The sequence below is a fragment of the Paenibacillus dokdonensis genome (genome assembly GCF_004916975.1).
Lineage (GTDB): Bacteria > Bacillota > Bacilli > Paenibacillales > Paenibacillaceae > Paenibacillus_AQ > Paenibacillus_AQ dokdonensis.
In genome coordinates this window covers 1,172,282-1,287,624 of sequence record NZ_STGQ01000002.1, presented here as the reverse complement: position 1 = coordinate 1,287,624, position 115,343 = coordinate 1,172,282, and the positions used below count along the sequence as shown (strand labels likewise).

Below are 115,343 nucleotides of genomic sequence, written 5' to 3'. Positions count from 1 at the left end.
CCCTGAATTTCAGCTGGCTCTCTGGGAGTCGTGAATTCGCCCATCAGCTCGGGACAGACCGTGACCGCCTTCTTCTCCTCCACCAGGCGCCGGATCACATCCTGCATGCAGTGCGTCCCGTTATATCTGACTTTCATTCCCGCAAGGCAGGAACTAACAACGATCATATTCATCACCTCATAAGACCATTATACAAGAAGGCGATCCCTCTCGTCCCCCGATGCAAAAAGCACAGTCCACTTTTATCGTGAACCATGCCTTTATGAGAGTTCTGCTTCCTCTGTTCCCAAACTTCTCTTGCTTTTCGGGCCTCAGCTTCGCTCTGGAATAGTTTTTTCACTGTTCTTGTCGAAACCAGACTCATATGCACTGATATAGGAGATGCTTGATGTTTTCACATGATGCTCACTGAGATCGACCCATTCCTCACTTTTCAGCCTCACAATAACCCCTGCAATGTCATCCGAAATAATGTTCAATGACTCCCCGCCGATAAAATGAATCGTAATGCTGCTATCACTCATCGCTTCCACCTCCATAGATTGGGCTTGTATTGATTTACATCAAGGAGGTATTCCCCATTCCTCTCTTCCTTATTTACACGGATTAGGAGGAAGACAATCTATCTCGATAAACGATAAAGCCCAATCTTCCAATTATATTAAATTAAGGAAATAACACACTTCGTTTGGAACCATATGTATTAAATTGCGTAATTAAAATATGCATGATGATAGTTTCGGGATAAAACGACTATAACTAAAGAACTAGTTACCTACAAACTTCATCAAAAAAACAGTGTTATCTCTATTATTTTTTCCAGAAATCTCTTTCTTCAGACCAGATGAACGGAGCAAATTCCCCAGCCGATGGGTACTTGGTAAAGGATTGAACGATTTTGAAAAAGTCTATGGTATTGATGTTGTCCCTATTCTTAGTATTGACCGCATGCGGTTCCAAGGAAAAAGAAGAAAAAGCAACTGGAGAAACAAATACGGCTATAACCCAGGAGACAGCGAAGGAAACCTCCAAAACATCGGATGCAGATAAAATGAAAACAGCAGAGACCCCTGATTTCTCCTTCTCATACCCCGCCTCATGGAATGCATTCGATTTGACTCAGCTTAACCAGCCGGCAATCAAAGCAGCATACGTCGACCCTGCTCCGAAGGTGGCCTTTGCGGACAATGTCAACTTAGCCGCGGATGGTTCAACCATTACTGCAAAAGAAACTGCTGATGCGGCTATTGCTCAATATCAAAGCGGGGCTGCAGGAGAAGCCATAAAGAATTACAAAAAAGTCAGCTACACAGATACCGCCAATAACAGCGGGGTTTTAGTAGGCGAGTACACCCACGCTCAGGGACAAGCCGAGCTTCAAGTCATTTTGACCCAATATATTGTGCCTGCGGGCAACGGGACTTATACTTTTTCCATTTCCTATGCCAAGGAATCTTATGATAACGGCGGTAAAAATAGGGTTCAAAAAATGATCGATTCTTTTAAATTAAGCAGCACGGCTACTTCTGGCATACAATCCGTCCCGGCATCTACAGACGTATCCACTGCAGCAGCGGGTTCGGAACAGGCGAATATAGCAGATATAATGGTACAACTCATTCCAACAGTCACCGATGATGGTGGAGAAATGACGGAGAAGACATATAACTTCATCACTGGCCATAGTGATCTTTTCCCTGCTCTGACAGCAGAAAGCAAGAAGAAAGCTAAATCGCTGGTTGATGCAAGCATCACTTCTCGCCATCTGTTCAAAAACATAACTCCTTATCTGGATAAAATGGCGCAAGTAACCGGGACTGTCGTGGAAGTTCAAGAAGAAGAGACTGAGATCGGAACGATCGCCGTCATTCATGTGGCTGATGAGAATGATAACTCCATCGTTGGCTTGTATATGAACTCAACTGGCGACATATTGGACGGCGATGAGGTTACCATGCGTGGACTTCCAACCTCCCTGTTTTCGTTTGACAATGTCAGCGGCGGAACAACCAATGCCGTTCTTCTGAGCGTATCTACGGTTCAGAAAACCCAATAACAAGGTTCGTGTGGGATATATATGAAAAATAAATAGCTAAAAGTCCATGAGGGAAACGGGCCTTGTGGGTTTTTAGCTATTTTTCTATTTATACGTATTGCTATGTAATTTCGTTAATGTACCCGGTTCGGAATAAGCTTTTTCACAATCTCATTGGAAATCTCCTGCGTTTCATCTTGAATGGCTTCAATGGCTCTTTGCTTCTCTGCCTGCAGTTCGGCCAGGGCCTCAGCCATGTAGTGATTTGACTCTTCTCTTGCTGCTTTGATGACCTGCTCCGCCTCCATGGCACTTTCCTTGACGGCATTACGGATGAGCTCATTGGCATCCAAAGCAGCCGTTTTGAGTATAGCATTCCGTTCATCCTCCAACCGCTGCATCTCCTGTTTAAGCTGATTCGCCGACTCGAGATTGACCTGGTTTCGCGACTGCCTCTGTTCCATGACCGCAAATAAAGGGCCAAATACATACTTACTCAAAATCAAATACAACATCAAAAACGCAAAGCCGGCAATAATTGCAGATGGAATCGTCGTTACACTGAACAAATTCATCGTTTCCGCTCCTTTAACAGCTGAGATGGATCTCATCAACATGCAATGCTGGACAGGTCACGTGATGACGATTGTTTAGAGACTCCTCTACGGTACCATAAATATTTAAAATTGCGGATATTCGAATCTGTGTAATTTTGTAAATTTTGTGAAATATTCAATTGATTAAGTTTTTTATCCCAAATAAAAAAAGCCGCCTAAACAAGGCGACTTCATTTCTAATTAGTTCAGGCTATTCTCAAATTCAAACTGTACGGACGGCCACAGACTTATATACCCAACTCCATAATTTTTATTATAAAAGCTTATTGGTTATCGCCAACCCAGATATTTAAGGTTCCCGTACGTGTGTCTGCCCAAGCGGTTATAAGACGGCCGGTCTGAGGGACGATCGCACTTCCAATATAGTCGCCAATGAGAGGAAGGCCTGTGACGTTAAACGAAGTTGTCGTAATACGGGTGTTTGTAAACGTCATTCCTCCATCCCTCGATGTCGCAAGGTAAACGTCAATATCAGGTGGATTTAGTCGATTCGTGTAATAGGATACAAACACCGCTCCATCCGTCGGGGAAACGGTAATGGTCGGGAAAAAGCTCTGGGATCCCACCGGACTACCGGTAATGGGCACCGGCGTACCCCAATCCACACCAAAGTTCGTGGAAATGGCGAGGTAAATATCCGAATAGCCTTGCCGAAAGTCCTGCCACACCGCATAAACGTTCCCTTGGGATGCTGATGCGTTGGAAATGTCTGCAGCCAAGTTGGGATACGTCAAACACCTGAAATCGTACCCTGGCAGCGGCGAAGGCGGAATATCGACCGAGGTAACCATGGTCTCGGTTTGAAATGTTGCTCCGCCGTCCATCGATGACCGAATTTCGAATTCGGAATTGTCTTGGGTGATCCAACCAACGACAAGGATGCCGTTTAAGGTGACGGCGATACCCGGAAATTCTTCAAAATCGGCGATGGAAGACAGCAGACTGGGGCTCATATAAGTGTTTCCCCCGTCTATGGAACGATTGAAGAATATCGTATTTCCCGGTATAAATTGTGTGTTGTAATCATGCGTATACCCCGTATAAATATTTCCAAAGAAGGGGCTGGATCCTGCCTTATCGGTGACAACAACCACCTGATCGTCATTGACGAACTGTCCGAAGCCTTGGTTCACGATCACTGGAGTTCCGAATGATGAAGCATTGTCGTTAGAGATATAAGACACGATTGAACCGCTGAGGCCATCCGAATCAAAGGCGTGGGCTAATACGACAAACGAATTGGGAAAATTGTAATCGATATGAGGTGCCTCTATTCCAGCGAAACCGGCTGGTAACGGGAGTAACGTCGTGCTCCAGGTTGCTCCGGCATCAATGGACTTATACAAGCCAATATTCGGCGATCCTGTGCTGAAATCTACGGCCACCACCACCATGACCGAAGGGTTTAGCCAATTTACCGCGATGGTTGGCTCAAACTGAACACTCGAACTTGGTGATATTTGTATATTGGCCATGTTTTACCTCCTCCCTAGTTATATTAAGAAATCCGCGGTTTTACTCAACTTCACAGCTTATGGATTGAGTTGGGCAATATTGGTGAGATCTTGTTGCAGCACTTTCTGATGAGGAATAACGTTCCCCGATGAATCCGTTCCGAAGACCGTAATGACCGTATCAGTCGGAACCGTGCCTGTAACTAGAAATTGAACCTCGTATGAAGTATTGCCTGCGATGTTGAAACCAAGAATTTGAGCCGTGTTCGCATTAATCGTCAGAGAATTGGAATAAACCAGTGATTTACTCACCAAGCTGTTCCATACATAGATGTGATAAACGACGTTGGACGAAAAACTAAGATTATCATTGCTAATGTTAATGACAAGGTTCGATGCAGGACTGGTCCCCGTATTCGTAATGATGCCTGTTGTTGACGCCATGAAATCACGACCTCTCTATTCATTTTTATTACCATATGAGCTCCCTTTCTTTGTTGTGTGGACCATTTAAATGGTAGATTGAATAAAATCTAAAACACCCTCTTCGAATATATGCAGGTGAGAATGCAAATATAAAAAAAAGCGCGGCCTCCGATTTACTCGGAAAACCGTGCTTTTTGTTTGGATGCTGGTGAAGGGAATTGAACCCCCGGCCTACGCATTACGAGTGCGTTGCTCTACCCCTGAGCTACACCAGCTTATGCAAACCGTCTCATCTAAATGAATCAAATGAAACAAAAACTATTATACAACTTTCACTTCAAAATGCAATATGGCTAGGATAAATGGAACTCATTGCAGTTTATTGCAGTTTCACTCGCACGGAGTGCAGCTTTTGCGCACTGGATGAAGCTTTGTCGCGTCTGTCGTCCATTTTCACGGAAGTGGACACCCGCTGTGCTCCTGACAGGAAAGGTGCTTCATGCAGTGCCGCGATCGCCTTCCATACATCTTCCAGCTGTCCCTCAATGATCGTGCTCATGGAAGTCAGCTCATAGCTGATTCCCGGCTGGTTTGCCAGTACCTTCTGCATATCAGCCACATATGCGCTCAAGCTGGTGGTTGCTGTTCCGATTGGAATGACCGTTACCTCTGCAATCGCCATGTTTTTTGCCTCCCTATCCCCATATTTAGATTGTCCGAATGCTGTCCATTGATTCTTTCCTTATTGTATCCAACTCCGGAAAAGATAGCAAAGAACCCAGATTCCCCAAAAATTTTTTTAATCGCGCCACATCTGCTTTTTTGCCCCAAAGTGGTCATTTTCGGACATTTTTCGATCACAACCTTTCATCCTCTTAGTAGCAAATTGACCACTTCTCTGCTATAATTCATCTTGCTTGTCTTTTTGATTTTTGTGTTTACAAACACAACATATTGGGTTAAATTAGTATAACAATAACCAAATATAGTGAAAACAGGTGAATCGCGCTCTACCAAGCCCACGATTCCTAATAGGGAAGCACGGTGTAATTCCGTCACGGTCCCGCCACTGTAACCGGATAGCCGGAACGGTTTGTTCTTCGGCAAAAATCGGCAGATGCCACTATAAGCCAGGGTGCTTACGGGAAGGTGCCGACGGAAGTTCCGGGAGTCAGGAGACCTGCCTGTTTCGTCCGCACAAACACCTACGAGGAATAGGAAACGTGTTGCCATGAAAATATCTACATATGGTGTGTAGATATATTCTTCTGCGCCCATTTTTGGTGCCTATAAGAATAACATGCAGCATTTTCGGCCTCGCAAGGATCAGGTCGCCGGGAATGCTTTTTGTATGGCCCAGCTTCCTTCCTGAAAGTAAGACTTTTGCTCGTTTATGTATTATTTTTCTTTTTATACCAATATTATCTATTTTGAAAGGGGAACTGTACATGCCTCAGCTCGTGACCAAACCGAACAATCGTCAGCTGGCTTTCGATGAAATCCGCCTTTCCGTTTACGCGGACCGCGTTCTGGAAGGATTGGAGATGCTGGATAAGGAACGCCTGATTCGCGGTGTAACCAGCAAACTGCGCCGGGAGGAAGTTACCGGTGATGAAATCAGCAATGCGTTTACGATGTCGGCGCTTGAGCTTGTAACGAAGGAGGAGCCGAACTGGAAGTTCGCCGCAGCCCGCTCCCTTTTGACTTCTTTATATAAAAAAGCAGCGTACAACCGCCGCTATAAAGCCTATCCAACAGAGCCTTACGGTGCCCTGTATCCTCTCATTACCGATCTTGTGCACAAAGGCATCTATCGTGAAGAGCTTCTGGAATGCTACACCAAAGAACAGATTGAAGAGCTTGGAAAAAGCATCGATCATAGCCGTGATTTGCTGTTTGACTACATAGGTCTTCTCACCCTGTCCGACCGCTATCTCGCCCGTGATTTTGAAGGCCGTGTCATGGAGCTTCCGCAGGAGCGTTATATGGTTATCGCCATGTACCTGATGCACACCGAGCCAGCCGAGAAACGTATGGAGCTTGTAAAAGAAGCCTACTGGGCTATGAGCAATATTTATATGACTGCAGCAACACCAACCATGTCCAATGCCGGCAAAAAGGTCGCTGGACAGCTATCCAGCTGCTTTATCGATACGGTAGACGACTCGCTTGAAGGTATTTTCGATTCCAACACAGACGTGGCGCGTCTTAGCAAAATGGGCGGCGGCATCGGCGTGTACCTTGGTAAAGTTCGTGCACGCGGATCAGACATCCGTGGCCATAAAAATACCAGCTCCGGCGTTATTCCTTGGATCCGCCAGCTGAATAATACAGCAGTCAGCGTTGACCAGCTTGGCACGCGAAAAGGTGCGGTTGCCGTTTATCTGGATGTTTTCCATAAAGATATCCTGGCCTTCCTGGATCTTAAGCTCAACAACGGTGACGAGCGCATGAGAGCACATGACGTATTCCACGGCATCTGTATTCCTGACTTGTTCATGCAAGCTGTTGAGGAACGCACCGAGTGGAATCTGTTCTGCCCGCATGAAGTGAAGAAAGTGATGGGCTGGAAAGATGAGAAAGGTAATCCGCTTGGCCTGGAGGATTTCTACGATGAGACGGTCGGACAAGGCGCATTCCGCGAAAAATATGCTGAGGCCGTTGACCATCCGCTTCTCTCCCGTATCACGGTGCCTGCGATTGACATCATGAAACGCGTCATGAAGTCTCAGCTCGAAACCGGTACACCGTACATGTTCTACCGTGACACGGTTAACCGCTCGAACCCGAACAGAGCACATGGTATGGTGTATTCCTCCAACCTGTGTACGGAAATCATGCAGAACCAATCGGCAACCGTGGTGGAAAAGGAAGAGCTCGTGACGAAGGACGGACAGACCCGCATCGTCATCTCCAAAATCCCTGGCGATTTCGTGGTGTGCAACCTGAACTCCATCCATCTGGCCCGTGCTGTTCCGGCAGACGTTCTTGAGCGTCTCATTCCGATCCAAGTGCGCATGCTGGACAATGTCATCGATATTAACAACATTGAAGTGCTGCAAGCACAGTACACCAACAGCCAATACCGCGCTGTAGGTCTGGGCACGTTCGGCCTGCATCATCTGCTGGCACTTGAAGGCATCCGTTGGGAATCCGATGCAGCCGTTGAATATAACGACAATTTGTACGAGAAAATCAACTACCTGCTCATCCGTTCCAGTATGGAGCTGGCTAAAGAAAAAGGCCGCTATGCGAAGTTCGCAGGCTCTGATTGGGAAAGTGGCGCTTACTTCACAAGCCGCGGTTATGTTGACGGTGAGCATGTGGGCAAATTCATCACTACCGAACAGTGGAAAGAGCTTCAATCGGAAGTTCAAGAAAATGGAGTCCGTAATGCATGGCTCTTCGCCATCGCGCCAAACGGCTCAACCTCCATCATTGCCGGCTCTACCGCAAGTATCGATCCATTGTATGACCTGCTTTCGTACGAAGAGAAAACAACATACAAAATCGCCAATCCGGCTCCGGATCTGTCCGAGAAAACGATCTGGTATTATAAAACGGCCTTCACAATCGACCAGAACTGGTCCATTAAAATGGCCGCGGCCCGCCAGCGTCACGTTGACCAAGGCCAAAGCTTCAACCTATACGTCCGTCCGGATATCCGAGCGACCGACTTCCTTGAGCTGCATATTCATGCCTGGAAAGCCGGCATCAAGTCGACGTATTATGTACGCAGCCGCGCGCTGACGATTGAAGAGTGTGAGTCGTGTGCATCGTAAAGTTTATGAAAAAACCTTTTTCCCAACCCTCCCAAACCCTCCCTTCTAAGCTTATGCTTTCGAAGTAGCTTCCCTTTGGGAAGCTTTTAGGAGGGCCCCGAGGGCTCTTGCCCTCTGGACACCCGAAATTTTGGCGGAAGTGAGGACTAATGGCGCTTCTTGAGTTCATTTTATGCTAGGAGCGCTTTCGTCCCTGCTCGTTGCTTTGCAACATTGACTTGGGACACGCTGTAATTTTGCTGCTTTAATACCTTTGACTGCTTTTAACTACGCCAGGGCTTCCCTGTTTTGCTTCGCAAAATGCGGTCGCCCTCGGCTTGTTTTTTTAAAAACAAAACATTAATGCCATAAAGCGTTTGAATGCAACAACTACACCAACGATTTTTCACCCTCATACGATCACAACATCTTGCCGATGTTGATATAGATGCTTTTTTTTGTTACTCACAACTAAACCTTAAGGAGTGAACGGACGGTGCAATTGCAGAAAATTTTCAATACCGAAGCGCCAAACCAATCCACACGCATTATTGAAGGGGAATGCTCAGGTATCCTGAACTGGAACGATATCCGCATGCCTCATATGTATAAATTATATAAAGTCCTTTTGCTCAACCACTGGATCGCAGATGAAATCCCGATGTCCAAAGATGCGCAGCAGTTTCCTCACCTCGACGCTGAAGAGCAGCGCACCTTCAAGATTAACATCTCTCTGCTGGCGGTTCTGGATTCCATGCAAACGATGTTTGTCGGGGATGTAAAAAGATATTTCACGGACTCCTCGCTGGAAGCCATCTCGGCGATTATTGGACAACAAGAAGTTGTCCATAACCAATCGTATTCGTACGTGTTATCTTCCATCGTGTCGGAGCAGGAGCAGAAAGAAATTTTTGAATACTGGAAGCATGATCCGGTCCTTCTTGACCGCAATCGCTTCATCTCCGAGATTTATCAGGAGTTCCGTGATGAACAGTCTCCGCAAACCTTCTTCCGCGCGCTCGTGGCGGACTTGATTCTGGAGGGTATTTTCTTTTACAGCACCTTTGCCTTCTTCTACAACCTGGCCCGTGACCAGAAGATGATGGCAACCAGCCAAATGATTTCGTACATCCAGCGCGATGAGAATCAGCATTGCTACTTCTTTGCTGAAGTGTTCAAGCAGCTGCTGAAGGACTTCCCTGAGCTGAATACTCCTGAAAATATGGAATACGTATACAGCACCATCGACCGCGCAGTTGAGCTTGAAACAAACTGGGCGCATTATACGCTGAGCAACAACCGCGGCATCGACCTGAACGAATTGTCCGACTACATCAAATACATCGCCAATAAGCGCCTGAAGTTGATGGGTATGGATAAAGCTTACGAAGGCGTTGACTCCAACTGTATGCCTTGGATTCGTCCGTTCTCCGATGATGCACTGAACGCTACCAAGACCGACTTCTTTGAAGCTAAATCCCGCAACTACGGCAAAGTCGGCGACGACAACGGATTTGACGATCTGTAAGTAATAGGATTTAAATAGAGCCTGTTGATCTTCATGATCAACAGGCTCTTTATTGTATACTCAGCCCAGTGAAGTGACTCGGATGTTAACCCGTAAACTGCGCGGTTCATTGGATCTGAACTCCCAGGCTGCCAATCAGGGCCGAGCACATTTCAGGACTATCCGCGCCAGTCGCTGCTCCCGACCACATACTGCTGCGCCGATCCAGCTCCCTCGCGAGCTCATCCAGCGCGATATCCAACCTCTCCACAAGTTCAGGTGCAAGCAGCATTCCCCCGGACTCAAGACGAGTGATCTGCGTATCGACGCTGAAAACCCCGCCTAGTATATGTCTTGCTCCCAGCGCGGATAAAACCGGATTCAACGCATAGTCCATGGCGAGCAGATGCGCCAGACTGCCTCCGATATGAAGCGGTAATATGGTTTTTCCGGTCAATCCTTTCTGAGGCATGGTATCCAGAAAAGTCTTAAGCAGTCCCGTATAGGAGGCCTGAAAGACCGGAGTAGCAATAATTACCACGTCGGCATCCGCGAGTATACGGTTTGCTTCCACAATCTTGCTTCCGTTAATTTTTGTGTGGATCAAGTCGTCAGCAGGCAGCTTGACCACATCGATCCGCTGAAACGGGTATCCCTTTGCAGACAAATAAGCTTCCGCATGCTGAATAACCCCCATCAGCCTTGATGTCAGCGAGGGACTGCCGTTCAGAATAACGATACTGCTCAAACTCAACAATACCTATTCACCCCTTTTACAACTTTTCCCGACCATCACGCGGCCGTATGGTCCATAACTGTGGCCTACTCCCCATACTATAAGCATCCGGAAGTGGATGGGTTCCTACAGCTATGACAGGTTTCTTCAGGAAAAATGAATATTGCGCGGCGAACCGGTTTACGCTATACTTAGCCAAAAGAATTGAAGAACAACCACCATGCCTATGATCAGCATCCAACTGTGAGGCGTTTTCGACCAGAGCAAGGCTTCTCCTTTCTCTCTAAGTTGACCGGCTTTCCGTCCGTTACCGCGGAACCAAGAGGATCGGCTCCTGCCTGTAAGGCAGTCCGGTCAAGTTGGGTGGCACCGCGAGCAAGCGCTCCTCGTCCCAAAGGATGAGGGCGCTTTTTGTATTTTTACGGAAAAAGGAGATTGAATCCATCATGTTAACCATTCAATTTATCCGCGATAACGCGGAGCAGGTGCAGCAAACAGCAATACACAAACACATTCCCTTCCAGGTGGATGAACTGCTCACCTGGGACGTGAAGCGGCGGGAGCTGCTGCTGCAGACGGAAGCGATGAGGGCACAGCGCAATAAGCTGAGCAAGGATGTAGCTCCGCTAATGAAGCAAGGCAGCAAGGAAGCAGCGGAGCCGCTTATGGCTCAAGTCAAACAGCTGAACGAGAAGCTTGGAACTCTGGAGGCCGAACTGCAGGAAGCCGACCGTCATGTGTCGGAGCTGCTCCTGCTCGCTCCCAATATTGTTTCGGCAGATACGCCCATCGGTAAGGATGACAGCGATAACGTCGAGGTCCGCCAGGTTGGAGAAGCTCCGGTGTTTGATTTCGAGCTTCGGGATCATGTTACGCTTGGCGAAATGCATGACATGATCGACATTCCGCGCGGCGTAAAGACCGCCGGCTCGCGTAACTATTACCTGAAAGGTGCAGGCCTCTATCTTCACCTGGCGGTACAGCGGCTTGCGCTGGATTACCTGGCAGCACGCGGATTCACGCCCATGGACGTTCCCGTCATGGTACGTCCGGAAGCGTTAAACCGGACGGGCTTCTTCCCGACCGGCCAGGACCAAACCTTCGAGCTGACCGGAGAGGACAAATGGCTGGTCGGCACCTCGGAGGTGTCGCTCGTTTCGTATTACAGCGATGAAATTGTCGATGTGACCGATCCGATCCGTCTGGCTGGAATGTCGGCCTGCTACCGGCGCGAAATCGGCTCGGCGGGCCGGGATGTGCGCGGCCTGTACCGCGTCCACCAATTCGCGAAGGTGGAGCAGGTCGTCCTCTGTAAGAATGATCCAGCTGTGTCGGAGGCTGTACTGCAAGAAATTACCGGCCATGCAGAGGGCATTCTGAAGCTGCTCGAGCTTCCATACCGGGTGATGGCTGTCTGCACTGGCGATATGTCGCAGAAGACTCATAAGCAGTATGATATCGAAACCTGGATGCCCAGCCGGGAGGCGTACGGTGAGACCCATTCGTCGTCGAACCTGCTGGATTTTCAGGCGCGCCGTTCGAATATTCGATACCGGGACGGGGAAGGAAATCTGCAGTATTGTCATACGCTGAATAATACCGCCGTAGCATCGCCCCGCATCCTTATCCCACTGCTGGAGAATCATCAGCAGGCGGACGGCAGCATTTATATTCCAGAAGCGCTGCGGCCTTATATGGGTGGTACAGAGCGGCTTGTTCCACCGGCTGCGGAATACCGGGAGAGACCTTGAATTTAAATTTTGCCTCTCCAATTATGATTACAATAAAACGGGACGAAGCAGGTAGGAATACCTCGCTTCGTCCCGTATATATTTCAGCAATAGCCTGCAAGCTTGCAGCTTTGTTTCGAATGATAGAAGAAGTTATTTTACGGTATAACGCTCTTCAATATTATAAAACTTCCATATAAACACGGCTAAACCCCAGATAACCAAAAAAGCCACAACTAAGAAATAACCTAAATTGCCAAAATCGATGGATGCAATAATATCCCATAAACCACCTGATAAATGCAGCTTTTCCGTTGTGATTTGGGCCAGTTCAACGATCCCAACCGCTAGAGCCGCAACCACTGAAATCGCTGTAACAATTAAATTATAGTATACCTTCCGTACCGGTCTATCATTGGCCCAGGCATAACTTTTGGTCATCATTAAACCATCAAGCGTATCAAACAAGCTCATTCCCGCCGCAAATAGTAGAGGAAGTGCAATGATGCCAAGGACTGGGAAGTTATTGTTCGCTGCCCCTGCTGACATGGTTAGCAGTGAAATTTCGGTTGCCGTATCAAATCCTAGACCGAATAAGAAGCCTATCGGATAAATATGCCAGCTTTTCGTGACTACATTAAACAATGATCCCAAATAGCGCGTGAAAAAGCCTTTCGCTTCGAACATTTTCTCTAATTCTGTTTCATTTACCTTTTCTTCCTTCATCTTACGGAACATTTTCCAAAGCTGAACGAACAACATGAGATTTAGGATAGATAGAAATACGAGAAACACACCGGATACCGTAACACCGATAATGCCGCCTATATCCTGCATGCTGGACATGTATTTGGCGACAAATTTAACGGATACCGCGGTTAATACCGCTAATAAAAAGACAACTGTGGAATGCCCCAATGAGAAGTAGAAGCCTACTCCGCGCGGGTCTTTCTTTTGTGCAACTAATTTACGGATAGTATTATCTACCGCAGCAATATGATCAATATCAAATGCATGGCGAACACCAAAGACATAGGCTGCGATCCCCATACCAATAAAGGCTGGATGATCGGGTACAACGCTGAATAATGCTATGAATCCGATGACATGAATAACGAGAACACCAAACATATAACGATTCCAAATAAATTTCATTCCTTCTACCTCTCGTCTTCCTTATTTTCAGCATTTAAGCTGCTTTTCGCAAAAGCCCTTATATCGCCCCGCATTCCAAGCAGTTCTCGTTTGCATCCCCCCGTCTATAACTATTTATTTTTAAGTACTGTTTCAGAGTTCACTAAAAAAAGTAACGCCTTGAATTATTTTATTGAAAGCTCCCGCACTTATGATTCCTAATAATAGTTTAATGGCATTAGAATTTTCAATTAATTTCAAAACCCAATGACACCAAGAGATTTCTTCTTTGTCTAAAAGATTATTTCTATGCAGCAGCACATAACGCCCAAAATGTTCAGACACCGTTTCTTCTTGTTCATTTTCTACTTTGGCTATTTTTTTCTCACGTACAGTGATCTTAAGCATCAACTTAGAAATTCGATCTTGGATTAATTTTTTCGTGTTCTCCTCATCCGTCGTCCACATCGAATACATCTTAATCAGAAATTCATCACGAATAATGGGATTACCAGGTTCTTCGGTAGTAACCCATGCCCCCAAAACTTCTCTTCCATGTTGCGTAATCGAATAGATTTTTTTATCGGGTTTTCCGGTTTGCTCCACATGTTCAAACTCCAACAGCCCATTCTGCTCCATTTTGCTTAGAAGAGGATAAATTTGACTATGCTTTGCAGGCCATAATAATTCCAGATAGGATGCCAATTGATATCCGGAGCATGGCTTTCTACCTAGTACGCTAAGAATGGCATATCCAAGAGTATTCATACGATCTTCATTCCCTATATCTTCATTTGAGTAGCTCGTTTAACCAACCTGATCCATTAGACCTAATTGTTTCGGCAATCGTTCTAAATGTACCCTCTTCCTGCTTCATGATCAATACCTTTCCGTAAAAACCCGGCAATCAATTTGATTGCTGGGTTCAGGAAATTAGTATTTTCTTAGGAAAGATGGGGTTGTGTTAAAAAACTCCCGATTGATGATATGGTGACATGCCGTATGAATTTTTTCTATGGTTTGCGTGGAATCAGCCAAGATCCGAATGATTATCCCGGAAGCCGGCAGTAATGATAACCCAATCTTATATTCCTTGGTATCTTCATGAATTGCGTGATATAACCGGTCAAGCAGATCATTATCTGCTTGTTCTCCAACCACAATCATGGAGCCCAGATGCGAATATCCTTCCATAAAACCAAGAGAATTCATATCTTTCGCAGCAGGATTCAATTTAATATGATCAAATACCATCAATTCGTCATCCACATAGATTTCATTGATTAATTGGAGCATATCATAACTGAATTGGGCCCCATCCGGAGACCATCCCGAGGTAATAATATCTGAATAGAGCAGCGTAGCGCCTTTCTCCATTCTAATAACGGTCTTTTGTTTATACCTTGCATCCTGATAACCGATAAGCGGGTCCGTAATATACTCCAGGTAGCTGCCCCTCTTAAGGGTGATTTCTGTTTCGTGATAGGCGTATTGATTCGGTGTCTTGTATATTTTCGTTGCCGATTGTGTCGTTAATGTTAACCGGGCCTGTTCCTCCAATGAGATTTTCATTTGATAACGGTCCCCGTCCAAGTAACCTCCGCCCGGATTCAGAATATAATAACAAGCTTGTCCGGAATCATCGTGATACACAGGACGCATGACTTTAAATGCACCTTGGAAATATACATTTTTGGCGACAGTTTTTCCGTTCCTTACTTCAGCCTCTAATCGCAGAATCCCTGTCCAATCCTTCATTTCAGTCCAATCCCTTTAAAAATGCGTTCTCTTTAATCCATTGAATTACTTGATCCAAACCTGTGTTATCTTTCAGGTTCGTAAATACAAAGGGTTTATTTCCGCGGAAAACCTTCGTGTCTGATTCCATGACTTCAAGACTGGCCCCGACATAAGGCGCTAAATCTGTTTTGTTAATAATAAATAAATCAGATTTAATCATCCCTTGTCCCCCTTTACGCGGAATCTTTTCCCCTTGGGCCACATCAATAATGTAAATCGAAAAGTCAACCAGCTCAGGGCTGAACGTCGCCGCAAGATTATCGCCGCCGCTCTCTACAAAAATGAGCTCGACATCCGGGTGTTTTTCTTTTAGTTCATCGATAGCAGCAAAATTCATTGAAGCATCTTCGCGGATGGCTGTATGAGGGCATCCGCCTGTTTCGACACCAATAATGCGATCCGCAGGCAGAACTCCATTAGCCATCAAAAATTTGGCATCCTCTTTGGTATAAATATCATTCGTCACTACTGCCATACTGATTTCATTCTCCAGATGCCGGGTCAATTTTTCAACGAGCATGGTCTTACCGGCTCCAACCGGTCCTCCAACCCCAATTTTGATCGGTTCCATCATAAACACTTCTTTCTTTAGATATATTTTAAGACATAAAGATTCGAATATTTACACGTTCATGTTTCATTTGCGATAACTCCAGACCGGGTGAAATGATTCCGAAATCCTCTTCATCCAGACTCTCGATTTTTTCCGTTGCCTCCATTAATACATCCTGAAATTGCTGGATCGTTCTCTGACCAGCCGTCTGGCCTAAAGGGATGGCCCGTACTGCATTTTGTACGATACTGGAAGTAACGGAATACAAATAATATAAAATAGTGGTTGATCGTGATACTCCCAGATGATGACCAATCATCGTAAACACGATCGCCGGATGACCGAAGCATTGCTTCTTATTGATCCGTTCCCGATACAAAGAAAGGACAGGTACTTCATACAACGATCCCACGAGATTTAACATCCGATCGCCCATTTTTTGTGTACCTTCCCTCGTTTCACGAGGCAGGTTCTGCACGGTCAGCATGCGGTCCAGCTTCCACACGGTTTCAAGGTCTCCATCCTGCAGCGCATCAAATACAAGGCGAGAAGCAAGCCCATCGGAATGGACAAGCTGCTCGTTGACATACACATGCAGCCACTCGGACAATGTTTTTTGATCATGTACGTGATCTTCCTGAATATAACTCTCAAGACCATAGGAATGACTGAAGGCGCCTGTCGGAAAGTTCGAATCACACAGCTGAAATAATGAGAGTGCGTTCTTATCCATGGCTGTGGCCGATATGGCGGAATGCCTGTTTTACTTTCCTCTCTTCCCGTTGATAAGGGATTTCCAGCTGCTTCAGCAATTCCTCAACGAGATAATCGTACTGAACCAGCATTTGGTCATCTTCAAATTGGGCCGGGAGATGGCGATTTCCTAATTGATGGGCTATCGTGCCCATTTCCTTCAAGCTGCGTGGGCTTATTGCGATTAAGTCATCGGAGAGGACATCAATCATAATGATGTTTTTCTCATCCATGAACAAAATGTCTCCGGCCACAAGATCGCGCTGATCCTTCAAGCGGATACCAATTTCTTTACCATGATCTGATTTAACCCGTTGGATCCGTTTCACTAAATCAGCGCTTTCCAGGTAAACCTTCTCAATGTGGCGCTTTCCGATTTCCTCTTTGTCCAAGCTTTCAATATTCGTTACGATATTTTCAATAATCAATGTTTTCACCTCAAAATAAGAAATAGCGTTGCCCCATGGGTACTTTATCTACAGGATCACATGTAATGAGCTCCCCGTTCACTCTCACTTCATAGGTTTGCGGGTCAACCGTAATCTCAGGCGTTTCGAAATTCAGCTTCATATCTTTTTTCGATAATTTTCTTATGCCATGAACCGGGAGAATGATTTTCTCCAAGCCAAGCCGCTCGTGGACCTTAAGATCAAAGGCGGACTGTGAAATAAAGGTGATGGCGCTTCTGGAAAGAGCCTTTCCATATTGGGCATACATCGGACGATAGATGACAGGTTGCGGTGTTGGAATCGATGCGTTGGCATCCCCCATCAAACTTTGAACAACCATGCCATTTTTAATAATCATTTCGGGCTTTACTCCGAAAAATGCAGGCGACCAAATGACAAGGTCAGCCATTTTTCCGATTTCGATCGAACCCACATACTCTGAAATGCCGTGGGTAATCGCCGGGTTAATCGTATATTTTGCAACATAACGTTTGGCACGGTTATTATCCGAAAGTTCGCTGTCACCTTGCATCGTTCCCCGTTGTTTTTTCATTTTGTCAGCGGTCTGCCATGTCCGTAAAATGACTTCGCCAATTCGTCCCATCGCTTGAGCATCCGAGCTGACCATACTAAATACGCCCATATCTTGAAGAATATCTTCTGCAGCAATGGTTTCACGCCGGATCCGTGAGTCTGCAAAAGCAAGATCCTCGGGAATAGATGGGTTCAAATGGTGACACACCATCAACATATCTAAATGCTCATCAATCGTATTCACCGTATAAGGCAGCGTCGGGTTTGTAGATGAAGGAAGAACATTCATGTAGCTGGCGGATTTGATCAAATCCGGAGCATGTCCTCCGCCCGCTCCTTCCGTATGATACATATGGATCACCCGGTCTTTGATCGCGGCCATGGTATTCTCCATAAACCCGCCCTCATTCAAGGTATCCGCATGAACCGCTACCTGCACATCGTACTCATCAGCTACACTAAGCGCATGGTCAAGTGCCGATGCTGTAGCCCCCCAGTCTTCATGAACCTTCAGTCCAATCGCCCCGGCCCGAACTTGCTCGGCAAGCGGTTCTTTGGATGCAGCTTGTCCTTTTCCGGTGAAACCTACGTTAATAGGCATTCCTTCCGCCGCCTCCAGCATGCGATGGATATTCCATTCTCCCGGAGTCACCGTGGTGGCCTTTGATCCCGCAGCCGGACCCGTTCCGCCTCCGATCAGCGTCGTAAGCCCGGAGGACAATGCTGTTTCAATTTGAGCAGGGTTAATAAAGTGAACATGCGAATCAATACCGCCCGCAGTCACGATCATGCCTTCGCCTGCAATAATTTCCGTAGAAGCCCCGATAATGATATTCACGTTGTCCATCACCAGCGGATTACCAGCTTTCCCGATTCCTGCAATTTTTCCGTCACGAATCCCGATATCGGCTTTATAAATCCCGGTATAATCCAAAATAATCGCGTTCGTAATGACCACATCCGGAACTCCGTCCCCACGGGTCACAAGCGGATGCTGGCCCATTCCGTCCCGGATGACTTTACCGCCGCCAAAAACGACCTCATCACCATATGTGGTATAGTCCTTTTCGATTCGGATAATGATATCTGTATCTGCCAAACGGATTGAATCGCCTGTTGTTGGTCCATACATTTGAGAATATTGTATTCTTGGCATTCTGAAGCTCATTGTTGACACCCGCTTTCCACGGATCCATCCGTTTTATTGTTAAATCCATAGACACGGCGTTCTCCGGCAAAACAAACCAATTCTACTTCTTTCTCATCACCAGGCTCAAAACGGACCGCAGCACCCGCCGGAATGTTCAAATGTTTCCCGAAGCCTTCGTCCCGTTTGAACTGAAGAGCCTCGTTAACTTCATAAAAGTGAAAGTGGGATCCGACTTGAACTGGACGATCCCCGGTATTTTTTACAATAATTTTCGAGGCGAGTCTTGAGGCATTGCAGATAATATCTTCTTCTTGTAAAAAAATTTGTCCAGGTTCCATTTGAATATTCCTCCTATCGTTTTATCTGATCGGGTTATGTACGGTCACCAGTTTGGTTCCGTCGGGAAAAGTGGCTTCGACTTGGATATCGTGGATCATTTCGGGAATACCTTCCATTACATCTTCACGAGACAAAATGGTTGCACCGAATTCCATCAATTCAGCAACAGTTCGTCCATCCCGTGCACCTTCCAATACTTCATAGGTTATAAAGGCAATGGCTTCAGGATGGTTTAGTTTAAGCCCTCTGTCCTTTCTTCGTCTCGCAAGGTCAGCAGCAACCACAATCAATAGCTTGTCAATCTCACGCGGTAATAATTGCATGATTTAGCCTCCTTATTTTTATTTATGAACACTTTTAAATCACTGAAATTTCATCTTGAACACATCTTCATTTTGCAAAATACAACATCGCAGCGAGAATTTATAGATTTGATTACATCGCAGCGTTATTATATCATATTTTATATATATAACAAAATACATATTAAACTTGTTATATATAATAATATCCTGTATCTTTCCTTCAAATCCTCAAATGCTAAAGGAGGTTGATTGGCAGAAACCGCCCAATACGCTAAATAAGGAGATCATAATGCAAAAAGACAAGCGAATTTCAATACGTGAAGGAGCGTTTTTTTCTTTCATTGCTACGGCCCTTAAAGGCATCTCCCAAGTCATCTTGATTGAAAATGCAGTGACAGGACTCATTATCCTTGTAGCCATCCTGATTTCCTCTGTTTCGCTCGGTATAATTGCATTGCTATCCGCATGCATAGCCACTTTCATCGGCCGATTCGGAGGAACAGATAAAACCACCGTCAATCAGGGGTTACTTGGTTATAACTCGGTGTTAGCCGGAATTGCGCTAGCCTTAAATCTGGAGGGGGGATGGCGCTGGGCCATCGCTTTGGCTGGCGCTGCAGTGGCAGCCCTTTTTACAGCCGCCATGATGCATTGGATGCGAAACTCGCAAATGCCGGTTCTTACATTCCCTTACATAATCATGACTTGGTTTCTGCTGATTGCCTCTTACCGGCTTAGCACATTCCAATTAAGTTCGAATCTCGTTCCGCAGGATCTCTCGCATTGGAAGCTTCAACCCGGAGGTACCATCGACTGGATCCACGGCTTGGTGAATGGAATTGGACAAGTATACTTTCAGGACAGCCTATGGTCTGGAATTTTGATTTTGCTCGCCGTGTTTTGGGCTAGCTGGAGACTCGGTTTATATGCCGTCTTAGGCTCGGTTATTGCCGGGTTAACCGCCTATGGATTAGGAGCAGAAATTACATTGCTGAATTTAGGGCTTTATGGATTCAATGCCGTTTTGACCATTCTGGCAGTTGCTGCCGTATTTGATGCGAAAAGCCGCTTAGCGCCACTGACAGGACTTATTGCCGCCGCTATAACGGTACCTGTTACGGCCAGCATAGACGTATGGCTCTTACCTTACGGGCTCCCTACGCTCACGATGCCATTTGTTCTAGTCACATGGCTTCTGCTGGGTGCAAGGAAGGTCATTCCGAAACTATAGAACAACCGAAAAAAGGGACCTCGCCGTCCCTTTTCTTTCATTCGGTTATGATAAGTGATCCTGCATCCTCTCATGGACCTCGGATTCCACATCATCCAAATGCTCTTCCGCAAGATCATTTTGAGGATGCGGATTAAACCAGGAAATTTCTCCATTATGGTATAGCCCTTTATATTCATTTCCTTGATAATTCAAAGAAAACTGATGCCTTTCGTGAACTTGATCTTCGAATAAAGGCTTGATAACATCAAAGTTTTCAAACAACACAAACAACCTCCCGCATTTGTTATTACTTGCATATCATGTCCATTTTTCAGTATTTTTACCATTTTTCGACAAGAATAATCCTTTCATACTAAAATCTATTTTCGCCTCATACCGTGCAATTCTGGCTTGTCCATGGTTTGCTTAGGCGCGGACATCGGTTTTATACTGTACATGAATGCAATTATTACGGAGGTGGAATAGATGAGTGATGTAATTAACGAGAGTCAGATCGGAGCAGAATATTTACGGATTGTGAACATAAAGTTCGCCGAGCTTAAAAAGTCGGCAGAGAAGGCGATCGCCCAAGTTTCCGATGATTTCAAATTGAACTGGGCCCCGAATGAAGAATCCAACAGCATCGCGGTTATCGTCAAGCATATTAGCGGCAATATGATTTCTCGCTGGACGGATTTTCTCACATCAGACGGCGAAAAGCCCGGCCGAGACCGGGATGAGGAGTTTGAAGGCATGATCGAGTCCAAGGAAGAGCTCCTTACGGTATGGAATCGCGGCTGGGATGTCTTTCTGCAGACTCTCTCGGAGCTGAAGGGCGAGGACCTGCTCCGAACCGTTTATATCCGGCAGCAGCCGCACTCGGTACTGGAAGCCATCGAGCGCCAAATGTCGCATTACTCAAGCCATGTTGGCCAAATCATCTATGCCGCCAAAATGATCCAGGGCGATGACTGGCAGACGCTCACCATTCCGCGGAGAAAGAATGCTTAATAGTTTTTTGCCGCCGACTTGTCCTTAGAATCAGAGGCATTTATCTGAATCTGAATTTTCCCGGTCTATGAATATCAGGAATTTTATAAAAACCTAAAAACAGCCTCCCGATCCGAGCTTGCGGCGGGGAGGCTGTCTTCTTTTATCATCACATTTTACTTTTAATCCCGCTGTTAAGCCGATGTCTTTTCTCCGCCCTCTTCCGGGTCTCAAGCTCCTTCTGCTGATTGATCAGCACCACACCCAGCATAGCGATTACAATACTAAATCCGACAATCGGCACCAAGAACGGATCTCCACCAGAAAATAAAATCACCATAAAAAGAACAAGTGCCGCACCGCAAAATATACCGAGCCCGGCCATGAATTTCCCCACTTGGTTCCGCCTCCTTTTTAAAAGACCATTTAGAATAATATAAGAACCATCATCAACATACCTTTACCAATAAGAGCACGGCATCTCCCTGTAACCTTTTTAGTGTCTGACGACTATGCTGTAGCAAGGATTATAATGGGCAAGGAGAGAACCGAATGATGAAACCGGAATATTCCTTTATCCATGCCCGGCTGAAGTCGGGAAGATATACGATGAACAAGCTGGCATCCGCAGGCCTGACACTGATGATGCTTATGCTGCTGTCACGTGTGCTGCCAATGCAGGAGACCCCTTGGGGCGCGCAGAGCGACGATCTTCTCATTTCGCCGGAAGTATGGGTCTACAGCTATGCCATGCTGATTTCCATTGCATCGGACGCGATACTGGCCGTGCTGCCCCCGCTAAACCGTCTGAAGCAGGCTTCCTTGTATGCGGCGGCTGCCTACACTGCCTTTTACTGCCTGTTTATCAGAACGCCGGAGTTTGACGGATACCCGGAGCTGGCAGCAGCAGCGGGCGTATGCACCATACTGATCTTCTTCACAGGCAAGCGCATTTTCTCCGATCATTCCTTGTTCACGCCTTTGTTTGCGCTTGTCGTTCCGCTGATTTGTCTATTTTTTCTGTAGTGCCTTATAGACTATATTATTCTCATAAGCAGTTCCACCGGGGCCACGATGATGGTCCACGCTCCTTTGAGCACCAGCGTAACCTGATGTGCCGTTGCATAATGTACCGCAGCTGCCATCCGATCACGCTGTATTTCCTTGGTGGACAAGCCGGCGAGCCATAGCGAAGTGTCCAACAATAAATAGGCTGCCCCTGGGTCAAATCGACCTTATGGGGCAGCCGCCTCCAAAATAACCTCTTCAAATTAAGTCGAACAGCCAGCCTGCTGTCTTAGTCCTACCGCCTCAGTTGAACCGGCTGGCCTGTACGGGCTGATTCGTACGCGGCAAGCCCCACACGAGCGGAACGGTAACCATCCTCGCCTGTCACCAGAACCGGCTGGCCCTGGATAATACGATCCACAAAGCTGTTAACCAGCTCGGTATCCATATCATCCCCCCAGTAGCTCCAGTTGGCTTTCCCGGCTGCATCACTGTACAGATCGTTCTTTTGCGCGAAAGCATCGATGGAAAGTGACCCTTTTGTACCGATAACCTCCAAGGTCACATCGCCCCACGTCGGGAAACTGCTCGAACGGGACCAGCTCGGGTCCAGCACGGCAAATACGCCGTTTGCAAACTTCACATGCACCATGCCTGCATCATCGATGTCCGTTTCATGAAACAAGGTTTCGGCGTGGGCATATACTTCCTCAACCACGCTACCTGTAAACCAGTGCATCAGGTCCATGACATGGACCGTATGATCAAGAACCGCGCCACCGCCGGAATGCTCCTTCTCAATGAACCATCCGCCCGGCATCGTACCGCGGTTCGTTCCTTTCATGGCAACAATCTCACCGATTTGACCTTCATCAATCGCTTGTTTGGCCTGGCGAACCGCCGTCAGATAACGGCATGGGAAGGCAGTCATCAGCTGGACCCCCCGATCCCTGCACACCTGAATCATACCGAGCATTTCCTCTTCAGACAAACCAAGAGGCTTTTCACAGAGGACATGCTTGCCTGCTTCGGCTGCTTTAAGAGTAAGCTCCGCATGACGGGCGTTCTCCGAACAGATCACAACCGCATCCACGTCCTGAGCCAGCAGCTCGTTATAATCTGCGTAATAGGAAATCCCTTTACCCGTGGTAAACGGGGCAACCCGTTCGGCATCCTCATCGGCGATACCGACCACTTCCACATCACTTCTCCCCAGCATCGCGTGCAAATAACTGGCGGCATGCATATGGGCGAAACTAATAAAACCTACTTTCATCTTGATCATGACGTCATCCCTCCCATGCGGACGGGCTGTCCTGTCCGTGCCGATTGTTCGCAAGCCAGCGCAATCTCAATAGCCCGGCAAGCATCGGCTGCACTTACGATGGGCTCACTGCCCTCACGAATGCATTCGATAAAATGTTGTACTTCCAAATAATAAGGATCATGCAGTACCGGACTGGACGGCACCTGAACGGCTTCCTCCGTTCCGCTTCCGCTGGACGCGATCTTAAGATCCAGTGATTGAACTTGATTGCTGTCGAAGCGGATGATCCCCCCGTCACCGGATATTTCAAACTGAGTCGTAAACGGCCCCGCATATCCCCAGAAACCGGTCAGGTTGGCAATCGCCCCACTGCTGAATTTCATCGTCACCTGAGCGTACTCCATCCCGTTCAGGTCAGGACTTGTAACCGAAGCATATACAGACTCCACATCACCAAACATCCAGCAGGCAAAATCGATGTCATGAATGATCAGATCCATAATGATTCCGCCGCTCTTGGCCCGGTCATGGTACCAAAAATCCACTCCTTGCGGATAAGAGCCGCAGCGCTTGAAATGCGCCATTTTGGCCTCGCCAATTGTACCGGATCTCACTTGTTCAAGCGCATTCCTGTAGTTCGGGAAGAAGCGGACGACATGGCCGATGAACAGCCGGACGCCATGCTGGCTGCATGCCTCTTCCATTTCTTTGGCGTCTTCAACCGTCAGTGCTGCAGGCTTCTCACAAATCACATGCAGTCCGCGCTGCGCGAGGCTCAGTACGAATGTTTTATGCAAGTAGGTAGGCAGGCACACGGCTACGGTTTCCGGCCGCTCTTTCTCCAGCATCTCCTCCCAGTTCGTATATGAAGCAGCTCCGCTGACTGCCGCAGCTTGATCGGCACGCTCCTGAATCAGGTCTGCAACGCCCGATACCTGAACTCCCGGCATATTCCCCAGGTTATGTGCATAAGTCAAACCCATGGTTCCGCACCCGATAATTGCGATGTTCAAGATAATCCCTCCATCTCTTTTTATATGATGTGGTTTGATCCGTGATTGCCCATTTACCAGCAGCCATTGATTGGCCGCTTTTTTCACAAGCGATGGTATCTTAAATATTCTCTACTTCATCCGGAATACCCTGCCGGACAAGCTTCATTTTGGGATCTGTTCGAGAAGCTATATAGCTCGGTACTGGAAGTTTACCGAGGTGGGCTGACATCAGGCGGGCAATCCGTTATAAAACAAATAACCGCCCGTATCCTGACATTCAGGATGCGGGCGTTCTTGTTACAATTCGCCCTGGTTCTTGTTCTTGTAAATTTTGATGATGTGCTCCGCATACTTCAGATCGTACATCATCCGATTCTTCACTTGCTCGTTTACGGAGGAATCCTGACTGAGCTTTTTCATCAGCTGCTGCAGATCTCCATCGAGCTTAGCTGCCCTCTTGTCGATGGTCTTATTTTCGTTCAAGCGGTTGATGAGCACCTTTAGATCCTTTTTATAATCCTTTACATTCGTCATTCCTTGGTTCGGTACGTAAATTTCATCGATTTTCCGATCCATTTCCATCAAAATCGTCTTTACGGACAGCCCAGGATGGCTGAATGGAACGATCGCCTTATTCCGGTACACTCCCTGCTTAAGCGGCACATTGTATTGATCGCCAAAGTATGACAAAAATTCGAAATATGCACTGCCTGACGTTCCGTTTTTCTGCGTCTCATTCGCCTGCTCAACAAGCACCGGACGGGATACCTTGGCCTGTGGTCCGAGCCCCATCGTCACGTAAGAGAGAGCGCCGGCAAGCTTCATCGTCTCTTCTGCATCATGGACAACCGCTTGAGCATCCAGCTTATAGGACATAGGGAATATATTGTCCAGGTAGCCCTGCTGCAGCCACAGCCCTGCTTCCTGCAGCTTGTAATACGGATTACTGTAGAAATCGGAATACACGGCTGCGCTAATGGCCAGCCCCGGTGAAGCCTCTTTCAATTGCGATACAAGCTCTTTAACAAATCCTGTAATGATGTCCATGCGAAACTGCCATTCCGGCCAAAGCGGATCTCCCGGATGAAGATTCACCGGATCTACATCGGTTTTATTTTTCTTCATAAACTCATTACGGGTATAGGCGTCATAGCCATAATCGATGTCTGTTCCGTAATTGTCGGGATAACGGATATAATCCAGATGCAGCCCGGCAACCGGATATCGGGTCACCAAATCGCTATAGAGAGCGGCAATGAATTTCCTTACTTCCGGAAGGGCAGGATTCAGCCAGTAAAACGTATGGCCATCCACTTCCCAATAATCAGCCCCATCGCGGCGGATCATCGACCATTCCGGCTTTTCCTCCATCTTATTTCCCTCAAGAAACGCATTCTCCACCCACACATGTATCTCCAGGCCGAGTTCATCAGCTACATCCAAGTACGCCTGAAGGACATCAAACCCCTTATACATCGGATTTTGAGGCGCAAGCGGATTGCTCGACGGGTAAATGGTATATCCGCCCCACCATGTTTCCACATATACCTGATTCAGATTCGCATCAGCGATGAGTTTCAGATGCTGACGAACTTCATCGATGTTCGTCTCTAGTGGACGAATCCAAATGGCACGATGCTCGACCTTGCGAGATTCCATATTCAGGTTAATAACCTCATCCATCAAGCTGTCCAGCGCTGCTGATTTCAAAGTCATCTGATCGTATGCCTGCTGCTCAATCAGCTTCGCTATCTCCCCGCGAACGTTCTTGGCTTCGGCAATTTTCTGTTCGATCTGTGCATAAGGAACGTCCATATACATTTCCTTCGACTTCTGCAGCAGCGCCGTCGAAGTTTCGATGCGGTAATCGGCCCGGTCCAGGGAAGATTGCGGCGTCAGCATGACCACGATTTCTTTATCGGTACGATTCATACTTACGGTCGCACTCAGTTTAGCGTAGTTCTTCAGCCAGTCCGCAATATTTCAAGAAAATGATGGGGGTCTCATTTACCGACTATGTGAACCGCCGAAAGATCCAGAATGCGGTGCGGCTCCTGCTAACCCAAAATATGAAGGTGACGGAGATTGCCGAAGCGATCGGAATCGAAAATATGGCACATTTCTACGAGCTGTTCAAAAGATATACGGGCTGCAAGCCTAAGGAATACATGGCCAAGCTGCGTGCAGAATCTTGACCCGGTCAGGCATCCCCCTAAAAAAAGCCTCTCCCGGCGGATAAACACCAAGAGAGGCTAATTCAGTCGTTATAGAGACGCCGTATTTTGTAGCATGTTACTTCACGGGCCAAGAGATAAACGATAGGCACAGCTGCACAGCTCAAGTCGTTCTTGCCTTAATACCCCGCCGTGAACCTTGAGGCCACAAAGTACGGATCCTCCATCTCATCCATCAATGCTGCGGCCAAATCGCCGGTTGAAATCCGGCTGCTGCCAAGCTCATCGGTAATCAAGCGGTCGATGCCAACCCTGAAGTTTCCGATGCGGCGCCCATCCTCCAGCACAGCTGCCGGGCTGAGATAAGTCCACTCCAAGTCTGACTGGCTGTAGATCTCATAAGCATCGGCATGCGCTTTGGCCAGTGGAAAGACCTCCGCCGGGAAGGATGGCGTATCCATGAGCCGGACTCCTTCATCCGTCATCAGGCTGCCTGCGCCGCCTACAACCAGCAAACGCTTCACACCGGAGCGGCGCACGCCTTCGACCAGAGAGCGTGCCGCCTCCACCAGTTCTTCCTCCGAACCGAACTTGGGACCGTAAGCGCTGATAACCGCTTCGCGTCCTTTCGTATGCTCGGATACGGATGCCGGGTCAAGAATATCCCCCTGCACCACATGCAGACGTTCATGCTTTTCGCTTAACCGGGATACATCACGCACTACTGCCGTCACTTCATGCTCACGGCTCAGCGCCTCTTTCAGCAAAGCCTGTCCAACCGTGCCGGTTGCGCCAAATATCGTTATATTCATCGGGTGAATAGTTTCTGTCATGAAATAATCTCCTCTATATCATTTTGCTATAATCACTTATGCATGTACTCCTATTTTACCCTCAAAATCCGTTTCATGCCCAAAAATCTTCATGTTTCATTCATTAGCCATGTCTTTCATGCTTATGCTCAAGAACGAATAGCCCCCGCCCTTCCTGCCATTCCACATACGCAATGTTTTCAAGCTCGGTATGTCCGTTTTGCCTCAGCTGCTCCATCAGCCAGATCTTATTTTCACCCAGGGACTTCAGCGCCTCCTCATTGATCCGCCCTTCCTCGAGCAGATTATAAGTGAGTCCTGGCTCATCATCTGTAAGCTTCAAATCGGATTTTTGCACCGTTTCATACTCTGTATTTTTCATAACGCTTAGTGATCCGTTCGTTTCAAAGATGGCATAGGATACCTCCCGCACGGAAAAAATATCCTTTTGACGAAGCATCATCAGCAGCTGCTCAAAATCCAGGCGGTTCCGCTTCATTTCCCGGATGTCCACCTCACCGTTGCGGATCAGGATGGAGGGCGAGCCTTCCAGAGGTCCGCGGGTTTTCCTGGCATATTGGGTTACTTTTTCAAATACATAAGATAAAATAAACCATATAGCCAGCGAAAATAAAAGCTGACCTATATGAACGTCTTCCTGATATACGGTATTCCCCACCAATTCACTCAGCATGAGTGAAGATATAAAATCAAAGGGAGTAAGCTGGGAAATTTCCTTTTTGCCCAGAACGCGCGTCATCACCCAAAGGCCGAGAAAACCGATAATCAATTTAACGGAAATCATTCCCAAGTCCATAGCAAAACCTCCCTGGCAAGTCCTTTTGATATCTATTTACCCACCAGAGACACCGGTTGAAAAATAGCTTGTTTGAAGTTTTAAAGGAAGTTTTAGAGGAATATGGGTAATAGTTCAGGAACTCTTTCGTATCGTTTTCTTAAAGGAGCTGATGAATGCATGATTACAGAATACATTATCCGTTTGGCGGTAGCCGGGCTGCTCGGGGCCGTTATAGGTCTGGAGCGTGAGCTGAGGGCCAAGGAAGCTGGGCTCCGAACCCACTTTCTCGTGGCCGTCGGCAGTGCGCTAATCATGCTGGTATCGCAATACGGTTTTTCCCAAGTATTAGACCATGATCATATTGCGCTTGATCCCAGCCGTGTAGCTGCCCAGGCGGTCAGCGGCATCGGTTTTCTCGGAGCAGGCATGATTATTATTGAACGTAAAATGGTACGCGGTCTCACGACAGCCGCAGGGGTATGGGCTACCTCCGGCATCGGACTGACTATCGGCTCTGGCATGTATGCTGCCGGGATCAGCGCAACCATCCTTGTCATGATCGGGCTTGAGCTGCTCAGCATGATCTTTAAAACCGGCAGATCACTGAATATCTCCTTCGAGCTGGAATCCAAGGAATCCGTGCAGCCGATTCTGGATTCGCTTACCGCGAGAAAAATCTCTATCTCCTCCTATGAGATGGATCAGGATCCGGAACGTCTTGGCATGTATCATCTCAAAATTGAAGGTAAAGCCAGACATAACGGCACGCTGCAGGAGCTTCTGAAGGATCTCGACAATTTGCCGCATATTTTATCCGCGAAGCTGGAATAAATCAGGCATATAAAATGAATAAAGTTTTACGCTGATCTTTAGTTCAATTCATGTAATTGAAATCTTGTAATCCGGAGCCTGTTATGCAATAGTGAAGACAAAAGCGATGAAGGAGGGATTCGGCGTTGTACCTTGCGGCTTGGATTGATGCAAATGATATCACCGATACGCAGTCCAGAATCATCGTCACAGGACTTGCGGTCATTCTTTTTCTATGGCTGTACATTCGTACCGCCCGTTCCTTCAAAAGCGCGGCAACGGCTCGGCTGGATTGGCTTCGGCAAACACTCGGGCTTTACTCCCGGGCAGCAGGTATGCTGGACGGTGATGGAGCAGTGGATTCCCCGGCTGAGCATGAGCAAGAAACAGAATCCCTGATCCTGCTGCTGCAGCAGTGCAAGGCGGCTCCCTTGATCACAACGGAGCTGCTGGAAGCCATCGACGCCTATTTAAAAGAGCGGGACAGCTCGCGTCATACACAACTGCAAAAGATGCTGGAGAGAGAGATCCGCCGGCGCATCCGCGAGCAGGCGTCCATTATCCGTTCGCTGGACAATCCAGGCTGGGGCATCGGCTTTTGGAAGCTGATCCGACCTGCCATTCCTTTCGCAGCCCTGGTGCTGATTCTATACTGGTGCCTGCAGATGTATCAGGATTTTCATGGACCCGATATCCCGGCATTATCATGGACAAGCGCTGAGTTGTGGATACGGTTCGTCTCCTGTCTGGCAGCAGTGATTTCCTTCTACCTCGCCGTTATGACCCCCAGAAAGGATTCAACCAAGGTATCCTACCGTATTCTGGCTTTATTCATTAGCGCTGCTGCGCTGGCACATTTCGCCGGCTTAACTGCCGCACCCTACATATTAGCAGTCCAATTCATTCTTTTTCTGGTCGGATTCGGAATTCATCCGAAGCGTTCAAGACGCGATCGGCCCTACGCAGGCTCTACGGAATTACTCGAAGCTTCAACAGATATAGAACGCATAAAGCCAGAAAAATAACCCGTTGACGGACACTCAACGGGTTTTGCTTGTAATGAATCTTATTTCAGCTTCCTGCCTGTTCGCATTCCTTAGCAGCTTAATCAAGCCTATCGATGATCCCGGGCCGTCTTTTTCAGGTCCTGCCTGGTTCTTGCCTTGATCCCCGTCTTCGCTGCTTTGACAGGCATATTCTCGAAACGCTTCCGCTCGGTCCGTTCCATCTGCACGATTTGGCCTTCATGCACGACGATATGTAGAGAGCCGAATTCCATGTCATTTAACTGGCCCGCGATCCGCTCAAGCCATAACTGATCCACCTGAAGCCCCTTTGCCATGACGCATCCTCCTTTGCCCTCCGAACGTTTTTTAGCGTTTTCTGCTTTATTCCCATTCGATCATGATCATTCGCGCATTATTCATTCTTTTCCAACCTATTTACTATGTTTAATGTTTACAGTTACATTATCATGCCGCCAAAAAGGCTGTCAATGCGCATTTTTCCGGCCGTAAAAACTTTTGATGAAAAGCGTGGCCAACGCCAGCAGCAAAAGCAAGGACGCGACCGCAAAGGAAGCGGAGAACTGATATTCGTTGTACAGGATTTCCACATGCAGCGGCAGTGTGTTCGTTTCTCCCCGGATATGTCCGGACACAACGGATACCGCTCCGAATTCGCCCATCGCTCTGGCGTTGCAAAGAATAATGCCGTAAATAAGCCCCCATCGGATATTCGGCAGCGTCACCCTCGTGAAAACAACCCAGCCCTTGGCTCCCAGTGTGATGGCAGCCTCCTCTTCCTGCTGCCCTTGATCTTCCATCAGCGGGATCAGCTCTCTTGCCACGAAGGGGAACGTCACAAACAGCGTTGCCAGCACGATCCCCGGCACAGCATAGATGATTTTGATATCATGATCCGCGAGCCAGGGACCAAACCAGCCGTTCGCTCCAAACACCAGCACGAAAATCAATCCGCCAATAACCGGCGAGACAGCAAAAGGCAGATCAATCAGTGTAATCAGGACGCCCTTGCCCTTAAACTTGAATTTCGTTATCGCCCAGGCGGCGGCGACCCCGAAGATCGTGTTCAGCGGAACCGTAATCAGTGCCACCAGCAGTGTTAGCTTCAGTGCTGACAGTGCATCCGGATCCGATAAAGCACTGATATAGACATCCCATCCCTTTTTCAGCGCCTGCGTCAGAACCACGGCAAGCGGTAGCACAATCAGCCACAGAAGCACCAAGCCTGCTACCCCAATCAGCAACCACTTCACCCACCGTGCCTCTGTTGCCGCCTGCGAAGCTTGCACCGGGCGTACCGACGCGGCTCCGGGTAATGTACCGGCCATATTATACCGCCTCCTTTTTCCGGCTGGACCATCGCTGCAGCGAATTGATCACGAGCAGCATCAGGAAGGAGATTAACAGCAGCAGAACAGCTACCGCCGCGGCTCCCGCATAATCATATTGCTCCAGCTTGGACATGATGAGCAGCGGTGCGATCTCCGTTTTCATCGGCATATTGCCTGATATAAATACAACGGAGCCGTACTCCCCTATTCCCCGAGCGAAGGCAAGCGCAAAGCCCGTAAGCAGCGGGGGCACAAGGCCTGGAAGGATGACCATCCGGAACGTCCGGAATCTTCCCGCTCCCAGTGTTGCCGATGCCTCCTCCGCGTCACGTTCCGCATCCTGAAGAACCGGCTGCAGCGTCCGGACGACGAAAGGCAGGCCGATAAACATCAGCGCCAGCGTAATACCTAGCTGCGAGAAAGCCGCCTTGATCCCCAGCGGCTCAAGCAGGGAGCCGATCCAGCCGTTCGGAGCATACAAGGCAGTCAGCGACACCCCAGCCACCGCTGTAGGCAGCGCAAACGGCAGATCGATCAGCGCGTCACATAGCCGCCTTCCCGGAAATTCATAACGCACCAGAACCCAGGCCAGCAAAAGACCAAGCACCGCATCAATCAATGCAGCGGCGGCGGATGTGGTAAAGCTGATACGGTAGGAGGCGAGTACGCGCGGATCTGTCGCCACCTGCCAGAATTTAGCCCAGTTCAGTCCGGTCGAATTAATCAGCAGCGCGGACAGCGGCAGCAGAACGACCAAGCTTAAATATGCAACACTGTACCCCATCGTAAGGCCAAAGCCGGGAAGTACCCGGCTCCGCCCTGTCCTCACTTGGGTCATGACTTATCATCCTCTCCTGGCCTGCCCGCTTTATTTGCCCGGCGTATAGATTTGGTCGAACACGCCGCCGTCTTTGAAATGCTTGGTTTGCGTTTCTTCCCATGTTCCAAAAACATCCTTCAGCGTAAACAGATTAATAGATTTAAACGTATCCTTGTATTGATCAAGTACGCTGGCAAGTGTCGGCCGGTAAAAGTTTTCAGCGGCTATTTTTTGTCCCTCTTCCGAGTACAGGTACTTCAGGTAAGCTTCTGCAACTTCACGCGTGCCCTTCTTGTCGACGACTTTATCCACGACAGCAACCGGAGGCTCTGCCAGAATACTGATAGAAGGATAGATGATATCGAATTTATCAGGCCCAAGCTCCTTCACAGATAAGAGTGCTTCATTCTCCCAAGCCAGCAGGACATCACCGATCCCCCGTTCAACGAATGTCGTCGTTGCTCCGCGGGCCCCGGTATCCAGTACCGGCACATGCTTGAAGAGGTCGCGGACGAATTCCTTCGCTTTTTCCTCATCATTGTTATTTTGTTTCAATGCGTATCCCCAAGCGGCCAAGTAGTTCCAGCGTGCTCCACCAGAAGTCTTCGGATTAGGCGTGATTAACTGTACATCGCCCTTGATCAGATCATTCCAGTCCTTAATTTGCTTGGGATTGCCTTTGCGCACCAGAAACACAATAGTGGAGTTGTACGGCGTGCTGTTCAGATCGAATTTATTTTGCCAGCCCTCATTGATCAGTCCTTTTTTCTGAATGGCATCAATGTCATAGCCCAGAGCAAGTGTTACCACGTCCGCCTCTAATCCGTCAATGACGGAACGGCTTTGTGCACCGGAGCCGCCATGCGACTGCTTAATGTTTACCTTTTGTCCCTTTTCTTTTTCCCAATAGGCTGCAAAGGCTTTGTTGTAATTCTCATACAGCTCCCGGGTCGGATCATAAGACACATTCAGCAGGTTAATTTCTTTGGCGCTGGTCTTGGCTTCAGTGCTTTGACTCTTGCTTTCCGCCGGGGCTCCGGCTCCGTCCTTGGAACCGCATGCCGCAAGCGCCGCCGTCATTAGCAGCACCAGACCGATCACCGCTCCTCTTTTTGCCGTCCTGATCCCCATATTCCCTATTTTCCTCATTGTCCCCACTCCCATATTCTAAATATTGGTTTTGACCCGCCCGGCAGTCTGCCAGCCCATAAAAAAACGGAGAAACCCTGTCCAAATCATGGCGCATTCCCGTGAATGCGGCCCATAATTCGTTTCAGAGGTTCCTCCGTTTGTACGGCGAGAACGATGTGAATGCAATTTTATTACAATTATTCCTACCTGTTTAGTGTGTTATAATCGTATTGTAATCACTGCCTACACCTTCGTCAATCCTTTTTTAAGGAAATTGTTGGATTACATGCTCAATACATGGTTCATATTGGAAAATCATTATATAATTGTGAATATAGGTTTCATTCTAAAACCTGAATGGAGGTTTGTCATGGAACTGGAACTGGATACGTCAACCCATTCCCTTCCCGTCTATGAAGCTCTGGCCAGCAGCGTAAGGCTGAGTATCCTTCAGCTTCTTTCCACGCGGCAGATGAATGTGCGCGAGTTGGCGGAAGCCCTCAGCTTGAGCAGCGCCATCATGACCATGCATGTCAAAAAGCTGGAGAAAGCCAGGCTGATTACAACCAAAATGGCCCCCGGCAAAGGCGGCGTGCAAAAAATTTGCACCCTTTCCGCCAAAAAAATCGAGATTACCCTACCTACGTCCCCTGGACTTCACCGCAAATCCCATCAAACCGAGGTGTCTGTCGGTCATTATACGGATTTTGACCTGCTGCCCTCCTGCGGAATTGCGACGGTGGAGCATACGATCGGGGAATATAACGAACCCAGATACTTCTGGTATCCCGAGCGCGTTCAAGCCAAGATGCTTTGGTTCAGCCGCGGGTATATCGAGTACAAGGTTCCCAACTTTCTGCTCGACAGCCAGAATCCTGAGGAGCTGGAAATCACTTTCGAGTTGTCTACCATGCTTCCTTTCCATCCTGGCAATGAGCCGGCCGGCGTCGTCTTTTCTTTCAATAGCATTGAGCTCGGAAAATGGTCCGGTCAGAAATATCTGGGTACAAGCCGTGGCATCCATACCCCGGCTTGGTGGTCCGATCCGGTCAGCCAATGCGGCCTGCTGAAAACGCTGCGGATTACCCGAAGCGGCACCTATATCGATGGAAAAAGAATTTCCGACGTTACGCTTGACATTCTTCCCATCCGGGACAAGCAGTGGACCTTTCGGATTGCCGTACCTGAGCAGAACGGCAGTTCCACCGGCATCACCTTGTTCGGGAGAGGCTTCGGCAATCACCAGCAGGATCTTCTGTTTCATCTGTATTACACCGAGCAGGAAGCCTAGCCTTCAGCATCTTGTTATAAGGTCGATCCTGCCTGGAGACATAAGGGAACTGCTGCAATTTTCTTATTCCGGCTGCTAAGCTTCCCATTCAAAAAGAAAGCAGTCTCTGCATCATGCAGAGACTGCCTTTTTTGTTGAATCCGGCTTACAGATTTAATGTTTACATTTGGCGACTGGCAGAATACATACAGGCTTAGGTACCTCCAGCACGTAACCAGTTGGTGTCAGCCGTCCGTTTTCCTTATTAATTTTAAAAGAAACGATATTACTGCTGTTCTGGTTCGCAGCCAGCAAATAGCCGCCTTTGAAAATAGCGAAGTTGCGTGGTGTCTTGCCGTTTGTGGACACCCATTCTACTGCCGTCAGCATGCCCGTGGACGGGTTGATATGATATAGCCCAATGCTGTCTTCACTGCGATTCGAAGCATACAGAAAACGTCCGCAAGGCGTTACATGAATGTCCGCGCTTGCGCTTCCCCGGACAGCACCTTCCGGAAGGGCCGAAATGGTCTGCAGGAGCTTCAAATCGCCTGCCTGCGTGTTCAGCGCATAAACGGTCACCGTATCATCCAGCTCGTTAATTCCATAAGCCCACTGGCCCGATGGATGGAAATCGAAATGACGGGGTCCCGCTCCGGGAGCCGTTTTTACGGCATGATGCGACACCAGCTTGCCTTCCTCCAGGCGATAAAAGATAACTTCATCCAAGCCCAGATCGCATACAAGCACGTATTTACCCTTGGGATCCTGGAATACAGAATGCGGATGTGGTCCTTCCTGGCGGTCTTGATTGATGCTGCTGCCGCTATGCTGAATCAAACTGCTTGGCGTAAGCTCGCCGTTGTCACCAATTGAGTAGGCATTCACATGCCCGCTTGTGTAATTGGCAACCAGCACATGGCTTCCATCCTGGGTTAGCGAAATGTAGCAAGGAGCCGATCCTTGCGTCGGCTTGCGGTCCAGCAGATGCAGTTCGCCTGTTTCCGAATCAACCGAATACGCATACACTTCTCCTGCATCTGTCTCACTAACCGCATACAGCCGGTCTTTGTCCGCATTCATGGCCAGAAAAGACGAATTGGCGATGCCATCCGTGCTATTAACGATCTCCATACGCCCGCTATGTAAGTCCAAGGAACATTGGAAGATCCCCTGTTCATCCGCTCCGGTATACGTACCGGTGTAAAACAAGCTTGTGTTATCACTCATGTCCAAATCCGCTCCTTCGTCAGCTTTTCATGTCATAAATAAAGATCTTTCCGTTATTCCTACAATAAAGGTTTACTTGTCTCTCGGCAATGTTAACTTGTCTCTTGATCTTTACTTCTCTCTTAAACCATTACCCGTTGCTGCTGCCACTTCAACAGAATACGAAGATTGCCCTTAATACAGCAAAAAAAGCACTCCAAGCGCCGGACGGGCGAAAGGCAGTGCCGATATATGTTTAAGCTTGGATTACATGCGTATCTTTCTTCTGGCTTTGAACTGCTTGTATTGAAAATAAACCGTGCAGCCGATGCAGTAGCCGCAAATGGCAGCAAAAGCAGCAAGAAACAGCATCGCGGCAAATATATAGCCTAGAAAAGGCAGCTGGATCAGAAAGGACAGCAGGGACAACGTCAGAAAAATCACTGCCAGCGTGTTATTGAAGCGCTGAAGCTCCTGAGCCTGAGTAGGCGCCCCCTTCACTTTCAAAAAAGGCTTTGCCAGCAGCACAAACAGGTTTTTACCCGTTAGAAGTCCAACTACCTGTATCACCAACAGTGCCAGCAAAAGATAAGGCTGATCAAACACCGCGGTTAATATGACAAACAGAACAATTCCGATCTGATTCGCTTTCACATAGGGCTCGGGAATTTCTTTCACCGGGAACACCCCTTTCTTGAATCCAACTATATTATATTATTCCTATAAGATCAATATGAATTAAATTTGAAAATATACCTACAAAAGCCGGGCTTTTTTAACGTGTAAAAGAAAAAATGATGTGCTTCGGTTAACCATCCTTCATCCGGTCTAGGATATAATATAATGGCATCGACAGTCAGAGATACAACTTGCGAGGAGGAGATACGGAGTGAAATCGGTAGCTGTATTTTGCGGCTCCAGTATTGGGGCATCCGATGTTTATGCGGAAGGTGCGAAGAAATTAGGCAATGAACTGGCGCAGCGCGGGATTACATTGGTATACGGAGGATCAAGCGTAGGTGTGATGGGAGCTGTCGCGGATGCCGTCTTGGCTGGAGGCGGACAAGTCATCGGGGTTATGCCCGGTTTTCTGGACAAAAGGGAAATATCCCACAAGCACTTAACAGAACTGATCATTGTGGACTCCATGCATGAGCGGAAGGCTAAAATGGCTGAGCTGGCCGAAGGCTTCATGACCCTTCCTGGAGGACCGGGCACCATGGAAGAATTCTTCGAGGTATTCACCTGGGCCCAACTTGGACTTCACCGCAAGCCGCTTGGATTTCTTAATATCAATGGTTATTATGATCCTCTGCTGGAATTCTTTCAGCATATGGCGCATGAGCAATTTTTGCATGAAAAATATCTGTCGATGGCCCTTGTGGATACGGATGCAGGCCGCCTGCTGGATCAATTTAGTACATATGAGCCTCCAGCCGTTAAAACCTTTCTCAGACCCGGCCAGACTTAAAAGAAAACGAAAAACAGACTGGGAAGCTTACTCTGCTCCCGGTCTGTTTTGCTATACCGTTTATTATTGGATGGCGATTGTGAACGAAAAAAGCAGCCTCCATAATTCAGGACGCCGCTTTGTATGAAGTACATATTCGATTTAAATCAGATCCGTCGTTCCTGCCTCTTCGATCTGCCGTTTGACATCCGCCATTGTAATTCCGTCCAGATAACGCTCGAGCGCCGATTCCCCGCCGCTGTATATTTGATCCATAATCCCCTTGATATTAGCCGCAACCTCGCAAGGCAGCTCATCACCGCCGGAGCACCAGCTTGGCTTCAGGGAACCCTGGGCAAGCAAACGATACAAGTCTCCAAGCGTCGCATTCTCTGTGACGGGATTCAGCAGATATCCTCCGCCAACCCCTTCTTTTGTTGCCACATACCCATGCTTGCGCAGCAGGCCAAGCACTTTGCGAATGCGGGCAGGATGCGTACAGACGCTTCTCGCAATCTCTTCACTGTTAGCCATATGATCCTCTTTTAAGCTAAGAAGGGTTAAACAATGGACGGCAATGTTAAATTCACTATTCATTTTAGCTCCTCCTTATACTGTAATTATATGGTTAACAGTTGGTAATGTCAACCTGACACGGCCACTTTCGGTTTCTTCATCAGACATGTTCATCCTACTTATTAATCATCTTCATTCTAGTGTGACTTCACCTTGGAAAGATAAACCTTCGCCATGTGATTTTATCCCGAATGGGGTTTGCGTTACAATAGAACCGAGGAAGATTACTTCCTCAATTCCTTTTTCAGCAAGGAGCTGAAGCATCCCATGATTATCAAATTCATTCGTTTGCGTTAATGGAAGGTGCAGTTGAAATAACCCGGTTATTTTTTTGAAATCATAGACCAGGGTTTATTTATCTGCGCCTTTTTCATTTCGCCAAAACGAATGATTGGGGTGTTTTACATTGTCCAAAAAAGAAATTGCACTCGTACGCGCCCGGCTGATGGCTGAGTATGAGCATATTTTCCGCTGTCCAGTCTGTTCCCGGCCTATGAAAATGAAATGCGAAAACAGCCTGACATGTACAGCTAATCACAACTTCGACTTATCCAAGGAGGGTTATATCCACCTTCTGCTGAAGACAAGGCCTACCAAGTACGATAAAGACCTATTTGAAGCACGTAAGCTTATACATGCCAGCGGCTATTTTGATCCGTTACTAGATGGACTGGCCGATATGATCTCAGAAAGCATTGCGCAGCAGGCCACCAAGCGGCCACTGTCCATTCTCGATGCCGGCTGCGGAGAAGGGTCGCATTTGGCATCCCTTCAAAGAAAGCTGAGTTTTCTTCATCCGGATATTCTGGCTGTGGGTGCAGATCTCTCCAAACCGGGTATTGCAGCGGCTTCCAAGGGAAACTCCCCGGTCATTTGGTGCGTGACAGATCTGGCTCATAGCCCGTTTCAGGATCAGACCTTTCAGATCATCGTGAATATATTGTCCCCATCCAACTATGGAGAATTCCAGCGATTGCTATCTGCAAACGGAATGCTTGTAAAGGTCATCCCGGGACCCGAATATTTGCAGGAATTCAGGCAGATCTTGTATGGAAAGTCTGCTCATGGACCGCAGGAGGCTCCGGAAGAAACGACGGCCCTGTTTGCCAAGCATTTTCCGGAAATGAAGCAGCTGCGCATTCGCTACGAACTTGATTTGAATCCGCTGCACCTGACAGCGATGCTGAGAATGACTCCCTTATCCTGGCATGCACCGGAGGAAAAGACACGGCAGCTGCTGCTGACCAAGCATGCCTTTAAGCTCACCTTTGATTTCTATATTTTATGGGGTAAACATGTAATGATATAAAAATACCAATACTGCCTGAAAATAAAGAGACCTCATGTTCACCCAGGTGAACATGAGGTCTCTTCTTTATCCTAATCCTTATTTGAGCGCCTTCGAAAGTCCGGTAAATATGACGCCCAGCGCATAGGCTCCTGCGTCCGGATAACCGATGCTTCGCTCGCCAACCGTCCCCGCTCTTCCCATCCGGGCTACGATCGCTTCCGTCTTTTTGGCGCCTTCCATAGCGGCATCAGCGGCTTGAATGCCCACAGATTTCAGATCGGCTCCGGCACAAGCGCCGGCTTCCCATGCTTCTGCGTAAGGAACAAGTGCGTCGATCAGCGTCTTGTCGCCAACAACGGCCCCTCTTCCGAAGGATCTCTCTCCCGTGTCCTGGATTCCTTTGACTACCGCACTCATCAACTCTGCCATTTCTGCTACGGACAACTCTGTTTTATCCGCTGCATATTTGCTGGCCGCGCGGAATGCCGAGCCCCAGATCGGACCGGAAGCACCGCCGCAATGTTCCATAATGATCAGCGAGCAGGCATCCAGGAAACCTCCCATATCCGCTGCGTGATCGGTTACATCGCTCCATTCCGCCTTTAATTGCTTAAAGCCCTTGGCCACACTCATCCCAAAATCTCCGTCGCCGGCATGGGCATCCAGTTCACAGAACGGAATCTCATTCTCGATAATGATATCGCTCATTGTATCGATCAGATAGATCATGTTGTTCAGCGACAGCTTATCGCCTTGAAGCACTGCATCTTCCTCACGGGTTACCACACTGCGGGATACAGAACCTCGGCCTTCTTCTCCGGTAACCACTTCCGTGTAATGGACAGGCTCAAACGGCTCACGGACGACAAGTGCAGGCGTGTCGCATTCTTCGCTCAGCAGCTGCTTCAGCTGGTCATTCAGCTTCATGATGGACAGCGATGCGCCCGCCATGTCGATACTCGTCATGTAATTACCCACGAACACTTTAACGACGGTGACCTTCCGGGTGCTCAATTCCCGCATAACAGAGTTGTTCAGCAGATACCGCTCCTGGAGAGGAGTACCCCCAAAGCCGTTAACCAAGACGGCAACCTCCTGCGAACTATCACCTCTTACCTGCAAGCTTTCCAGCAGGTCCGCTACCATTCTGCGCGCCAGCTCATCGGCAGAGATCAGCTTTTCGCGGCGGATTCCCGGTTCGCCATGGATGCCGACACCATACTCCATTTCCTGTTCCCCAATGGCAAAGGTCGGCGTGCCCTTGGCAGGTACTGTGCAGGAGGTAAACGCAAACCCGATGCTTCTGACGTTGTCGATGGCGTTCCGAGCCGCTGCCTTGACCTGATCCAAAGACATGCCCGCTTCCGCGGCCGCACCTGCGATTTTATGAACGAGGACCGTTCCGGCCACGCCTCTTTTCCCGACGGTATACAGACTGTCCTCCACGGCGATGTCGTCATCAACCTTCACATAGTCAACCTGGATGCCATCCTCGGCGGCAAGATGGGCCGCGTTTTTAAAATTCATAATATCGCCGCTGTAGTTTTTGATAATTAACAGGGTTCCCTTTTCACCTGCCGATGACCGGATCGCTTGATAGACCTGAATCTGGGATGGGGAAGCAAATACGTCTCCGCAAACAGCCACATCCAGCATTCCTTTGCCTACAAAGCCCGCATGCACCGGTTCATGCCCGCTGCCTCCGCCGCTGATCAGCGTGACCTTTTGCGGATTGATATTCTTTTTCTTGATGATTTTATGCTTGCTGTTAAACTCAAGACCCGGATGCGCCATAACAAGGCCATTGCACATCTCTCTGACGAGCGTCTCCGGTTGATTCATGATTTTTTTCATGAGTTCGCATCCTTACTTTGTTTGAATTCACGGCCGAGTTGGTCAGCAACGACAATGGCTGCTGCAACGGCTTCCTCTGTAACAGGGAATGGCATCGCATGGATGGATTCCTCCGGAATACAGGCCATCTGAGCGACCTGGAGCAGCTCCTCCTGCGTCATGCTGTCCACGCCGATGTCTGCAAGAGATACTGGCAACCCGACGGCTGCGCAGAATTCCAGCACTTCGTTTAGTTCATCCTTTGGTGCATTTTCGAGAACCAGCTGGGCAATGGTGCTGAAGGCTACCTTTTCACCATGGAAATAATGATGGGTTCCCTCCAGAGCCGTCAAACCGTTATGAATCGCATGCGCAGCCGCGAGACCTCCGCTTTCAAAACCGAGACCGGACAGTAAAATGTTCGTTTCAATAATATTCTCAAGCGCCGGTGTAACCTGATTGCTGTCACAGGCTATTTTGGCGTTAACCCCATCCTCCAGCAGCGTTTCGTAGCACAGCTTGGCCAGCGCGAGCGCAGCTTTGGTTCCCCGGGCTACCGGAGCAGCTCCCGCATGAACGCCGCAGGGCAGGCCTGCATTCACCTTCGTAAAGGATCTCGAAGTGGCCCTCGCTTCAAAATAGGTCGACAAGGCGTCCCCCATACCGGACACGAGAAAACGGGTCGGAGCATTGGCAATAACCGTCGTATCGATCATGACCACGCTCGGGCTTTGCTTGAAGTACGCATAATCCTCAAAAGCCCCTTCACTTGTATAAATGACCGCGGAATGGCTGGTTGGCGCATCTGTCGCCGCGATCGTCGGAACAATGATCAGCGCATCGCCCTCCGCAACGCATTTGGCCGTATCAATTGCTTTGCCTCCGCCGAGTCCCATCGTGCAGGAGCAATTCTTTTCCTGGGCCAAATCCTTCAGGCGCTGTACCTCTTGCCGGGAGCACTCGCCGCGGAATCCGCTTTCAACCAGCGTGATATTAAATTTATTTATGGTGAAATCCAGCTTATCCTGAACCCGCTTCACATCATCCGGATGGGCAATCAGAAGAGCGGAATCACCGTATGTCTGAATAAAGTATCCCAGATTCAATAATTCATTTTCCCCTTGAACGTACTTGCTTGGACTGATAAATGCTTTTCTCATCATAATTCCCTCCTACTTCGTCTAATGTTCATTATACTTGGGGCCTGGCGATGAATTCATGGCACTCAAAGTGCATTTTAGAGCGCTTTCCCATAGTATTTTTTTGTTCTAACTCTTATAAAATTGTACTATCTTGTTCTGGCAGCGAGCATTTTAGTATAATTACAACAGCACATAAGTTCATTAAAGTGGTGGATCACACGCCAATACGTCTGGAGCGAAGAGCATGAACTCACGGTTTGACTTGAATCGAATCATCGACATCGATAAATGGCATATGCTGCAGGACTCGCTCTCCCTGGTCACCAAGATGGCGATCATCACGGTAGATTACAAGGGTGTTCCGGTTACCAAGCACAGTCATTGCCAGTCCTTTTGCCAGGCGGTAAGACAAGATGACGCCCTGTCCTCCTATTGTCAGAAATGCGATGCACGGGGAGGGCTCGAAGCTGTCCGTTCCAATAAACCTTATGTCTACCAATGCCATTTCGGGATTGTCGATATTGCCATTCCGATCATTGTCGACAATCAATACATCGGCGCTATTATGGCGGGCCAAATCAAGCTTCGCGATACGGATATGCCCCTTGAACAAATTGTAACCCGCCCACCGAATGCAGAAACTGATCGGAAGTTTAAGTCCTTGGAATCTGAATATCGCTCTTTGCCTGTATTGTCCTACGAGGAAGTCTCGACCATCGCCGAAATGCTGTTTCATCTATGCAACTATATTGTAGAGGAAGCCATTCATAAAAATTCAACGATCGATATGTACAAAAAAACCCTGTCGTTAGAACACGCCGCTGCAGCTTCCATGAGCGGCGCGGCTCCGACATATGATCATATACAAGCCATGCAAAACGAGCTGTCCAGTACGCTGATCGAAACGAAAATCAAAAAAAGCAAGACGAATGAGTACCGTTCGGTTAATTCGCTGCTGCAGCCCGCTTTCGACTATCTGTACCGTCATAAGCATGAGAACGTCCATTTACAGGATATGGCCAGTCTTTGTCACGTCAGTCCGAGTTATTTCAGCCGTGTGTTCACCCGTGAGACGGGCGAGAATTTTTCCGTATTCGTTCCGCGCCTGAAAATTGAGTGGGCCAAGCAGCTGCTCGAGACCACGGATTTATCGGTCAATCAGATCAGCGACGAGCTGGGCTTTGCCGATCCCGGATATTTTATTAAAACCTTCAAGAAATTCGAAAGTCTGACGCCGGCCGTATACCGGAAAATATACTATACAGAGAATGCACGACAGGTATAACAGAAATCATTTTAATTCTTAGATCATTAGATCATAAGCACATGAAAAAGAGTACCTCCTACCGGCATGAAACCAGATCGAAGATACTCTTTTTGCTGTTTCCTATATTTTCATGATATATATGCTGGAGTTATGGAGCCTCTGTGCCAAAGTAGCTCTCCGGATCCACGTTTTCGAGCCCGGGAATCGGCTTGCCTTTGGGCAGCTCGAAAGACCAGTTAACGTTGGAGTACCATTTATCGGTCACTGTACGTATAAGGGTTACTTTTTCTGGAAGTTCAGTCATTTCATACACAATGAAGCCCGGATCTCCGGAAGCCTCCTTAATTTCGCCCATGCTAACGGAACCTCTGAAAGATGTGAAGTATTCTCTTCCATCCGGATCCCTCACAAACCATGCATCTTTATCAAATTCATTTTTAAACTTCGCTTTCATTTGAATTAATCCCACTGTTTTTTGTTCCTGAAGATTTGGATCCTGTCCTATGATGAAACTACTTAATGTAATCTCATCCCCCTGATCCTTAAATATCACCGGATGACCTTTAAGCTTGCTCGGAACGAACTCCACCGAACCGGCGCTCTTCACCGGAATAGAGTATCCGTCCAATACAAATCGAAGCTTTTGTCGGTCATAAGGAAGATATCTAAATGTATAGGTCCAGTGCCGTTTACCGGATTGCAGTTCACTCTGCTGCGAAATGATGGTTTCCGGATGCCCGCCCCGGCTGTTGTTTACGCTCGATATATCTTCACCCTGTTCATTTTCAAAATGGAACATCAGCTTCTGCTGGCTTTCCATGTCTTCAGGAGAGCGTTTCGCTGCTTCGCCGCTCAGGGAGGTGCTCAATTGCAGCTGTACCCCGCTTGGCGTGCGGACCAGCTTTTCCATCTCAATTTGCAATCCGTCTGGAGTGACATACTTTTCATTCAGGGACGTGATAATATTCAGTGCATTCGCCTTTTTCATATCCACCTTGAACTTGAAATCCCACTTTCCCTTCACGATCTGCTTGGAGAACTGGTTTCCGATCTCCTCCACATGGCCTACCACGTTCAGCTCATCCGTGAGAATTTCCCGGGTAAAAGCAAACGTCAACTTCTCTAGCGATTTCGAGCCACTTATTTCCCTAAGTTGCGCTACCTCGTTACCGTCCAGATCCAGGATACGAAGGTCTGTCCAGCTCACTTGATTAACAACGGGTTCACCCTGCGGATCGGTGATTTTAACGCCCATGACAAGTCTCGTTGTATCGGCAACAACCTCGTTAATCTCAATGGTATAACCCTTATCCCTTACTTTCACATGCGGGTTCTGGAGAATGCCGAGCTGACGTGCATCCATGATCCCGCTGTCTGTTGTCTCTTTCGTAAAAATAGACCTCACCCAATCAGCGATAGAAGGCTGCGCATACAACGTAAAGGCGGCTGTCACAATCAGAAGAGACGCGATCCAGAGTGCACTCTTCTTCATGAAAGGCTTGGATCTGCGAAGATGCTTAACAGCGGAAACCGGATGCTGCGGCCTGGCAGGTTCGATATCCACTTGTTCCAGGGAAGCCATCACCTGCTGCGTAAAGTCGTTCGGAAGGGATTCGGTAAACAGCAGCTCTGCCCATATTTGCTCTTCCTCAGCAGCTGCGTGCACCAAGGACTGGCACTCGGAGCAGATCTCGATATGGAAAGTCAGCTCTTCATCCGGTTTATTTCCAGAATGAAGGTACTCTTTTGTCTGAGCAAGCTTCCAGCATCTCATGTTTCATCCCCTCCTCATCCTTAAACTTTTTACGCAGAGACTTTTTCGCCCGATGAAGCCGGTTGCGTACTTTATCTACATCAACGCCGACAATATCAGCAATTTCTTCATAACTTAGTTCATTCGTATATCTCAGCAAAATGACTATGCGGTATTTATCCGGGAGCTGCTCCAATAACTTGTGCATTTCCCGGCCCGTTTCCTTTCGCAGATAAGCTGCTTCCGGCGTTTCGCTGTGATGCTGCCCTTTGACCAGAACATCATCATCCGCCGGATCCGCTTTTTTTTTCCTTCCGGCATCCCTCATCACATTCACGGCGATGGTGTACATCCAGGAAGCAAAGCTTGATTCCTCCCGAAAACCCGCAAGCTTGCGGTAGGCCTTCAAAAAAGCCTCCTGCGTGTAATCTTGGGCATCCTGCGGACCCGCGCCCATTCCTCGTAACAGACCGTATATTTTATTTTTATGTATTTCAACCAGCTGCGCGAAGCTCTCCTTATCGCCGGCCAATACCTCTCTAACCAGCGCAACGTCCCGTGATGGGTCTATCATAACGATCCTCCTTGCTCTTCATCTGATCTTTATACCTTATAGACGGATGCAGGTCGACTTTATTCTCACTTTTGCACAAAAAAAAGGAGCCCTTCGCAAGAAGGACTCAAAAATCAGATTAGACATATGAAAGGGTTTACAAAACCATTATAGTATGGAAATGTAATTTTGAAAACGCTTTTCTCGTAGTTTATGCCCAAATAGCCTTCGCATAATAAATTAAGATTGCTTTAACTAATATCATTAGTTATAATACTAATGATATTAGTTTGCAATTATGGGAGGATGATTTTAATGAAAAAAACAACCGTTCACCAGGTTACCCAGCTTGCCTTTATGCCCCGCCTGTTTCCTGTCAACGTGTATCTTGTTGAAGAAGAACAGGGTCTCACCTTGATTGATGCAGGGATGCCGTTCAGTTTTAAGGGTATACAGAATGCTGCGGATTCCCTCGGCAAACCCATAACCCGCATCCTGCTTACCCATGCACATGGTGATCATGTCGGCGCCCTGGATGCGTTAAAAGACGCCATTCCAACAGCCGAAGTATATATATCGCGCCGCGATCAAGCCCTTCTGGCGGGAAGCCGCGACCTCGAAGAGGGAGAGCTGCAAACCCCAATCAAAGGTGATGTTCCCCGGAAAATACGCACCAAGCCCGATCATCTCCTGGAGGACGGCGACCGTGTGGGTTCGCTCCTGGCTGTCGCCTCCCCTGGCCATACTCCTGGCCATATGGCGTTTTTGGATACACGCAGCCAGGTGTTGATTGCCGGGGATGCCTTTCAAATCCGGGGCGGGATGGCCGTATCCGGCCATATGCAGCCGCTGTTCCCTTTTCCGGCGATGGCCACCTGGAATAAGGACGCTGCGCTGACAAGCGCACGCCGCCTCGCCGGGCTCCAGCCATCCTGGCTTGCTGTTGGCCACGGACGGATGCTGGAGCAGCCTGCAGCAGCGATCAGCCGGGCGATCCAGCGTGCTGAAGAGGCTTTCCGGGAGGTGAAATAACAATGGCCAAAATGGGACTCGACCGCCATACGCTTCTGGTTGCCGCAGCCGAGCTGGCCGACGCATCCGGACTGGATTCGCTTACTCTGGCTGCTCTGGCGCAGAAGCTCAATGTGCGTTCCCCTTCCTTATATAATCATGTGAACGGACTCCCGGATTTGCGGGCAGCACTCACTGTCTACTGCCTGCATCTTCTCGTCGAGAAAACGCGTGATGCCGTCATCGGCAAATCCGGCGATGATGCCATTCTCAGCTTATGCGATGCCTATCTCCAGTTTGCACGTTCCCGCCCTGGCCTATATGAGGCCTTTTATAAGGTAAATACACAGGAGCATGAGGATCTGGAGGCAGTCAAAGCGGAGCTGCTGAACCTTTTTTTGCGGATACTGGAGCCTTACGGGCTGGGAGAAAAGGAAACGCTGCATGCGATCCGCGGACTGCGCAGTTTTTTGCATGGATTCGCGACGCTTGAGCAGCATGGGGGCTTTCAGATGGATCTTCAGGTGGATGAAAGCCTCCATTATGTGCTGAAGACATTTCTGAAAGGCATGCACGCAGAATCTACTTCTTAAGCTGATCTCCATCGAACAAAAGGCGGGATAAGAAAGGTATGAAAAAAGTTTCCCACGGAGGCAAAGATGTCATATGACGTTCAAGTTTACTTCTCGATGAGTGTGATATAATATAGTTATACGTGATTAATTATCATTTTCAGAGAGGAGTCTTTAACTTGGCTCATATTAGTCCCTCATATCTTCAAATTGGATCTACCGTGGGGGCTCTGGTCATGGCGCTTATGGTCATTTTCGTCCGTTTGAAAGCCAGCGATAGACCAGTAACCATCAAAAAAATACTCATCCCGCCGCTTGGCATGTCAACAGGCTTCCTGATGTTCGTGGCGCCGCAAACACGGATTCCATGGCTTTGGGCCTTAGCTGCTTTTCTCGTCGGCTGGTTTTTATTCTCATATCCGTTGATTCGCAGTACCAAATTCGAAGTCTCCGAAGGACAGGTTTTTGCCAGACGCTCCAAGAGCTTCGTGGTTATCCTGTTCGTTCTGCTCATTGTCCGTACCGTTCTTCATCAGGTCATTGACAAGTATGTCTCGATCCCGCAATCCGGTGCGCTCTTCTTCCTGCTGGCATTCGGCATGATTGTCCGCTGGAGAATTTTCATGCTGAAGCAGTATCGAGTCATCGAAGCAGCCGGCGAACTGAACGGCAAACCGATCAGCCCGGAAACGCCCCATCAGTCGTAAAATAAAGTAACTTCATTAAACCGCTCCCGGCACGGGTTTGCACCGGAGGGCGGTTTTTTGCGTCTCAATGATCAATTTCATGTGATCAAAACATCATAACCATTCAGGTCATTAAGCTGTTCTGCTTGATGGCCTCTTTTCATTAAACATTGTGCATACAGCCAAGATGAATTGAAGAACCTATGGAAGGACAACTGCGGAAGGGGATGAATTACTGTTATTTTCCTATTCACAGTGGTTTTCATCACGTTTTTGGCGTAAAAATAAAGCAAAACAGAGAATATCGGACCAAGAAGACGTATATATGTGTAAAACTTCACAATTTGATCTATCACTCTTAAATGCCTCATTATCCTTTTAGAGAGCATTATGTTAACATATGTAGTGGTAATTTAGATTTTCGGCCTTTTTCGTTACGAGGAAGGTCCCCAGGTTATAGACCCCTCTGCCTAAAAAGGGTCTATCAGCCCTTTTTTATAATAAAACTAAGCATTGCTGCTTACGCAAAGGAGAAATGGACATGTCAGAAACAATTACTGATGCAACGACAGAACAAGCAAACACGCCTGTCAGCCAAGATCAACATGATTTGCTGGACCAACTGCTCAAGCCTGAGGTTCAGGAATCTTTGACTACTCTGGTCAACCATCTTCCAAAGCTGACTGAGCTTGTGAATGTATTGACAAAGTCTTATGACTTCGCTCAATCCGTAGCTACGGACAAAACACTGAAAAGTGACACTGTAGGTGCGATTCAGGAAATGGCTTCCCCAGTGATCAAATCCGCTAAGAATGTTGCGGCGAACGTGATCGAAGCTAAAGACCGTGCTGAAGAGAGTCATGAAGTGATCGGTCTTTTTGGTATGCTCAAATTGCTGAAAGATCCGCAAGCGCAAAAAATGTTCCGTTTTGTGAACGCATATCTCCAGGTTTCTGCTGAACGCTCTAAAGAACAACAATAATTCTCTCAATTTTACCAGTAAGGACGGAGGAAAAACTATGTCAAAACATATTGTCATTTTGGGTGCAGGATATGGCGGACTTCTCTCTGCTATGACCTTGCGCAAATATCTTAACAAAGATCAAGCGCGTGTCACCGTGGTGAACCAATATCCGACTCACCAAATCATTACCGAGCTTCACCGTCTGGCTGCAGGCAGCATCGAGGAAAAAGCAATCGCTATGCCTCTCGACAAACTGTTCAAAGGTAAAGACATCGATCTGAAAATCGCAAAGGTTGATTCTTTCTCTGTAGACAACAAAGAAGTAAAATTGTCCGACGGCTCCAAGCTCACTTATGATGCCCTCGTTGTCGGTCTCGGAAGCATCACTGCATACTTCGGTATTCCAGGACTTGATAAGTACAGCATGGTTCTGAAATCCGCTGAAGATGCAAACCGCATCCACCAGCACATCGAAGACCGCATTAAAGCTTATTCGCAAACTAAAGATGCAGCTGACGCAACTATCCTGATCGGCGGCGGCGGCTTGACCGGCGTTGAGCTTGTTGGTGAAATTGCCGACATTATGCCAAAATTGGCTCGTAAATACGGCGTAGACCCGGGCGAAGTTAAACTGCTGCTGGTTGAAGCAGGTCCTAAAATCCTGCCAGTACTTCCAGATCATCTTATCGACCGCGCGAAAGCAAGTCTTGAAAACCGCGGCGTAACATTCCTGACAGGTCTTCCTGTAACGAACGTGGAAGGCAACGTCGTTGACCTGAAAGACGGTCAAAAAATCGTTACCAACACCTTCGTATGGACTGGTGGCGTTCAAGGCAACCCACTCGTTGGAGAATCCGGCCTCGAAGTTAACCGCGGACGTGCAACGGTGAATGAATTCATGCAATCCACATCCCATAAAGATGTATTTGTAGCTGGTGACAGCGCTGTTGTCTTTGATGCAACGGGCCGTCCTTATCCTCCAACAGCTCAAATCGCTTGGCAAATGGGCGAGCTGATCGGCTACAACCTGTATGCTTACCTGACTGACAAGGCATCCCAAACCTTTGATCCGGTGAACTCCGGCACACTGGCCAGCCTTGGACGCAGAGATGCTGTAGCTACGGTTGGCGAAAACAACATCTCCCTTAAAGGGTTGCCAGCAACCATGATGAAGGAAGCAAGTAACATCCGTTACCTCTCCCACATCAAAGCTTTGTTCACACTGGCTTACTAATCATATAAGCAATCAAGAAAAGCCCCGCTCAAATCATCATTTGAGCGGGGCTTTTTACTAATTACAGCCGATCTATCTTCTTGCCTATGTCAGGCTCTTCTCCAGCGTGCTCTGCATCGCAAGCAGCTCCTGCCTTATTTTCGGTGTCAGCGCAAGTTCGGGAACAGCCGGAAGCGTGATGCTCCGCTGCTGTTCGGCGCACTGGGCCATTTTCTCGAACACAAGCAGCAGACGGGCAAGCTCGGGATCAGGCAGTTCGGGCCGGTTCGCCGTCCAGGCATAGGAATTCAACAGGTAACCGAATTGATCGAGCGCCCACACCACGGGCAGCAGCCGCTGCAGCTCCTCCTCGCTTCTCGGAATTTCCCCAAGCGCCGTTGCGTAAACCGTAGTCAGGTTAGACAGATGGGTCTTCATGGAACGCTGCTCCCGGCTGTCCTCTGCCTTGTAAGATGCCTTCTGTTTTGTGAACAGCATGGCAGCAAGCTGGGACTGACTCCGGATCGTCCGGCCCATCAGATACGGAATTCGGCTTGAGGCAGATTTCCTGCCGAGGATGAGAACACCGATCAAGCCGATAACACTGCCGGTAATGACATCAACGATCCGCGTCCCGGCGAAATACCCTACATCGTGGATGTGCGAGCTCGCCTCCGCCATAAGGATCGCATTCGGCGTCACGAACAGGATGGCGATCGCATAGTTGCGAACGATCAACAGCTCAGCGAAAAACGTAAAGAGCATGATGGCAACGGAAATGATAAAGCCTTCCGGCTGCGCCCATAAAATGGCGCTCGCTATTAAAATTCCAATCATCGTTCCCAAAGAGCGCTGGATTGCCCGGTGAAATGTGGCAATGACTGTTGAACCCAGCATAACCGAGGCACAGGAAAGAGGCACCCAGTAAGAGCGGTTTAAATTAAACGCATGAGCGGCCAAGGCAGCGATCATTAAGATCATACCGAATCTTAGGGACAGCAGAAACACAAGCGAATTTTTGTCGAAGGCGCTGAGAAAGATACTCTTCACCGGCGTTCCGGCTATGCTTCTGTCCTCCCAGCCGTCTTCGGCGTCCGCCTCCAAAATCGCTGCCATTTCCCGCACCGCGCGTAGAAGCCCTTCAAGATCCGAATCCTCCAGCCGCTTCAGGCTGTCCGTTATCAGTATTCCACGGTAGCGCAGAACTCCGGAGACGCTGCGGACTACCTGCCCCAGCGCCGGCGGCAGCGGCTCTCCCTTCCTCAAGTTCCAGGTATCGGTTTCCTGGTAGATCACATGTGCCTGGTGAAACAGCCTGAATAGACGGTAGACCCGTGCGGGTTCCCGCCATACTCTCCCCTGCCCGGCCAAAATGGACTCCGCCTCAACCATGGAGATCAGGGTCTCATGTCTCGCCTTCTTATACTTGCCCGTTCCGGCTGCATCCAGCAAATCCGCCAGATTGGTATACAACCTGCGGACCGCCTGGGTTTCGGGTCCATGCGGATTCGTAAGCCAGCCCGCCATGGCGATCAGCCATGCCAGCGCCCCTCCCAAAAGAACAAGTGTCCCTCGGGTTAAGGCTTCGGAGGGACCATGCGGCATACCGGAAGCAAGCGCGAAGCTCAGAACGAAGAAAAGAGCGGCCGGCCCTTTGAACTTAAGCGCTCCAAAAATAAAGGTCGCCAGCGCTCCGATCAATCCCAGCACCACCGCGGACAGAACCGGATACGGAGCCAGCAGCGAGCCGCAAAAGACGGAAAAGCCGATGCCTAGCATGACAAAGAAAAGCTTCCTCGCTCTTAACGCATAAGGCTCATGAAATGTATATAAGTACGTAAATCCCCCAGTCCCCGCCAGCATGCCGTAATCGAAGCGCCCCAGCAGAAGGCCGATCAAAGAGGGCAGGCCCAGACATAGGCCCGCACAGATCGCCCGGTTCCATGGCAGGGCTATTCTCTTCATCTCAAACGCCTGGCGGATCATGGGATGAATAGCGGCTCGCCGATGATTTCGCGTGTTCATGCAGCTTCTTCCTTTCTGAATCCTCAAGCCATTTTGAAAAGGGCAGCTTTACCCGAGGCAGAATTCATCCCGCACCGTGTAAAGCTGCCCTAGGCTGGCTCTTGCTATGAACAGTATCTCCATATAGCGAATCAAGTATAACCCCGCAAAGCGAACGAAACTCTCGTTAATGATCTCTCATCTTCATCCATGTATGTAATTCGGAGTCATTGATAAAATCTTAGCTCATACTCGCAGTGTTCGTCGCCGTTTACGTTGCATTTCACTTCCTTGACCGATACCTTGCGGCCCAAAATCCGCGTTAACGCCCCCTCCATCATCGCGCCTTCCAGATCGCATACAAGCTTGCCCTCCTGAACAGGCAGCCCCTCGCAAAAGCAATCCTCCACCGCCACCCGCATCGTATGCTCATCTTGATGCATGATGGCCGGAATCCCGATTTTCAGCTCAACAAATAATCCAAAGAGCTCCTCTACCGTTTGGGCCGGCAGGCTTTCGCCAATTTTGCGCCCAATGGTGGCTGTCGTATTTCTCCCTCCCATCGGCAGCCCTTCATGCATCCCGATCAGACGGATCGCGCGGAACAGCTCCAGCGGAACCTGGTTACCGAGCTCCGTTCTCTTGATATGTTTTAAATCGTTGAATGTAAAGCTTGCCATGTAGATCTCCTCCCGTTTCTTCATTGTCCCTTTTGGCGGAACGGACATGTGGCCACGTGAATGGATGCAGTAGGGCAGCCGTGCTCCGCTTCGTCCAAGCTGTCCAATTGATCTTCCGGAACTTCCGTAATGCCTAGGTTGCGGTCTCCGGGTAATATATTCTCTGCTAGCCCCTCATCATCGTAATCAAAGATATCAGGAGCGATGACGCCGCAAGCTCCGCAGGCAATGCAGGTGTTTTTGTCCACAAAAGTATAGGCCTTCTTCATGTCCTCCCCATCCTCCTGACCGGCTGACAGCGGATCATTCCGCGAACTATCAGCCTTGCCTTTGATGATTTCAGCGTACCATCGCCTCCGTACCCACCTTGTGATTTTCATCACATCATTTTTGTCGGTTCCTTGAGCAGTCGGGATCGCCACACAAAATTCGAGGCTGTCCGCATGTTCTTAAAATTTGCCCTCCCCTATATCCTAAAAAAGGAGTTTATGACGAAATCAAGGGGGAACGGATGCGAAAGCTTGCAGCGAAGGAATTTACGGTCTGGGTGTTTACCCGGACTGAACTGGTCAAGTTTGTGATGGTGGAAATCCTTTTCAGCTCCGCACTTTATGCAGGACTGAGACGGGTGAACGGACATGAGGCTATCGCGATTTTGGGAAGCTCGATCGGTACGCACCTGTTCAAATATGTGGGTCCAGGCGGGAGATTCCCTGTTTGGCGCAGCAAAAAGCAGCCGCAGCCTCTGCCATGGAGTCCGGCGGCTTAACGGGGATACAACGCTCAGAAACCGGTTAAGCTGTTGCTGCCGGTTTTATTCGTATGAGGCGGTTTTCAGCCGTATTCAGCTGATTTCGTTCGTGATGGGATTTTTATAAAATCCTCATGTAAAATATGAATGAAGGAGCGGATGAACAATGAACCGTAAAAGAAGAAGAGTCGCCATCGTAGGCTCCGGCATGGTCGGATCCAGCTGCGCTTACTCCATGATTAACCAGTCCATCTGCGACGAGATCATGATGATTGACCGTACGTATGACCGGGCGCTCGCACAGGCTCTCGATTTGTCGCATTGCATTGATTTCACACATACACGCACCACCGTTTATGCCGGTACCTATGCGGATTGTTCCGATGTGGATGTTGTCATTCTGACGGCTGGCGCGAATCCAAAACCGGGGCAGAACCGGATGGATGTGCTGGCAGAGGCCGCGGAAATTACGCGCCAAATCGTGACTCCGATCGTAGAGAGCGGATTTAACGGCATATTCATCGTTGCCGCGAACCCGGTCGATGTCGTCACCTACATGATCTGGAAGCTGACCGGATTTCCGCGTCACCGCGTGATCGGTTCGGGCACTTCTATCGATTCCTCCCGCCTCAAAACGCTGCTCTCCGACGTTTTCTCCATCGATCCGCGCAGCGTAAGCGGATATGCGCTTGGCGAGCATGGGGAGTCGCAGTTCGTGGCTTGGTCGCATGTGACCATCGGCGGCAAGCCGATACTCGATATTTTGGCCCAGCATCAGGAGCGTTTCAGGCATCTTGATTTAGAGGATATTGCTCGCAAAACGAAAGACGCGGGCTGGGAGATTTTCACGCGCAAAGGCTCGACCCATTTCGGAATCGGCAGCGCGATTGCCCATATTGCACGGTCCGTGCTCAATGATGAGCATAAAATAATCGCCGTATCCGCCATACTCGACGGAGAGTACGGCCAATACGGCGTATGTGCCGGCGTTCCGGCGATTATCAGCAGTGATGGTATTCAGGAACTGCTCGAACTGAAGCTGAATGAGGATGAGCAGCAGCGTTTTAACGATTCTTGTGAGCTAATCCGCCACAATCTGTCCGGGCTGGCATTGGATCCGATATAAGGATAAGTATTGCCTTTAAGATTCAAGACAATAAGAGTATAATGGGAAATAAACCCAATTGAATCGGGACGAATCCCATTGATGATGATCGCAGCCGCCTTGTCCATCGCACTGATGTGCGGATTTTATTTCGCTGTAGCCTATTTCGGAATTAAATTATTTTTCAAAAAAGTGCTGCACCGGTCCGTGGATCCGATGCTGCTCTTGGGTGCTATTGTAATTTTGGTGTTCTGTATCCAAATCATGCAGAGATTATGGTATCACCAGCCGATGGATGCAACCTTGCTGCTGCCGCCAGTAGCCGGACTCTCCGTGTTCCTGCGCCGAGTCCGAAGCAGAAGCCGCAAATAATTAACGACCGCTTTTCTTATAGGAGCCTTAACCCGCCTTCCGGCATATGAAGATCATTTCCGGACTGGCAGAGGTTAACGGCTCCTTTTTCCATCCGCCATAAGCATGAATGATGTGAAATCCGGTCATCTGCAGCAGGCGGATATTGATGCTGCTTTTGCAAAATAGATGCAACCAAAATTCACGGCTTATCCAAGCTGCGGACTGCTTATTCTCCTGCAAGCATGCCCATCTCCGGCGGCACTCTGTGCTTCGTGGCCTGCTCGTATCCGTAAGCGATCTTGATCAGTGTAGGTTCACTGTAAGCAGTACCGATGAACGTGATACCCTGCGGGCCTTTGGTGATATAGCCGCCGGGAGCAATAACCCCATCCTGCGCAATGCCGCCCGGCACGGTAATGACAGGATATCCGGCTCTGGCCGCGATATCATCGCCTTCCTCACAGCCCAGGAACAGCAGCGCATCGAGGTTATATTTCTCAAGCGCATAATCGATGCCTTGTGCCCGTGACATTTCTTCATTCACGCGGATCGTGTCCACATATTCCGGCTCGGTCAGCGTTCCGCTGGTCGACTCGGATGCCTCCAGCACATTTTGTCCGTATTTCAGGCATTGCTCAGCATGTTCGTTGTTAAAAGCGATAACCTCTGCCAACGTATGGACAGGGATGTTTTCCGGCAATGGGGCCAAATAGTCATTCACCCCTTTTTTGAATTCATAGCGCAGAACGCTCCAGTTCCAATCTGTTTCCTGGCATGGCAGTTCTACCGGATCGATGATGGCTGCTCCCTCGCTGCGGAGCACTTCAATGGCAGCCTCCAGAATCTGCATCCGGTCAGGGTCCAGCTGACTGTAATAGAACCGCGGGATCCCGATCCGCGCCTGCTTCAGAAACGAAGCATCCAGAAAGGGCGTATAATCGGTTAGAAAATGTCCTTGACTCGTTTTTGTGACTTCATCCCGTTCATCCACTCCCGTCATGGCACCCAGCATAATCGCTGCATCGGTAACGGATCTGGCCATCGGTCCAGCGGTATCCTGAGTATGGGTAATCGGTATAATTCCCGAACGGCTGACCAGACCGACTGTTGGCTTGATGCCCACCAGCATGTTCTGACTGGCCGGGCCGATGATGGAGCCGGAGGTTTCCGTACCAATCGCTGCGGCTGCAAGGTTGGCAGCCACGGCCGCTCCTGAGCCTGAACTGGAGCCGCCGATGAACAGCTCTCCCGGACCATAGGGATTTAGGCAAAGCCCCCGCCGTGTACTGTATCCGGCCCACATTCCGTCTGCCATGAAGTTGGCCCATTCCGTCATATTGGCCTTACCAAGGAATACGGCGCCTGCACTCCGCAGCTGCGCAGCGACGAACGAATCCTGCTCCGCTACATGCTCCGCCAAGGCCAGTGTTCCCGCACTGGTATGCAATGCATCATGGGTATCGATATTGTCCTTCAGGAGCAGAGGAATGCCGTGAAGTGGTCCCCGGCTTCCTTTTTCATATCGCTCGTCGTCCAGCGCCCTGGCGATGCTTATCGCTTCCGGGTTAATCTCAATGATGGATCTCAGCTTTCCGTCATAACGACCAATCCGCTCCAAATAGACCCGAACCAGCTCCTCGGAGCTCGTCTCGCCCGCTTCCATCGCAGCCTGCATACGGCGGATATCCGCCTCGATGATCCATTCTTCTATTTTCATGTTAATTTCCATTTGACATCACCTCAACTTCATAGTGGGGAGTTGCAGTATGCCTGTTTTAGACGTCCGCATATTTCTCCATATGCTGTCTGTACAGCTTCCACGCTCCCTGTTCCTTGCGGAAAAATACTTCCATAGCCAGTACGCTGGCTACCTTCGTGCGGTACTCCTCTATTGCAGCAATCGCATCGTCAAACACGCAACCACATCCCCGATAAAATGTTATTTTTAAAAGATGCCCATTTCAATGCCGTTCATATTCCATTTTTATCTAATTCATCATATCAGCCTTTGCGTCTGCAATGCTATCTTAAGAATGGTTATAATCATTGTTTCCACCTCCCAAAAAACGCGGGAAAGGGTGATAAATAACAGCAGCTTCACCCGGTTCATGAATAGGGCGGTCTTCGATGATAGATATTCTATCTGCGATGCGGCGGTTCGGACAATAATGTATGTATCTTCCCGTATCCTTTGTTTTTTCATATAATTCGTATTAAGCCAGCTAATTTCTGATCATAATGGCAATCTCTATTAAGGACAGGTATATCTCATGATCATTTATCAGGAACATATGCAAAATATCACCGAAGCGTCCTTTGCGGACGGCTTCTTCGACGGATGGCCGAATCCGCCTTCTACCGCAACCTTCGACCGGATTCTTCAAAATGCTACTCATATCATACTGGCAATTGATGAACATACCAATCACGTCGTCGGATTCATTACAGCGCTGTCCGACCGGGTACTGACGGCCTATATTCCTTTGCTGGAGGTCGTGCCCTCCTATCAAAACCGGGGTATTGGAAAAGAGCTGACCCAGCGAATGCTGGACAAGCTGAAAGATATCTATATGATCGATCTGCTGTGCGATACGGAACTTCAAGATTTCTACGCCGGGCTTGGCATGAGAAAGGCAACGGGGATGCTGATCCGGAACTACGAGCATCAATCCGGCAAAAAGGGTACAGCGGCAGATTGAAGGATGCCAAGAGATATTATCAAGCCGCGTGCGTGAAAAAGCTCTCATTAAACTGCTGCCAGCTCTGAATACAAGTCCAGGGCTTGCAGCGCAACCCGGTAGTCGATTCCCGAGATACGGCTGATGCGCTGCGCCCATTCTTCATTCGTATTCAGCCCGTCCTCTCTCTCAAGCCCGCTGTTCTTGCTGACAAAGCTGGTCCAGCGGTCAAACTCCCAGTGCACCACCTCACCCGACTGATACAAGCGATGCTCCACAAGCGGATGCCGCAGCAAATGCTGGGAATGGTTCGCTGCTGCAAGCAGATCCTCCATCGAAATTGGCGTGAGATCAAAGGACTGCGTGCTCATTTTCCCGTTGGGTCTTACGTAATTGAACCCCACGTTCTGCGCCGAGGAATTGTTGGATACCTGAATCCGTCCTCCAGTAATAAAACCCTCCACGGCTTCCTCTGTGAAGCACTGATGATTCCGATCCACTAAAATGGGCTGTATCCATTGATCCCCCAGATCGCAGAAGAACCGTCCACCCGCTTCATCCAGCGCTACAACAGCTACATGCGCATGCTGAAATCCCAGATCATGCCCGACGGCATAGGCAGGAATGCTTTCCGTATGAAAGGCATCCAGCAGCCAGATCGCCAAATCAAAGCAGTTGCCTGTAATTCCGTACTGCTCCTTATGCTCTTTCATGACAGGAACGCTGCGCTGCCCTCCATTTTCAGGCTGCAGGCTGTACCAGGCCTTGGTCAACGTCTCCATCGGATAACCGTCAAAACGATGCCATACCCGCAGCAGTTGTTCCGGTGCTTTCATGTCCGTCCACTCTCCCGTTCATTCCAAGCATTTATGTATTCGTTAGCAACAGCTATTATTGCTTCTTATCCTGCTGAAGAGCTTCCTCCAGCACCAATCCTACTAGCCGATGTTCATTTACCACATGTTCAAACTCCGCCGGCTCGACCCAGATCCGGGACAGGCACTCATGCTCGCGGCTGAAAGGGAGACATTCAGTAATATCCATCCGGTAAAACAGCTGATAGCCAATCATCGGATATTTTCCTTTTGGGTCAAAATGCTCGTCCTCTTCGTGATTGATCTCCATCTTTCCGAGATAAACCGCCGTTCCTTTGACGCTTCCTTCCTCCATGGCTTCACGATGAAATGCTTCCTCCGGCGTTTCCCCCGGCTCCACGTGTCCCCCGGGCAAATTGAAGCCGCGGCCCTGCACATGCACAGTCAATACAAGACCCCGATGCAGGCATATGCCGTGGACGCTCGTAACCAGCGCCGGATCGGGCTGCTCTTCACCCGGAATCCAGGTCAGCTTGACCTTGTGCCCGTTCCAGTTTTCATATATCGATGAATTCATGCAGCATGCATCCTTTCGTGATTCGTTCCAGTTCAATTGATATAGCTTCACCTTTAGCTGCGAGCGGCTTCGTCCTGATCCTCAGGCGTATTCTCCATAATACGGATACTGACCGGCATCTTCATGATCTGGGTCAACTTAAATTCCACCATTTGATTCACTTCAAGCTGCCCATATACTTCAGGAACGGTTATTTTGACCTGTTTCAGCTTCTCTTCGGTCGTCAATACATTGACTACCCGGCCCTCCTTGTTGATCACTTTGCCTTCAAAGCTTATCTGTCTCTTTGAAAATAAGTCTGTACCAATAAAGATGGATATCGTAATAAAGATCAGTCCAAGAACAAAAAACAGCCCCGCTATTCCGGGTGCTTCATGCATTTGTATTTGCAGAACAAGCTGAAGACAGCAAAAGACCACACCAAATAAAGCGCTGGCAAACCATTGAGTCAAGTTTTTATAAGGATGTAGACCCATCCGAACTCCTCCTCATGTACCGACCTTTTCTGATGCTTCAGAGGAATACTTCCCCCATATATATGTATGCGGCAGGCTTCCAAACCCGCTCCTCGGACCGGCTTATTTTTGCGGCTAAGAAAAAACGCCCTCTGCTCATGCTTCCACAAGCCGCCGGGCGAATCCTGCCTAATGCTGTATTTTGCTGAAAGTATTAGTCCTATTATGGGGCCTGCTGCTAAATTAGAGCTGTTTAAACAATCAAGCTGCTGACAGCAAATGCTGTCCCGATGAACACCAAGCACAGCAGGGTAGCGACCGCGACGTTGCCTTTTTGCAAACTGTCAGCGATATTAAAGCCAGGTGTAACCAGTTCGAAAATCCAATAGGCTACCACAAGGCATACATAACCGACGGCAAACCACATCGCCAAGAACCAGATGGACGTATTCGTAAATGCCGCAACGCCAAGCACGATGGCCGTAGCCAGAAATTTGCCGCCTAGTGCCAAACCGACTGCCACATTCCCCTTTTTCAATTCCTCCATATCCTTAAATGGCGTCATCCAGCTGAATATCAGCATTCCCAGCAGCTGCAGCACAATGATGACAAGTACACTTACGATCAAATTAACGACGACGGTCAACTCGCCCACCCCCTGAATTTTGCGTAGGCCGAATCATAATCGGCAAAATCATGAATCTCTTCAAGCTTTACGGAAACCTTTTTCTTCTTCTCCAAATCCTTGTAGCGTGCATCATCAATCGGCTGCTTGATCCGGTTGCCTGATGGAAGTTCCAATACGGCGAAATTACGCGTCTTCTCCTTCAATTGCGTTTTATAGACGCCGACCAAATCGATTTCCGTCGTTACGGGTACCTTCAGATTGGCCATGTCCTTTTTGGCATCTTCCTGCGTCTTGAAGGTCTTAATCGTGCTCCACGCGGACAGCTGGACATTGTTGCGTTCATTCGCATCGGTGGTCATTTCCGCATCCATATATTGCAGTGCCCAGATTTTGTCTCCCGTCGCATAGTTTTCGTCATTTGGCATCAGCTCGTTATCCGGCAAAATGGTCATATCACTGCCGATCAAATCTCCGACGCTGGTCTCAACAATGCGGTAATCCCACGGCACGCGGGACACATTGTCCAGCGAAGCCTCCTCAGATGAGGAATTGGTATGAAAGACCGAGCTCTCATTTCCAGAGCAAGCATTCAGCAGAAGCACAGCCAGCATGGAGAGCGCCAGAACAGCAGCGAGTTTGAATCTCGGTCTCGCGCTCCGGCGTATGTCGTCCCGATTTCTTCTCATCTATTTCACTCCTATCGCGATAAAATGACTCGTATTTCCTGTGATCAACCCACCAGCTCTACCGAGTAGACCGCATGGTATTCCGTTAATCATGAACATTCCGGTCAATAGACGGCGTTCTCCGGCAACCGTGCTGATTTCCGGAAGGTTCGCTCTCATTTGATAGACGGAAGGGAATAATTCGCTTGTATCAAAGCCGTCCTCATCTCTGATTTCCAGTTCTCCCTCGCTGTCGAACATTTGAACGGAGCCGCCTTCACGCCCGAACATGGATTTGGAGACGTAACTGCCGGAAAAAACAGGTTTATTGTAGGTTGGCAAAATATATTTTTCAATCGCTTCGCGTTCCTCCGCGTTATAAAGAAGCCCCAGTTCATACAATCCCCAAGCCGCAGCAATCAGTCCTTTGGACTGCAGCAAAATGCTGTGCGGCGGATTAAACAGCTCAAGTTTGCCGGTCTCGATGGAATAGGCAAGCGCATCGCCCGCATCATCCACGGACATCCATTCCTTCGGATACAGGGCGAACATACGCTTAATCTCACGTCCGGTGCCATCCTTTACGATCCCCTCGTCTATAGAAAGATCGAGGCAATCAACACATTTCACATCCAGACCGCTATGCTTCACAAGAGCATCTATCGTTCCGGAATCCTCCAGATGCTCGCCATAGGCAATGCAAGCCGCCGTATCCGGCTGCTCCATCCCCCAGGCTGCAGCGATAAGCTCCTTCATCTGGACATTGGGCGAATCGATGCCCGCCCCTTGGCACATCCAGGGCGTGACGATTGAAGCCTCCACGTAACCCGTTGGTGTATCTGCATTCAGTTCATACAGCTTAATGCTTCCATCATCCGAGACGGCATAATCAAACCGCGCATAGCGGCTGATCAGGTTCTCTTCAGGCAGCGGGCAAATGTCGAGCATATCCCATAAAATCTCCGGTATACCAATCAGCTCATACAGATTTCGGTTGCCGTGCACATAACGTACCGTCCGGTCGAGAATACGCCACAGCCGGGCAGAGGCTTGCTGCAGCTCCTGGTATGTTGCTTGTTTCATGACGACCAGTTGATCAAGCCAATACTCCTCATCCCCAATATCCGCCCAAGTAAAACCCAGCTTGCCGAGCTGCTCTACGCGTTCCTTGCGATCCTGTCCGCCTGGCGCATGTACTTCAAACACGCTGCTGTTCATCCGCCAAACCCGCTGCTCCGTGAGCTCGAACTTGAACCCGAAAAGATGCCTGATTTCGAGCTGGAGCTGCCGGACGAGCTGTAGCCGCTAGATTTGCCGCCAATCCCGCCAGAGCCTGATGATGTACCACGACGAGTGATCGAGCCGGTAGATCTGGAAGTTTTCGGCTTAACCGTGGATCCGACGACCGGCTTATTTTGAAATGTGCTGCTGGTATACGAACGCGGCTTGTAAGCCTGGGATGTGCCGGTGTAATAAGTACGCCGGTTGTCATAATACGTGCTTGGCCGGTAGATTGAACCACCGTTAAATAAGAAGTGATACAGCAGCAGATCATCCCAGCCAAAGCCGGAGTGGCTCGTGCCGTAGTTATTGATGATGGTCGTATCCCCACTGCCCGTGCTTCCGCTCTGTGTCTGATCTTCCTTCTCCGTTTCTTCGGGGAGAGGAATATTCCAGTCCGCATTTTTATCGAAATATGCCTTCACTTCCTCGGTCGACCATGAGACCAGCTTAGGCTCATCCGTTGTACCGTTTGTAGCGTCTGCAGCCGTTACACCAGACATCAGGAAAGCATTCGCGAGAAGAGCCACACCCAGCGATGTGGACAAAACCTTGATCGGCTTACCTTCAGGCGTGAACAGCTTGGAGACTGATTTTTCTCTATCCTGCGGCTGTTGTTCATTTGCCATGATTGGTTCCTCCTTTCATTGCGGCGAATCTACTCGTTGCGGATCCGGACCAGCAGAAGCTCTAGCTTGCCCTCATCCACATTCAATCTTCCTTCAATAGCCTCGTACTCCCGGCCTCCGACAACTAGATAATTCACATGTTCGAGCGCCGCGACCATATTCATGCTCCAATTACGCTCTTCAATCTGCCGGAGCTCACCGTTTGGCATTTTCTCCGTTAAAATCACGCTCATATCATTACCCATTACGCACCCTCCCTAGTTCTATTCCACTCATATGTCATTTGATACGTAAGAATGAAGTGGTCCGTTCCATCCTGAATCATATATTTCTCAAAACATTAATTCACAGAAAATGGAATCATGCATCTATCAGAATAAAACCTCTTAAACAGAAACGCAATCAAATATTGCCATTTTCCCGCAAAATTCGGGTTCGTCTTTTGAACTGCCCAAATATGAATCTACACTATATATCTAGACCCAGCTCTTGCTTATTTTAACTTTATTTCATGCTGTACAACAGCAACCTTATTCTGGATAAAACGTCTAATATATGAATGGAAATTATAGTTATTCTATGATTCTTAAAAAATGAATTGCAGAAAAGAGGTACATAATGAATAAAACCAAGCTTCCCCGCATCGGAACGATATCCGCCCTCACAGCTGCTATGCTGTGCAGTGTAAGCACCGTTCCCGTTACTCATGCCGATTCTCCCGCCGTTTCGTACAGTTATTGGGCCCCCGAGCAGATCAAAGCGCCTCTGCAAAAGCCGCAGTGGACTGCAGCCGTCGACCCCAACGCGGCCGCGGCAGTTACCGATGACGGTACGGTGCTTTCCTTTTCCGGGAAGAAGCTGATTGCCCTAAATCTGGCTAACGGTAAAAAGATATATACCTACGGCAGTCAGCTGAAACCCACAGTACAACACTTGAAAGGCAGCGCCTACGGCATTGGGGAAGATGGCCACGTATATGCCGTTAATGCCAAAACAGGCAAAGAGCTTTGGCATACAGCCGCAGGCTTGACCGATGTGGATTCTCCTGTTGTGATCGGGGATACCGTCTATGTGACGAAGAAAAATGCCGTCATTGCTTTGGAAGCAGCTACGGGCAAACAGCGCTGGAAGGCCATCGAGGAACAGGCAGAAAACGGCGGCTCGATAACCATGGAGGAGGATGGGGTGGTATTCGTATCCTATATCCTCTCCGGGGCGTTGTCGTTCTCTCAGGTAAACGCCATTGATAAGAAAACAGGCAAGATATTGTGGAAAGCAGACCATCATGAAACGCCACTCGCCGTTACGAATGGACTGGTCTACTCCAAAACGGAGCCATCTCCATTTGGAGAGGAAAGTGATACATTGAAAGTAACTCTTTCCGCTCTCAATGCCAAAACAGGCAAAGTGATGGGAGAGCGGGTATACTCCTGGCCGAAAGCGGATGCGAATTCCACCTCTTCCGGTTACATCGGCTCCATGCTGCTTGACGGAAACGATCTGTACCTGGTTACGGAAACTTCTGTATCCAAGTATGACTTCAGCCACTACGAACCGGAAGGCAAGCTGCTGAAAAAATGGTCCAAGCCAGGCAGCCTCATTTCCTTCATTGGTTCGGTACATGCCGGCAGAATTTATTTTATGGACTACGCTGCGAATGCAGTCTTGGGCATGAAGCTCGCGGATGGCCAGAAAGTAAATTGGAGAACGGACAATCCGCCGATCCAGACAGATATTTACGGTAACGGTGTGTATGTCGGGCAAAGCGACGGTATATTCCATGGTTATAATTTGCAAACGACAGCTCCGGCGTTTACCGTTAACACAGGTTCTCGCAATTATGGTCCGACCCTCCGCTCCGGCAATATGCTGGTGATTCAGGCCAAGGATGCCGGCAAGCTGATTGCCGTTCCGGTGCCGAAGGCGCTGCAGTAAATTCTCCTGAACCCGACTTCAGATGCAGTCATGCCTTGAAATCCCTTTTTGGTGTCCCATGAGTCGAGATGACATCCACGTGTTTGTAATTGATAGATGATTCACTCTAATATTTAACCTTATAAAAAATTAGCGGGTCCAGCGCCCTGGCGATGCTTACCGCTTCCGGTTTAATCTCAATGATGGATCTCAGCTTTTCGTCATAACGCCCAATCCGCTCCAGATAGATCCGAACGAGCTACTCGGAGCTCGTCTCTCCCGTTTCCATCGCAGCCTGCATACGGCGGATATCCGCCTCGATGATCCATTCTTCTATCTTCATGTTATTTTCCATTTGACATCACCTCAGCATCGTAGCGGGGAGTTGCAGACCTCCTCCACAGTTCCCTCATTGAATCGTCCTGCGGTACTCCTCTATCGCAACAATCGCATCGTCAAAACACGCAACCACACATCATAATGGCAATCTCTAGTAAGGGCAGGTATAACTCATGATCATTTATCAGGAACATATGCAAAATATCACTGAAGCGTCCTTTGCGGACGGCTTCTTCGACGGATGGCCGAATCCACCTTCTACCACAACCTTCGACCGGATTCTTCAAAAATGCTACTCATATCATACTGGCAATTGATGAACATACCAATCACGTCGTCGGATTCATTACAGCGCTGTCCGATCGGGTACTGACGGCCTATATTCCTTTGCTGGAGGTCGTGCCTTCCTATCAAAACCGGGGTATTGGAAAAGAGCTGACCCGGCGGATGCTGGACAAGCTGAAAGATATCTATATGATCGATCTACTGTGTGATACGGATCTTCAAGATTTCTACATCGGGCTTGGCATGAGAATGGCAACGGGGATGCTGATCCGGAACTACGAGCATCAATCCGGCACAAAGGGGTAGTAACTATGGCGACAAGTACCAAAACACCACTCAGATTAAGTGGCGTTCATGTGACTTTTTCTCTTCTGAGGACGCTGAACAGGGACTGCGCGGAGCCGACTATGCTCTCTATCTGATTCATTCCATGCTGCCTTCCACCAAGTTGACTCAAGGAACGTTTGAAGATATGGATGTGAATCTCGCGGAGCATTTTGCCAGAGCTGCCTTCCGTTGCGGAGTAAAGTAAATCGTCTACCTGAGCGGGATGATTCCACCGCATATAAAAATGAGCCTTCCCGGCATTTGCGCAGCCGGCTGGAGGTCGAGCAGGTGCTCGGTTCCTACGGTGTGCCGGTCACAACGCTGCATGCGGGGCTGATCGTGTTCCCATTCCCAAGAAACTGTTGCAGCGTCACCCCATCATGGTTCTGTCTGCTGGACCAGAACCATGACACATCCAATTGCGCTGCCTGATGTGGCAACAAATTGGTTTATGGACATGCCATTGATATCTGGGGCCGAATGCCATATCTTATAAGGAGATGATGCAGCGGATCAGTTTGCCAGAAGGCAAAGATGACGATTGGTTGGCTGCTTATTATTTGGCTTGGCTCTCGCGATTTATTGGCCTAGTACTTATATTCAACCGCCATTTCGCCGTTTGATCCGTAGCGGCAGATTGAAGGGTGCCAAGTAATATCAACATGCCGCGAGCGTGAAGAAGCTCTAATTAAACTGCTGCCAGCTTTGAATACTAATCCAGAGCTAGAAGTTTAATTTCTTGTTTTCAATAACCTTAGACTATTCAGAATGACTATTAATGCAGCTCCAGTGTCGCTCAAAACAGCAATCCATAACGTTAGCCATCCTGGAAAAATAAAAAATAATGCGATAATTTTTACAATCAAGGAAAACCAAATATTTTGTTTTATGATTCTTAAAGCCTTTCGACTCAGCTTGATCGTATGAGGCAGTTTTTCAAGATTGTCAGCCATTAACACAATGTCTGCGGTTTCTATTGCCGCATCAGTACCGGCTCCCCCCATAGCTATTCCTAAGTTAGCCGTTGCTAAAGCCGGAGCATCATTAATTCCGTCTCCTACCATCCCAACTACTTTTCCACCTATTTGAAGATGCTTGATTGCATTCACTTTTTCTTCCGGCATCAGCTCTGCCATATAATCGTCAATTCCAGCAGAAGATGCAACCCGTTGAGCCGTTCCTATATTATCGCCAGTAAGCATTACTGACTTTTCTATCCCTACAGCTTTTAATTTTTGTAATACATCTACTGTCGTATTTCTGATGGCATCCGCTACAGTTATAATTCCCAAGATCGTTTCATCTGTTCCCATAATAACGGTTGAATTACCTTGTTCTTGTAATTTCTCAACGTCTGCACTTATTCGTCTCACATCTACTCCAATGTTCCTAAATAGCTTTATGTTACCGGCATAATAATTTTTCCCTTGAATTTTGGCCTGTGCTCCCTGGCCCGGAATGGCCTTAAAATCATAACCTGAAAGTGATTGGATGTTTTTCCCTTTTGCAAAATCCGTAATGGCCTTTGCGATAGGATGTGTTGATTGTTCCTCGATTGTTAGTGCTATGGACAAAATCTCTGATTCTTCAACTCCTGCAGCCAATATGTTGGTAACCTTAGGATTTCCTTGTGTCAAGGTTCCCGTTTTATCGAAGGCAATCACCTGCAATGCTCCGGCAACTTCTAAAAAGGCTCCACCCTTAATTAATATTCCATTTCGTGCTGCATTACCTATAGCAGATACAATAGCAACTGGAGTTGAGATAACAAGGGCACAAGGACAAGCGACGACGAGTAATTCCAATCCTTTATAAATCCAATCGGTCCACGTTCCCCATCCAAACAATGATGGTATAACGATAATTAGAACAGCCAAGGTAAAAATTACTGGCGTGTATACTTGAGCAAAGCGATCAACAAGGGCTTGGGTAGGAGATTTCTTTTCTTGGGCTTCCTCAACTAAATGAATAATTCGGGCGATTGCCGTGTCCCTCACTATTTTAGTAGCCTTTACTTCAAGTGAGCCGTATTGATTAATGGTGCCTGCGTAAACGGGATCACCGCTCTCCTTATCGACGGGTAAAGACTCCCCAGTGATCGGAGCTTGGTTGACACTTGAATGTCCGGATAAAACATCACCATCTAAGGGGATCTTTTCACCGGGATTAATCAACATAATACTGCCTACTGAAACTTCCTGTACGGGCTTCTTAATCCATCCCCCATTTTCTTTAATCCATGCTTCAGATGGCGCTAAATCAACCAATCCACGAATGGAGTCGCGTGTGCGTTCAATGGATATATTTTGCAGTGAACTCCCTAAGGCGAATAAAAAGACAACCGTTGCGCCTTCAAACCATTGCCCAATTAACGCTGCACCTATGGCTGCAGCCGACATTAAAACGTTCATGTCCAACGATTTGCCTTTCACAGCATAAAATGCGCTTTTTACCGGTCTATATCCACCAACAATAATTGAAGCTGCATATAACGCAGTTGAAATAACTTGCGGAACATTACCTATTGAGAGCAAAAAGCCTAAGATAAGTGTAATTCCTGAAAGAATTGTTAAAAAGGTGCCATCCATGAATGGGTTTTTCTTAGATGGTTGATCCATTTGTGAAACAGGGATTGCCTTATACCCGGCTTTTCCAATTTCTCGAATAATCATCTGCACATTGGTTTGATGAGCGATCTTCATTTTACCAGTTGAAAAATTAACATTAACTTGCCGTACATCCGGCAACTTCTGCAAATGTTTCTCAATACTCTTGGCACATGCCGCGCAATCCATCCCTTCTATAGTGAATAATTCCATATCGTTAGGAGTTGTAGATTCGATTGAATATCCCAACTTCTGGACTTTCCTTACAATCTGATCTGATAAATCTACATTTTTTACCTCTATTAGCATTTTCGACGTACTATAATTTACCCGAACGGATTGAATGCCATTAAGCTTTTGAATACTCCTTTCAATAGTAACTGCACAAGCAGGACAGTCCATTCCTTGAATAAGATAGTTCAACTCCTGCATGCCTTCAGTGTTAAAGGGTTGATGCTCTTGAATTGTCTGTGACGAGTTTGAATTGTCTGAACAACATCCTTTATCTTCGTCTGATGACACATTAATACCGCAACAAGATGCTTCAGTAGATCCATCACTTGAGCAGCGATCATTTTTAATCACATAGTGAGTACTGCAACAAGGATTCTCCGTATGACCTTTAGAGCAGCAATCCTTTTCTGTATTAATGGGCTTCAGGCAATCATTGGATGTAACAGGCTGATCCTTTGTTGTAGTACTCTGATTCGCTGACGAACAGCAGGATGATGTCTTTGGGATATTACCGCCGTACATTTACCTCCCCCCCCATTCATTAAGCAAAACATCATTTTGATCACAGCATGCTACATCCTGTTTGATATCCTGTAAAATTTCGTCAAACATAAGAAGCAAGCCCTTGATTTTTTCATTAGACAGACGGTAATACGAATACTTCCCTTCTTGTCGCCCAACGATTATCCCACAGCCCTTTAAACAAGATAAATGTTGAGAGATATTCGACTGATTCCCGTTAATCTCTTCAACAATTTGACTTACTGTTTTTTCTTCATCCATAATACAGTTCAATATTTGAATTCGGGTCTTATCTGAAAATCCACGCAAAAATTTAACTTTAACATCTACATCGGAGCATTTATTCAAAATTCCCCACCTCACTTATTAGTACTCGCTAATATATACTTCCATATTAATCCCTGCTAATGTGTTTATCAAGCTTTTTGTCGTTATTGATCTTTCAACGAGTTACATGCAATTTAACATGTTTGGTGGCTTCAGATCCTACATATGGATATTATTAATTTCTTGATCGCCATGACGTGACCAAATAACGACTGGGATAAGCTATAGTGAAATGAAACCTCCAGCAAGGGAGAGTGTAGTGAAACTGGATTGAGCCACAACCATACCAGATAACACTTCACCAGATGCCCCAGGCAATGCGATCAAGACATCAACAGATCCTTTCGTCTTTGAGCGATTGGAGGAATTCGTTGCATCAAAGATGAGTGCTGTGCCACTAATCAATTCAAAGTTTCAACCCACTCCAAGTAATTGAGAACAAAAATGAGTATAACCATAGAATCAACTGGTGTAAAAGCAGCCATAAAAACAGCAACATGTAACGTGGCAGCAGAAGCAACTGCCATGCACACGCTTGTGTAACACTGATCTCTCCTTGGATGGATTCGATCCACTCCACTACAATCTTTGGTGACATCTCCTTTCCATCTCCTTGTACTTTTTTAGCACATCTAATTATGGCTTTCATCTTCACTTCTATGGGGTAGCTAACTCTTGTTGCCAACGCAAAAACACCTCCAAGGTTGTCTCCATATCTTACGACATGGGTGCTCTCTCTTGAAGGTGTTTTGATTTGTCTCACGTTATGGGGTCAGTCCCAGCTGAACAGCTACGTTATAACCTTTTTTTTGATTTGGTATAACTGGGATTGTAACAAAATAACTTAGGACTCTACTTTAAATTGCCCAACTAATTTCTGTAGGTCTTCAGCCATGTTTGCCAGAAATAATGAAGAAGAAGAGATTTCCTCCATGGATGCCAATTGTTCCTCTGTGGATGCGGCTACATTCTGTGATTGTAGTGCTACAGACTTAGATCCCTCTAAGATCTCCTCAATAGCATGTAATACCTGTTCTGAACTAGCTGATATCTGTTGGGACGATGCCGAAACATCCTGAACCTGATTGGAAACCTCGTCTACATTTTTCTTAATTTCACCGAATAATTCACCTGCTATATGAACTACTCGAATTCCTTCATCAACTTCGTTAACTCCGTCTTCTACTGACTCAACCACATGATGCGTATGATTTTTGATCGTTGCAACCAATTGTGAAATTTGCTCAGCTGATTGAGATGATTGTTCTGCTAATCTACGGACTTCACCAGCAACTACCGCAAACCCACGCCCCTGTTCACCTGCCCTAGCCGCTTCAATTCCTGCATTCAATGCTAGCAGGTTGGTTTGTGCAGCGATCTCGGATATCATAACTACAATACGCTCAATTTCATTCGAGCTGGAATTCATCTCATTTACAGCATTCACCAAGTGATCCATTGTACTATGTATGGAATCCATTTGCTTAATCGTCGTTTGTATGAATTGATTTCCCTCTAATGCTCTTTGGGAAGTTTGCATAGAAAGAGAAGACGTTAGCTGAGCGCTCGAAGAAATTTGTTGTATACCTGATGACATTTCATTAATTGCTTGAACACTTTCGCCTACACTGCTAGATTGCCTTTCAGCATTTGCAGTAACATCTTGGAGAGTCAAAGTAATACTTTCCGATGCTTGACTGGATTGTTCCGCACTTGCCGTTAATTCCTCTGAGGAAGCCGCTATATGTTCAGAACTCATACCAATTTGTCTAACTAAGTTACGGAGATTTCCAGTCATCTGATTAAATGATTTAGCAAGACTACCCACTTCATCCTTATTTTTCACCCGAATATCTTCTGTTGTTAGATCACCTCGTGCTATTCGCTCCGCAACATTTGCAATTAATACTACAGGCTTCGATATCATCCGTGAACTAAAGTACCCTATTAGAATAGCTATAACAACTGCAATAATGCTAAGAATAGTTACATTTGTAATTGCTGTTCTGACTATATTGGTGTTTTCTTCACTAGCTTCATTCATCGATTGAAGTTGTTCATTTGCTAGTTTTTCTGCTATCGGTTCAAGCTGACTACCTATTGGAATAACTTCACTCTTGTAATAATCAATTATTTCACTGGAAGGTCGATGGTTATCAACCTTTATTAACAATTGATCATATTTCTGTTTGAATTCTTGATTCAGTCCAACCATTACTTGTAATTCCTCTTTAAACTCCTTAATTTGGACTAATTCAAGTGTTTCATTTATTAAATTATTCACATTATCGTAAGAGGCCTTAAGACCGTCTAAAGAGTCCTGATCCTCTGTAAGCATATACCCACGTAATCTGCTAAATTCTTTGGTAACATCTTTTTGTATGATTTGTACATTCGATAAAATTACTGCACGTCTTTGAATTAAATCAGAATCTGATTCGTCAATTATATTGAGGTAATAAGATGAAATACTGCTTGTAATCCCTAAAAGAAAAGCAATAATTAAAAAAGAGCCAATTAACTTTTTCCCGATTGTTAATCTCATGATGCACATCCCACTTTGGAGTATTTTAAAGATAATTCTAACTATTTTTAAAGCCAACACATAAAAATTCCCTTGGTAAGGTTTGAGATATTCATTCAATCCCCTTCCAAATTAGTTGGGAATATCTGAGCCTCCTTTCTTATTCAGCAGCATTACTTTGCATTCCATTCATCCACTGAACGGATCATAAATATTCCAAAATTGATTCTGAATAGCTCCATGATAATATCATTAAAACCAGATGACATCTAGTCTGTTTGTCAAATCACAGAATATTAAGACGGCAATCGCTTAGAGAGTTCGCTGATTCCCTCGGCTTTGTAATACTTCTGAACGTACTTCAGGAACGAGAAATTGTCATGCTGTTCAATAGCTCAAAGAAATCGAATTCAAGGATCCCAAGAAGTTCTCAGTTGTTCGTTCAGCATCCAGCTTAGAGCACTGATTAAGGGCACCTGAGGTCCCTCTGTATATTAAAACACCGTTCTTGTCATTGATCCCTGTCTCGAACGGATAACCACCCAGCGGCATGATACGTTAGGATTGATGCTGCTTTTCCTACAGAGAATTCAAATCGAGCAACTCACAGAACTTGGCCTGATTCATGTCTAAATATGATGTATATTTAACAAGTGAATGTTTAGCGGAATGAGAAGTGAAGCCCATAAAATACTTGAAGAGGACCGCTGATCATTCAGCAGTCCTCTTCTCTATTTGAGCCTACTCCTGGGGCGAAGCCGTCTTCTTCAAATAAGTTCTCCAGGTGATGCACCACTTCGCAGGGTCATCGAAGCTGGAATCGTCAATGCGATGCACGGTGCTGCGGGTCGGCGCATTTTTGACCGTTTCCGGCTCGCTGTAGGCTTCCTTGGAGATTTGCGCGAGTGCCTGAATGTACTCGTCCAGATCCTCCTTGGAGTAGGATTCCGTAGGTTCCAGCGTAAACGGCTGCGGTACCACGTATGGATGGTGGCTGGTCCAGTAATGCAGTCCAAAGTCGCACATCCGTCGTGTCACATCCTCGGTTGTGACCCCGGTATCTTCGGTCATCTTTTGCCAGCTGTAGCGTACCTGCTCCAAACGGTTACCCTTGATATAAGGAGCAGAAGCGCCCGGAATTTGCAGGATTTTATGATAGAGATAATTGTTGTTCAGTACGGCCACCTGGGCGACGTTCAGCAGGCCTTCCGCTCCAAGGCTGCGAATCCAAGCGTATGATCTGAGCACCGTCTGAGCCACGCCATGGAAGCTGCGCACCTTGCCAATGCTGAGATCTCCCGGATCCTGAAGCTCGTAACGTTCGCCGCTGCGGCTTACAACAGGCCCCGGCAGGAATGGAGCAAGTGCTTCGGTGACGCCGAGGGCGCCCGTTGCCGGTCCTCCGCACATATGCGGTGCCGCAAAGGTTTTGTGAAGGTTGAAAAAGCACATATCGAATCCGGCTTCCTTCGCACGGGTAACGCCGAGCAGTCCGTTCGCATTGGCCTGATCGTAGTAGCAGACGCCGCCTGCGGCATGCACGATATCCGTGAATTCCCGGATGCGCGGATTGAAAATGCCGGTATCCTCGGGGTTCGCTACGACTAAACCGGCCGTCCGGAAGGAGACTGCACGCTTCAACTGATCAATATCCGGAAAACCGTCTGCATCCGGATGGACCGTGATAATTTTGTAGCCTTTGACAACTGCTGTTGCGGCCTGGGAAGGATGAGAGAACATCGTCGTGATGATTTCGTCGCGCTGCTCTCCCTCTCCTCTCGACTCGTGATAGGCCCGAACGATGGACGCCATCGTGAGCAAAGCTTGTGTACCGCTGCTCGGCTGAAAGGAGAACCGGTCCAAACCGGAAATCTCGCGCATCGCCAAATCAAGCCGGTGATATACCTCCAGAATGCCCTGCACATCGTCCACATGCTGCAGCGGGTGAAGGTCCATCATTTTCGGCGTGCGGATCATCATTTCATTAACGCGCGGGATGTATTTCATGGTACAAGTGCCCTGGCCGATCTCAACGTTGAAATCCGATCCCATCGTTTCCTGGGATAGACGCAGGTAATGACGCAGCACTTTAGCCTGACCGATTTCCGGAAGAGCCGGAGGCTCTGTTCGCATCATGCTGTCCGGAATGACCGAGATACCATCTCCGACGGCCGCTTCAATCTCAGGCTCCACCTGCGGGGCCTCCACTCCGCGTTCCCCTTGCTTATGCAGTTCAAAAATAATCGGCTCATCCCATTTGGCTTGATGAAAATTCCGTACCGGATGCTCGCGTGCGATGCGTTTCATCAGCATTCCACTCCCTTCATTCCCCGGCTGCAAATGCGTTTCAGCGCTGCTGCAAGCAGCTCGATATCCTCCTGGGTGTGAACCTCTGTGACACAGAGCAGCATGCTCTGACCAAGCTCAGGAAAGTCAGCGGACAAATCGTGGCCACCCTGAATGCCTTCAATACGCAGCTGCTTTTGAACCTCCTCTACCGTCAAGCCTGTCTTCGTAAAATCCGCAACAAACTCTTTGAAAAATGGGGACTGCAACCGGACGGACATGCCCTCAATTTCTCCAAGCAGCTTCGCAGCATACTGGGATTTTTGCATGATCGTCTGGCCCAGCTCCTGCATGCCGTGAGGTCCGAGCAGCGCGAGGTACACCCCCGCCGTAATACCCCACAGCGCCGTTTGGGTTCCGACGGATTCCTTTCCTTTTTCCCGGTCATGGAATGAAGTCCGTTCATAAGCGACGTCCCCGAAGCCGTACTCGCCTTCCACGATCGTAGGCGCGATACCGAACAGACGTGAAGGATACTCCATCACATACTTCTCTTCATTACGGGTGGCGATAAAGCCCGCCTGGCCGCCGCCGTAATTCATGTGCATCCCGAGCGGCTGCAGATCGCCGCATACGATATCTGCGCCGTATTGGCTTGGCGGTTTGAGTACTCCAAGCGAAATCGGATCCACTCCCACGACGCATACCGCGTCTACTTCATGAACAATGTCAGCAATTTGCCGTCCCTGTGATTCGATCGTGCCGAAGAAGGATGGATTCTCAAAGTATACCGCGGCCGTATTGCTTGTGATTTTATTACGCAAATCCTGGAGATCCAGCTCACCGGATTCTGTCCGAAAATCAACCAGCTGATAAGACAAGTCCGGCGTAATGTAATTGACGATGATCTTCAGCTTATCCTTGTCGATCGTTCCCGCCAGCAGCACCTCCGTACGTCCGTTCATCCGGGCGGCCATCCGCAGCGAGGTCGACGCAGCCTGCGCCCAGTCAAAGGTAGGCACGTTCACAACATCCATATCCAGCAGCTCCGCCATAAGGCTCTGATATTCGAACAAAGCCTGGAACCGGCCGTGATCCTCATAAGGCTCTCCTGCATAGGCGGTCACAAACTCGGAACGCTGGTTAATTTCATCGCATACAGCCGGAATGAAATGCGGCCAGCAGCCTGCCCCGAGAAAACTGACGACATCCTGCGTGCTTTCGTTTCGGTTCAATAGCCGACTGACATGCCGTCTCAGCTCCTGCTCGCTTAAAGCAGGGGGCATATCCATCTCTTTCTTCAGCTTTAGCTCATCCGGAATGATCTGGTACAAATCCTCGATCCGTTCTACTCCGATCTCATCCAGCATCTGGCGCTGAACTTCCGGAATCATGTTCGGTATATAGGGATGCGAGGATGCTCGTTTATGCTGTGCCATATTGTCATCTCTCCTTATGCCATCTTGGAACGCTTATCTGTGTCAGACCTAGACCTTCTTACGCCAGACCGCCGCCATCAACCACCAGCACGCTGCCGGTGACCCAGGCAGACAACTCGCCCGCTAGGAAAAGAACCGTTCCGGCGATATCCTGCGGCGTACCCAACCGCTCCAGCGGCCGTCCCGTTGCCGAGGATACGAGGAAGGATGACTCTTCCTTCCCGAGCTGCTTGGCTTCGTCCCGCAGCAGCGGAGTGTCCGTATCGCCCGGGCATACGCAGTTCACGCGGATGTTCTGCGGCCCATGGTCAATCGCCATCGCTTTGGTGAGATTCACCACGCCAGCCTTCGCTGCGCAGTAAGCAGCCGCCTGATCTCCGCCCTTTAGTCCCCAGCCCGAACCCGTGTTGATGATGCTGCCTCCTCCCCCCGCAGCCATATGCGGAATAACGTATTTGGAGAGCAGATAGACTCCTTTCAGGGATACGTCCATGACTAGATCCCAATCCTTCTCTTCTAGCTCCACCACCGTTTTACGGCGAATGACGCCTGCATTATTGAAGAGAATATCGATCTGACCGAACTCTGCGGCAATCATGTCAGCCGTCCGCCTGCAATCCTCTCCAGAAGTCACATTGCAGCGGAAGAACCGCGCCTGCCCGCCGTTATCACGGATGCGTGCCGCAGCCTTTTCCCCATTCTCATCATGAATATCGAGCAGCATGACCTTTGCGCCAAACTCCGCCAGCAGCTCGGCTGTGGCGAAACCGATCCCCGAGGCACCTCCTGTCACCACGGCTGTCTTCCCGTCCAAACGCAAAATATTCTGATTATTCGGCATGTTGTTTCACTAGCTCCTTTCGCATGACGGCTGGCGATACAGCCTGATTGGAATATGGCATAAGAATGAATTCGTAATTGAATACTTCCGGCCGCAGCTCATAAGGCGGAAGCTGGGCAGGGCCGCAGCTGTTGCTGCCTAGGCCATTCTGGCGGTAATCGAGATGGAGGGAGACGGTATCCCTCGGTGTTAAATCTTTCAAGTGCCCCGCCTTCTCCAGATCCTCCGCAGTATAGCGGTGAGCGCTGAATTCAATGACTGGCAGCCCTACTGCCAACAGGCCCATACCTCGGCTGCTCGTCAGAGATACCCAGCTCACCTCGGTGCGGTTGCCATTATCCTGCGGGACCATATATGGCGTGAATAATTCATCGACTGAAGCATGATAGACACCAAAGAGGTTGGCATGTTTGCTGTCCGCATAGGACTCTCCCGGACCCCTGCCTGCCCAGTCCACAAGGTCCAACGTTCCCGGCAAGGTGAGATCAAGCCCAATCCGCGGCAGCATTTTCGGCGGTGTGCCTTCCGGCACGCCATCAACGGCAACATGCATTCGGCCATCGCCATGCAAAGTATAGCGGCAGATGCAGCGGAAGCCCCAATCAAACACCGGTGGAGCGATGCGCGTACGAATCGTTACTGTTACGCCTCCGTCACCGTTTCGCTCCCAGGAGGCTTCGTCAATCCGCTGCTGGAGCAAATGCAAATAGGCTTTGCGCCACTCCTGAACTACGTACATATCATTGTCGATAGGGGCTCTCCAGAAGGAGAGTTTCGGCCCCCCGCCGTTTGCGATCATGTCGGTTCCGGCAAAAGTCCAGGACTGAATAACCCCGTCCATCATATTAAAAACAATTTCAAAATCCGATCCGCTGACTTGCAGCAAATGTCCATGCTCTGTGCAGTTTAAGGAGCGCGTCGCTGCATCAGCTCCAGCATTCGCCGGCAGAGATTCCTGCAAGGGCAGCAGTTCTTCCGGTATACGGAACTGCGCTGTCGCCACTTCATGGCCTTTCATCGCCCAGATGCAGTCCGTGCGGAGTACATACCTGATCGTCAGGTAAGTCTCGCTTAAAGACGGAACACGCAGCCCTGACAAATCATATGGCAGTACAAGCTGAGCCTTGCTATGCGGCTTCACAGCAGGAAGAGGTACCGAGCCGCTTTGCAGAAGAACTCCGTCCGCTTGAATAGACCAGGATGCCTCCAGGAATTTCAGACCGCTAAAGTCCAGTCTGTTCTCCAGCTCCACCTCTCCCTTCTTCAAATCGATGGCCAGGGTAGCAACAGGTTCAATGACCTTTTTCAGCTCGAGCAGACCCGGAGAAGGTGTACGGTCAGGGAAAAGCAAGCCGTCCATGCAGAAATTCGAGTTGTTCGGCACATCGCCAAAATCGCCGCCATAGGCGTAATAGCTTCTTCCTTGCTCATCTACCGTCTGCAGACCGTGATCGGTCCACTCCCAGACGAATCCGCCCTGCAGCCCCTCACAATTGCGGAACAGATCATTATATTCGGTTAAGCCGCCGGGCCCGTTGCCCATTGCATGCGCGTATTCGCAGATAATCCTCGGCTTCTGCGGACCTTCTGCGCCCGCCAGCTCGGCGAGCTTTTCTACGGACGTATACATGGTACTCATCACGTCTACAGATTTGCCCGCGCGGTCCTCCTCGTAATGGATCAGGCGGGTCGGGTCCTTCGTGCGGCACCACTCGGCCATCGCTTCAAAGTTGCAGCCGAAGCCGGACTCGTTGCCCATCGACCACATGATGATGCTCGGGTGGTTTTTATCCCGCTCCACCATACGCATCATCCGGTCAACATAGGCATTTTTCCAGGCAGGATCATCGCTGATTCGGCTGATGTTGCCGAGCAGCTCGAAGCCATGGCATTCCAAATCCGTCTCATCCATGACATACAGGCCGTATTCATCGCACAAATCATAGAACCGTGGATCATTCGGGTAGTGCGAGGTACGGACCGCATTGATGTTATGCCTCTTCATCAGCAGAACATCCTGCAGCATCGTTTGGTACGGCACCGTTCTGCCCAGCTCCGGATGATAATCATGGCGGTTCACACCCTTTAGGAGAATCGGTACGCCATTCACCAGGAATGTATTTCCCGCAATCTCGATGCGTCTGAAGCCGACCCGGTATGGGATGCATTCGATCATTCCGTTCTGTTCATCCTCCAGCGTAATCAGCAGATGATAGAGACTTGGCTGTTCGGCTGACCATAGCCGCGGCTGTCTCACCTGAATACGGATCCCAAACAATTCTTCACTTGACGCAGTTCCCATATCGCTGATGCTTCCGGATCCAATGACATTGCTTTTGTTCTCATCCAGCAGCTGAGCCTTTAAGCGATAATGGCCCCGGTCTTCATCTGTCGTACCCGCTCTGCCGATCTCTACGCAGATATTCAGCTCGCCCTGATCCAAGGCATCATTCAGATCGGTACGGATCGTAAAATCCCGAATCTGCATCCTCGGACGGGCAAACAGGCTGACATCCCGGAATATTCCGCTGAGCCACCACATATCCTGATCCTCCAGATAAGACCCGTCAGACCATTGATACACCTTAACGGACAGCTGATTGCTGCCCTCCCGGATCAAGGACGTAATATCAAATTCGGATGGAAGACGGCTGCCCTGACTGAATCCCGCCTCCTGCCCGTTCACCCATAAATGAAAAGCGCTGTCCACGCCCTCGAAGCGCAGCACGATCTGCCGCTCTGCCCATTCAGCAGGGATATGAAAGCTCCTGCGGTAGCAGCCTGTCGGATTATCCGAAGGCACGTGCGGCGGATCAACCGGGAAAGGGTAATAAAGATCCGTATAATGCGGTTTTCCGTACCCCTGCAGCTGCCAATGTCCCGGCACCTCCAGCTTCCCCCAAGCCGAATCATCAAAAGCTTCCTCCTGAAAGCCAGCCGGTGCTAATCCAGGAGAAGCCGCATAATAGAACCTCCAAGACCCGTTTAAAAGACGAAACCACGGAGAAAGGCCCCGTTCATACGTAAGTGCAGACGTCTCATCCTTGTACGACACAAAATACGTATGGTCCTTCAGCCTTCCGCGCTGCAGTACTTCGAGATTCTCCCAGTCATTTTGCGGTTGCCGGTTGTTGATCATGTCGCCGTAGCCCTCTTTTCTCCTCTATAGTTGAATCGCGGTTCTGAACCGACCGGTATTGACTCGGGGTCAGACCCGTGCAGCGCTTGAACCATTTGCTGAAATAGTTGGCGTCCACCATACCCAGCTGGTCGGATATTTCACTAACGCTCATCAGCGTGCCGGTCAGCATATGCTCAGCCTTATGAAGCTTGATTTTCGATTGAAAATCAATAAAGTTCTCCCCCACCGTACGCTTAAATAATGTACTGAAATGGCTGCGGCTGAGCCCCACCTCCTCCGCTACCTCGGCAACGGATAACATGTTGCCTCTCTCGGAGGAGAGAATGCCCACCGCCTTCATAATGGCATCCGGCCAAGTCTCACCCCATAGGTCATATTGAGTTCGGAGCTCATCCTGCTGGTATAGGCTCAGCACCGTATCGATCCATTCCTGGACGCTGCTGACAAGCCCTTGCTTCTGCCATATCAATTTCGAATGACTGCCCTTCAGAGCCTTTAGCCGGCAAACGACGCGCTCGGCGGCCTCCGGTTTGCACAGCAGAAATGCTCTGCCTCTGCCGCAGGCGATACGCTCGCTTGGCGCACCCGCATCCCGCAGCAAATCCCCCCAGTCAGCGTCATCCAGCATGTCTGCCCCTTCGCCGCATCGGATCAGAACAATGGAGCAGCCTTTGCCCATCCAGCTCCAATCACCGGCAAACCACTGCCGGGCCTGCTCTTCAATACCACCCGAGAAACCGCCAAGCCAGGAACCTATATGCGCTTGCTGGGCCTCGTCACTGCCATGAGCTTCAGTTCCTTCGGTAAAACTACCGCCAAGGTGCTGAAGATACTGCTCCTGAAACTGGCTTAGATAAAAGCCCATTTCATCCTCATCCATGTTGGTTTTGAGGATATAGCCTGAAGCTCCCAACCGGAAGCCTTGCTGCGCGTAAGAAAAATCCTCATGGCAGCTGAGCAGCAAAATCTGCGTATCGCCCGCAGCCTGCTTGATTCTCCGCGCAAGCTCCAGCCCGTTCAGCTTCGGCATGACGATATCAGTAATCACCACATCGGGCTTATGCTCCAGAAAGGCATCCCAGCCCTTCAGCCCGTTGCCCGCGTCAGCCACCACTTCCATCCCGTACCGTTCCCAGGGCACAGTGCTGCGCAGTCCTTTGCGGACGATCAATTCATCATCGACAATGAGAACTTTTATTTTGGGTGCTGCCATGGTCACGCCTCCTTCATGCCAAGTGGTTTATCCCTTCAGTGTTCCATCCGTCAGGCCTGCAAAAATTTGCTTTTGGAATATAAAGATCACGGCAAGCATCGGCAGAACGCTGATAACCGAGCCTGACATAATCAGGTTGTATGGCGTGCGGACTCCGGACTGGAGCGCGCGGATCGCCACGGCAATAGTTAGATTATTCTCGCTGCGGAGAATGACCGTCGGCCACAGGAAGTTGTTCCATTCCTCCACGAAAAAGATAATGCCGAGACTCGCAAATGCCGGGATCAAAATGGGAGCCACAATCCGGAAGTAAATCCGGTTCTCCGAGCAGCCGTCCATACGTGCCGCTTCGAGCAGTTCATTCTCCACGGACATGCAGTACTGCCTCATGTAAAAGATGCCGAAGGCGCTGGTCAGTCTCGGTAATATCACACCCCACAGATGGTCGATGAGACCAAGATCACGGTAAATGACAAACAGCGGCACCAGGCTCGACTCCATCGGAATCATCAGCGAAGCCAGCACCAGTCCGAACAGCAGGTTTTTGCCGCGGAAACGGTACTTGGCAAATGCAAACCCGGCCAGCGAGCAGAAAAACAAAGCTCCCACCGTGCCTGTCACGGCCGTGAACAGACTGTTCAAAATGACGGCTCCAAAGTGGCGCTCCGTAAACAGCTGCGTAAAGTTCTCCCAATGCAGCGTGTGTGGGATCCAAATCGGCGGATTGGCGAAAATTTGGCTTTTGTCCTTGAGCGAGGAGCTCAGCATCCAGATGAACGGAAACATAAACACGGCGGCCAAAATCAGAAATACCAGCAGCATGACGATGGATAATGTTTTATGTTGTTTTTTCATTCCTGCCCACCGCCTAATCGTTATCCAGGAACAGCCGCAGCTGCAGCAGGGAAAGAATCATCATCACCATGAAGAAAAAGATCGAAATCGTCGAAGCATAACCCATGTTCAGGTTCTGGAAGCTTTCTTTATAGATCAGCACCACCGGGGTAGTTGTAGACAAGTTGGGTCCGCCTTTGGTCAAAATGAACGGCTCCGTAAACAGCGAGAACGTTCCCAGCGTCGACAGTACGGTACAAAAGGCCAGCAGCCTTTTCATCAGGGGCAGGGTAATGTACCAAAATGACTTGATACCGCTGGCTCCGTCCACCTCGGCGGCTTCATACAGCGATCTCGAAATGCTCTGCATGCCGCCCAGCAGCAGAATCATGTTGTAGCCGGTCCACCGGAAAATAACAAGCAGCGACACCGAGATCCGGGCCCACCACGGCGTTTCCAGGAACGGGATCGGTTCATGGATGAACCCCGCGTTCATCAGCACTTGATTCAAAATGCCTGTCGAGTTAAAAATCAATAGAAACACAAACGAAATGGCCACAACGGAGGTAATATTCGGTATGAAAAACACCGTGCGGAAAAATCCGGTCCACTTCATCCAGCTGCTGCTGAGGCAGGAGGCGAAGATCAGTGCAAGCAATAACATCACCGGTACGTACAGCAGAAAAATAAAAATGCTGTTGAGCAGCGACTGCCAGAATTCCCGGTTTGTCAGCAGGGTCTTATAGTTGGCGAGCCCGACGAACGTCTTGACTTCCTCGCCATGCCAGTTCGTAAAGCTCAAATAAATGGAGAATACAAAGGGTAAAAACACAAATACCATAAAGAGTATGAAAAACGGGGCGATAAACCGGTACGGTGCCGTTTTAAACTGCCATCTCCAATAGAAATTTTGCATCGGATCTCCTCCAGGAAAGCGAAGTCCCGCACCCTGGTAACGACTTTAGGGCCGTTATTTCAAGGCGCGGACAGCTTCTGTATCTTTAAGCGGGCTGACTCATGTTTGTCTATTTGCGTCCTGTCTTCTGCCGCAGCTCGTCAGCCGCCTTTTTGAACACGCTTTCAACGGATTTGTTATCCAGGAATACTTCGGCGAAGGCATTCGTTATGAGTTCATTTCCGAGCGGATAATCCTTGGTGTACGTGATTGGTGCCACATTTTTCACCGCATCAATGTACAGGGTACGGATTGGCTGATCGTTAAAATAAGGAACCTTTTCTTTAAATGCGTCGTCATTATAGGTCGTTTCGAGGGACGGGAACAATCCGCCTTCCTTCATCATTTTCAGCTGCGATTCTTCCTTGCCGAGCATGAATTCAATAAATTTCCACGCCTCTTCCGGATGCTTGGAGTTTTTGTTGATCGCCAGGCTGGCACCGCCGTCAATCGCACTGCTGTACTTGTCATCAGCGGACCATTTTGGCATAGGCACCACCGACCATTTGCCGCTGGCATCCGGATCAATCAGTGTCGGCAGCAATCCTTCGTACCAGGAGGCGCCAACGATGGTCGCTTCTTTATTTTGCTGGAAGGAGCTGTACCAAGCGTCGCTCCAAGGCTTCACTTCGTATACATAGCCGTTTTTCACGAGGTCGACAAAATACTGCGCTGTCTTGATTACTTCAGGATTATCCAGCTGGACCGAACCGTCCTTGCCAAACATCCACAGGTCGCGCTGCCACAGCATCTGCTGGAAGAACACGCCGTCGGTCTGCGATTTCGATTCCGCCAGCATCGCGACGCCCGTCTTTTCCTTCAGCTGCTTCGCGAATTTCATATAGTCATCCCAAGTTTTCAGCTCTGCGCTCACATCCTCAGGCTTGTAAGGAAGTCCGGCTTGCTTAAACAGATCGTTGCGGTAAAACATGACGACAGGGCCGCTGTCCCATGGCATTGCATAAATTTTGCCGTCCTTTGTGGCATCTGCCCACTTGTAGGCGTTCATTTTATCTTTATAAGGAGCTACTTTGTCCGAAATATCCAACAAACCGCCGGTTTCAATCATCTGCGACAGGCGGAGTGATTCGAGATTCACCACATCCGGAAGCTGGTCGCCGGAGCTGGCAGCGATCAGGAAGTTCTGATAGACATCTGACTGTGCAAGCACATGCAGATCGACATCAATGTTCGGGTACTGCTTTTTAAATTCCGGCATATTCAGATCGATGACGTTTTTGGCATCTTCCCAAATCCAGACGGTGATTTTCGTCTTCCCGCCGGCCGTATCCCCCGCCGCCTTACTGTCGCCTGATTTGCCGGAGCATCCGGATAAAACGAGCGCAAGCATGAGAACTGTGCATAATACAGCCGCCGACATGCGTTTCATTGCGTTCAAGCTGCCTTCCTCCTTTGTGTGAAACCTAAGAATTTTCCCAAGTATAACAACAATGAAAGCGTTTCATAACGGAATTTTGTCTTCATTTTACTGTCAATTTGTTCGGTTCTCAGGGAAAGACTCCGGCAATGACGAGTGTGCTCCACTTTCTGTTTTGGGCCATCTTATCGTGATTTTCGTTCCTTTGCCGACGCTGGACTGAATACGCATGCCATACATTTCGCCGAAGTGGAGCTTGAATTTCTGGTCAACGTTGTAGCAGCCAAGACCCCCCTTTCCAAGCCGTGATGGGGTTTGTTTGTCCAAGAGCAGCGTTTCGAGCCTTTCCGGTTCGATGCCCACTCCGTCATCCTCAAGCGTCAGGATCAGTTCATGCCCCTCTTCCTTCACCTCGATGCGAATGATGCCTTCCCCATCCTCAAAGCCATGGAAAAATGTATTTTCGAGCAGCGGCTGCAGCGTCATCCGCGGAATCAGGCAGGAGCCCAGAGCCGGATCACTGTCAATGCTGTAGCGGAAAGCCTCGCCGTAGCGCACCTCCTGTATTTTCAAATAATATCCGACAGTTTGAAGTTCCTTCTCCAGCGGAATTAGCTCTTCGGTGATCACCAGATTACCTTCCAGCACCTTGATGAGGTAGTGGATCATATTTTGGATTTCCGCATCGCTTTTCAGCTTCGCCTGCCACTGGATCATGTTGAGCGTGTTCAGCAGCAGATGCGGGTTGATCTGGTAGTGGAAGGCCTGCAGCTGGGCCTCTTTTTTAAGCTGTTCCTTATGCTGCACCTCCTGAATGAGAAAACGGATCTGCTCCACCATCTTGTTGAAGCTTGCCCCAAGTCGTCCCAGCTCGTCCTCCGTGTCCATATCGATGCGTGACTGGAGTTGCCCGATGCCAACTAGCTGCATTTTATTTTTCAGGGAAATGATCCGTCTTGTGATGCGGGAGGAGAACAGATACGAGATGAGCAATACGAATACAAAGGCAAGACCAATCAATGCGATGGTAAAATAGCGGATCATGATCGTGGAGCGGTACACCGGCTCATACAGCGTTCTGACCTCAATGCTCCACCCGCTGGATTCTATGCTCCGGTTCCATACGAGATCATCTTCCTCCGCCTTGACCATGTTCGGGCTTTGGTAGATCAGCCTGCCGTCCCGGTCGCGTATCGTAATAAAGGAATGCAGATTATTTTCCAAGGTATCGAACGCCTCGAGCAGCTTGGTGGCATCCATTTCAACGACAATCCGGCTGTTATGCAGGTAGCCGTATTGGCTTTGCACCGGAAACACCAAGCCGATAACCTGCTTCGGAATATTCAAATTACGTGAAATGTAGTAATTGCTGTCATGCAGGCCCGTCCAGTACTCGCCGCGGTAGCTCTCCGGAATAGCCTGCCACCACGGCTGCCGCTTCAGCTCCTTCACGTCAATCTGCGGGGATCCGAAGTAAATATCCGTAGGTGTGATCAGGTAAATACCTGAGGTCTCCTCCGTCTTATGGGCATCCAGAAAGCGGTTGAAATTTTTCTGGCTGACATAGCTGGCGTAATCCTTGGGCTCTTCCGGATGCAGCGTACCGTTGATCGGATCAAGCAGGTAGGAGTAAATATAGCGTGTGGTGGATTTCATTTGCCGCGAATACGAATCAAGCTGCGACTGAAGCTGGGTGATGCTCGATTGTCCGTATTGAACCATCTGCGACTGGATTTCCTCCGTGGATTTCGAATATGACAAATACCCCAAAATCATTAAGGGCACGGCCGACGCGATAAAGAAAAACAAAAACAGCTTTGCGCGCAGATTGCGCTTGAAATACCAATAAGCCCTCTTCCAAATGGGTGCCCGTGCGTTCATGCGGCAGCATCCTTTCCCTTTTGTCGTTAGGCGTAAGTATTCTATGGGCGGATAGAAGTTCCTTGTGGACGGTGTACTGTAAATAAGTGGGATCGGATAACAAACACAAAAAAGGCAGAGGATAAGCGGTTCGTTTATCCTCTGCCTGTATGTGTTATGCTTCCTTCTTGGCGTAAGCCTCCGCTGCTGCATTCAAATAATATGCAAGTCCGGTCTGCTGGCCTTCCAGCATCTTCAGGTGAAAATCATCCTGCCTGAAAAATGACGTCTGTGCCGCAAAATCCGCTGCCGATACCCGGTGTCCATGACCGTTCATAAACGCGAGATGGCCGCGAATCAGCTCCTGCAGCCGGGAATCAGTGTGCATGACTCCGCCTTGCAGGGAAGCAATCATGTCCTTCATAAAGACGGCAGCCTCCGCGGCCTGCTCATTCATGCTCTGCACATCGATGGGCTCCACTTCAAGCTCTACCCCATATTGCTCCCGGAGGTAATCACTTTGTTCCTGCAGCGCTTCGCGCCATGCTTCTTCATCCTCAAATCCGATAAACAGCTCAGCCTGCGTTAGCGGCTCTCCACTTTCCAGGCTGGCCTTTGTTTTCCTCAGCGTATTCATGATCTTGTCCAATCTCTCCCGGCGCTGCTTCAGAAGACTCTCCTGCTCTTCCAAAATCGCTGCCCGGTCCTTTTTTTGATCGAGCAGCTGACCAATTTGCTCCAGTGAGAAATCCAGCTCGCGGTAAAACAGTATCGTCTGCAGGCGCTCAAGTTCTTTCGTTCCGTACAGACGGTAACCCGCCTCGCTGACTTCAGCCGGCTGGAGCAGACCGATTTTGTGATAATGATGCAGCGTCTTGATCGTCACCTTGGAGAGGTCTGATACTTCTTTGACTGTGAATAGCATGATATGCTTCACTCCCTTCTGACCGCAGTCTAAAGCCTCCCCTAAGAGGAGAGTCAAGGGGAAAACACAGGCATGAAAATCTATTTTATTATACTAGAAAAACACCCCGCTCCAAATAAGCGGGGTGCCTCTGTAAAACCTATTTCCCTACCATTTCACCGTAGCCGCCGCCCCGTCAGGCAGCGTTAACGCTATGAACCCTTTTCCTGTATCAATCTCTACAGCCTGTTCTTGTTCCGTACGATTGGACAGTATCAGAACCGTTGAGCCATCCGGATTCAGGAAAGCGGTGCTTTCCAGCTCATCCCGGAAGGTTGTCGATTCGATCCGATATGCGCCCGGCACGACGAATTTACTGATATGTCCCATCGTGTAGTAATCGAGCTCATATTTCACGGCTCCGCTCTCCTGATTGATCTGCACCAGTCCGCGGCAGGTGCTGTTCGACAGCACCGTCGGACCATTATGCTCGTCGAGCGCGAGATTCCACCATACCACGGACTTGGACCAGTTGCGGGTCGTGCGCACGACATGCTTCATCTGGTCGAGGAACGCGGTGCGGAACGGCGGAATCCAGCTGCCGCCGGATGCCTCGGTGAACCAGGCACCCTTATCCGGATACGCTTCTCTTACCTGCGTCATCGCCTCATGCTCGCCGCCGTATACATGCCAGGCAACCCCAGCGACATAACGGGCTGCTTCAGGATCAGACAGAATGCCCAGCGGATGCTGCGGCATGTCCCAGTTATGATCGTAGCAGATGATCTTGGCGGTAATGTCTGCTGCTTCAAACGCCAGTCCGAGATGCTCACGGATAAACTCCGCTTCCTCCTGCGGCGTCAGGATCATGCCCGGGTATTCCTTCGGCTCGTAACCAGGCTCATTTTGAATGGAAACGGCGTAGATCGGAATGCCTGCCCCTTCATACGCCTGCACGAATTTCACAAAATACTGTGCATACACGCTGTAGCACTCCGGGCGCAGCTTGCCTGTCACCATATGATCCGAGGACTTCATCCAGCCCGGCGGGCTCCAGGGCGAAGCCATCACTTTGATGGAGGGATTGATGCGCAGCGCTTCGAGTACGGCAGGAATGACATACTCACGGTCATGATCGATACTGAAATGCTTCAGCTCGAAGTCCTCTTCGCCTTCCGGCATATCGTCATAGCTAAAAATTTCCGTTGTGTAATCAGTCGCGCCCATCGGCTGGCGCAGGAAGCTGATTCCGATGCCCTCCACCGGATCGAACAGCTTTTGCATAACCTCCTGCCTCGACTTTTCATCGAGCACTTGATACACAAGATAAGCGGAAGCATCCGTAAAGGAAGCGCCAAATCCGTCCATCTCCTGAAAACGGGTATCCGGTTCCACCTGTATCCGTGTAACAGCCTGCTCTAATGAAGCGGTTTCCACTACAACCACCGGCTTCTGCGGCTGCAGCTCCTGTTGTTGGTCTATCGTGCTGAGCCATACTTCAGCATGCTGATTCATTGCTGCTCCTCCTTACCAATCAGGCAGCACTCAGCTTGGCATGGGGCGGATCGCTCACATTCACGGTGAGCCTCTCTCTTTTTACCATTCCGCCCCCTGCCCGGAGCACTGCCTGTGCTGATATTATTCAGAACCTTGAAAATCCTTATTTCAAGCCTTTTTCATCCGCATAGGCATTAACTTCCTTTTGTACATAAGCCAGCACTTCGTCCACACCAGCCGCCTTCAGTTTATTGCGGTAATTCTCGATTGCTTTATCCACGTCGGGTACCAAGCCCATCATCAGCGGCATACCGAACTGCTGGTACACCTGGTTGACAGCCGCCAACTGGGATTTAACCGGCTGGTAGTCCATCAGAATCGGGGAGAAGATCTCCGGCTTGCTCTCCGCCTTAAACTCAGCGATCAGCTCATCCTCGCCTGCCCAACGGGACGAAGACGGATGGTCATTTTTGGAGTATCTCCAGCCCCAGCTTGCGATGCTGTAGCCTTTTTTCGGATCTTTGCCTTCTGGAGGAGAAGTGATTTCGCCCTTGTCATCCAGGGTATAATTTTCGCCTTCAATACCATATGTCATCAGGTTATAGTATTTCGGATCATTGCGGAGCTTCTCCAGCACCATCAAGGAACGTTCCGGATTCTCCGAATTTTTCGGAATAGCCATGCCGTTGTTGATGCCAAGATTAGGCACCGCATAATTATGGAAGCGGGTGAACGGGAAGTAACCCATCTTCTTGATCTGCTTGTAGTTTTTCTCAATATCAGAGATAAAGCCGGATGCGCCAGGAGCATTACGCCAGTAAACCGCACCGGTTCCTGTTTTGATAAAATCACCGGATTCCTGCTGAATCGAAAGCGTATTGGACGTCCAGAACCCTTTGTCCGCCCAAGTCTTCATGCGCTTAGCCCACTCTTCGAACTCCGTTGTGAACGGATAGGCCACCACATCGCGAGGTGTATCATAAGATTTGGCCACGATGACGCCGCTGTCGCCGCCGATATTTTTAAAGTCGTAATAGCTGTGGAAAAGGGTATTCACTTCATTCCATGCCTTACCTTTAATCGGCGTCACTTTCTTGACGGTTTTCACAGCCTCCAAGTATTTCTCGATCGAGTCGAGGTCGGTGATTTCGGGGACATTCAGCTCTTCTCTCCAGTCTTCGCGGTACACCAGACCATCCGGCGTATATTCCGGATATGTGCTAGGCACAGCGAGAATTTTCCCGCCTACGCTAACATCCTTCCAGTCCTGCTCCGGCACTTCCTTCCAGGTATCCGGCGCATACTTGGGCAGCAGTTCCGTCAGGTCCAGGAAAGCGCCCTGCTTGGAGTATTTGAAAAAGTCGGCCCAGGATGAAGCAAACAGCATATCCACCTTTTCACCCGAAGCAAGCAGCAGGTTGTACTTGGTCTGCCAGTCGTTCCAGGTTGTAAAGTTCAGCTTGACTGTCGTATTGAGGTCTTGTTCCAGCATTTTGTTCCACTCGGCCACGACCTTCGGCGTATCGGCATGAGCATCGCCCAGCAGGTACCAGTTCAGCACAACCTTTTTGGATGTATCCGGCTTGCCGTCATCTGTTGTTGCCGCGGTTTCCTTTGAGGATGAGTCCGTGCCCTTGCCTTCCTCCGAGCTTCCGCTTCCGCTCCCTCCACTGCCGCCGCATGCAGACAGCATCGCGGTCAGCATTGCCACCGTCATACAGATGGACAGCAGCTTGAACAACCTCTTTTTCATGAGTTACTCCCCCTGATTTTTGATTTTATGTGGATCATGGCATCCGGTTCAGACAGGCGCTTGTTATGACCTAGCCCTTCACGGCACCAATGGTAAGACCCTTGACGAAATAACGCTGTACGAACGGATAGAGAAAAATAATCGGACCGGTAACCACGATGGCCACGGCCATTTTGAGCGTTTCGGCAGGTGCCTTGAAGTCCGCACCCAGATTGCCGGCAATATTCGTCTTGAGCACTGCCGCGCTCGCCAGGATTTTATATAGCAGAAACTGCAGCGGATACTTGGATTCGGTCGTGATGAAAATATTCGCGGAAAACCAGTCATTCCAGTATGCCAGCCCGAGAAACAGACCAATGGTGGCGAGTCCCGGTGTCGAAAGAGGCAAAATCAGCCGTCTGTAAATCGTAAATTCGCCGGCACCGTCGATTTTGGCCGACTCCACGATGGAGTCTGGAATCGATTTCATGAAATTTTTCATCAGGATGATGTTCCATGCACTCAGAAGGGACGGAACCAACAGCGCCATATAACTGTCTTTCCAGTTCAGGTAGTTGACGATCATGATGTACCACGGAATCAGACCACCGCTGAACAGGGTTGTAAAATAGATGAAGAAGGCCAGCTTGTCGCGGTATTTGAAATCCTTGCGGGACAAAACGTATCCAGCCATGGATGTGAAAAAAAGTCCCAGTGCCGTTCCCGCCAGAGTCAGTCCAATGGTTACTTCATAAGCTTTGAAAATTTGCATCGGGTTGCTGAATACCGCCTTGTAGGCATCAAAGGAAAAATGCTGCGGCACCAGCTGGAAGCCATCCCTGATAATATCGTCCTCCGCTGAAAGCGAGCCGGAAATGATCAGCCAAAACGGCAGCAGGCACAGCAGCGTCAGGACCGAAATGACGATATAGCCCATAATGTAAAAAACGATGGTCGAGCGTTCAGCACGCATACATACGGCACCCCCATTCAAAATTTAGGCTTTTACAATCGAATGAACGATTAAAATAACGCATAATCCTTCTGCACCTTGCGCACGATCCAGTTGACAGTGACGACCAGCACGAAACCGAAGAAGGATTGGAACAATCCCGCCGCCGTCCCCATGCCGATATCAAAATTGATGGCAAGTGAGCGGTACACGTAAGTATCAATAATATCTGTGGCATCGTAGAGCATGCCGTTGTTGCCGACGATCTGCCAGAACAGATCGAACTGGCCTTTCAATATTCCTCCCAGACTGAGCAGGATCAGCAGGATGAATGTCGGTCTGAGAAGCGGAAGCGTAATGTAGCGGATCCGCTTGAAAATATTGGCCCCGTCGATTTTGGCTGCCTCGTGGTATTCGTCGCTGATCCCCATAATGGCTGCCAGATAGATGACCGTTCCATAACCGAGGCCCTTCCAGACATTGAAGAAAACGATGATGTATTTCCAAGGCGCGGTATGCAGGTAAAAATCATACGGCTGGAGTCCCAGCTCGCGCAGCAGCGTGTTCACCGCACCGGTTTCAAAGTTGAAGAGATTGTATACGAAAGCGCCGATGAGAACGAAGGAAATAAAGAAAGGCAGGAACATAATCGACTGCGTCGCTTTTTTGAAATATTTCCCGGCCATTTCGCTCAGGAACACCGCACACACAAGCTGCAGGATGTTGCCGACGAATATAAAAGCCAAATTGTAGAGCACTGTATTTTTGGTGAGGTTGTACAGCGCGCCCGACTCGAACAGAAACTTGAAGTTCTGCAAGCCGACAAACGGGCTTCCGAACAATCCGCCGTCGAAGCTGAAGTTCGTAAACGCATAATAGATGCCCACCATTGGAATGTAGCTGAAGACTATGAAGAACAGCAGCGCTGGCAAAATCATTAGAAACAATACTTTGTTTTTGACCAGCTCATTGAAAAACACCCGCATTTGGCTTCACCCCGGTTCGTAAAATAAAGTTGAAATTTCAAGTAGGTGGATTCAGTAATTCCTCAGTAATGGAATCGATTTCATTTATCTCAATAAATTATTTGAATTATCACCTCTCTCAGTTTTACACTCTATATTCACACATAAAATGAAATCGATTTCTTTTAGATTCAAAATAAAAGCCTGCTCTTTTGTTGAAGATTAGGCTGGTATAACGATTTCAACAGGTTAAAACTTAGGTGCTAAGCAGATATTGTAATCGATTTCATTTTGAATTATAATTACGCAAGAAACATTTGTCAAACAAGGATTTTAAAAAAATCAAAAAAAATTAAACTAAAGTAGGTTGAATCATATGGATGCAAAAATCATCGACGTTGCCGCCAAGGCCGGCGTCTCCCCTGCCACCGTGTCTCGTGTGCTGAATCAGGCGAACGGCGTTACCTCCAAGACAAGGGATAAGGTCATGAAGGCTGTAGATGAGCTGAACTATCACCCGAACGCCGCAGCCAAAAATCTGCGCCAGCAAAAGACGATGAATATCGGTGTCATTGCCCAGGATATTAACAACGCATATTTTACGGAGATCATTAAAGGTATTGAAAATATGGCTTATGCCCAGAAATACAGGGTTTTTATTTGCGATGCTGAGAATCAGCCCGAGAAGGAACGCGAATATGTCACGATGCTGATGGACCGTACCATGGACGGCGTCATCATGATCACCCCGCAGCTTTCGGATGAAGAAATTTGTGAAGTCGCGAACAAAGGCTACTTTATCGCCGTCATCGGACGCAATATCGAACATCCAAGGATTCCTTGTATTTACACGGACAACGTTAAATTTTCCCGCCAGGTCATGGAGCATCTGCTGGCATGCGGTCACCGGGATATTGTATTCCTCAACGGCTACCCCGAGGCCATCGACAGCTATGAACGGCTTGAAGGGTATTTAAAGGCGCTCAAGGACAACCAGATTCCGTTCCGTCCGGAGCTGGTGGAGAATGGTGATTTCAACGAAAACGGCGGATACGAAGCAATGAAGCGACTGTTTGACAAAAAAATCCCTTTTAGCGCTGTCTTCGCGGCCAATGATGAAATGGCACTTGGCGTGTACCAGGCGTGTGCGGAACGGGGCATCTCCATCCCGGATCAGCTCGCCGTCGTCGGCGTCGACAATAACCGGATCAGCAAGTACGTCACACCTCCCTTAAGCACGGTCAATCAGCCGAAGTATACGATGGGCGCCATCATTGTCGAGAGGCTTATCGACCAGATGAACGACAACCAGTATGAGGATAAACGGGTATTTGTCGTGGATTCCGAGCTGCTCGTCCGGGGTTCATCCCATTTTTCAAGGAAATAATTCAGAGGAAGCTGCTCATTACATGAGCATGGTCTACAGAAAAGCGCCCTTCGCCATCATTAGCCGAAGGACGCTACAAAGATGTGTCCAGATTCATTCATTGAGCAGGCTAGACCTTCTGGGGAAGAATGCCTTTCCTCTCCAGCTCAGCCATTTGTTCCAGCAGCTTCATACCACTGAGCTGAGTGCTAAGCGAGACACGGCCAGCAGGAGCTATTCTCCAGTCTGTCCCAAAGAGAAGGCTGCCGCTGCTTCCCGCTTCCCATAGGCTATCTGCATTGCGGACCAGCAGTGCTGCTGCCGGCTGTCCCGGAGAGCCTACACATAAGCATAATTCAGATAGATAACGCACCAGAATGCCTTTGAACAGACCTCCGTCACCATCCTCCTCATTAGGAAGGATGCCATCTTGTCCGCTAAGCTCGGCCTCAGCAGCCGCTGCCGTCTTAAGAGCGTCCTCCAGGAAAACGGATTCCAAGGTTGCACGATACAGCTCAACCCCTGCACCTATAAACACACCTTGGCAGTATGTGAACTTCCAACCCTTATCAATGCTTCCATCACCGGTACGGTTTATTCCATCCCAGACCATGCCGCTCTCCGGATCAACCAAATGCTGCTTTTGCCAATCATAAATGCGCTGTGCCCACTCCAGATCCTGCTCGTTACCGAAGCATTGGTACAGTCTTGCCGCCAAAATGACTGCCGGAGCATTCGCAGGGGTATTTTTATAACCCAGCTGCGATTTATGCCAGGCGATGCCTCCGCCCATATGATCATTCCAGCCTGTTTTGATATCCTCCCACAGCAAAAGAACCGTTTCCTTGTAAGCCTCATGTCCGGTCGCGTTATAGGCACGAAGCCAGGCAATGGCCATCCATTCCATGTCATCATAGAGCTCATTCGGATACACGCCTCCGTTGCGCCGTAAAATGCCTTGATGAAGCTCAGCGAGCGTTCTGGCATACATCTCCCGCTTGGATCTGAGAAGTCCGTCCACCAGAACATCCACGGCATGCGCCATCCACCAATAATGGAAAATCGTATTGCATTCACCATTCGGACAAGGTGTCTCTATGTTGTACATCGCAATCTCCGGGTTCCAAAAATACTGCCGGAGTGCTTCTTGAGCTGCTTCCGCACGATCAGACCACAGCATGTTCTCTCCTCCTCTTTCTCTAGACCAAATGTTTTATCGACTGAGTCCGTAAAAAAGAGGGCTGTTCCCCGTACCGGAAAACTACGATTGGAACAGCTCCTCTTTTATAGTTATTGAAGGGTGCAGCTTTCCTTACTCCGCTTCGTTCTGCCAAGCATGAATCAAGAAATCAGCATCTGTGTTCAAAACCGCTTTGGCATTGTCTTGGACGTTGCCGGCCATGGCTTTATTGTTTAAGTGCTTGATGAAGTTTTGCAGATGCTTAACGGCTTGATCCTGCTTACCTCCGTCCAATTGATGCTGCGCCTGGTCCAGTGCGTTGGTCAGCTGTGGAATGAGGGGACCCTTTAATTCGCCAGAATCCGAAAAGCGTGCGGTCAGTTTCTCGAGGGAACCCAGGCTGGTCGATACATGAAATTGGTATGATTGCTGAGAAGGAGTTCCCGAACCCGCATCAATAGTAACGGATGCCGTCTTGTCACCTAATTTGCCGGCCAAAGCTATATCTGTACTGCTGTTCCGGGAATCAACCTTATACTCTTTTCCATCCAGGGTAAGTATGGCAGTTCCACCCGTGGACAAGCCGCTTCCCGCTAGGAAAGTGAGAATGGCATCATCTTTAAGAGAGTCACCATCCTTCAATGCGCTTCCATTAACGGTCAGAGCAAAAGAAGGCTGATCCTTGCTCTCGATTGTGATTCCTTGGGATACATTACCTGATGTATCTACCGATTTAAACAGGATGGAATAATCTTTACCCTGCTCGATTCCGGAGAGCACCGCCGTTTGAATGCCACGGTTCACCTCCATCATGTCACCGATCTGTTGTCCATTGCCGGAAAGAGTGATTTGCACCTTCTGACCATCGATATCGTATGGCCCATCCCAAGTAAGGATCAGTTGGTCACTGCCGCGAGTGACCCGGACATTCTCCACGTCTCCCGGCGGAACCTGGTCCTTTGGAGGATCAACCGGTGGAGTTGGTACCGTGAATACAGATGGATCGCCGAAGGTGAATTTATCTACATTAAACAAATAGTCCGTCCCTTTAAATAACATAAACACAATGTGCTTCCCGGTGACTGGAGCCGTTATATCCGTAGAGAACACTTTGAAATTTTGCCAACCTCCGGTTCCCGTAATGGTATTGCTTGCAATCACGGGGCCGTTCATACTGTCGATTCTGACCTCAATCGTTCCTCCGCTGGTGTCACTTGCTGCGTTGACATGGAACTTGGACGGGCTTGTGCTTCCGAAGTCAATATAGTTATACATGACATAAGGGTTGTTCTTGCCGGAAATTCCCGCAAGATAGGTCTGGCCGCCGCCCGATTCCGTACCAAAGCCCACGCCGCCCGAGTTATCTTCGGATTCAAGCTTTGCATAAGCATCTCTGGCTTTGCCTTTCATGGTTGTAAACGTGAACCAATCCAAATTACAAGGATAGTCACTGCCATTTGCGCCATGGAAAATCAGATACACATCATGCACGCCTACAGCCGCTTTGTCATCGATATTGGCCACGATGTCCACCCATTTATCCCAGCTGTCCAGCGCCGGAATATCTACAACGCCTGCCGTTGGTCCATTCAAAGAGTCCAGTTTGACTTCGATCGTTCCGCCCTGGCTGCCGCTGGATGCATGCACGGTAAGACCGGCCGCACCTGATCCAAAATCAATGCCTTTGTAAGAGACATAGGCATTGTTATGAATTCCATCCAGGAATCCGCCCTCCGCATTTTTACCCAGCCCTTCGCTGCTGTCATAATTTCCAGCCTTCAGCTTGGCATAGGCATCGGTGCGGGAAGGATCGCCCGTGGTGAATTTAAACCAGTTCAGATTAAACAGATATTGGTCATTCGTCTTGGTAAGGACGAGATAGACATCATGGTTACCTGTAATCGTGCTTGGATTTCCCTGATCATCCTTCAGCAGGGTCACGGCATCGATATAGTTGTTCCATCCGCCGGTTCCTTCCACGTTCAGGGTTCCCGCTTTAGGTCCGTCCAAGGAATCGAGCCTGATTTCGATGTTTCCTCCGCCTGTTGCGCTGGCAGCTCTCGCAATAAAGCCCGTGGCGCCTGTGGAACCAAAATCCACATTTTTATACGCGGCGTAGGATCCGGACTGAATTCCGCCCAGCTGCAGAGAGCCTTCTAGCGCGCCCTCCAATCCAAATCCCTTGCCGATGTTATAGTGTTCTGCTTCTATTTTTTTGTAGGGATCTTTGACTGCGAAATGCAGGTCGGCTTCCTGCGGTTTGATCACCGTCAAAGCTTCGACAGCCGCAGCAGAGGACCAGGATTCGTATGTCCCGGACAGAAGCTGCCCTGCCCAGTTGCCATCGATAATATTGTCCGTGTTCCGGTGGCTCCAAGCCATTTCCGTATTGAACGCAACCCACTCGTCAAACACGCTGCCAAATTCCGTATATCTGCTTTCGGATCGCTCATCCAGCGCCTGCTGGAGAAAGGCGAGATTTCGCATCAAAATCGTTTTACCGCCTTTTAAATCACCATTAGGGCCTTCATAGTTCAGCAAACCGTTCACATCCACCAGTTTGTTTTCAGTGAAGTTTGCCGCTTTGACTGCATCGTCGAGATATACCGTATCCCCCGTTATCCGATACAATCCGACTGCCGCGCCGATGTATGTACCCTGATTGTAATGCGTGGCGCCCGGGATTGCTCCTTTTTCGGTCTCAATCCGGTCAAATACTTTGCCGCTGCCGTCGGTCAGCATCGTTTTGCCCCATTTGAATATGCGGGTGGCCGCATCCAGGTAATGCTGATCCTTGGTGATGTTATACATGTATACCGCCGCCTCGGCAGCCGGGAAGTTGATACAGGCATTTTTGGTGTTATGCTCGCTGTTCTGCCACCAGATTCCACCATTCGCAAAACTGTCATCCCACTGCGTGTCATAGACAAAATCGAAATGATGTTTGGCCGCATCAAGATACTTGGACTCCCCGGTAATTTGATAGGCCCGTGCGCTTCCCATCGCCCACCACATGATATCGTCATTAAAAGGGTTATTGGTCCAGTCTGCACCGTACTTGGCCACGATCCCGTCGAAAACATCGTCGATCTGAGCCCGAAGCTGTGCCTTTAGATCAGGATCGGAGGTGTGCTGATAGGCATCCATCACCAGTTCCCACAGCTCGGCTTCTACCCAGAAGCCTTGATGATCGCTATGGCTTGAGTTGTTCCAAAAAATCTTGGCAGCCGGATCCCAGAACGTATTGTTAAATGCTTTCATGGCGGTGTCGGCATCCATAGAGGTAAAGGCATAGGTCGTCGGTGTTCCCCATGCGGATACAGAACCAAACGTTAGCACCACCGCCAAAGGGACGGCGAAAAGCTTGGAAATACGGCTTTTAATCAATCTCATATAAGTGTCCTCCTTTATGTGTAAACTTGAAGCCGGCCTTCGGGAATTTTCGATCGGCTTCATATTTTACTGGCTGGAGCTTACTTCGCTTCCGAGATGACCTTATTGATTTTGTCCGCCATCATGTTCAGGTCCGTTACAGGCGCTTTGCCCATCAGAATGTTTTTCCAGGAGGCTTCGATAAATGGATTGGCTTTCCCCGCCCAAGACGATAAGAAGCGAACCGGCAGCGTGCTTGGGGACTTCAGAATATGGTCGATGCCTTCGCCGATTTCAGCATGGCCAGCGGCTTTCAGGGCATCAAAGTAGGCCGTTGAGGATGCTTGATATGCGGCAGGTGCCACTGGAGTTTTAGGCAGAACTTCCTCATACATTTTGGAATCCAGATACTTGAGCACTTTCCAGACGGCTTCCGGATTTTCAACCGTTGTCGGGCTGCACCAGCCTACGGCATCGTAGATTTCGGTCTGGCTGCTCCCGGTTGGCATCGGCACAAAGCCCCACTCCAATTCTTTGGGAGCCGTACGAATCAAATCATCCGCGACCCATTGTCCCTGCAGCGTCATCGGCACTTTGCCCTGCTTGAAGGAGCTCATGACATTCGTTAAATCGAAGGTAGGCGGGTTCATGGAACCGTCTGCAATAGCCGTTTTGTATTTTTCCACGCCTTCCACGAAACGGTCGCTGATTTCCACTTTCGTTGGATTAATGATGGCGTCCGCGAACGGAGCCCCGCCTGCGGATACCGAATAAAGAGAGGCATAGAACGGATCCAGCGGTGCGTAATAGCCGAACTGCTGCACACCGCCTTGTTTGCTCGACAGCTTCTGCATATCCGCGAAGAATTCGTCATAGGTCCAACCGATTTTCGGCTCTGTCAGACCGGCGTCTGTGAACGCTTTTTTATTGTAGAAGATGCCGTACGTATTCAAAAGACCCGGCAGACCGACCAATTTCCCCTCGTAATGCCAGCTGTCCGCGACACCTTTGTAGAAGCCGTCCATGAACTCTTTGTCCTGGGCTTCCATTGACGACCAATCATACAAAAGTCCCTTGGAGGCATTATCCAGCAGCATGTCGTTGCCTGTCATAAAGATGTCGGGAGCCTTTTTGGCGGTCAGCATCCCGTTGATCTTGACGCCATAATTGTCCAGTGGGGTAGGGATCAGTTTAATCTTGATGTCGGGATTCTCCTGTTCAAAATTTTTCATGGACGCCATGATCTTATCGTTCATTTCTGCCGATTCCCAGGTGATCAGCGTGACCTCGACCTGCTTTTTCGAAGATCCCGAATCAGACCCCGTTCCTGCAGAATCCGTCGTATCCGATTTATTACCGCCGCAAGCGGACAGCAAGCTTGAAAATAGCAGCATTGCGACAATTCCACTGGTCCATTTTTTTGAACCCTGTCTCATAGAAAGACCTCCCTAAAATAATTTAAAATCATGACGCCTGAGCAAGGTATTGTCTTGGGGTTTCAGCAAATCCGGCAGGCACCACCCCCTTATCCGGCAAAGGTTCTTACTTTAACGATGCGGAATTAATGGAACCTAGCCCCTGCATAAAATACTTCTGCCCAAAGAAGAAGAGCAGCAGCATCGGAAGAATGTAGATTAAATCCGCTGCCATGAACAGGTTCCAAGCGGTTGCATAGGTGCCCTTGTATGAGGCCATCGCCAAGGCCAAGGTCCATTTGCTCGGATCTATAATATAAATCAGGGGTTCCAAGTATTGATTCCAGGCACCTTGGAAGGAAAAGATCACCATGGTCATGATAACCGGCATGGTCATCGGCACCAGAACCTTGATCAGCACATAAAGGTCAGAGGCACCATCGATTTTGGCCGCTTCATCAAAGGAAACGGAGATCGTTTTCAAATACTGCACATACAGAAATGAAAACGTGGCGTTCCCGAAAAAGGCAGGCACGATGATCGGCAGCCAGGTATCGTACCATCCAAGATGGGTATAGAGATTAAAAAGAGGAATCATCCCGACAAATCCCGGAAGCATCAGGCTGCCGACAAACATTGAGAACCACAGCTTCCGTCCAGGGAAGCTTAATCTTGCAAGCCCATAGCCGACCAGCACCGAGCTGACAATTTGCCCGATCGTACATGTAATTGCAATAAACAATGAATTACCGAAGGTTTGCCAAAAGTTGATTTCCTTCGTTCCGGTTACAAAATTGGACCAGTGAAGCTCTTTGGGGAACCATTCAGGGGGGATTTTGAATACGTCATTGTTACCCTTCAGTGCAATCGTCACCATCCAGAGAAGGGGAAAAAGCATTGCGACCGCACCAATTGTCAAGATGACAAGGCGGACGGTGTCCAGTATGTTAAAACTCCGTCTCTGCTTAGTCCGAACTTCCGTATGCATCACCATGATGAATCTACCTCCTTATCTCGCATTGTCGCTTTCGTAATACACGAACCGGTTCGAATACCGGTAAGTCACGGCTGTGAAAATCATGATAATCACAAAGAGGATCCACACCTCAGCGATCGAATAACCAAACATTCTGCCATTGAAGGCATCACTGTAGATTTTGAAGTTCAGCAATGAGGTAGAGAAGTTCGGGCCTCCGCCCGTCAGCACTTGAACCTGATTGAATGCCTGGAAAGCGCCGATAATGCCGAGGATGAGCTGTAGGAACAGGATAGGGGTAATCATGGGAATCGTAATATGCAGCGCCATACGCCATCTGACTGCCCCGTCGACTTCCGCCGCCTCATACAGCTCCTGCGGAACCGACTGTAATCCGCTCAAAAAGATAATGATGCCCGATCCGACCTGCCATAACCCGATCAGCACAATCGATGGAAGGGCTGTCGTTTCGCTCGTCAGCCATGTGCCTTCAGGCAGCCCGAGCAGTCTCAGCAGGGAATTGGCCAGTCCGTATTGCGGTTGATAAATGAACAGCCACAAGGTGAGCGAAGCAATCGATGGTACCACGGTAGGCAAATAATAAATCGTACGGAACCATTTGATGCCTGGCAAACTTTTATTCAGCAGCATGGCTAATAATAGACCGAGGATCAGCGACAAAGGGACGCTCAAGAACACAAAGTAAAGTGTCGCCCGAACCGATGGCCAGAAGGCCGGATCCTCTGTGAACATGTATTTAAAGTTATCGAAGCCGACAAAACGGGGCGTATCGTATCCGCTCCATTCGGTTAAGGAGTAATAAATGGAAGATAACAGCGGATAGGCGACAAAGACACTGAAGCCGATGATCGAAGGCAATATAAACAGATAACCTTTGGCCCAGCCGCGAAGCTTCTTATTGTTGACCGTCATTTTTCACATACCTCCCTCATTCAATCTTCCTGACTCGTGAACCGAATCAGCCAATATGCTCTGCCGATCCGGAAGGAGCCCGTCACCGTTGTACCTGGATTCCGCAGTAATCCATGAGCAGCTCGCAAAACATCATATTAGCCCAGGAGAACCAGGGTCTGGTATAATCCGCAGGGTTATCGGCCCTGAAGCTCTCATGCATCAGTCCTGTGCCGGCATCCGTTTCGCTCATAACCTTCAGTAGACGCTCCTTTTCATCCCGCCGATCGTCCGTCAGCCCCTGCATCGCAAGAGCAATATGCCAGACATATTCCTTTGGCGTATGCGGACTGCCAATCCCCTCTGCAGCACTTCCTTGGTAATAATAAGGGTTGTGTTTACTCAAAATAAATCGCCGTGTGTTCTGATAAACAGCAGCATCTGTTCCTCTGTATCCCAGGTAGGAAATCGATAACAAGCTCGGCACGTTGGCGTCATCCATGAGGTTGTGATGGCCGAGTCCATCCGTTTCGTAAGCATAAATCCTGCCGAATTCAGGATGCTCTACAATCCCAAACTGCCGGATGCCCTCGTCAATCTCCATAGCAAGCTTATCGGCTCTGCTGTATAGCGCTTCGTCCTGAAGTACCTCACGTGCGATTTCCTGAACATATCCCAGCACCACAACCGCAAACATATTGGATGGAACCAAGTAGCCGTAATCACAGGCATCATCGCTCGGACGAAATCCCGACCATGTCATACCGGTATAAGCCGTCTCAGCTCCTTTCCCCTCCCGAATTAACGTATCGGTGGGAACGCAATTCTTCCGCTGAAACCGGTAGCTCGATTCTGTCTCATGCCGCTGCTCTGTCGTCCAGAGATCCAAAATCATCTCGGCAGCCTTTTTAAATAATTCATCGAACTGCGAGGTTCGTCCGGTATTTTTCCAAAGCAGATAGCTCAGCTGCAGCGGATAGCAAAGGGAGTCAACCTCATATTTTCTTTCCCAGATCCACGGAGACATCTCCGTTTCATCATCCTGATGGCCATGGCCGTTAGGCCCTTCATTGAAAGCGTTTGCATATGGATCGTGTAAAATGGACCTCAGCTGTCTAATGACCAAACCCTCGATGAGATCTGCTGTTTCCTCATCCTCTGCCGCCAAAACCAGAAAGGGTCTAACCTGTGCTGCCGAATCCCGAAGCCACATGGCGGGAATATCACCTGTAATGACGAAGGTCGTGCCGTCTGACATTCTTTTTAGTGTCGTCCCCCAGGTATTTCGGATAGCATTCCGGAAAATATTCAAAAGATGAGGCGTCTCAACCAGTCTTTCAGACATTCTATCGGACAAATGCCTCAAAGAGATCGGTTCGTGTCCCAATGATTCCATGTGTTGTTCCTCCCGTTTCTATGTAGATAAGAATCATGTATATCACATTCATATACCAGATTTGTTACCGCTTGCATAAACACATTATAATTTCGCTATAATAACATGTCAATATGCTTTTTATAACATTTAAAAATACCAATATAATATTTTAGAATGATTTCACCAGCTTATCTCCATAGCCGACTCGCGCGGATCGGCTTGGGAGGAAGGAGCAGCCACCCGTCAGACGAAGTTTGGAGAGCACAAAAAAAAAGGAATGCCATTCATGCAGAATGACATTCCTTTTTAATAATTTGAACCCTGATTATTTTTTGCGGACCGGGCCTGTCGAGGCTCCGGTGATCAGCTCGGCATCCAGCAAAATTTTATGGGGTACGCTCTCTCCGTTTCTCAGCTTAAGGACATTTTCGAAGGCCAGTCTGCCCATCTCCTCCTGCTTTTGACGCATATGGGTAAACAGAAATCCGCCTGCATAATCCGGGCTGTCGAAGCACACGATCGACAAATCCTCCGGAATCCGCAAACCAGACTCACGTGCGGCTTCATATGCCAGCTGGGCAATGTTGTGCTCCATCGCGAACAGTGCCGTAATCTTGGGATTTTCCCTTAAATGCTTCTTGATGTTCTCCTTTTCCTTTTCCTTATTCTCGGGAACAAAAGCCGTTGGAAGCGTAGCCGTAATATGATCCATCCATAGCCGGCGGTCCACAACGATACCACTTTCAGCATGTGCCTGAATGAATCCCTCGATCCGCTCTTCGATAGCCGTTGTATCCTGCGGAGGGCCTGTCATCAAAGCAATGTGGGTATGCCCGAGTTCAAAAAGATGCTTGATCATCTGCTTGGTTGCCGCTGCATTATTGGTGCTGATCGAACTTGCTGAAACGCCCTTTAAATGACGGTCCAGCAGCACAAACGGATATTGGCTGATGACAAGCTTCAATATTTCGGCATTAAAATACTCTCCCTGCGCAGGGAAAATAATCAGCCCATCGACGCCAAGCTCCAGTAGACCTTGAATGGCCTCCTGTTCATTGGCAGGCACTCCAAGCGATCTTCTAAGGATCAAATAACTGTCATGCTGCCGGGATGCTTCTTCCATTCCATACACAAGGCCGGTGCCGTAGCTGTCGCCAAAGTCCGTCATCACGAGCCCGATCAGCAGCTTTCCATTCTCGCGACGCGGCTTGGTGATTACGCCGGTTGCACTGCCTGGAGAAACATCAGCAGAGCCGAAATGCTCGGAGACAAATGAGCCCCTGCCGGGTTGTCTGACAATATACCCCTCCTGAGTCAGCATTTCCAAAGCCTTTTTGCTGGTAATCCGGCTTACATTATAAGCTTCGCCCAATTCCTTCTCGGAAGGTATCCGCTCGCCGGGTAAGTATTTGCGGGTTGCGATCTGGTCGCGCAGCGCTTCAAAGATTTGCTCATACATCGGTTTTGAAGATGATTCATGCGACATGGGTATAGCCCCCTCCATAAGAAAACATCTAACCCGTCAGGGATAGATGGACCTGATTTATCTTAAACATCTGTAAAAACATTATATAATAATATATCATGTTATACTGTCTTTGTGAATACTTATTCATCTTTGGTTGCGAGCAAAACAAGGATGTCATCGGAACTATTCACGGAAGTCCCTATGAGCTGCTTTTTTCTGAGTCTTTAGTTAACGTCCTGGGATTTGTTGCTAAAAAGAGTATCGAAACCAGGGTATAGGGAGCATACTGATCGATCATCTTGAGAGTTGGGGAAAGGAGAATGGATTCTCCGGGGTAAAAAAACAAAATAAAGAGCGCCCTCGATCCCGAAGACGCCCTTGTCATGGTTTACCCGCCATGCTGCGGATTCAAACCCTTTTTCTGAAAATTTTTCGTGAATGGCTATACTTCTTTCATTTTAAAATACACCCAGCCAAAGATGAAAAAGACGACAAAGCTGCCGAGCACGGTTATCATCAGGTTCTCGAACGGCAAATTTAGTGCACCAAAACCTCCGCCCTCCATTGCGTTGCCGGGTAGGCTAGCCAGCAGCGGCTGTGCCCACGGATAAAAGGGACCAAACGTGGAGGAGTTTGCAACCAGAATATTCGGTATTGTTAACGTAACATTCAGTGCAAGTGGCGCGGCAAAGCTGCTCCACATCATGGACATAGCCAGCTGCAATGCGGCTAACGGGAGGCAAGCGATCCAGCCCCCCAGAATGCTTCGCAGCATGATATCCCATTCTACCGGAGCATGGATTCCTTTAATGAAGCCCACCAGAAATACCGCTACTGCGAGCAGCAGCTGAGTGATCGCCAGCATAACAGCCACGACCGTATACTTGGCAAAATATACGCCTGTACGCGTGACCGGCAGAACGAGAAGCTGCTTCCACCCGCCTCCGCTATGCTCATAACGGCAGATAAAGGCTGCAAATATGCCCGACATAATTGGCATGAACAGCATGGCATGCACCATACTCATGACCATCATCAGCGTGATCCAGGGCATGGACGATCCTCCGACGCTGGAGAGCAGCCCGATCAATACGGCTATGAGCGGACTAATCAGCATGAGGAGAACGATATAGGAGCGCGACATTTTAAGCCGCTCGGAAGATAATACTTTTAAATAGCCGCCCATTTAGTCCACATCCTTTCTGACAAAATGGCCTGTCCCGAACAGGTAGATGACGATGAACAGGATAATTCCCGCCGCCACCGGCATGGCAGGCTTTGCATTGTAAGCGAGAAACGGCCACGCCAAAGGCAGCAGATCCGGATAATTCGCGGAAAACATCGTTGCGATGGCAGCGGTGATGCCGATCATAATCGGCAGGGCTTGGTTTTTGAAAGTTAAAGACAGATACAGCTGCAGCGCCAGCATCGGCAAAGCTCCAAGAAAAGGGAGGAACGACAGCTTCAAAATCTTCAGATACGGAATATGCTCCATGCTGAATCCCAAAGCCAGCCCAAGCCCGATTGTTCCGGCAAACAACAGCACGCAAGCAGCTGTTAACGCAATAACCCCAACCAGATACTTGGATGTAAAGACGGCCGTTCTGGAAATCGGCAGCGCCAGCAGCTGTTTCCATGAATTGTTCAGATGTTCCACGTTCGCAATCTGGGAGGCGATGAGTGTTGCTCCGAGAACAAGGGCAATGGGGACAAAATCGAAAATCTGACTGATCAGACCTCCCCACACATCCTCCTTATATTGGTGCCTTACAAGATAGTCGTAGCGGAGGCCGAAATTCAACGCCTGCAGCGCAACCAGTCCGAGCGAGCCCAGAAGGACCAGAAACCACACACCTTTTCTGCGTATCTTGAGCAGGTCTGCCGACAGCGCTCTAAGGACCATCACTGGAATCCCCCCTGCTCGATCACCTGCATAAAGATATCCTCCAGGGACTGACGTTTCTCTTCCACCCGGTAGATCGCATGGTTGTTATCCACCAGTCTTTTGACGAGCAAAGCCACCTCCGGATCGCTAAGCTGTTCCAGCTTCAGACCACCGTTCTCCAGCTGTCCGGCATAGCCTTGACCCCGTACCAGCAGCAGCGCTTCCTGCGGCTCGGACACCACGAGACGGAAACCGCTGGATGCCTGCTGCTGCAGATTGCTGATCGTATCCTGGAAAACCATTTCCCCTTCACGGATGATGCCAACTGTCCCAGCCATCTGCTCCACTTCGGATAACAGGTGACTTGAGACGAGCACGGTAATACCATGCTGCTTCGGCATGCTGCGGATCAGTTCGCGGATCTCATGAATTCCTTCCGGATCCAGGCCGTTGGTTGGTTCATCCAGAATCAGCAGCTCCGGGTTGCCGAGAAGAGCCGTTGCGATCCCTAGACGCTGCTTCATCCCAAGCGAATAGCCCTTCACCGGACGCTTTGCTTCCTTGGTGAGGGAAACAATGCTCAGCACTTCATCAATGCGCGATTTCGGTACATCCAGGATACGCCGGACCGCCTCGAGATTCTGCACCGCCGTTAAATGGCCGTAGTTCGACGGGTATTCCACCAGCGAGCCGATTTTCCGCAAAATATTCAGCTTATCCTTTTTCAAATCCTTGCCGAACATTTGGATGGAACCCATCGTCGGACGGATCAATCCGAGAAGCATACGAATGGTCGTCGTTTTCCCGGCGCCATTGGGCCCGAGAAAACCGTAGATTTCCCCTCTGGCAATTTCCAGGTTCAAATGGCGCACAGCATAACGCCCGCCATATTTCTTATTTAAATCTCTCGTTTGAATGACAAGTTCACTCACGATTAATCACCTCGGAATTCATGTTAAGCCTCCAAGGTTAAAAGACAGGCAGGCCCAAGTTTAAAATTCGTTTAAACTAAGGGCCTGCCTATGGTCAAACTTTATTCGTAAGCTTCAGTCCCGGTTCGCTGCCGGCTGCCTGGTATATGAGAATGTCAGTGCCTTGGCTCGAACTGCCCACATCCATGACCAGCCCCATTTCCCTCGCCAGAAAACCGACGATCGCAAGTCCGATCCCGGCCCCCTTGTCTCCCGAGGAAGCCTCCATCCCTTGGCCTTTGTCCGAAACGAGGATAGCCGTTTGTCCGCCGGGCAGCGCCCGGGCATGCAGCCCGATATATTGCCCGCTGCGGGCATGCCTGACGGCGTTCTGGAACAAATTATCCAGAATTCTGCGGAACCACTGCGGATCGATGATCCAGAACAGGGGCTCCTCCGGAAGATCGATATCCGCTTCAAAGCCTTCCTTTTCCCAAAGCGGGTACCACGCAGCCGCGCTCTCCCTGACAATGCGGAGCACGTCGCACCGTTCAGGCTCAAGGGTATATTTGCCGCTGGTCAGCAAATTGTAAGACAGCAGATTGTCGATGAGGCCGGACAAATCCCCGAGCTTGGTTTCCGTCAGCTTCAGCAGCTGCCGCCCCTTGTCCGACAGCTGTTCCTTCTGGAGAGAATACACATGGCTGCGAATCACAGTGAGCGGCGTTCTTAGATCATGCGACAGGTTGGCGATGAGCCGCTTACGCAGCTCCTCTTCCTCGCGCTCGCGCCTTTGGCTGCTGCCCAGCCGAACGACCATACCGTTGAAGGCATGTTCCAGTTGGCCGATTTCGTCCGTCTTTTTGATCAGGATCGGATCGGGCAGATTGCTGCCGTCCTGCACCGTCATTGCCGATTGAAGACGAAGCAGCCGTCTGCGCATGTTCACGAAGAACATCCATGAGACCGCGATGAACAGCAGAAACATCAGCAAAATAATGCCGAAGAAAATCATCGTGGTCCGCGCGGACATTTCATAGCCGCCTGTCCTCAGCTCCGATCTCGACACCTGCATCACCATGAACCCTTGTTTCAGCTTTTGATCGTCGCCGATAAACGCGATGACGGAAAACTGCTGCGTTGCTTCCCTGTAGCGTTTCATGTAGGCGACGGCATCCGCGGCTTCCCAGGTTTGGGGAAGCTTGAGCTTGCTCGTCCCGGGCTGCCGTACCCGCGACTTCGCATCCACCCAGAACATGTCCACTTTCGAATAGGCCGCATGGAGCTCGCCAATCCTGGCATCGATCTGTTCCGGCGTGTTCCCCTTCAGCCTTTTGGCTTCCCTATGCCACATATCTTCCAGACGCATGGTTGTGTAGGGATCATTCTTCGCCTCCGGCTCCGGAGAAATATTGCCGACGATTATGCTCTGCACGAATTGATAGCCGACAAGCGAGGCGGGGAACACGACCGGAATGAACAACAGCGCGATGACGATGATGATCAAGTACCTGGAGAGCAGCGAGCCCCGGAAACGGGATTTAGGCAGCTTCTCCTTCTTCATGCCTTCACCCGGTAACCGACGCCGCGAACCGTCTCGATGATTTCCGGATTCGCTGGATCACGCTCCAGCTTCTCTCGCAGATACCGGATATGAACCATCAGCGTCTTGTCTCCGTCCAGATAAGGATCGCCCCATACGCCCTCATAGATCTGCTCTTTAGTCAGAATTTGCCCGAGATGACGGAGCAGATAAGTGAAAATTTGAAACTGCTTGCCTGTTAGCAGAATTTCCTCGCCATTATCATTGTTCACGATCCGGTTCTCCCGTTCATACACGAGCAGATGTTTTAGCACAAGCGGTTCCGTGGAATAGGATCCGGAGCGGCGCAGCAGCACCTCGATCCTGGCCGCAAGCTCATCCGGATGAAACGGCTTGGTCAAATAATCGTCAGCGAACTGAAGCCCCTCCAGCTTATCGTCTATGGAGGTTCTGGCGGACAACATCAGGATCGGCAAATCGGGATAGGCCTTCTTAAGCCGCTGTCCGACCGTGAATCCATCCAGTCCCGGCAGCATCACATCCAGAATGACCAAGCGGCATCCTGCTGCCTGTTCCACAGCCCGCTCCCCATTTTGAAGCCAAGTCACCTCATAGCCCCGTCCACCTAAATCTTCATTCACCCATGCGCCGATTTCGGCGTCATCTTCGATATATAACAAATGGATCCCCACTATATTTCCATCCTCTCTAATATCCCAGGCCTTCTTTTTTCCGGGTTGTATGCCCAATAAAATCATGGTATATTCTACATGTCAGGAAGCGCAAATGCTGTCGCACCGACACTATCAATTTAAAGGCTATGCTACCTTAAAATCAAGGTACAACCTCGAAGACTCAATATGAGTCCCAGGGTTGTACCTTTTTTATATATATCGGGGAACGATGCGACCCCGAAGGAGGCGCAGTCGTTTCTGTCAAATCAAGGAGGAAAATCTATGTTGCTTGAAGCCGTGTATCACCGTCCCAAACTGAACTGGTGTTATGCCTATGACGGGCGCACCATCCATCTCAGGATCCGCACGAAGCGGAATGATGTAACCGCTGTATCGGCCTTGGCTGGTGACAAGTATATCTGGGATCAGTCCAAGGCCTATGTGCCGATGAATAAGCTGGCATCCGACGAGCTGTTCGATTACTGGGAATGCGAAATTGTCCCGGAATACCGGAGATTGAAGTATGGATTCTTGCTGGAGAGCGGACAAGAGAAATTCTGGATGACAGAATATGATTTCTTGAAGCAGCCTCCCGCCAATCCGGACCGGCTGTTCGAATATCCCTTCATTAATCCGGTCGATGTGTTCCAGACGCCTTCGTGGGTAAAGGATGCGGTATTTTATCAAATTTTCCCGGAACGCTTCGCCAACGGGGACCCGTCCAATGATCCTAAGGGCACTCTGCCATGGGGTGGCACACCTGAGCGCGACAACTTCTTTGGAGGCGATATTCAAGGCGTCATCGATCATATCGACCATTTATCGAAGCTTGGAGTCAATGCCATTTATTTTACGCCGCTCTTTACGGCGACAACCAATCATAAGTACGATACCGAGGACTACCTGCAGATCGACCCGCAGTTTGGGGATATCGACACGCTGAAAAGGCTGGTCAACATCTGTCATGAACGCGGAATACGCGTACTGCTGGACGCCGTGTTCAACCATTCCGGCAGAACGTTCGCTCCGTTTGTGGATCTGCAGAAAAACGGGGAGAACTCCCGCTACAAGGACTGGTTCTATATTCGCGAATTCCCGATCGCCGTCAAAGATGGGGTTCCGACCTATGATACTTTCGCCTTCGAACCGCTGATGCCGAAGCTGAACACGGATCATCCGGAAGTAAAAGAATATTTGCTAAAAGCCGCTGCCTATTGGATCGAGGAAGCCGATATCGACGGCTGGCGCCTGGATGTCGCCAACGAGGTCGATCATGAATTCTGGCGCGAATTCCGCCGCGTGGTGAAAAAGCTCAAACCGGACGCCTACATTCTCGGCGAAATCTGGCATGAATCCTCTCCGTGGCTGATGGGTGACCAATTTGATGCGGTGATGAATTATCCGTTCACCAATGCGGTGCTGGACTTTTTCGTCGATGGGATCGGTGATGCGAAGGATTTTGCCAACGCCATTGGCAAACAGTTCTCACGGTATCCCCGTCAAGCGAATGAAGTCGCCTTTAACCTCCTGGACAGTCATGATACAGCCAGACTTCTGACCAAATGCGACGGAAACAAGGACAAAATGAAGCTTGCTGCCTTGTTCCAGTTCACCTATACGGGCACCCCCTGCATCTACTACGGGGATGAAATCGGCATGACCGGCGGACATGACCCCGATTGCCGCAAATGTATGGAATGGGATGAAGAAAAGCAGGACCTTGAGCTTTTTGCCTTCTATCAGGATCTGATCGCCGTGCGTCTGAAGTATCGTGCCCTCCGTACCGGCAAATTAACTTTCCTCTCTGCCGAAGCGGACAGCACCTCGCTGGTCTATACACGAGAGGATGAGAATAATCTTTTCGTCATTATGATGAATAACAGCGAGCTGCCTGCCGAGATTGAAGTTCCAGTCAAAGAGAGCCGCTGGGAAAATATTCATACAGGGGAAACCGCCGTTTTGAAGAGCAACAAGCTGGCAGCCCAGCTACCTGCCTACGGATGCGTAATGTTCAGAGCAGCTAAATCATAGAATAAACGACGCTCTTTAAAAATCAATCTACACGCCTGTTTCTAAAGCATAGAAGCCCCTGGTCCTTTAATGGACCGGGAGCTTCTTTTTTATTCATAACATAAATGATTTATCACACAAAATTCCGTGCATCGTTGTTGCGTCCAAATTTATACGTCGCGAGCAGGAAGAATACGACCGCAAAAGCCAACAAAATCACAATATTAAAACCGATACTGTACAAGGCCTCGCCTGCTTGCAGCTTTCCGAGTGACTCCAGCACCCAGTTTTGGGGCATAAAATCGGATAACTTGCGAAGGGCTTCCGGCATAATACTTCTTGGGAAAAAGCATCCGGAAATCAGACAGGTTGGCGTTACAATCAGATTCTGCAATGCTCCTGCAGCAGCCGTGCTCTTAGAGAAAGAAACGATGGCCAGCGAGATACTGACGGAGACCAAGGCAAACAATCCAAGGATAAAGACCATTTCTCCCACCGGAATGCCTGCATCGATGCGGAACACCACCTTCATAAAGAACAATGCAACGGTTATTTGTATTATCATTACGATTAAATTGACGATCACATTCGATAATACGTAGGTTCTGGAGCTGATCGGTGAGGTGAGTATACGGAAATACGTCCGGTTTTCCCGATTCTTCAGGATCAGCTGTGATAGATTCACCGCTGAAGTCATCATGAACATGATCAGAAATCCGATAGATTGGTATGACATTTGCTGGCCCGAGGACTTATCATTGACGGATTCCGCCGTCAGCTTGAACTGCCCCGCCTGATAAGTTTCATTAAGCTGTTGGAACTTGCCGGTGTCACCGGCTGCAATGGAGCCCATCGCCGTGACGTTATCAATATAGCCATACAGCATGGATTTGATATAAGCCGTAACCTGGGCACCCTTCACGGACTCGATGCTGATGTGTTCCGCTTTGCCCTTCAGTACGCTGCTGGAGTAACCCGCATCAAGAATGATCCCCGTATCCAGCTTACTCGCGGCAATGCCCTTCTTCAAATCTTCCTTCGTCGTATTCACAAGCTTCACATGGCTTAATCCCTGTACAAACCTGATCGTATCTGCCGCAATCACCTGATTGCCATCCTCATTGACAACTCCAACCCGCAGATCGGGCGTACTTTGTGATCCATACAGCATCGAGGCAACAAGCACGCCGACGATCGGGAGTCCGAAATATAGCAGCAGATTTCCGCGCTTACGGAAAGTCGTCAGTATGGTCATCCGAACCAGAAACCAAATATCATTCCACATGTTAAATCCCCTCCTTGCGATGCATCATCATAGCCGCTGCCCCAAGGAACAGCACGGCCAGACCCATATTCAGCAGCATTACAGGCAAAGCAGCCGTCAACGCGTTATTGTACACAATTTCTGTTAATGCCTGATTTCCCCAGCGGATCGGGGACAGATTCGTAACGCTTCCGAGAAATCCGCCCGTATCGTCTCCCATCGGGAAATAGGCTCCGCCAAGGAAGGACGCCAGCTGCACGATAATCATGACGATCCCGCCGGAGGGCTCGCCTTTCATCATATAGCTGATGAATAATCCCAAGCTGATTGACATGATGACCTCTGTGAGCAGAATCAGAAAGATTAACGGGAGATGATTGCCCCAGTAAGCTTTAAATACATATTTACTGAACATGACGATGACAAAGACACACAGCATATTAAGGACAACGCTACCCAGGACTTTCCCCATGAAGATTTCACTTTTCCTTACAGGTGCCGCGGCAAGCCTTGCTGCCGTTCCATGCACAATCTCAGAGCGGATCAGCGAACCGCCAGTCATCGCGCCCCACATACCGATCATGACCGTCATCGCAATGGCATAGTAATCAATGGATCCTGGCTGCCGGTCTGCATTAATCGCTGTATCTTTGATGTAATCCGTTTGATGGGTGGCTGCAATAATGAGCTCTGCTTTGGCGGGGTCCTGCTGCTCCACCGCTGCAGCCGCATTATATTTATCGGCGAAGGAGCTCAGCATCCCTTGAACGATATTGCTTTCAATGGGGCTGCGGCTGCTTCCGTAAAGATGGATGCCGCTGTCGCTCACCTCAATGTAATCGGCATAACGGTTCTGCTCCACTTCCTCCCGGCCATTGACGCCTGCCTTCAGGTCGTCAAACGTGATGCCTGACTGGCCGCTAACTCCTTTGGCAAAAGCCGTATACGCTTCAGACAGCTGCCCTGTGCTCGTATTCTTCACAAGCACCTTCAGGTTATCTACGCTGACATCGCCGTTAAATACATTCGTTAGCGCAAACCCCAAAATCAGCATCAGCAAAATTGGAAATGCGAGCAAAAATATCATCGTACGGAAGTCCCGGAAATCATGTTTCATTTCCTTCCATGCTATTGATAAAGTGTTCATAGGTATCTCCTCTCCCGGGTTCCTAATCCCGTAAATTTCTGCCTGTGAGCGTCAGGAATACAGTCTCCAGATTGGGAGCCTGCTCTTCAACAGCCCGGATTTCCATCCCGCTGTCGATCAGCTGCTTCAGAATCCGATTCAGATTATCTACCGCAGCATCACTCTGGATTCGGACCATATTATCATCCTGCTGCACGCTGAGCACCCGAATGCCAGGAATCGATTTTAATTGTTCAAGGTCCAGAGCATCCAGCGATTTCAGCTCGATACGGATATCTTTGACATCCGTAATGGTCGCCTTTAACTGCTCTTTGGTCCCTTCGGCAATAATCTTGCCATGATCCACGATGGCGATGCGGGAGCATATCTCCTCTACTTCCTCCATGTAGTGACTTGTATAAATAATGGTACATCCGGAATCATTAAGCTTCCGTACTGAAGTCAGAATGTAATTGCGGGACTGGGGATCAATACCTACCGTTGGTTCATCCATGATGATCAGCTTTGGCTTGTGGGCGATGGCGCAGGCAATATTCAGACGACGTTTCATGCCACCGGAGAAATTTTTCGGAAAGCTCTTGGCCTTATCGCTTAGTCCCACAAATTCCAGTGCCTCCTGCACCCGCTCCTTCAGGTCATTCCCGCGCAGTCCATACAATCCGGCAAAAAAGCTGACATTTTCAAATGCCGTCATATCCTCATAAATCGCCAGATCCTGTGGTACAATCCCGAGATTCATTTTGGCAAAACGGGTCTGTTTTGTAGCGTCGCGATCCAGGATGCGGATTTCTCCGCCGCTTGGCCGCAGCAGGGATGAGATCATGTTAATGGTGGTGCTTTTGCCTGCGCCATTGGATCCGAGGAAACCGAATATCTCTCCTTCCCGGATTTGTAATGACATGTTATCGACGGCGATAAAATCACCAAATTTTTTAGTAAGGCCTCGCAGCTCCAGTACGTTCATGTTCCGTTCACTCCCATTCATTTTCTTTGTTAATGCCATATCTTCAATGCCAGACCGCTTTTAGATGTGGATTTTCTTTGGATATAAGGATGCGGTTGCTCTGTGGTCATTTCATGCTTATATCATAAGAATCTCTTTATCGATGCAGCCTCACAGATGCCAGACCGCTTCTAGTGGTGGATATTCTTTGGATATAAGGATGTAATCTCTTTGTTGCTGTTCATGCTTATATCATAAGAATCTCTTTATCGATGTAGCCTCACAGATGCCAGACCGCTTCTAGTGGTGGATATTCTTTGGATATAAGGATGTAATCTCTTTGTTGCTGTATCATGCTTATATCATAAGAAAAAAGGATGCCCTTATGTCAGTGCATAAGTTCATCCTTTCATATGAGAATTTTCATATTTCCATACCGGTCAGCAGGGCGGTTTGTATAAAAAGCCTATGATATTCTTCATCTCCGGCCATAGGGAATCAATGTCGTTACGGTAAAACCCGAGGCCCCGTCCGCAATCACCGTGCCATTCACCGATGCGGTCCGTTCTTCCATGCCAAGAAGGCCAAGCCCTTTTACAATTTTCTCCGTCCCCCGGCCGTTATCGGATACCACAGCTTGTATAAAGCGGTTCAGGACCCTGACCTCCACATGAACCGTGGTGGCTGAAGCGTATTTCGCGGCATTTGTCAGGCACTCGGTTACATTTTCATGGATGATCTTCCACTGCAGCG

At 49.0% G+C, this 115,343-nt stretch carries 110 protein-coding genes, 1 tRNA gene, 2 pseudogenes and 1 riboswitch (2 of these 114 running past the window's edge); of the genes and pseudogenes, 29 read left to right on the top strand and 84 right to left on the bottom strand.

What is annotated here, in order from left to right; genetic code table 11:
* On the bottom strand, nucleotides 1-167 hold the 5' portion of the coding sequence (locus E6W40_RS23705; protein ID WP_136608009.1) for a 2-thiouracil desulfurase family protein. It extends 307 nt beyond the left edge of the window; only the first 167 of its 474 coding nucleotides appear in the window; its start codon is at nucleotides 165-167; its stop codon lies off the left edge, out of view.
* 144 nt (nucleotides 168-311) lie between these two features.
* Nucleotides 312-524: a hypothetical protein gene (locus E6W40_RS23700; protein WP_136608008.1), complete on the bottom strand. Its 213-nt coding sequence runs from the start codon at nucleotides 522-524 to the stop codon at nucleotides 312-314.
* Nucleotides 525-898: 374 nt separating this feature from the next.
* On the opposite strand from E6W40_RS23700, the gene E6W40_RS23695 reads away from it, so the two are divergent.
* Nucleotides 899-2,056 (top strand): hypothetical protein, encoded by a 1,158-nt coding sequence (locus E6W40_RS23695; RefSeq protein WP_168929021.1) that lies wholly within the window; start codon nucleotides 899-901, stop codon nucleotides 2,054-2,056.
* Between the two features lie 113 nt (nucleotides 2,057-2,169).
* Here the strand turns inward: E6W40_RS23695 and atpF are convergent, their stop codons facing one another.
* The 5 genes from atpF to E6W40_RS23670 form a co-directional block, all read right to left on the bottom strand.
* On the bottom strand, nucleotides 2,170-2,610 hold the full coding sequence (gene atpF / locus E6W40_RS23690; RefSeq protein ID WP_168929020.1) for a F0F1 ATP synthase subunit B: 441 nt from the start codon (nucleotides 2,608-2,610) through the stop codon (nucleotides 2,170-2,172).
* Between the two features lie 305 nt (nucleotides 2,611-2,915).
* Nucleotides 2,916-4,127 (bottom strand): sialidase family protein, encoded by a 1,212-nt coding sequence (locus tag E6W40_RS23685; RefSeq protein ID WP_136608005.1) that lies wholly within the window; start codon nucleotides 4,125-4,127, stop codon nucleotides 2,916-2,918.
* 57 nt (nucleotides 4,128-4,184) lie between these two features.
* Nucleotides 4,185-4,550 (bottom strand): hypothetical protein, encoded by a 366-nt coding sequence (locus E6W40_RS23680; protein WP_136608004.1) that lies wholly within the window; start codon nucleotides 4,548-4,550, stop codon nucleotides 4,185-4,187.
* Between the two features lie 185 nt (nucleotides 4,551-4,735).
* Nucleotides 4,736-4,807 (bottom strand) — tRNA-Thr (locus tag E6W40_RS23675).
* A gap of 104 nt (nucleotides 4,808-4,911) precedes the next feature.
* The gene (locus tag E6W40_RS23670; RefSeq protein WP_136608003.1) at nucleotides 4,912-5,214 is read right to left on the bottom strand and encodes an MTH1187 family thiamine-binding protein; all 303 of its coding nucleotides are present in this window, start codon (nucleotides 5,212-5,214) and stop codon (nucleotides 4,912-4,914) included.
* A 297-nt stretch (nucleotides 5,215-5,511) separates the two neighbouring features.
* Nucleotides 5,512-5,734: riboswitch (cobalamin riboswitch) on the top strand.
* A gap of 246 nt (nucleotides 5,735-5,980) precedes the next feature.
* Between E6W40_RS23670 and E6W40_RS23665 the strand changes: the two genes are divergently transcribed.
* Together E6W40_RS23665 and E6W40_RS23660 are read left to right on the top strand one after the other, a co-directional pair.
* Nucleotides 5,981-8,314: a ribonucleoside-diphosphate reductase subunit alpha gene (locus E6W40_RS23665; protein WP_136608002.1), complete on the top strand. Its 2,334-nt coding sequence runs from the start codon at nucleotides 5,981-5,983 to the stop codon at nucleotides 8,312-8,314.
* Nucleotides 8,315-8,789: 475 nt separating this feature from the next.
* The gene (locus tag E6W40_RS23660; protein ID WP_136608001.1) at nucleotides 8,790-9,821 is read left to right on the top strand and encodes a ribonucleotide-diphosphate reductase subunit beta; all 1,032 of its coding nucleotides are present in this window, start codon (nucleotides 8,790-8,792) and stop codon (nucleotides 9,819-9,821) included.
* Between the two features lie 106 nt (nucleotides 9,822-9,927).
* Here E6W40_RS23660 and ssuE read toward each other — a convergent pair whose 3' ends face one another.
* A complete protein-coding gene (gene ssuE / locus E6W40_RS23655; RefSeq protein WP_342774730.1) occupies nucleotides 9,928-10,557 on the bottom strand; it encodes an NADPH-dependent FMN reductase in 630 nt (209 codons plus the stop codon).
* Nucleotides 10,558-10,982: 425 nt separating this feature from the next.
* Between ssuE and serS the strand changes: the two genes are divergently transcribed.
* Nucleotides 10,983-12,287, top strand: a complete 1,305-nt coding sequence (serS, locus tag E6W40_RS23650) for a serine--tRNA ligase (protein WP_136607999.1) — start codon at nucleotides 10,983-10,985, stop codon at nucleotides 12,285-12,287.
* A 132-nt stretch (nucleotides 12,288-12,419) separates the two neighbouring features.
* On the opposite strand, the gene E6W40_RS23645 is transcribed toward serS, so the two are convergent.
* The 9 genes from E6W40_RS23645 to E6W40_RS23605 form a co-directional block, all read right to left on the bottom strand.
* The gene (locus E6W40_RS23645; protein WP_136607998.1) at nucleotides 12,420-13,421 is read right to left on the bottom strand and encodes a HoxN/HupN/NixA family nickel/cobalt transporter; all 1,002 of its coding nucleotides are present in this window, start codon (nucleotides 13,419-13,421) and stop codon (nucleotides 12,420-12,422) included.
* Between the two features lie 132 nt (nucleotides 13,422-13,553).
* Nucleotides 13,554-14,168, bottom strand: coding sequence for a PadR family transcriptional regulator (locus E6W40_RS23640; RefSeq protein ID WP_136607997.1), 615 nt, complete (start codon nucleotides 14,166-14,168; stop codon nucleotides 13,554-13,556).
* A 165-nt stretch (nucleotides 14,169-14,333) separates the two neighbouring features.
* Nucleotides 14,334-15,158, bottom strand: coding sequence for an urease accessory protein UreD (locus tag E6W40_RS23635; RefSeq protein WP_136607996.1), 825 nt, complete (start codon nucleotides 15,156-15,158; stop codon nucleotides 14,334-14,336).
* A gap of 1 nt (nucleotide 15,159) precedes the next feature.
* The gene (gene ureG, locus E6W40_RS23630; protein ID WP_136607995.1) at nucleotides 15,160-15,771 is read right to left on the bottom strand and encodes an urease accessory protein UreG; all 612 of its coding nucleotides are present in this window, start codon (nucleotides 15,769-15,771) and stop codon (nucleotides 15,160-15,162) included.
* Between the two features lie 28 nt (nucleotides 15,772-15,799).
* A complete protein-coding gene (locus E6W40_RS23625) occupies nucleotides 15,800-16,486 on the bottom strand; it encodes an urease accessory protein UreF (protein WP_136607994.1) in 687 nt (228 codons plus the stop codon).
* On the bottom strand, nucleotides 16,479-16,934 hold the full coding sequence (ureE, locus tag E6W40_RS23620; protein WP_136608225.1) for an urease accessory protein UreE: 456 nt from the start codon (nucleotides 16,932-16,934) through the stop codon (nucleotides 16,479-16,481). Before ureE ends, E6W40_RS23625 begins: the two co-directional genes overlap by 8 nt.
* A 10-nt stretch (nucleotides 16,935-16,944) precedes the next feature.
* Entirely contained in the window at nucleotides 16,945-18,657 is a 1,713-nt protein-coding gene (gene ureC / locus E6W40_RS23615; protein WP_136607993.1) for an urease subunit alpha, read from the bottom strand.
* Nucleotides 18,654-18,977, bottom strand: a complete 324-nt coding sequence (locus tag E6W40_RS23610; RefSeq protein ID WP_136607992.1) for an urease subunit beta — start codon at nucleotides 18,975-18,977, stop codon at nucleotides 18,654-18,656. The genes ureC and E6W40_RS23610 overlap by 4 nt, the downstream gene beginning before the upstream one ends.
* Before the next feature lie 21 nt (nucleotides 18,978-18,998).
* Nucleotides 18,999-19,301: an urease subunit gamma gene (locus E6W40_RS23605; protein WP_136607991.1), complete on the bottom strand. Its 303-nt coding sequence runs from the start codon at nucleotides 19,299-19,301 to the stop codon at nucleotides 18,999-19,001.
* A gap of 271 nt (nucleotides 19,302-19,572) precedes the next feature.
* Between E6W40_RS23605 and E6W40_RS23600 the strand changes: the two genes are divergently transcribed.
* Nucleotides 19,573-20,514 (top strand): urea transporter, encoded by a 942-nt coding sequence (locus E6W40_RS23600; protein WP_136607990.1) that lies wholly within the window; start codon nucleotides 19,573-19,575, stop codon nucleotides 20,512-20,514.
* Between the two features lie 45 nt (nucleotides 20,515-20,559).
* Here E6W40_RS23600 and E6W40_RS23595 read toward each other — a convergent pair whose 3' ends face one another.
* Entirely contained in the window at nucleotides 20,560-20,781 is a 222-nt protein-coding gene (locus E6W40_RS23595) for a DUF5342 family protein (protein ID WP_244864602.1), read from the bottom strand.
* A gap of 201 nt (nucleotides 20,782-20,982) precedes the next feature.
* Between E6W40_RS23595 and E6W40_RS23590 the strand changes: the two genes are divergently transcribed.
* Entirely contained in the window at nucleotides 20,983-21,507 is a 525-nt protein-coding gene (locus E6W40_RS23590) for a DUF1572 family protein (RefSeq protein WP_136607989.1), read from the top strand.
* 148 nt (nucleotides 21,508-21,655) lie between these two features.
* Here the strand turns inward: E6W40_RS23590 and E6W40_RS23585 are convergent, their stop codons facing one another.
* Nucleotides 21,656-21,883 carry a hypothetical protein gene (locus tag E6W40_RS23585; protein WP_136607988.1) on the bottom strand — a complete coding sequence of 76 codons (228 nt, stop codon included), beginning with the start codon at nucleotides 21,881-21,883 and terminating at the stop codon, nucleotides 21,656-21,658.
* A gap of 155 nt (nucleotides 21,884-22,038) precedes the next feature.
* Here E6W40_RS23585 and E6W40_RS23580 point away from each other — a divergent pair, with 155 nt between their 5' ends.
* A complete protein-coding gene (locus tag E6W40_RS23580) occupies nucleotides 22,039-22,512 on the top strand; it encodes a hypothetical protein (protein ID WP_244864603.1) in 474 nt (157 codons plus the stop codon).
* 11 nt (nucleotides 22,513-22,523) lie between these two features.
* On the opposite strand, the gene E6W40_RS29605 is transcribed toward E6W40_RS23580, so the two are convergent.
* The 4 genes from E6W40_RS29605 to E6W40_RS23565 form a co-directional block, all read right to left on the bottom strand.
* Entirely contained in the window at nucleotides 22,524-22,691 is a 168-nt protein-coding gene (locus E6W40_RS29605) for a hypothetical protein (protein ID WP_168929019.1), read from the bottom strand.
* 98 nt (nucleotides 22,692-22,789) lie between these two features.
* A complete protein-coding gene (locus E6W40_RS23575) occupies nucleotides 22,790-23,779 on the bottom strand; it encodes a Gfo/Idh/MocA family protein (RefSeq protein WP_136607987.1) in 990 nt (329 codons plus the stop codon).
* Nucleotides 23,776-24,774, bottom strand: coding sequence for a Gfo/Idh/MocA family protein (locus tag E6W40_RS23570; protein WP_136607986.1), 999 nt, complete (start codon nucleotides 24,772-24,774; stop codon nucleotides 23,776-23,778). The genes E6W40_RS23575 and E6W40_RS23570 overlap by 4 nt, the downstream gene beginning before the upstream one ends.
* A gap of 279 nt (nucleotides 24,775-25,053) precedes the next feature.
* Complete coding sequence (locus E6W40_RS23565) at nucleotides 25,054-26,688, bottom strand: glycoside hydrolase family 10-like protein (protein WP_136607985.1); 1,635 nt, start codon at nucleotides 26,686-26,688, stop codon at nucleotides 25,054-25,056.
* A gap of 56 nt (nucleotides 26,689-26,744) precedes the next feature.
* Here E6W40_RS23565 and E6W40_RS23560 point away from each other — a divergent pair.
* Nucleotides 26,745-26,951: pseudogene (locus E6W40_RS23560) on the top strand (helix-turn-helix domain-containing protein); the annotation flags it as partial.
* A 158-nt stretch (nucleotides 26,952-27,109) separates the two neighbouring features.
* Here E6W40_RS23560 and E6W40_RS23555 read toward each other — a convergent pair.
* Nucleotides 27,110-27,742 (bottom strand): NAD(P)-dependent oxidoreductase, encoded by a 633-nt coding sequence (locus E6W40_RS23555; RefSeq protein WP_136608222.1) that lies wholly within the window; start codon nucleotides 27,740-27,742, stop codon nucleotides 27,110-27,112.
* A gap of 124 nt (nucleotides 27,743-27,866) precedes the next feature.
* Entirely contained in the window at nucleotides 27,867-28,559 is a 693-nt protein-coding gene (locus E6W40_RS23550) for a YetF domain-containing protein (RefSeq protein ID WP_136607984.1), read from the bottom strand.
* Between the two features lie 159 nt (nucleotides 28,560-28,718).
* On the opposite strand from E6W40_RS23550, the gene E6W40_RS23545 reads away from it, so the two are divergent.
* Nucleotides 28,719-29,372 carry an MgtC/SapB family protein gene (locus E6W40_RS23545; protein WP_136607983.1) on the top strand — a complete coding sequence of 218 codons (654 nt, stop codon included), beginning with the start codon at nucleotides 28,719-28,721 and terminating at the stop codon, nucleotides 29,370-29,372.
* Nucleotides 29,373-29,497: 125 nt separating this feature from the next.
* Nucleotides 29,498-30,376: a hypothetical protein gene (locus E6W40_RS23540; RefSeq protein ID WP_136607982.1), complete on the top strand. Its 879-nt coding sequence runs from the start codon at nucleotides 29,498-29,500 to the stop codon at nucleotides 30,374-30,376.
* Between the two features lie 89 nt (nucleotides 30,377-30,465).
* Here the strand turns inward: E6W40_RS23540 and E6W40_RS23535 are convergent, their stop codons facing one another.
* From E6W40_RS23535 to E6W40_RS23520, 4 genes are all read right to left on the bottom strand, one after another.
* Nucleotides 30,466-30,693 carry a YezD family protein gene (locus tag E6W40_RS23535; RefSeq protein WP_136607981.1) on the bottom strand — a complete coding sequence of 76 codons (228 nt, stop codon included), beginning with the start codon at nucleotides 30,691-30,693 and terminating at the stop codon, nucleotides 30,466-30,468.
* 150 nt (nucleotides 30,694-30,843) lie between these two features.
* On the bottom strand, nucleotides 30,844-31,704 hold the full coding sequence (gene cysW, locus E6W40_RS23530; protein ID WP_136607980.1) for a sulfate ABC transporter permease subunit CysW: 861 nt from the start codon (nucleotides 31,702-31,704) through the stop codon (nucleotides 30,844-30,846).
* Between the two features lies 1 nt (nucleotide 31,705).
* Complete coding sequence (cysT, locus tag E6W40_RS23525; RefSeq protein WP_136607979.1) at nucleotides 31,706-32,545, bottom strand: sulfate ABC transporter permease subunit CysT; 840 nt, start codon at nucleotides 32,543-32,545, stop codon at nucleotides 31,706-31,708.
* A 30-nt stretch (nucleotides 32,546-32,575) separates the two neighbouring features.
* Complete coding sequence (locus E6W40_RS23520; protein WP_246073146.1) at nucleotides 32,576-33,676, bottom strand: sulfate ABC transporter substrate-binding protein; 1,101 nt, start codon at nucleotides 33,674-33,676, stop codon at nucleotides 32,576-32,578.
* 358 nt (nucleotides 33,677-34,034) lie between these two features.
* On the opposite strand from E6W40_RS23520, the gene E6W40_RS23515 reads away from it, so the two are divergent.
* Nucleotides 34,035-34,949 (top strand): ArsR/SmtB family transcription factor, encoded by a 915-nt coding sequence (locus E6W40_RS23515; RefSeq protein WP_136608220.1) that lies wholly within the window; start codon nucleotides 34,035-34,037, stop codon nucleotides 34,947-34,949.
* A gap of 153 nt (nucleotides 34,950-35,102) precedes the next feature.
* Here E6W40_RS23515 and E6W40_RS23510 read toward each other — a convergent pair whose 3' ends face one another.
* Nucleotides 35,103-36,158 carry a lactonase family protein gene (locus E6W40_RS23510; RefSeq protein ID WP_136607978.1) on the bottom strand — a complete coding sequence of 352 codons (1,056 nt, stop codon included), beginning with the start codon at nucleotides 36,156-36,158 and terminating at the stop codon, nucleotides 35,103-35,105.
* Nucleotides 36,159-36,404: 246 nt separating this feature from the next.
* Nucleotides 36,405-36,815 (bottom strand): DUF4395 domain-containing protein, encoded by a 411-nt coding sequence (locus E6W40_RS23505; protein WP_136607977.1) that lies wholly within the window; start codon nucleotides 36,813-36,815, stop codon nucleotides 36,405-36,407.
* A gap of 211 nt (nucleotides 36,816-37,026) precedes the next feature.
* Here E6W40_RS23505 and E6W40_RS23500 point away from each other — a divergent pair, with 211 nt between their 5' ends.
* Nucleotides 37,027-37,608 carry an LOG family protein gene (locus E6W40_RS23500; RefSeq protein WP_136607976.1) on the top strand — a complete coding sequence of 194 codons (582 nt, stop codon included), beginning with the start codon at nucleotides 37,027-37,029 and terminating at the stop codon, nucleotides 37,606-37,608.
* Nucleotides 37,609-37,749: 141 nt separating this feature from the next.
* Here the strand turns inward: E6W40_RS23500 and E6W40_RS23495 are convergent, their stop codons facing one another.
* Nucleotides 37,750-38,184, bottom strand: a complete 435-nt coding sequence (locus E6W40_RS23495) for an RrF2 family transcriptional regulator (protein ID WP_136607975.1) — start codon at nucleotides 38,182-38,184, stop codon at nucleotides 37,750-37,752.
* 385 nt (nucleotides 38,185-38,569) lie between these two features.
* Here E6W40_RS23495 and E6W40_RS23490 point away from each other — a divergent pair, with 385 nt between their 5' ends.
* Nucleotides 38,570-39,472 (top strand): putative RNA methyltransferase, encoded by a 903-nt coding sequence (locus E6W40_RS23490; RefSeq protein ID WP_136607974.1) that lies wholly within the window; start codon nucleotides 38,570-38,572, stop codon nucleotides 39,470-39,472.
* A gap of 78 nt (nucleotides 39,473-39,550) precedes the next feature.
* On the opposite strand, the gene dhaK is transcribed toward E6W40_RS23490, so the two are convergent.
* Entirely contained in the window at nucleotides 39,551-41,308 is a 1,758-nt protein-coding gene (gene dhaK / locus E6W40_RS23485) for a dihydroxyacetone kinase subunit DhaK (RefSeq protein WP_136607973.1), read from the bottom strand.
* Nucleotides 41,305-42,447, bottom strand: coding sequence for a glycerol dehydrogenase (locus E6W40_RS23480; protein ID WP_136607972.1), 1,143 nt, complete (start codon nucleotides 42,445-42,447; stop codon nucleotides 41,305-41,307). Before E6W40_RS23480 ends, dhaK begins: the two co-directional genes overlap by 4 nt.
* A gap of 226 nt (nucleotides 42,448-42,673) precedes the next feature.
* On the opposite strand from E6W40_RS23480, the gene E6W40_RS23475 reads away from it, so the two are divergent.
* Nucleotides 42,674-43,714, top strand: coding sequence for a PocR ligand-binding domain-containing protein (locus tag E6W40_RS23475; protein ID WP_136607971.1), 1,041 nt, complete (start codon nucleotides 42,674-42,676; stop codon nucleotides 43,712-43,714).
* 130 nt (nucleotides 43,715-43,844) lie between these two features.
* On the opposite strand, the gene E6W40_RS23470 is transcribed toward E6W40_RS23475, so the two are convergent.
* Together E6W40_RS23470 and E6W40_RS23465 are read right to left on the bottom strand one after the other, a co-directional pair.
* Nucleotides 43,845-45,470: a DUF4179 domain-containing protein gene (locus tag E6W40_RS23470; RefSeq protein ID WP_136607970.1), complete on the bottom strand. Its 1,626-nt coding sequence runs from the start codon at nucleotides 45,468-45,470 to the stop codon at nucleotides 43,845-43,847.
* A complete protein-coding gene (locus tag E6W40_RS23465; RefSeq protein ID WP_136607969.1) occupies nucleotides 45,418-46,023 on the bottom strand; it encodes an RNA polymerase sigma factor in 606 nt (201 codons plus the stop codon). The genes E6W40_RS23470 and E6W40_RS23465 overlap by 53 nt, the downstream gene beginning before the upstream one ends.
* Before the next feature lie 294 nt (nucleotides 46,024-46,317).
* Here E6W40_RS23465 and E6W40_RS23460 point away from each other — a divergent pair, with 294 nt between their 5' ends.
* From E6W40_RS23460 to E6W40_RS23440, 5 genes are all read left to right on the top strand, one after another.
* The gene (locus E6W40_RS23460; RefSeq protein WP_136607968.1) at nucleotides 46,318-47,034 is read left to right on the top strand and encodes an MBL fold metallo-hydrolase; all 717 of its coding nucleotides are present in this window, start codon (nucleotides 46,318-46,320) and stop codon (nucleotides 47,032-47,034) included.
* Nucleotides 47,035-47,036: 2 nt separating this feature from the next.
* The gene (locus E6W40_RS23455) at nucleotides 47,037-47,606 is read left to right on the top strand and encodes a TetR/AcrR family transcriptional regulator (RefSeq protein WP_136607967.1); all 570 of its coding nucleotides are present in this window, start codon (nucleotides 47,037-47,039) and stop codon (nucleotides 47,604-47,606) included.
* Between the two features lie 158 nt (nucleotides 47,607-47,764).
* The gene (locus E6W40_RS23450) at nucleotides 47,765-48,292 is read left to right on the top strand and encodes a CcdC family protein (protein WP_136607966.1); all 528 of its coding nucleotides are present in this window, start codon (nucleotides 47,765-47,767) and stop codon (nucleotides 48,290-48,292) included.
* Between the two features lie 520 nt (nucleotides 48,293-48,812).
* Complete coding sequence (locus E6W40_RS23445) at nucleotides 48,813-49,253, top strand: helical membrane plugin domain-containing protein (protein WP_136607965.1); 441 nt, start codon at nucleotides 48,813-48,815, stop codon at nucleotides 49,251-49,253.
* Nucleotides 49,254-49,290: 37 nt separating this feature from the next.
* Nucleotides 49,291-50,469, top strand: a complete 1,179-nt coding sequence (locus E6W40_RS23440) for an NAD(P)/FAD-dependent oxidoreductase (protein ID WP_136607964.1) — start codon at nucleotides 49,291-49,293, stop codon at nucleotides 50,467-50,469.
* A gap of 84 nt (nucleotides 50,470-50,553) precedes the next feature.
* Here E6W40_RS23440 and E6W40_RS23435 read toward each other — a convergent pair whose 3' ends face one another.
* The 3 genes from E6W40_RS23435 to E6W40_RS23425 form a co-directional block, all read right to left on the bottom strand.
* Entirely contained in the window at nucleotides 50,554-52,473 is a 1,920-nt protein-coding gene (locus E6W40_RS23435; protein ID WP_136607963.1) for an FUSC family protein, read from the bottom strand.
* Nucleotides 52,474-52,679: 206 nt separating this feature from the next.
* Complete coding sequence (locus tag E6W40_RS23430) at nucleotides 52,680-53,132, bottom strand: V4R domain-containing protein (protein WP_136607962.1); 453 nt, start codon at nucleotides 53,130-53,132, stop codon at nucleotides 52,680-52,682.
* A gap of 20 nt (nucleotides 53,133-53,152) precedes the next feature.
* Nucleotides 53,153-53,401 carry a ferredoxin gene (locus E6W40_RS23425; protein WP_136608219.1) on the bottom strand — a complete coding sequence of 83 codons (249 nt, stop codon included), beginning with the start codon at nucleotides 53,399-53,401 and terminating at the stop codon, nucleotides 53,153-53,155.
* A gap of 242 nt (nucleotides 53,402-53,643) precedes the next feature.
* Between E6W40_RS23425 and E6W40_RS23420 the strand changes: the two genes are divergently transcribed.
* The 3 genes from E6W40_RS23420 (at nucleotide 53,644) to E6W40_RS23410 (ending at nucleotide 55,360) form a co-directional block, all read left to right on the top strand.
* Nucleotides 53,644-53,901, top strand: coding sequence for a hypothetical protein (locus E6W40_RS23420; RefSeq protein ID WP_136607961.1), 258 nt, complete (start codon nucleotides 53,644-53,646; stop codon nucleotides 53,899-53,901).
* A gap of 148 nt (nucleotides 53,902-54,049) precedes the next feature.
* The gene (locus E6W40_RS23415; RefSeq protein ID WP_136607960.1) at nucleotides 54,050-55,009 is read left to right on the top strand and encodes an L-lactate dehydrogenase; all 960 of its coding nucleotides are present in this window, start codon (nucleotides 54,050-54,052) and stop codon (nucleotides 55,007-55,009) included.
* 81 nt (nucleotides 55,010-55,090) lie between these two features.
* Nucleotides 55,091-55,360: a hypothetical protein gene (locus E6W40_RS23410; protein WP_136607959.1), complete on the top strand. Its 270-nt coding sequence runs from the start codon at nucleotides 55,091-55,093 to the stop codon at nucleotides 55,358-55,360.
* Between the two features lie 27 nt (nucleotides 55,361-55,387).
* Here the strand turns inward: E6W40_RS23410 and E6W40_RS23405 are convergent, their stop codons facing one another.
* From E6W40_RS23405 to E6W40_RS23395, 3 genes are read right to left on the bottom strand one after another with little or no spacing between them, the layout of a single operon-like run.
* Complete coding sequence (locus E6W40_RS23405) at nucleotides 55,388-55,582, bottom strand: hypothetical protein (RefSeq protein WP_136607958.1); 195 nt, start codon at nucleotides 55,580-55,582, stop codon at nucleotides 55,388-55,390.
* Nucleotides 55,569-57,071, bottom strand: coding sequence for an amidase family protein (locus tag E6W40_RS23400; RefSeq protein ID WP_246073145.1), 1,503 nt, complete (start codon nucleotides 57,069-57,071; stop codon nucleotides 55,569-55,571). Before E6W40_RS23400 ends, E6W40_RS23405 begins: the two co-directional genes overlap by 14 nt.
* Before the next feature lie 46 nt (nucleotides 57,072-57,117).
* Nucleotides 57,118-57,258, bottom strand: a complete 141-nt coding sequence (locus E6W40_RS23395; RefSeq protein ID WP_246073144.1) for a hypothetical protein — start codon at nucleotides 57,256-57,258, stop codon at nucleotides 57,118-57,120.
* Nucleotides 57,259-57,612: 354 nt separating this feature from the next.
* Here E6W40_RS23395 and E6W40_RS23390 point away from each other — a divergent pair, with 354 nt between their 5' ends.
* Nucleotides 57,613-58,041: a GNAT family N-acetyltransferase gene (locus E6W40_RS23390; protein WP_136607957.1), complete on the top strand. Its 429-nt coding sequence runs from the start codon at nucleotides 57,613-57,615 to the stop codon at nucleotides 58,039-58,041.
* Between the two features lie 47 nt (nucleotides 58,042-58,088).
* Here E6W40_RS23390 and E6W40_RS23385 read toward each other — a convergent pair whose 3' ends face one another.
* The 8 genes from E6W40_RS23385 to E6W40_RS23350 all read right to left on the bottom strand — a co-directional run bounded on the left by E6W40_RS23385 (nucleotide 58,089) and on the right by E6W40_RS23350 (nucleotide 63,315).
* On the bottom strand, nucleotides 58,089-58,856 hold the full coding sequence (locus E6W40_RS23385; protein ID WP_136607956.1) for a hypothetical protein: 768 nt from the start codon (nucleotides 58,854-58,856) through the stop codon (nucleotides 58,089-58,091).
* Nucleotides 58,857-58,911: 55 nt separating this feature from the next.
* On the bottom strand, nucleotides 58,912-59,412 hold the full coding sequence (locus E6W40_RS23380; protein WP_136607955.1) for an NUDIX domain-containing protein: 501 nt from the start codon (nucleotides 59,410-59,412) through the stop codon (nucleotides 58,912-58,914).
* Nucleotides 59,413-59,465: 53 nt separating this feature from the next.
* The gene (locus tag E6W40_RS23375; protein WP_136607954.1) at nucleotides 59,466-59,888 is read right to left on the bottom strand and encodes a hypothetical protein; all 423 of its coding nucleotides are present in this window, start codon (nucleotides 59,886-59,888) and stop codon (nucleotides 59,466-59,468) included.
* A gap of 232 nt (nucleotides 59,889-60,120) precedes the next feature.
* Nucleotides 60,121-60,513, bottom strand: a complete 393-nt coding sequence (locus E6W40_RS23370) for a DUF350 domain-containing protein (protein WP_136607953.1) — start codon at nucleotides 60,511-60,513, stop codon at nucleotides 60,121-60,123.
* Nucleotides 60,510-61,181: a hypothetical protein gene (locus E6W40_RS23365; protein ID WP_136607952.1), complete on the bottom strand. Its 672-nt coding sequence runs from the start codon at nucleotides 61,179-61,181 to the stop codon at nucleotides 60,510-60,512. Before E6W40_RS23365 ends, E6W40_RS23370 begins: the two co-directional genes overlap by 4 nt.
* Nucleotides 61,182-62,378, bottom strand: a complete 1,197-nt coding sequence (locus E6W40_RS23360; protein ID WP_136607951.1) for a glutathionylspermidine synthase family protein — start codon at nucleotides 62,376-62,378, stop codon at nucleotides 61,182-61,184.
* Entirely contained in the window at nucleotides 62,375-63,070 is a 696-nt protein-coding gene (locus E6W40_RS23355) for a hypothetical protein (RefSeq protein ID WP_136607950.1), read from the bottom strand. The genes E6W40_RS23360 and E6W40_RS23355 overlap by 4 nt, the downstream gene beginning before the upstream one ends.
* 29 nt (nucleotides 63,071-63,099) lie before the next feature.
* Nucleotides 63,100-63,315 carry a hypothetical protein gene (locus tag E6W40_RS23350; protein ID WP_136607949.1) on the bottom strand — a complete coding sequence of 72 codons (216 nt, stop codon included), beginning with the start codon at nucleotides 63,313-63,315 and terminating at the stop codon, nucleotides 63,100-63,102.
* Between the two features lie 373 nt (nucleotides 63,316-63,688).
* Here E6W40_RS23350 and E6W40_RS23345 point away from each other — a divergent pair, with 373 nt between their 5' ends.
* The 3 genes from E6W40_RS23345 to E6W40_RS23335 all read left to right on the top strand — a co-directional run bounded on the left by E6W40_RS23345 (nucleotide 63,689) and on the right by E6W40_RS23335 (nucleotide 66,367).
* Nucleotides 63,689-65,005 carry an outer membrane protein assembly factor BamB family protein gene (locus tag E6W40_RS23345; protein WP_136607948.1) on the top strand — a complete coding sequence of 439 codons (1,317 nt, stop codon included), beginning with the start codon at nucleotides 63,689-63,691 and terminating at the stop codon, nucleotides 65,003-65,005.
* 537 nt (nucleotides 65,006-65,542) lie between these two features.
* Nucleotides 65,543-65,914 carry a GNAT family N-acetyltransferase gene (locus tag E6W40_RS23340; RefSeq protein WP_342774727.1) on the top strand — a complete coding sequence of 124 codons (372 nt, stop codon included), beginning with the start codon at nucleotides 65,543-65,545 and terminating at the stop codon, nucleotides 65,912-65,914.
* A gap of 210 nt (nucleotides 65,915-66,124) precedes the next feature.
* Nucleotides 66,125-66,367 (top strand): hypothetical protein, encoded by a 243-nt coding sequence (locus E6W40_RS23335; RefSeq protein WP_136607947.1) that lies wholly within the window; start codon nucleotides 66,125-66,127, stop codon nucleotides 66,365-66,367.
* A 299-nt stretch (nucleotides 66,368-66,666) separates the two neighbouring features.
* Here E6W40_RS23335 and E6W40_RS23330 read toward each other — a convergent pair whose 3' ends face one another.
* The 18 genes and pseudogenes from E6W40_RS23330 to E6W40_RS23250 form a co-directional block, all read right to left on the bottom strand.
* On the bottom strand, nucleotides 66,667-69,297 hold the full coding sequence (locus E6W40_RS23330) for a heavy metal translocating P-type ATPase (protein WP_246073143.1): 2,631 nt from the start codon (nucleotides 69,295-69,297) through the stop codon (nucleotides 66,667-66,669).
* Nucleotides 69,298-69,645 carry an ArsR/SmtB family transcription factor gene (locus E6W40_RS23325; RefSeq protein WP_136607946.1) on the bottom strand — a complete coding sequence of 116 codons (348 nt, stop codon included), beginning with the start codon at nucleotides 69,643-69,645 and terminating at the stop codon, nucleotides 69,298-69,300.
* 201 nt (nucleotides 69,646-69,846) lie between these two features.
* Nucleotides 69,847-70,151: pseudogene (locus tag E6W40_RS30170) on the bottom strand (MFS transporter); the annotation flags it as partial.
* 317 nt (nucleotides 70,152-70,468) lie between these two features.
* A complete protein-coding gene (locus tag E6W40_RS23320; RefSeq protein ID WP_136608216.1) occupies nucleotides 70,469-72,169 on the bottom strand; it encodes a methyl-accepting chemotaxis protein in 1,701 nt (566 codons plus the stop codon).
* Nucleotides 72,170-72,889: 720 nt separating this feature from the next.
* Entirely contained in the window at nucleotides 72,890-74,455 is a 1,566-nt protein-coding gene (gene gcvPB, locus E6W40_RS23315; protein ID WP_168929018.1) for an aminomethyl-transferring glycine dehydrogenase subunit GcvPB, read from the bottom strand.
* Nucleotides 74,455-75,873 carry an aminomethyl-transferring glycine dehydrogenase subunit GcvPA gene (gcvPA, locus tag E6W40_RS23310; protein ID WP_136607945.1) on the bottom strand — a complete coding sequence of 473 codons (1,419 nt, stop codon included), beginning with the start codon at nucleotides 75,871-75,873 and terminating at the stop codon, nucleotides 74,455-74,457. Before gcvPA ends, gcvPB begins: the two co-directional genes overlap by 1 nt.
* Nucleotides 75,874-75,931: 58 nt before the next feature.
* A complete protein-coding gene (locus E6W40_RS23305) occupies nucleotides 75,932-76,714 on the bottom strand; it encodes an SDR family NAD(P)-dependent oxidoreductase (protein ID WP_136607944.1) in 783 nt (260 codons plus the stop codon).
* The gene (gene ebgA, locus E6W40_RS23300) at nucleotides 76,704-79,853 is read right to left on the bottom strand and encodes a beta-galactosidase subunit alpha (protein ID WP_136607943.1); all 3,150 of its coding nucleotides are present in this window, start codon (nucleotides 79,851-79,853) and stop codon (nucleotides 76,704-76,706) included. The genes E6W40_RS23305 and ebgA overlap by 11 nt, the downstream gene beginning before the upstream one ends.
* Nucleotides 79,825-81,069 (bottom strand): response regulator transcription factor, encoded by a 1,245-nt coding sequence (locus tag E6W40_RS23295; RefSeq protein WP_136607942.1) that lies wholly within the window; start codon nucleotides 81,067-81,069, stop codon nucleotides 79,825-79,827. The genes ebgA and E6W40_RS23295 overlap by 29 nt, the downstream gene beginning before the upstream one ends.
* 27 nt (nucleotides 81,070-81,096) lie before the next feature.
* Nucleotides 81,097-81,924, bottom strand: a complete 828-nt coding sequence (locus E6W40_RS23290) for a carbohydrate ABC transporter permease (protein ID WP_136607941.1) — start codon at nucleotides 81,922-81,924, stop codon at nucleotides 81,097-81,099.
* A 13-nt stretch (nucleotides 81,925-81,937) separates the two neighbouring features.
* The gene (locus tag E6W40_RS23285) at nucleotides 81,938-82,819 is read right to left on the bottom strand and encodes a carbohydrate ABC transporter permease (RefSeq protein ID WP_136607940.1); all 882 of its coding nucleotides are present in this window, start codon (nucleotides 82,817-82,819) and stop codon (nucleotides 81,938-81,940) included.
* A 109-nt stretch (nucleotides 82,820-82,928) separates the two neighbouring features.
* Nucleotides 82,929-84,248 carry an ABC transporter substrate-binding protein gene (locus tag E6W40_RS23280; RefSeq protein WP_246073174.1) on the bottom strand — a complete coding sequence of 440 codons (1,320 nt, stop codon included), beginning with the start codon at nucleotides 84,246-84,248 and terminating at the stop codon, nucleotides 82,929-82,931.
* A 102-nt stretch (nucleotides 84,249-84,350) separates the two neighbouring features.
* Nucleotides 84,351-86,117 (bottom strand): cache domain-containing sensor histidine kinase, encoded by a 1,767-nt coding sequence (locus tag E6W40_RS23275; protein WP_246073142.1) that lies wholly within the window; start codon nucleotides 86,115-86,117, stop codon nucleotides 84,351-84,353.
* 154 nt (nucleotides 86,118-86,271) lie between these two features.
* Entirely contained in the window at nucleotides 86,272-87,021 is a 750-nt protein-coding gene (locus tag E6W40_RS23270) for a MerR family transcriptional regulator (RefSeq protein WP_136607938.1), read from the bottom strand.
* A gap of 147 nt (nucleotides 87,022-87,168) precedes the next feature.
* Complete coding sequence (locus E6W40_RS23265; RefSeq protein WP_136607937.1) at nucleotides 87,169-88,515, bottom strand: glycoside hydrolase family 30 protein; 1,347 nt, start codon at nucleotides 88,513-88,515, stop codon at nucleotides 87,169-87,171.
* 145 nt (nucleotides 88,516-88,660) lie between these two features.
* Entirely contained in the window at nucleotides 88,661-90,250 is a 1,590-nt protein-coding gene (locus E6W40_RS23260) for an extracellular solute-binding protein (RefSeq protein WP_136607936.1), read from the bottom strand.
* 70 nt (nucleotides 90,251-90,320) lie between these two features.
* Nucleotides 90,321-91,202: a carbohydrate ABC transporter permease gene (locus E6W40_RS23255; protein ID WP_136607935.1), complete on the bottom strand. Its 882-nt coding sequence runs from the start codon at nucleotides 91,200-91,202 to the stop codon at nucleotides 90,321-90,323.
* Nucleotides 91,203-91,252: 50 nt separating this feature from the next.
* Nucleotides 91,253-92,167, bottom strand: a complete 915-nt coding sequence (locus E6W40_RS23250; RefSeq protein ID WP_136607934.1) for an ABC transporter permease — start codon at nucleotides 92,165-92,167, stop codon at nucleotides 91,253-91,255.
* A gap of 355 nt (nucleotides 92,168-92,522) precedes the next feature.
* Here E6W40_RS23250 and E6W40_RS23245 point away from each other — a divergent pair, with 355 nt between their 5' ends.
* Entirely contained in the window at nucleotides 92,523-93,533 is a 1,011-nt protein-coding gene (locus tag E6W40_RS23245) for a LacI family DNA-binding transcriptional regulator (protein WP_136607933.1), read from the top strand.
* A 109-nt stretch (nucleotides 93,534-93,642) separates the two neighbouring features.
* Here E6W40_RS23245 and E6W40_RS23240 read toward each other — a convergent pair whose 3' ends face one another.
* From E6W40_RS23240 to E6W40_RS23210, 7 genes are all read right to left on the bottom strand, one after another.
* Entirely contained in the window at nucleotides 93,643-94,692 is a 1,050-nt protein-coding gene (locus tag E6W40_RS23240; RefSeq protein WP_136607932.1) for a glycoside hydrolase family 76 protein, read from the bottom strand.
* A gap of 132 nt (nucleotides 94,693-94,824) precedes the next feature.
* Nucleotides 94,825-98,085, bottom strand: a complete 3,261-nt coding sequence (locus E6W40_RS23235; protein ID WP_136607931.1) for a carbohydrate-binding protein — start codon at nucleotides 98,083-98,085, stop codon at nucleotides 94,825-94,827.
* Nucleotides 98,086-98,165: 80 nt separating this feature from the next.
* Entirely contained in the window at nucleotides 98,166-99,500 is a 1,335-nt protein-coding gene (locus E6W40_RS23230) for an ABC transporter substrate-binding protein (protein WP_136607930.1), read from the bottom strand.
* A gap of 106 nt (nucleotides 99,501-99,606) precedes the next feature.
* Nucleotides 99,607-100,473 (bottom strand): carbohydrate ABC transporter permease, encoded by an 867-nt coding sequence (locus E6W40_RS23225; protein ID WP_136607929.1) that lies wholly within the window; start codon nucleotides 100,471-100,473, stop codon nucleotides 99,607-99,609.
* 15 nt (nucleotides 100,474-100,488) lie between these two features.
* Complete coding sequence (locus E6W40_RS23220; RefSeq protein WP_136607928.1) at nucleotides 100,489-101,388, bottom strand: carbohydrate ABC transporter permease; 900 nt, start codon at nucleotides 101,386-101,388, stop codon at nucleotides 100,489-100,491.
* A gap of 82 nt (nucleotides 101,389-101,470) precedes the next feature.
* The gene (locus E6W40_RS23215; protein WP_136607927.1) at nucleotides 101,471-102,763 is read right to left on the bottom strand and encodes a glycoside hydrolase family 125 protein; all 1,293 of its coding nucleotides are present in this window, start codon (nucleotides 102,761-102,763) and stop codon (nucleotides 101,471-101,473) included.
* Between the two features lie 307 nt (nucleotides 102,764-103,070).
* The gene (locus tag E6W40_RS23210) at nucleotides 103,071-104,231 is read right to left on the bottom strand and encodes a GntR family transcriptional regulator (RefSeq protein ID WP_136607926.1); all 1,161 of its coding nucleotides are present in this window, start codon (nucleotides 104,229-104,231) and stop codon (nucleotides 103,071-103,073) included.
* Nucleotides 104,232-104,487: 256 nt separating this feature from the next.
* Between E6W40_RS23210 and E6W40_RS30555 the strand changes: the two genes are divergently transcribed.
* Nucleotides 104,488-104,754, top strand: a complete 267-nt coding sequence (locus E6W40_RS30555; protein ID WP_425464958.1) for a hypothetical protein — start codon at nucleotides 104,488-104,490, stop codon at nucleotides 104,752-104,754.
* Here the strand turns inward: E6W40_RS30555 and E6W40_RS23200 are convergent.
* The 5 genes from E6W40_RS23200 to E6W40_RS23180 all read right to left on the bottom strand — a co-directional run bounded on the left by E6W40_RS23200 (nucleotide 104,656) and on the right by E6W40_RS23180 (nucleotide 109,244).
* Nucleotides 104,656-105,399 carry an ABC transporter permease gene (locus E6W40_RS23200; protein ID WP_136607925.1) on the bottom strand — a complete coding sequence of 248 codons (744 nt, stop codon included), beginning with the start codon at nucleotides 105,397-105,399 and terminating at the stop codon, nucleotides 104,656-104,658. The two genes, E6W40_RS30555 and E6W40_RS23200, sit on opposite strands and share 99 nt — an antisense overlap.
* A complete protein-coding gene (locus E6W40_RS23195; protein ID WP_136608213.1) occupies nucleotides 105,400-106,116 on the bottom strand; it encodes an ABC transporter permease in 717 nt (238 codons plus the stop codon). It abuts the gene before it with no gap.
* Entirely contained in the window at nucleotides 106,116-107,030 is a 915-nt protein-coding gene (locus E6W40_RS23190) for an ABC transporter ATP-binding protein (protein WP_136607924.1), read from the bottom strand. The genes E6W40_RS23195 and E6W40_RS23190 overlap by 1 nt, the downstream gene beginning before the upstream one ends.
* 94 nt (nucleotides 107,031-107,124) lie before the next feature.
* Nucleotides 107,125-108,573, bottom strand: coding sequence for a sensor histidine kinase (locus E6W40_RS23185; RefSeq protein ID WP_136607923.1), 1,449 nt, complete (start codon nucleotides 108,571-108,573; stop codon nucleotides 107,125-107,127).
* A complete protein-coding gene (locus E6W40_RS23180) occupies nucleotides 108,570-109,244 on the bottom strand; it encodes a response regulator transcription factor (RefSeq protein WP_136607922.1) in 675 nt (224 codons plus the stop codon). The genes E6W40_RS23185 and E6W40_RS23180 overlap by 4 nt, the downstream gene beginning before the upstream one ends.
* A 264-nt stretch (nucleotides 109,245-109,508) precedes the next feature.
* Here E6W40_RS23180 and E6W40_RS23175 point away from each other — a divergent pair, with 264 nt between their 5' ends.
* A complete protein-coding gene (locus E6W40_RS23175; protein ID WP_136607921.1) occupies nucleotides 109,509-111,257 on the top strand; it encodes an alpha-glycosidase in 1,749 nt (582 codons plus the stop codon).
* Nucleotides 111,258-111,369: 112 nt separating this feature from the next.
* Here the strand turns inward: E6W40_RS23175 and E6W40_RS23170 are convergent, their stop codons facing one another.
* The 4 genes from E6W40_RS23170 to E6W40_RS23155 form a co-directional block, all read right to left on the bottom strand.
* Nucleotides 111,370-112,521, bottom strand: coding sequence for an ABC transporter permease (locus tag E6W40_RS23170; RefSeq protein WP_136607920.1), 1,152 nt, complete (start codon nucleotides 112,519-112,521; stop codon nucleotides 111,370-111,372).
* A 1-nt stretch (nucleotide 112,522) separates the two neighbouring features.
* Entirely contained in the window at nucleotides 112,523-113,647 is a 1,125-nt protein-coding gene (locus tag E6W40_RS23165; protein WP_136607919.1) for an ABC transporter permease, read from the bottom strand.
* Nucleotides 113,648-113,669: 22 nt separating this feature from the next.
* A complete protein-coding gene (locus E6W40_RS23160) occupies nucleotides 113,670-114,611 on the bottom strand; it encodes an ABC transporter ATP-binding protein (protein ID WP_136607918.1) in 942 nt (313 codons plus the stop codon).
* Between the two features lie 457 nt (nucleotides 114,612-115,068).
* On the bottom strand, nucleotides 115,069-115,343 hold the 3' portion of the coding sequence (locus E6W40_RS23155) for a sensor histidine kinase (RefSeq protein WP_136607917.1). Its footprint extends 838 nt past the window's final position; only the last 275 of its 1,113 coding nucleotides appear in the window; the start codon falls outside the window, past its right edge — the gene reads right to left on this strand; the stop codon is at nucleotides 115,069-115,071.

Bases quoted from the DNA above. Each gene is read 5' to 3' on its own strand.
- E6W40_RS23700 (WP_136608008.1), bottom strand. From the start codon at position 524: ATGAGTGATAGCAGCATTACGATTCATTTTATCGGCGGGGAGTCATTG.
- atpF (WP_168929020.1), bottom strand. From the start codon at position 2,610: ATGAATTTGTTCAGTGTAACGACGATTCCATCTGCAATTATTGCCGGC.
- E6W40_RS23685 (WP_136608005.1), bottom strand. From the start codon at position 4,127: ATGGCCAATATACAAATATCACCAAGTTCGAGTGTTCAGTTTGAGCCA.
- E6W40_RS23680 (WP_136608004.1), bottom strand. From the start codon at position 4,550: ATGGCGTCAACAACAGGCATCATTACGAATACGGGGACCAGTCCTGCA.
- E6W40_RS23670 (WP_136608003.1), bottom strand. From the start codon at position 5,214: ATGGCGATTGCAGAGGTAACGGTCATTCCAATCGGAACAGCAACCACC.
- E6W40_RS23665 (WP_136608002.1), top strand. From the start codon at position 5,981: ATGCCTCAGCTCGTGACCAAACCGAACAATCGTCAGCTGGCTTTCGAT.
- serS (WP_136607999.1), top strand. From the start codon at position 10,983: ATGTTAACCATTCAATTTATCCGCGATAACGCGGAGCAGGTGCAGCAA.
- E6W40_RS23645 (WP_136607998.1), bottom strand. From the start codon at position 13,421: ATGAAATTTATTTGGAATCGTTATATGTTTGGTGTTCTCGTTATTCAT.
- E6W40_RS23640 (WP_136607997.1), bottom strand. From the start codon at position 14,168: ATGAATACTCTTGGATATGCCATTCTTAGCGTACTAGGTAGAAAGCCA.
- E6W40_RS23635 (WP_136607996.1), bottom strand. From the start codon at position 15,158: ATGAAGGATTGGACAGGGATTCTGCGATTAGAGGCTGAAGTAAGGAAC.
- ureG (WP_136607995.1), bottom strand. From the start codon at position 15,771: ATGGAACCGATCAAAATTGGGGTTGGAGGACCGGTTGGAGCCGGTAAG.
- E6W40_RS23625 (WP_136607994.1), bottom strand. From the start codon at position 16,486: ATGGATAAGAACGCACTCTCATTATTTCAGCTGTGTGATTCGAACTTT.
- ureC (WP_136607993.1), bottom strand. From the start codon at position 18,657: ATGAGCTTCAGAATGCCAAGAATACAATATTCTCAAATGTATGGACCA.
- E6W40_RS23610 (WP_136607992.1), bottom strand. From the start codon at position 18,977: ATGGAACCTGGACAAATTTTTTTACAAGAAGAAGATATTATCTGCAAT.
- E6W40_RS23605 (WP_136607991.1), bottom strand. From the start codon at position 19,301: ATGCAATTATTACCGCGTGAGATTGACAAGCTATTGATTGTGGTTGCT.
- E6W40_RS23600 (WP_136607990.1), top strand. From the start codon at position 19,573: ATGCAAAAAGACAAGCGAATTTCAATACGTGAAGGAGCGTTTTTTTCT.
- E6W40_RS23590 (WP_136607989.1), top strand. From the start codon at position 20,983: ATGAGTGATGTAATTAACGAGAGTCAGATCGGAGCAGAATATTTACGG.
- E6W40_RS23580 (WP_244864603.1), top strand. From the start codon at position 22,039: ATGATGAAACCGGAATATTCCTTTATCCATGCCCGGCTGAAGTCGGGA.
- E6W40_RS23575 (WP_136607987.1), bottom strand. From the start codon at position 23,779: ATGATCAAGATGAAAGTAGGTTTTATTAGTTTCGCCCATATGCATGCC.
- E6W40_RS23565 (WP_136607985.1), bottom strand. From the start codon at position 26,688: ATGAATCGTACCGATAAAGAAATCGTGGTCATGCTGACGCCGCAATCT.
- E6W40_RS23555 (WP_136608222.1), bottom strand. From the start codon at position 27,742: ATGAATATAACGATATTTGGCGCAACCGGCACGGTTGGACAGGCTTTG.
- E6W40_RS23550 (WP_136607984.1), bottom strand. From the start codon at position 28,559: ATGGACTTGGGAATGATTTCCGTTAAATTGATTATCGGTTTTCTCGGC.
- E6W40_RS23545 (WP_136607983.1), top strand. From the start codon at position 28,719: ATGATTACAGAATACATTATCCGTTTGGCGGTAGCCGGGCTGCTCGGG.
- E6W40_RS23535 (WP_136607981.1), bottom strand. From the start codon at position 30,693: ATGGCAAAGGGGCTTCAGGTGGATCAGTTATGGCTTGAGCGGATCGCG.
- cysW (WP_136607980.1), bottom strand. From the start codon at position 31,704: ATGGCCGGTACATTACCCGGAGCCGCGTCGGTACGCCCGGTGCAAGCT.
- cysT (WP_136607979.1), bottom strand. From the start codon at position 32,545: ATGACCCAAGTGAGGACAGGGCGGAGCCGGGTACTTCCCGGCTTTGGC.
- E6W40_RS23520 (WP_246073146.1), bottom strand. From the start codon at position 33,676: ATGAGGAAAATAGGGAATATGGGGATCAGGACGGCAAAAAGAGGAGCG.
- E6W40_RS23510 (WP_136607978.1), bottom strand. From the start codon at position 36,158: ATGAGTGATAACACAAGCTTGTTTTACACCGGTACGTATACCGGAGCG.
- E6W40_RS23495 (WP_136607975.1), bottom strand. From the start codon at position 38,184: ATGAATAGTGAATTTAACATTGCCGTCCATTGTTTAACCCTTCTTAGC.
- dhaK (WP_136607973.1), bottom strand. From the start codon at position 41,308: ATGAAAAAAATCATGAATCAACCGGAGACGCTCGTCAGAGAGATGTGC.
- E6W40_RS23480 (WP_136607972.1), bottom strand. From the start codon at position 42,447: ATGAGAAAAGCATTTATCAGTCCAAGCAAGTACGTTCAAGGGGAAAAT.
- E6W40_RS23475 (WP_136607971.1), top strand. From the start codon at position 42,674: ATGAACTCACGGTTTGACTTGAATCGAATCATCGACATCGATAAATGG.
- E6W40_RS23470 (WP_136607970.1), bottom strand. From the start codon at position 45,470: ATGAGATGCTGGAAGCTTGCTCAGACAAAAGAGTACCTTCATTCTGGA.
- E6W40_RS23465 (WP_136607969.1), bottom strand. From the start codon at position 46,023: ATGATAGACCCATCACGGGACGTTGCGCTGGTTAGAGAGGTATTGGCC.
- E6W40_RS23460 (WP_136607968.1), top strand. From the start codon at position 46,318: ATGAAAAAAACAACCGTTCACCAGGTTACCCAGCTTGCCTTTATGCCC.
- E6W40_RS23455 (WP_136607967.1), top strand. From the start codon at position 47,037: ATGGCCAAAATGGGACTCGACCGCCATACGCTTCTGGTTGCCGCAGCC.
- E6W40_RS23445 (WP_136607965.1), top strand. From the start codon at position 48,813: ATGTCAGAAACAATTACTGATGCAACGACAGAACAAGCAAACACGCCT.
- E6W40_RS23440 (WP_136607964.1), top strand. From the start codon at position 49,291: ATGTCAAAACATATTGTCATTTTGGGTGCAGGATATGGCGGACTTCTC.
- E6W40_RS23435 (WP_136607963.1), bottom strand. From the start codon at position 52,473: ATGAACACGCGAAATCATCGGCGAGCCGCTATTCATCCCATGATCCGC.
- E6W40_RS23430 (WP_136607962.1), bottom strand. From the start codon at position 53,132: ATGGCAAGCTTTACATTCAACGATTTAAAACATATCAAGAGAACGGAG.
- E6W40_RS23425 (WP_136608219.1), bottom strand. From the start codon at position 53,401: ATGAAGAAGGCCTATACTTTTGTGGACAAAAACACCTGCATTGCCTGC.
- E6W40_RS23420 (WP_136607961.1), top strand. From the start codon at position 53,644: ATGCGAAAGCTTGCAGCGAAGGAATTTACGGTCTGGGTGTTTACCCGG.
- E6W40_RS23415 (WP_136607960.1), top strand. From the start codon at position 54,050: ATGAACCGTAAAAGAAGAAGAGTCGCCATCGTAGGCTCCGGCATGGTC.
- E6W40_RS23410 (WP_136607959.1), top strand. From the start codon at position 55,091: ATGATGATCGCAGCCGCCTTGTCCATCGCACTGATGTGCGGATTTTAT.
- E6W40_RS23400 (WP_246073145.1), bottom strand. From the start codon at position 57,071: ATGGAAATTAACATGAAAATAGAAGAATGGATCATCGAGGCGGATATC.
- E6W40_RS23390 (WP_136607957.1), top strand. From the start codon at position 57,613: ATGATCATTTATCAGGAACATATGCAAAATATCACCGAAGCGTCCTTT.
- E6W40_RS23385 (WP_136607956.1), bottom strand. From the start codon at position 58,856: ATGAAAGCACCGGAACAACTGCTGCGGGTATGGCATCGTTTTGACGGT.
- E6W40_RS23380 (WP_136607955.1), bottom strand. From the start codon at position 59,412: ATGAATTCATCGATATATGAAAACTGGAACGGGCACAAGGTCAAGCTG.
- E6W40_RS23375 (WP_136607954.1), bottom strand. From the start codon at position 59,888: ATGGGTCTACATCCTTATAAAAACTTGACTCAATGGTTTGCCAGCGCT.
- E6W40_RS23365 (WP_136607952.1), bottom strand. From the start codon at position 61,181: ATGAGAAGAAATCGGGACGACATACGCCGGAGCGCGAGACCGAGATTC.
- E6W40_RS23360 (WP_136607951.1), bottom strand. From the start codon at position 62,378: ATGAACAGCAGCGTGTTTGAAGTACATGCGCCAGGCGGACAGGATCGC.
- E6W40_RS23355 (WP_136607950.1), bottom strand. From the start codon at position 63,070: ATGGCAAATGAACAACAGCCGCAGGATAGAGAAAAATCAGTCTCCAAG.
- E6W40_RS23350 (WP_136607949.1), bottom strand. From the start codon at position 63,315: ATGGGTAATGATATGAGCGTGATTTTAACGGAGAAAATGCCAAACGGT.
- E6W40_RS23345 (WP_136607948.1), top strand. From the start codon at position 63,689: ATGAATAAAACCAAGCTTCCCCGCATCGGAACGATATCCGCCCTCACA.
- E6W40_RS23330 (WP_246073143.1), bottom strand. From the start codon at position 69,297: ATGTACGGCGGTAATATCCCAAAGACATCATCCTGCTGTTCGTCAGCG.
- E6W40_RS23320 (WP_136608216.1), bottom strand. From the start codon at position 72,169: ATGAGATTAACAATCGGGAAAAAGTTAATTGGCTCTTTTTTAATTATT.
- gcvPB (WP_168929018.1), bottom strand. From the start codon at position 74,455: ATGAAACGCATCGCACGCGAGCATCCGGTACGGAATTTTCATCAAGCC.
- gcvPA (WP_136607945.1), bottom strand. From the start codon at position 75,873: ATGGCACAGCATAAACGAGCATCCTCGCATCCCTATATACCGAACATG.
- E6W40_RS23305 (WP_136607944.1), bottom strand. From the start codon at position 76,714: ATGCCGAATAATCAGAATATTTTGCGTTTGGACGGGAAGACAGCCGTG.
- ebgA (WP_136607943.1), bottom strand. From the start codon at position 79,853: ATGATCAACAACCGGCAACCGCAAAATGACTGGGAGAATCTCGAAGTA.
- E6W40_RS23295 (WP_136607942.1), bottom strand. From the start codon at position 81,069: ATGGCAGCACCCAAAATAAAAGTTCTCATTGTCGATGATGAATTGATC.
- E6W40_RS23290 (WP_136607941.1), bottom strand. From the start codon at position 81,924: ATGAAAAAACAACATAAAACATTATCCATCGTCATGCTGCTGGTATTT.
- E6W40_RS23285 (WP_136607940.1), bottom strand. From the start codon at position 82,819: ATGCAAAATTTCTATTGGAGATGGCAGTTTAAAACGGCACCGTACCGG.
- E6W40_RS23280 (WP_246073174.1), bottom strand. From the start codon at position 84,248: ATGAAACGCATGTCGGCGGCTGTATTATGCACAGTTCTCATGCTTGCG.
- E6W40_RS23275 (WP_246073142.1), bottom strand. From the start codon at position 86,117: ATGAACGCACGGGCACCCATTTGGAAGAGGGCTTATTGGTATTTCAAG.
- E6W40_RS23270 (WP_136607938.1), bottom strand. From the start codon at position 87,021: ATGCTATTCACAGTCAAAGAAGTATCAGACCTCTCCAAGGTGACGATC.
- E6W40_RS23265 (WP_136607937.1), bottom strand. From the start codon at position 88,515: ATGAATCAGCATGCTGAAGTATGGCTCAGCACGATAGACCAACAACAG.
- E6W40_RS23260 (WP_136607936.1), bottom strand. From the start codon at position 90,250: ATGAAAAAGAGGTTGTTCAAGCTGCTGTCCATCTGTATGACGGTGGCA.
- E6W40_RS23255 (WP_136607935.1), bottom strand. From the start codon at position 91,202: ATGCGTGCTGAACGCTCGACCATCGTTTTTTACATTATGGGCTATATC.
- E6W40_RS23250 (WP_136607934.1), bottom strand. From the start codon at position 92,167: ATGCGGGTGTTTTTCAATGAGCTGGTCAAAAACAAAGTATTGTTTCTA.
- E6W40_RS23245 (WP_136607933.1), top strand. From the start codon at position 92,523: ATGGATGCAAAAATCATCGACGTTGCCGCCAAGGCCGGCGTCTCCCCT.
- E6W40_RS23240 (WP_136607932.1), bottom strand. From the start codon at position 94,692: ATGCTGTGGTCTGATCGTGCGGAAGCAGCTCAAGAAGCACTCCGGCAG.
- E6W40_RS23235 (WP_136607931.1), bottom strand. From the start codon at position 98,085: ATGAGATTGATTAAAAGCCGTATTTCCAAGCTTTTCGCCGTCCCTTTG.
- E6W40_RS23230 (WP_136607930.1), bottom strand. From the start codon at position 99,500: ATGAGACAGGGTTCAAAAAAATGGACCAGTGGAATTGTCGCAATGCTG.
- E6W40_RS23225 (WP_136607929.1), bottom strand. From the start codon at position 100,473: ATGGTGATGCATACGGAAGTTCGGACTAAGCAGAGACGGAGTTTTAAC.
- E6W40_RS23220 (WP_136607928.1), bottom strand. From the start codon at position 101,388: ATGACGGTCAACAATAAGAAGCTTCGCGGCTGGGCCAAAGGTTATCTG.
- E6W40_RS23215 (WP_136607927.1), bottom strand. From the start codon at position 102,763: ATGGAATCATTGGGACACGAACCGATCTCTTTGAGGCATTTGTCCGAT.
- E6W40_RS23210 (WP_136607926.1), bottom strand. From the start codon at position 104,231: ATGTCGCATGAATCATCTTCAAAACCGATGTATGAGCAAATCTTTGAA.
- E6W40_RS23200 (WP_136607925.1), bottom strand. From the start codon at position 105,399: ATGGGCGGCTATTTAAAAGTATTATCTTCCGAGCGGCTTAAAATGTCG.
- E6W40_RS23195 (WP_136608213.1), bottom strand. From the start codon at position 106,116: ATGGTCCTTAGAGCGCTGTCGGCAGACCTGCTCAAGATACGCAGAAAA.
- E6W40_RS23185 (WP_136607923.1), bottom strand. From the start codon at position 108,573: ATGAAGAAGGAGAAGCTGCCTAAATCCCGTTTCCGGGGCTCGCTGCTC.
- E6W40_RS23175 (WP_136607921.1), top strand. From the start codon at position 109,509: ATGTTGCTTGAAGCCGTGTATCACCGTCCCAAACTGAACTGGTGTTAT.
- E6W40_RS23170 (WP_136607920.1), bottom strand. From the start codon at position 112,521: ATGTGGAATGATATTTGGTTTCTGGTTCGGATGACCATACTGACGACT.
- E6W40_RS23165 (WP_136607919.1), bottom strand. From the start codon at position 113,647: ATGAACACTTTATCAATAGCATGGAAGGAAATGAAACATGATTTCCGG.
- E6W40_RS23160 (WP_136607918.1), bottom strand. From the start codon at position 114,611: ATGAACGTACTGGAGCTGCGAGGCCTTACTAAAAAATTTGGTGATTTT.